At 59.3% G+C, this 110,916-nt stretch carries 112 protein-coding genes, 1 other RNA gene and 5 pseudogenes (2 of these 118 running past the window's edge); 54 read left to right on the top strand and 64 right to left on the bottom strand.

Going from position 1 to position 110,916, the window contains the following annotated elements:
* The 4 genes from tfpB to AC07W5_RS01960 form a co-directional block, all read left to right on the top strand.
* A protein-coding gene (gene tfpB, locus AC07W5_RS01975; protein ID WP_495022689.1) for a type IV pilus assembly ATPase TfpB crosses the window boundary here: on the top strand, positions 1–365 show its end. It extends 1,417 nt beyond the left edge of the window; only the last 365 of its 1,782 coding nucleotides appear in the window; its start codon lies off the left edge, out of view; it ends in the stop codon at positions 363–365.
* A 141-nt stretch (positions 366–506) separates the two neighbouring features.
* Positions 507–1,427 (top strand): SPFH domain-containing protein, encoded by a 921-nt coding sequence (locus AC07W5_RS01970; protein ID WP_494990803.1) that lies wholly within the window; start codon positions 507–509, stop codon positions 1,425–1,427.
* A gap of 10 nt (positions 1,428–1,437) precedes the next feature.
* The gene (locus AC07W5_RS01965) at positions 1,438–1,887 is read left to right on the top strand and encodes an NfeD family protein (protein ID WP_494990804.1); all 450 of its coding nucleotides are present in this window, start codon (positions 1,438–1,440) and stop codon (positions 1,885–1,887) included.
* A gap of 69 nt (positions 1,888–1,956) precedes the next feature.
* Positions 1,957–2,274, top strand: coding sequence for a DUF2388 domain-containing protein (locus tag AC07W5_RS01960; protein ID WP_494990805.1), 318 nt, complete (start codon positions 1,957–1,959; stop codon positions 2,272–2,274).
* A 176-nt stretch (positions 2,275–2,450) separates the two neighbouring features.
* Here AC07W5_RS01960 and gcvP read toward each other — a convergent pair whose 3' ends face one another.
* Positions 2,451–5,324: an aminomethyl-transferring glycine dehydrogenase gene (gcvP, locus tag AC07W5_RS01955; protein ID WP_494990806.1), complete on the bottom strand. Its 2,874-nt coding sequence runs from the start codon at positions 5,322–5,324 to the stop codon at positions 2,451–2,453.
* A gap of 189 nt (positions 5,325–5,513) precedes the next feature.
* Here gcvP and AC07W5_RS01950 point away from each other — a divergent pair, with 189 nt between their 5' ends.
* Positions 5,514–6,653 carry a DegT/DnrJ/EryC1/StrS family aminotransferase gene (locus AC07W5_RS01950; RefSeq protein WP_494990807.1) on the top strand — a complete coding sequence of 380 codons (1,140 nt, stop codon included), beginning with the start codon at positions 5,514–5,516 and terminating at the stop codon, positions 6,651–6,653.
* 80 nt (positions 6,654–6,733) lie between these two features.
* On the opposite strand, the gene gcvH is transcribed toward AC07W5_RS01950, so the two are convergent.
* The 9 genes and pseudogenes from gcvH to AC07W5_RS01905 form a co-directional block, all read right to left on the bottom strand.
* The gene (gcvH, locus tag AC07W5_RS01945; protein WP_494990808.1) at positions 6,734–7,117 is read right to left on the bottom strand and encodes a glycine cleavage system protein GcvH; all 384 of its coding nucleotides are present in this window, start codon (positions 7,115–7,117) and stop codon (positions 6,734–6,736) included.
* A gap of 52 nt (positions 7,118–7,169) precedes the next feature.
* Positions 7,170–8,252, bottom strand: a complete 1,083-nt coding sequence (gcvT, locus tag AC07W5_RS01940; RefSeq protein ID WP_494990809.1) for a glycine cleavage system aminomethyltransferase GcvT — start codon at positions 8,250–8,252, stop codon at positions 7,170–7,172.
* Positions 8,253–8,408: 156 nt separating this feature from the next.
* On the bottom strand, positions 8,409–10,025 hold the full coding sequence (locus tag AC07W5_RS01935) for an ABC transporter permease (protein WP_495022688.1): 1,617 nt from the start codon (positions 10,023–10,025) through the stop codon (positions 8,409–8,411).
* A 168-nt stretch (positions 10,026–10,193) separates the two neighbouring features.
* Positions 10,194–11,195: an extracellular solute-binding protein gene (locus AC07W5_RS01930; RefSeq protein ID WP_495022687.1), complete on the bottom strand. Its 1,002-nt coding sequence runs from the start codon at positions 11,193–11,195 to the stop codon at positions 10,194–10,196.
* Between the two features lie 173 nt (positions 11,196–11,368).
* Complete coding sequence (locus AC07W5_RS01925; protein WP_495022792.1) at positions 11,369–12,586, bottom strand: 2-octaprenyl-3-methyl-6-methoxy-1,4-benzoquinol hydroxylase; 1,218 nt, start codon at positions 12,584–12,586, stop codon at positions 11,369–11,371.
* Positions 12,587–12,595: 9 nt separating this feature from the next.
* Positions 12,596–12,676: pseudogene (locus AC07W5_RS01920) on the bottom strand (tetrameric acyl-CoA thioesterase); the annotation flags it as partial.
* Positions 12,677–12,698: 22 nt separating this feature from the next.
* Positions 12,699–13,886 carry a 2-octaprenyl-6-methoxyphenyl hydroxylase gene (ubiH, locus tag AC07W5_RS01915; RefSeq protein WP_494990812.1) on the bottom strand — a complete coding sequence of 396 codons (1,188 nt, stop codon included), beginning with the start codon at positions 13,884–13,886 and terminating at the stop codon, positions 12,699–12,701.
* Positions 13,883–15,217, bottom strand: a complete 1,335-nt coding sequence (pepP, locus tag AC07W5_RS01910; protein WP_495022686.1) for a Xaa-Pro aminopeptidase — start codon at positions 15,215–15,217, stop codon at positions 13,883–13,885. Before pepP ends, ubiH begins: the two co-directional genes overlap by 4 nt.
* A gap of 27 nt (positions 15,218–15,244) precedes the next feature.
* Positions 15,245–15,802: a YecA/YgfB family protein gene (locus AC07W5_RS01905; protein WP_495010400.1), complete on the bottom strand. Its 558-nt coding sequence runs from the start codon at positions 15,800–15,802 to the stop codon at positions 15,245–15,247.
* Positions 15,803–15,929: 127 nt separating this feature from the next.
* Between AC07W5_RS01905 and AC07W5_RS01900 the strand changes: the two genes are divergently transcribed.
* From AC07W5_RS01900 to AC07W5_RS01885, 4 genes are all read left to right on the top strand, one after another.
* Positions 15,930–16,139 carry a TIGR02449 family protein gene (locus AC07W5_RS01900; RefSeq protein ID WP_007982902.1) on the top strand — a complete coding sequence of 70 codons (210 nt, stop codon included), beginning with the start codon at positions 15,930–15,932 and terminating at the stop codon, positions 16,137–16,139.
* Positions 16,136–16,453: a cell division protein ZapA gene (locus tag AC07W5_RS01895; RefSeq protein WP_494990815.1), complete on the top strand. Its 318-nt coding sequence runs from the start codon at positions 16,136–16,138 to the stop codon at positions 16,451–16,453. Before AC07W5_RS01900 ends, AC07W5_RS01895 begins: the two co-directional genes overlap by 4 nt.
* A 30-nt stretch (positions 16,454–16,483) precedes the next feature.
* Positions 16,484–16,662, top strand: a non-coding RNA gene (gene ssrS / locus AC07W5_RS01890) — 6S RNA.
* Positions 16,663–16,754: 92 nt separating this feature from the next.
* Positions 16,755–17,360, top strand: coding sequence for a 5-formyltetrahydrofolate cyclo-ligase (locus tag AC07W5_RS01885; protein ID WP_494990816.1), 606 nt, complete (start codon positions 16,755–16,757; stop codon positions 17,358–17,360).
* A 35-nt stretch (positions 17,361–17,395) separates the two neighbouring features.
* Here the strand turns inward: AC07W5_RS01885 and AC07W5_RS01880 are convergent, their stop codons facing one another.
* Positions 17,396–17,539 (bottom strand): hypothetical protein, encoded by a 144-nt coding sequence (locus AC07W5_RS01880; protein WP_494990817.1) that lies wholly within the window; start codon positions 17,537–17,539, stop codon positions 17,396–17,398.
* 196 nt (positions 17,540–17,735) lie between these two features.
* On the opposite strand from AC07W5_RS01880, the gene AC07W5_RS01875 reads away from it, so the two are divergent.
* The gene (locus tag AC07W5_RS01875) at positions 17,736–18,185 is read left to right on the top strand and encodes an EVE domain-containing protein (RefSeq protein WP_495022685.1); all 450 of its coding nucleotides are present in this window, start codon (positions 17,736–17,738) and stop codon (positions 18,183–18,185) included.
* Positions 18,186–18,461: 276 nt separating this feature from the next.
* Here the strand turns inward: AC07W5_RS01875 and AC07W5_RS01870 are convergent, their stop codons facing one another.
* Complete coding sequence (locus tag AC07W5_RS01870) at positions 18,462–18,869, bottom strand: flagellar basal body-associated protein FliL (protein WP_494990820.1); 408 nt, start codon at positions 18,867–18,869, stop codon at positions 18,462–18,464.
* A gap of 177 nt (positions 18,870–19,046) precedes the next feature.
* Between AC07W5_RS01870 and AC07W5_RS01865 the strand changes: the two genes are divergently transcribed.
* Together AC07W5_RS01865 and glpT are read left to right on the top strand one after the other, a co-directional pair.
* Positions 19,047–20,024, top strand: coding sequence for an NADPH:quinone oxidoreductase family protein (locus tag AC07W5_RS01865; RefSeq protein WP_494990821.1), 978 nt, complete (start codon positions 19,047–19,049; stop codon positions 20,022–20,024).
* Positions 20,023–20,193, top strand: a pseudogene (gene glpT, locus AC07W5_RS01860) (glycerol-3-phosphate transporter); the annotation flags it as partial. The gene AC07W5_RS01865 and the pseudogene glpT, both read left to right, overlap by 2 nt.
* 42 nt (positions 20,194–20,235) lie before the next feature.
* Here the strand turns inward: glpT and AC07W5_RS01855 are convergent.
* Positions 20,236–20,883 carry a gamma-glutamylcyclotransferase gene (locus tag AC07W5_RS01855; protein ID WP_494990822.1) on the bottom strand — a complete coding sequence of 216 codons (648 nt, stop codon included), beginning with the start codon at positions 20,881–20,883 and terminating at the stop codon, positions 20,236–20,238.
* A 356-nt stretch (positions 20,884–21,239) separates the two neighbouring features.
* Between AC07W5_RS01855 and AC07W5_RS01850 the strand changes: the two genes are divergently transcribed.
* Positions 21,240–21,719, top strand: a complete 480-nt coding sequence (locus tag AC07W5_RS01850) for a sn-glycerol-3-phosphate transporter (RefSeq protein WP_495022684.1) — start codon at positions 21,240–21,242, stop codon at positions 21,717–21,719.
* Positions 21,720–21,733: 14 nt separating this feature from the next.
* Here the strand turns inward: AC07W5_RS01850 and AC07W5_RS01845 are convergent, their stop codons facing one another.
* From AC07W5_RS01845 to AC07W5_RS01825, 5 genes are all read right to left on the bottom strand, one after another.
* Positions 21,734–22,702: a CDP-6-deoxy-delta-3,4-glucoseen reductase gene (locus AC07W5_RS01845; RefSeq protein ID WP_494990823.1), complete on the bottom strand. Its 969-nt coding sequence runs from the start codon at positions 22,700–22,702 to the stop codon at positions 21,734–21,736.
* Positions 22,702–24,168: a 4-hydroxy-3-polyprenylbenzoate decarboxylase gene (gene ubiD, locus AC07W5_RS01840; RefSeq protein WP_494990824.1), complete on the bottom strand. Its 1,467-nt coding sequence runs from the start codon at positions 24,166–24,168 to the stop codon at positions 22,702–22,704. The genes AC07W5_RS01845 and ubiD overlap by 1 nt, the downstream gene beginning before the upstream one ends.
* 141 nt (positions 24,169–24,309) lie before the next feature.
* Positions 24,310–25,569: a transcription termination factor Rho gene (gene rho / locus AC07W5_RS01835; protein ID WP_025216061.1), complete on the bottom strand. Its 1,260-nt coding sequence runs from the start codon at positions 25,567–25,569 to the stop codon at positions 24,310–24,312.
* Positions 25,570–25,816: 247 nt separating this feature from the next.
* Positions 25,817–26,146, bottom strand: coding sequence for a thioredoxin TrxA (gene trxA / locus AC07W5_RS01830; protein ID WP_064680366.1), 330 nt, complete (start codon positions 26,144–26,146; stop codon positions 25,817–25,819).
* A 124-nt stretch (positions 26,147–26,270) separates the two neighbouring features.
* On the bottom strand, positions 26,271–26,978 hold the full coding sequence (locus AC07W5_RS01825) for a FadR/GntR family transcriptional regulator (protein WP_495022683.1): 708 nt from the start codon (positions 26,976–26,978) through the stop codon (positions 26,271–26,273).
* Positions 26,979–27,233: 255 nt separating this feature from the next.
* Here AC07W5_RS01825 and AC07W5_RS01820 point away from each other — a divergent pair, with 255 nt between their 5' ends.
* The 5 genes from AC07W5_RS01820 (at position 27,234) to ppx (ending at position 31,834) form a co-directional block, all read left to right on the top strand.
* Entirely contained in the window at positions 27,234–28,019 is a 786-nt protein-coding gene (locus tag AC07W5_RS01820; RefSeq protein WP_495022682.1) for a transporter substrate-binding domain-containing protein, read from the top strand.
* 21 nt (positions 28,020–28,040) lie between these two features.
* Complete coding sequence (locus AC07W5_RS01815; protein WP_495022681.1) at positions 28,041–28,721, top strand: amino acid ABC transporter permease; 681 nt, start codon at positions 28,041–28,043, stop codon at positions 28,719–28,721.
* Positions 28,718–29,368, top strand: coding sequence for an amino acid ABC transporter permease (locus AC07W5_RS01810; protein ID WP_494990828.1), 651 nt, complete (start codon positions 28,718–28,720; stop codon positions 29,366–29,368). Before AC07W5_RS01815 ends, AC07W5_RS01810 begins: the two co-directional genes overlap by 4 nt.
* Positions 29,355–30,092, top strand: a complete 738-nt coding sequence (locus AC07W5_RS01805) for an amino acid ABC transporter ATP-binding protein (protein ID WP_494990829.1) — start codon at positions 29,355–29,357, stop codon at positions 30,090–30,092. The genes AC07W5_RS01810 and AC07W5_RS01805 overlap by 14 nt, the downstream gene beginning before the upstream one ends.
* 239 nt (positions 30,093–30,331) lie before the next feature.
* Positions 30,332–31,834: an exopolyphosphatase gene (gene ppx, locus AC07W5_RS01800; RefSeq protein WP_494990830.1), complete on the top strand. Its 1,503-nt coding sequence runs from the start codon at positions 30,332–30,334 to the stop codon at positions 31,832–31,834.
* Positions 31,835–31,894: 60 nt separating this feature from the next.
* Here ppx and ppk1 read toward each other — a convergent pair whose 3' ends face one another.
* Positions 31,895–34,114 carry a polyphosphate kinase 1 gene (gene ppk1 / locus AC07W5_RS01795; RefSeq protein ID WP_495022680.1) on the bottom strand — a complete coding sequence of 740 codons (2,220 nt, stop codon included), beginning with the start codon at positions 34,112–34,114 and terminating at the stop codon, positions 31,895–31,897.
* Positions 34,115–34,132: 18 nt separating this feature from the next.
* Positions 34,133–35,146: a porphobilinogen synthase gene (hemB, locus tag AC07W5_RS01790; RefSeq protein ID WP_495022679.1), complete on the bottom strand. Its 1,014-nt coding sequence runs from the start codon at positions 35,144–35,146 to the stop codon at positions 34,133–34,135.
* Between the two features lie 207 nt (positions 35,147–35,353).
* Between hemB and AC07W5_RS01785 the strand changes: the two genes are divergently transcribed.
* Positions 35,354–35,995, top strand: a complete 642-nt coding sequence (locus AC07W5_RS01785; RefSeq protein WP_494990833.1) for a DedA family protein — start codon at positions 35,354–35,356, stop codon at positions 35,993–35,995.
* Here the strand turns inward: AC07W5_RS01785 and AC07W5_RS01780 are convergent.
* Positions 35,976–37,211: a sterol desaturase family protein gene (locus AC07W5_RS01780; protein ID WP_495022678.1), complete on the bottom strand. Its 1,236-nt coding sequence runs from the start codon at positions 37,209–37,211 to the stop codon at positions 35,976–35,978. The genes AC07W5_RS01785 and AC07W5_RS01780 overlap by 20 nt on opposite strands.
* Positions 37,212–37,325: 114 nt before the next feature.
* On the opposite strand from AC07W5_RS01780, the gene elbB reads away from it, so the two are divergent.
* Positions 37,326–37,994: an isoprenoid biosynthesis glyoxalase ElbB gene (gene elbB / locus AC07W5_RS01775; protein WP_495010410.1), complete on the top strand. Its 669-nt coding sequence runs from the start codon at positions 37,326–37,328 to the stop codon at positions 37,992–37,994.
* Between the two features lie 124 nt (positions 37,995–38,118).
* Here the strand turns inward: elbB and AC07W5_RS01770 are convergent, their stop codons facing one another.
* The gene (locus AC07W5_RS01770) at positions 38,119–38,568 is read right to left on the bottom strand and encodes a YaiI/YqxD family protein (RefSeq protein WP_494990836.1); all 450 of its coding nucleotides are present in this window, start codon (positions 38,566–38,568) and stop codon (positions 38,119–38,121) included.
* A gap of 99 nt (positions 38,569–38,667) precedes the next feature.
* Positions 38,668–40,566, bottom strand: coding sequence for an FTR1 family protein (locus AC07W5_RS01765; RefSeq protein WP_495022677.1), 1,899 nt, complete (start codon positions 40,564–40,566; stop codon positions 38,668–38,670).
* A gap of 434 nt (positions 40,567–41,000) precedes the next feature.
* Here AC07W5_RS01765 and AC07W5_RS01760 point away from each other — a divergent pair, with 434 nt between their 5' ends.
* Genes AC07W5_RS01760 through AC07W5_RS01745 form a run of 4 tightly spaced genes read left to right on the top strand, consistent with a single transcriptional unit; the run spans position 41,001 to position 44,158 of the window.
* Positions 41,001–42,398 carry a COG3014 family protein gene (locus AC07W5_RS01760; protein WP_495022676.1) on the top strand — a complete coding sequence of 466 codons (1,398 nt, stop codon included), beginning with the start codon at positions 41,001–41,003 and terminating at the stop codon, positions 42,396–42,398.
* Between the two features lie 14 nt (positions 42,399–42,412).
* Positions 42,413–42,781, top strand: a complete 369-nt coding sequence (locus AC07W5_RS01755) for a YcfL family putative periplasmic lipoprotein (RefSeq protein ID WP_494990839.1) — start codon at positions 42,413–42,415, stop codon at positions 42,779–42,781.
* A 39-nt stretch (positions 42,782–42,820) separates the two neighbouring features.
* Positions 42,821–43,411 (top strand): penicillin-binding protein activator LpoB, encoded by a 591-nt coding sequence (lpoB, locus tag AC07W5_RS01750; protein WP_494990840.1) that lies wholly within the window; start codon positions 42,821–42,823, stop codon positions 43,409–43,411.
* A 3-nt stretch (positions 43,412–43,414) separates the two neighbouring features.
* Positions 43,415–44,158, top strand: a complete 744-nt coding sequence (locus AC07W5_RS01745; RefSeq protein WP_494990841.1) for a penicillin-binding protein activator LpoB — start codon at positions 43,415–43,417, stop codon at positions 44,156–44,158.
* 54 nt (positions 44,159–44,212) lie between these two features.
* Here AC07W5_RS01745 and AC07W5_RS01740 read toward each other — a convergent pair whose 3' ends face one another.
* From AC07W5_RS01740 to AC07W5_RS01730, 3 genes are all read right to left on the bottom strand, one after another.
* Entirely contained in the window at positions 44,213–44,845 is a 633-nt protein-coding gene (locus tag AC07W5_RS01740) for a LysE family transporter (RefSeq protein ID WP_495010413.1), read from the bottom strand.
* Positions 44,846–44,980: 135 nt separating this feature from the next.
* Positions 44,981–45,562, bottom strand: coding sequence for a mechanosensitive ion channel domain-containing protein (locus AC07W5_RS01735; protein ID WP_494990843.1), 582 nt, complete (start codon positions 45,560–45,562; stop codon positions 44,981–44,983).
* Positions 45,562–47,472 (bottom strand): ATP-binding cassette domain-containing protein, encoded by a 1,911-nt coding sequence (locus AC07W5_RS01730; protein WP_495010414.1) that lies wholly within the window; start codon positions 47,470–47,472, stop codon positions 45,562–45,564. Before AC07W5_RS01730 ends, AC07W5_RS01735 begins: the two co-directional genes overlap by 1 nt.
* 50 nt (positions 47,473–47,522) lie before the next feature.
* Here AC07W5_RS01730 and AC07W5_RS01725 point away from each other — a divergent pair, with 50 nt between their 5' ends.
* Positions 47,523–47,987, top strand: a complete 465-nt coding sequence (locus AC07W5_RS01725) for a TIGR02444 family protein (protein WP_495022675.1) — start codon at positions 47,523–47,525, stop codon at positions 47,985–47,987.
* Here the strand turns inward: AC07W5_RS01725 and AC07W5_RS01720 are convergent.
* Positions 47,984–49,018: an AlgP family protein gene (locus tag AC07W5_RS01720; protein WP_495022674.1), complete on the bottom strand. Its 1,035-nt coding sequence runs from the start codon at positions 49,016–49,018 to the stop codon at positions 47,984–47,986. The two genes, AC07W5_RS01725 and AC07W5_RS01720, sit on opposite strands and share 4 nt — an antisense overlap.
* 192 nt (positions 49,019–49,210) lie before the next feature.
* On the opposite strand from AC07W5_RS01720, the gene AC07W5_RS01715 reads away from it, so the two are divergent.
* Positions 49,211–49,876 carry an FKBP-type peptidyl-prolyl cis-trans isomerase gene (locus AC07W5_RS01715; RefSeq protein ID WP_494991179.1) on the top strand — a complete coding sequence of 222 codons (666 nt, stop codon included), beginning with the start codon at positions 49,211–49,213 and terminating at the stop codon, positions 49,874–49,876.
* Between the two features lie 69 nt (positions 49,877–49,945).
* Here AC07W5_RS01715 and rsd read toward each other — a convergent pair whose 3' ends face one another.
* The 8 genes and pseudogenes from rsd to AC07W5_RS01675 form a co-directional block, all read right to left on the bottom strand.
* Complete coding sequence (rsd, locus tag AC07W5_RS01710) at positions 49,946–50,404, bottom strand: sigma D regulator (RefSeq protein WP_494990847.1); 459 nt, start codon at positions 50,402–50,404, stop codon at positions 49,946–49,948.
* A gap of 211 nt (positions 50,405–50,615) precedes the next feature.
* The gene (locus AC07W5_RS01705) at positions 50,616–51,134 is read right to left on the bottom strand and encodes a disulfide bond formation protein B (protein ID WP_495022673.1); all 519 of its coding nucleotides are present in this window, start codon (positions 51,132–51,134) and stop codon (positions 50,616–50,618) included.
* Positions 51,135–51,368: 234 nt separating this feature from the next.
* The gene (locus AC07W5_RS01700; RefSeq protein WP_494990849.1) at positions 51,369–52,607 is read right to left on the bottom strand and encodes a heme biosynthesis protein HemY; all 1,239 of its coding nucleotides are present in this window, start codon (positions 52,605–52,607) and stop codon (positions 51,369–51,371) included.
* Positions 52,604–53,743 carry a uroporphyrinogen-III C-methyltransferase gene (locus AC07W5_RS01695; RefSeq protein ID WP_494990850.1) on the bottom strand — a complete coding sequence of 380 codons (1,140 nt, stop codon included), beginning with the start codon at positions 53,741–53,743 and terminating at the stop codon, positions 52,604–52,606. Before AC07W5_RS01695 ends, AC07W5_RS01700 begins: the two co-directional genes overlap by 4 nt.
* Positions 53,744–53,759: 16 nt before the next feature.
* Positions 53,760–54,527 carry a uroporphyrinogen-III synthase gene (locus tag AC07W5_RS01690; RefSeq protein WP_494990851.1) on the bottom strand — a complete coding sequence of 256 codons (768 nt, stop codon included), beginning with the start codon at positions 54,525–54,527 and terminating at the stop codon, positions 53,760–53,762.
* Complete coding sequence (hemC, locus tag AC07W5_RS01685; protein WP_494990852.1) at positions 54,524–55,465, bottom strand: hydroxymethylbilane synthase; 942 nt, start codon at positions 55,463–55,465, stop codon at positions 54,524–54,526. Before hemC ends, AC07W5_RS01690 begins: the two co-directional genes overlap by 4 nt.
* Before the next feature lie 138 nt (positions 55,466–55,603).
* On the bottom strand, positions 55,604–56,350 hold the full coding sequence (locus AC07W5_RS01680; protein ID WP_494990853.1) for a LytR/AlgR family response regulator transcription factor: 747 nt from the start codon (positions 56,348–56,350) through the stop codon (positions 55,604–55,606).
* Positions 56,347–56,838 (bottom strand): annotated as a pseudogene (locus AC07W5_RS01675) (sensor histidine kinase); the annotation flags it as partial. The gene AC07W5_RS01680 and the pseudogene AC07W5_RS01675, both read right to left, overlap by 4 nt.
* Before the next feature lie 215 nt (positions 56,839–57,053).
* Here AC07W5_RS01675 and argH point away from each other — a divergent pair.
* Positions 57,054–58,448, top strand: coding sequence for an argininosuccinate lyase (gene argH, locus AC07W5_RS01670; protein ID WP_495022672.1), 1,395 nt, complete (start codon positions 57,054–57,056; stop codon positions 58,446–58,448).
* 101 nt (positions 58,449–58,549) lie between these two features.
* Here the strand turns inward: argH and AC07W5_RS01665 are convergent, their stop codons facing one another.
* A complete protein-coding gene (locus tag AC07W5_RS01665) occupies positions 58,550–59,209 on the bottom strand; it encodes a glutathione S-transferase family protein (protein ID WP_494990855.1) in 660 nt (219 codons plus the stop codon).
* 125 nt (positions 59,210–59,334) lie between these two features.
* Here AC07W5_RS01665 and AC07W5_RS01660 point away from each other — a divergent pair, with 125 nt between their 5' ends.
* The 3 genes from AC07W5_RS01660 (at position 59,335) to AC07W5_RS01650 (ending at position 63,102) form a co-directional block, all read left to right on the top strand.
* Complete coding sequence (locus AC07W5_RS01660; RefSeq protein ID WP_495022671.1) at positions 59,335–59,625, top strand: hypothetical protein; 291 nt, start codon at positions 59,335–59,337, stop codon at positions 59,623–59,625.
* 201 nt (positions 59,626–59,826) lie between these two features.
* Positions 59,827–60,072: a TIGR02647 family protein gene (locus AC07W5_RS01655; RefSeq protein ID WP_494990857.1), complete on the top strand. Its 246-nt coding sequence runs from the start codon at positions 59,827–59,829 to the stop codon at positions 60,070–60,072.
* Positions 60,073–60,252: 180 nt separating this feature from the next.
* Positions 60,253–63,102 (top strand): class I adenylate cyclase, encoded by a 2,850-nt coding sequence (locus tag AC07W5_RS01650; protein WP_495022670.1) that lies wholly within the window; start codon positions 60,253–60,255, stop codon positions 63,100–63,102.
* 7 nt (positions 63,103–63,109) lie between these two features.
* On the opposite strand, the gene rnk is transcribed toward AC07W5_RS01650, so the two are convergent.
* The 3 genes from rnk to cyaY form a co-directional block, all read right to left on the bottom strand.
* Positions 63,110–63,520, bottom strand: a complete 411-nt coding sequence (gene rnk, locus AC07W5_RS01645; RefSeq protein WP_123426208.1) for a nucleoside diphosphate kinase regulator — start codon at positions 63,518–63,520, stop codon at positions 63,110–63,112.
* A gap of 250 nt (positions 63,521–63,770) precedes the next feature.
* Positions 63,771–63,995, bottom strand: a complete 225-nt coding sequence (locus AC07W5_RS01640) for a DUF1289 domain-containing protein (protein ID WP_494990859.1) — start codon at positions 63,993–63,995, stop codon at positions 63,771–63,773.
* Positions 63,996–63,999: 4 nt separating this feature from the next.
* On the bottom strand, positions 64,000–64,332 hold the full coding sequence (gene cyaY / locus AC07W5_RS01635; protein ID WP_145014178.1) for an iron donor protein CyaY: 333 nt from the start codon (positions 64,330–64,332) through the stop codon (positions 64,000–64,002).
* A 225-nt stretch (positions 64,333–64,557) separates the two neighbouring features.
* Here cyaY and lptM point away from each other — a divergent pair, with 225 nt between their 5' ends.
* From lptM to AC07W5_RS01605, 6 genes are read left to right on the top strand one after another with little or no spacing between them, the layout of a single operon-like run.
* Positions 64,558–64,731 (top strand): LPS translocon maturation chaperone LptM, encoded by a 174-nt coding sequence (gene lptM / locus AC07W5_RS01630; RefSeq protein WP_494990860.1) that lies wholly within the window; start codon positions 64,558–64,560, stop codon positions 64,729–64,731.
* Between the two features lie 9 nt (positions 64,732–64,740).
* Complete coding sequence (lysA, locus tag AC07W5_RS01625; RefSeq protein ID WP_495010418.1) at positions 64,741–65,988, top strand: diaminopimelate decarboxylase; 1,248 nt, start codon at positions 64,741–64,743, stop codon at positions 65,986–65,988.
* A gap of 4 nt (positions 65,989–65,992) precedes the next feature.
* Positions 65,993–66,823, top strand: coding sequence for a diaminopimelate epimerase (dapF, locus tag AC07W5_RS01620; RefSeq protein WP_495010419.1), 831 nt, complete (start codon positions 65,993–65,995; stop codon positions 66,821–66,823).
* A 13-nt stretch (positions 66,824–66,836) separates the two neighbouring features.
* Positions 66,837–67,562: a DUF484 family protein gene (locus tag AC07W5_RS01615; RefSeq protein ID WP_494990863.1), complete on the top strand. Its 726-nt coding sequence runs from the start codon at positions 66,837–66,839 to the stop codon at positions 67,560–67,562.
* Positions 67,563–67,564: 2 nt separating this feature from the next.
* Positions 67,565–68,461, top strand: a complete 897-nt coding sequence (gene xerC / locus AC07W5_RS01610) for a tyrosine recombinase XerC (RefSeq protein ID WP_494990864.1) — start codon at positions 67,565–67,567, stop codon at positions 68,459–68,461.
* Positions 68,461–69,165, top strand: a complete 705-nt coding sequence (locus tag AC07W5_RS01605; protein WP_494990865.1) for an HAD family hydrolase — start codon at positions 68,461–68,463, stop codon at positions 69,163–69,165. Before xerC ends, AC07W5_RS01605 begins: the two co-directional genes overlap by 1 nt.
* 204 nt (positions 69,166–69,369) lie before the next feature.
* On the opposite strand, the gene sutA is transcribed toward AC07W5_RS01605, so the two are convergent.
* From sutA to glnK, 4 genes are all read right to left on the bottom strand, one after another.
* Complete coding sequence (gene sutA, locus AC07W5_RS01600; RefSeq protein ID WP_494990866.1) at positions 69,370–69,693, bottom strand: dormancy-specific transcriptional regulator SutA; 324 nt, start codon at positions 69,691–69,693, stop codon at positions 69,370–69,372.
* A 102-nt stretch (positions 69,694–69,795) separates the two neighbouring features.
* On the bottom strand, positions 69,796–70,221 hold the full coding sequence (locus AC07W5_RS01595) for a secondary thiamine-phosphate synthase enzyme YjbQ (protein WP_494990867.1): 426 nt from the start codon (positions 70,219–70,221) through the stop codon (positions 69,796–69,798).
* A gap of 226 nt (positions 70,222–70,447) precedes the next feature.
* Entirely contained in the window at positions 70,448–71,785 is a 1,338-nt protein-coding gene (locus AC07W5_RS01590) for an ammonium transporter (protein ID WP_494990868.1), read from the bottom strand.
* Between the two features lie 33 nt (positions 71,786–71,818).
* Positions 71,819–72,157 carry a P-II family nitrogen regulator gene (gene glnK / locus AC07W5_RS01585; RefSeq protein ID WP_002555808.1) on the bottom strand — a complete coding sequence of 113 codons (339 nt, stop codon included), beginning with the start codon at positions 72,155–72,157 and terminating at the stop codon, positions 71,819–71,821.
* Between the two features lie 419 nt (positions 72,158–72,576).
* Between glnK and AC07W5_RS01580 the strand changes: the two genes are divergently transcribed.
* Both AC07W5_RS01580 and AC07W5_RS01575 read left to right on the top strand, forming a co-directional pair.
* Positions 72,577–72,837 (top strand): accessory factor UbiK family protein, encoded by a 261-nt coding sequence (locus AC07W5_RS01580; protein WP_494990869.1) that lies wholly within the window; start codon positions 72,577–72,579, stop codon positions 72,835–72,837.
* 398 nt (positions 72,838–73,235) lie between these two features.
* Positions 73,236–73,757, top strand: coding sequence for a BRO-N domain-containing protein (locus AC07W5_RS01575; protein ID WP_495022669.1), 522 nt, complete (start codon positions 73,236–73,238; stop codon positions 73,755–73,757).
* A gap of 54 nt (positions 73,758–73,811) precedes the next feature.
* Here the strand turns inward: AC07W5_RS01575 and AC07W5_RS01570 are convergent, their stop codons facing one another.
* Together AC07W5_RS01570 and AC07W5_RS01565 are read right to left on the bottom strand one after the other, a co-directional pair.
* Complete coding sequence (locus AC07W5_RS01570) at positions 73,812–74,117, bottom strand: HigA family addiction module antitoxin (RefSeq protein WP_494990871.1); 306 nt, start codon at positions 74,115–74,117, stop codon at positions 73,812–73,814.
* A gap of 8 nt (positions 74,118–74,125) precedes the next feature.
* A complete protein-coding gene (locus AC07W5_RS01565; RefSeq protein WP_494990872.1) occupies positions 74,126–74,404 on the bottom strand; it encodes a type II toxin-antitoxin system RelE/ParE family toxin in 279 nt (92 codons plus the stop codon).
* Between the two features lie 133 nt (positions 74,405–74,537).
* Here AC07W5_RS01565 and AC07W5_RS01560 point away from each other — a divergent pair, with 133 nt between their 5' ends.
* Positions 74,538–76,031 (top strand): YifB family Mg chelatase-like AAA ATPase, encoded by a 1,494-nt coding sequence (locus tag AC07W5_RS01560; RefSeq protein ID WP_495022668.1) that lies wholly within the window; start codon positions 74,538–74,540, stop codon positions 76,029–76,031.
* Positions 76,032–76,119: 88 nt separating this feature from the next.
* Here AC07W5_RS01560 and AC07W5_RS01555 read toward each other — a convergent pair whose 3' ends face one another.
* Together AC07W5_RS01555 and AC07W5_RS01550 are read right to left on the bottom strand one after the other, a co-directional pair.
* Entirely contained in the window at positions 76,120–77,334 is a 1,215-nt protein-coding gene (locus AC07W5_RS01555) for an aldose 1-epimerase family protein (RefSeq protein WP_495010422.1), read from the bottom strand.
* 198 nt (positions 77,335–77,532) lie between these two features.
* A complete protein-coding gene (locus tag AC07W5_RS01550) occupies positions 77,533–78,453 on the bottom strand; it encodes a LysR substrate-binding domain-containing protein (RefSeq protein ID WP_494990875.1) in 921 nt (306 codons plus the stop codon).
* 152 nt (positions 78,454–78,605) lie between these two features.
* Here AC07W5_RS01550 and AC07W5_RS01545 point away from each other — a divergent pair, with 152 nt between their 5' ends.
* A complete protein-coding gene (locus AC07W5_RS01545; RefSeq protein WP_495010423.1) occupies positions 78,606–80,018 on the top strand; it encodes a NorM family multidrug efflux MATE transporter in 1,413 nt (470 codons plus the stop codon).
* On the opposite strand, the gene AC07W5_RS01540 is transcribed toward AC07W5_RS01545, so the two are convergent.
* Positions 80,015–81,685, bottom strand: coding sequence for a putative bifunctional diguanylate cyclase/phosphodiesterase (locus tag AC07W5_RS01540; protein WP_495022667.1), 1,671 nt, complete (start codon positions 81,683–81,685; stop codon positions 80,015–80,017). The genes AC07W5_RS01545 and AC07W5_RS01540 overlap by 4 nt on opposite strands.
* 265 nt (positions 81,686–81,950) lie before the next feature.
* On the opposite strand from AC07W5_RS01540, the gene rep reads away from it, so the two are divergent.
* On the top strand, positions 81,951–83,960 hold the full coding sequence (rep, locus tag AC07W5_RS01535; protein ID WP_494990878.1) for a DNA helicase Rep: 2,010 nt from the start codon (positions 81,951–81,953) through the stop codon (positions 83,958–83,960).
* 70 nt (positions 83,961–84,030) lie between these two features.
* Positions 84,031–84,603 (top strand): xanthine phosphoribosyltransferase, encoded by a 573-nt coding sequence (locus tag AC07W5_RS01530; RefSeq protein ID WP_495010425.1) that lies wholly within the window; start codon positions 84,031–84,033, stop codon positions 84,601–84,603.
* 128 nt (positions 84,604–84,731) lie between these two features.
* On the opposite strand, the gene AC07W5_RS01525 is transcribed toward AC07W5_RS01530, so the two are convergent.
* The 6 genes from AC07W5_RS01525 to dadA form a co-directional block, all read right to left on the bottom strand.
* On the bottom strand, positions 84,732–86,651 hold the full coding sequence (locus AC07W5_RS01525; protein ID WP_495010426.1) for an acetyl-CoA hydrolase/transferase C-terminal domain-containing protein: 1,920 nt from the start codon (positions 86,649–86,651) through the stop codon (positions 84,732–84,734).
* Between the two features lie 135 nt (positions 86,652–86,786).
* Positions 86,787–87,212 (bottom strand): c-type cytochrome, encoded by a 426-nt coding sequence (locus AC07W5_RS01520; protein WP_495010427.1) that lies wholly within the window; start codon positions 87,210–87,212, stop codon positions 86,787–86,789.
* A gap of 168 nt (positions 87,213–87,380) precedes the next feature.
* Positions 87,381–87,929 (bottom strand): cupin domain-containing protein, encoded by a 549-nt coding sequence (locus AC07W5_RS01515; protein WP_489069446.1) that lies wholly within the window; start codon positions 87,927–87,929, stop codon positions 87,381–87,383.
* Positions 87,930–88,056: 127 nt separating this feature from the next.
* Positions 88,057–89,130: an alanine racemase gene (gene alr / locus AC07W5_RS01510; RefSeq protein ID WP_495010428.1), complete on the bottom strand. Its 1,074-nt coding sequence runs from the start codon at positions 89,128–89,130 to the stop codon at positions 88,057–88,059.
* Positions 89,131–89,237: 107 nt separating this feature from the next.
* Positions 89,238–89,591 carry a RidA family protein gene (locus AC07W5_RS01505; RefSeq protein WP_495010429.1) on the bottom strand — a complete coding sequence of 118 codons (354 nt, stop codon included), beginning with the start codon at positions 89,589–89,591 and terminating at the stop codon, positions 89,238–89,240.
* Positions 89,563–90,867, bottom strand: coding sequence for a D-amino acid dehydrogenase (gene dadA / locus AC07W5_RS01500; RefSeq protein ID WP_495022666.1), 1,305 nt, complete (start codon positions 90,865–90,867; stop codon positions 89,563–89,565). Before dadA ends, AC07W5_RS01505 begins: the two co-directional genes overlap by 29 nt.
* Before the next feature lie 156 nt (positions 90,868–91,023).
* Here dadA and AC07W5_RS01495 point away from each other — a divergent pair, with 156 nt between their 5' ends.
* Positions 91,024–91,512: an Lrp/AsnC ligand binding domain-containing protein gene (locus AC07W5_RS01495; RefSeq protein ID WP_494990885.1), complete on the top strand. Its 489-nt coding sequence runs from the start codon at positions 91,024–91,026 to the stop codon at positions 91,510–91,512.
* Between the two features lie 43 nt (positions 91,513–91,555).
* On the opposite strand, the gene AC07W5_RS01490 is transcribed toward AC07W5_RS01495, so the two are convergent.
* Positions 91,556–91,909 carry a YkgJ family cysteine cluster protein gene (locus tag AC07W5_RS01490; protein WP_494990886.1) on the bottom strand — a complete coding sequence of 118 codons (354 nt, stop codon included), beginning with the start codon at positions 91,907–91,909 and terminating at the stop codon, positions 91,556–91,558.
* Between the two features lie 148 nt (positions 91,910–92,057).
* On the opposite strand from AC07W5_RS01490, the gene AC07W5_RS01485 reads away from it, so the two are divergent.
* On the top strand, positions 92,058–93,371 hold the full coding sequence (locus tag AC07W5_RS01485) for an NAD(P)/FAD-dependent oxidoreductase (RefSeq protein ID WP_495022665.1): 1,314 nt from the start codon (positions 92,058–92,060) through the stop codon (positions 93,369–93,371).
* Positions 93,372–93,551: 180 nt separating this feature from the next.
* On the opposite strand, the gene AC07W5_RS01480 is transcribed toward AC07W5_RS01485, so the two are convergent.
* Positions 93,552–93,797, bottom strand: a complete 246-nt coding sequence (locus AC07W5_RS01480) for a DUF1127 domain-containing protein (RefSeq protein ID WP_494990888.1) — start codon at positions 93,795–93,797, stop codon at positions 93,552–93,554.
* A gap of 179 nt (positions 93,798–93,976) precedes the next feature.
* On the opposite strand from AC07W5_RS01480, the gene AC07W5_RS01475 reads away from it, so the two are divergent.
* On the top strand, positions 93,977–95,410 hold the full coding sequence (locus tag AC07W5_RS01475) for an aminotransferase-like domain-containing protein (protein ID WP_495022664.1): 1,434 nt from the start codon (positions 93,977–93,979) through the stop codon (positions 95,408–95,410).
* A gap of 60 nt (positions 95,411–95,470) precedes the next feature.
* Positions 95,471–95,679: pseudogene (locus AC07W5_RS01470) on the top strand (phospholipase D family protein); the annotation flags it as partial.
* Between the two features lie 114 nt (positions 95,680–95,793).
* Here AC07W5_RS01470 and AC07W5_RS01465 read toward each other — a convergent pair.
* Together AC07W5_RS01465 and AC07W5_RS01460 are read right to left on the bottom strand one after the other, a co-directional pair.
* Positions 95,794–96,936 carry an MFS transporter gene (locus tag AC07W5_RS01465; protein ID WP_494990890.1) on the bottom strand — a complete coding sequence of 381 codons (1,143 nt, stop codon included), beginning with the start codon at positions 96,934–96,936 and terminating at the stop codon, positions 95,794–95,796.
* Between the two features lie 187 nt (positions 96,937–97,123).
* On the bottom strand, positions 97,124–98,617 hold the full coding sequence (locus tag AC07W5_RS01460) for an aldehyde dehydrogenase (protein WP_495022663.1): 1,494 nt from the start codon (positions 98,615–98,617) through the stop codon (positions 97,124–97,126).
* Positions 98,618–98,854: 237 nt separating this feature from the next.
* On the opposite strand from AC07W5_RS01460, the gene AC07W5_RS01455 reads away from it, so the two are divergent.
* Positions 98,855–99,217 carry a cupin domain-containing protein gene (locus AC07W5_RS01455; protein ID WP_494990892.1) on the top strand — a complete coding sequence of 121 codons (363 nt, stop codon included), beginning with the start codon at positions 98,855–98,857 and terminating at the stop codon, positions 99,215–99,217.
* Between the two features lie 58 nt (positions 99,218–99,275).
* On the opposite strand, the gene rpmG is transcribed toward AC07W5_RS01455, so the two are convergent.
* Both rpmG and rpmB read right to left on the bottom strand, forming a co-directional pair.
* A complete protein-coding gene (gene rpmG / locus AC07W5_RS01450; RefSeq protein ID WP_274106790.1) occupies positions 99,276–99,431 on the bottom strand; it encodes a 50S ribosomal protein L33 in 156 nt (51 codons plus the stop codon).
* Between the two features lie 11 nt (positions 99,432–99,442).
* On the bottom strand, positions 99,443–99,679 hold the full coding sequence (gene rpmB, locus AC07W5_RS01445) for a 50S ribosomal protein L28 (protein WP_150803776.1): 237 nt from the start codon (positions 99,677–99,679) through the stop codon (positions 99,443–99,445).
* 545 nt (positions 99,680–100,224) lie between these two features.
* Between rpmB and AC07W5_RS01440 the strand changes: the two genes are divergently transcribed.
* A complete protein-coding gene (locus AC07W5_RS01440; RefSeq protein ID WP_494990893.1) occupies positions 100,225–101,811 on the top strand; it encodes an ABC transporter substrate-binding protein in 1,587 nt (528 codons plus the stop codon).
* Between the two features lie 12 nt (positions 101,812–101,823).
* Here the strand turns inward: AC07W5_RS01440 and radC are convergent, their stop codons facing one another.
* The gene (gene radC, locus AC07W5_RS01435) at positions 101,824–102,498 is read right to left on the bottom strand and encodes a RadC family protein (RefSeq protein ID WP_494990894.1); all 675 of its coding nucleotides are present in this window, start codon (positions 102,496–102,498) and stop codon (positions 101,824–101,826) included.
* Between the two features lie 141 nt (positions 102,499–102,639).
* On the opposite strand from radC, the gene coaBC reads away from it, so the two are divergent.
* From coaBC to argB, 4 genes and pseudogenes are all read left to right on the top strand, one after another.
* Entirely contained in the window at positions 102,640–103,848 is a 1,209-nt protein-coding gene (gene coaBC, locus AC07W5_RS01430) for a bifunctional phosphopantothenoylcysteine decarboxylase/phosphopantothenate--cysteine ligase CoaBC (RefSeq protein WP_494990895.1), read from the top strand.
* Positions 103,849–103,853: 5 nt separating this feature from the next.
* Positions 103,854–104,309, top strand: coding sequence for a dUTP diphosphatase (gene dut, locus AC07W5_RS01425; RefSeq protein ID WP_494990896.1), 456 nt, complete (start codon positions 103,854–103,856; stop codon positions 104,307–104,309).
* 311 nt (positions 104,310–104,620) lie between these two features.
* Positions 104,621–106,101, top strand: a pseudogene (locus tag AC07W5_RS01420) (phosphomannomutase/phosphoglucomutase); the annotation flags it as partial.
* Positions 106,102–106,130: 29 nt separating this feature from the next.
* Positions 106,131–107,036 carry an acetylglutamate kinase gene (gene argB / locus AC07W5_RS01415; RefSeq protein ID WP_494990897.1) on the top strand — a complete coding sequence of 302 codons (906 nt, stop codon included), beginning with the start codon at positions 106,131–106,133 and terminating at the stop codon, positions 107,034–107,036.
* Between the two features lie 74 nt (positions 107,037–107,110).
* Here the strand turns inward: argB and pyrE are convergent, their stop codons facing one another.
* On the bottom strand, positions 107,111–107,752 hold the full coding sequence (gene pyrE, locus AC07W5_RS01410; protein ID WP_495022662.1) for an orotate phosphoribosyltransferase: 642 nt from the start codon (positions 107,750–107,752) through the stop codon (positions 107,111–107,113).
* An 81-nt stretch (positions 107,753–107,833) separates the two neighbouring features.
* On the opposite strand from pyrE, the gene crc reads away from it, so the two are divergent.
* Entirely contained in the window at positions 107,834–108,613 is a 780-nt protein-coding gene (crc, locus tag AC07W5_RS01405; protein ID WP_003176915.1) for a catabolite repression control protein Crc, read from the top strand.
* A 60-nt stretch (positions 108,614–108,673) separates the two neighbouring features.
* Here crc and AC07W5_RS01400 read toward each other — a convergent pair whose 3' ends face one another.
* Positions 108,674–109,042 carry a DUF4870 domain-containing protein gene (locus AC07W5_RS01400; RefSeq protein ID WP_494990899.1) on the bottom strand — a complete coding sequence of 123 codons (369 nt, stop codon included), beginning with the start codon at positions 109,040–109,042 and terminating at the stop codon, positions 108,674–108,676.
* A gap of 29 nt (positions 109,043–109,071) precedes the next feature.
* The gene (gene rph, locus AC07W5_RS01395; RefSeq protein ID WP_494990900.1) at positions 109,072–109,794 is read right to left on the bottom strand and encodes a ribonuclease PH; all 723 of its coding nucleotides are present in this window, start codon (positions 109,792–109,794) and stop codon (positions 109,072–109,074) included.
* Positions 109,795–110,074: 280 nt separating this feature from the next.
* Here rph and AC07W5_RS01390 point away from each other — a divergent pair, with 280 nt between their 5' ends.
* On the top strand, positions 110,075–110,916 hold the 5' portion of the coding sequence (locus AC07W5_RS01390; protein ID WP_494990901.1) for a YicC/YloC family endoribonuclease. The gene runs 22 nt beyond the window's last position; only the first 842 of its 864 coding nucleotides appear in the window; its start codon is at positions 110,075–110,077; its stop codon lies off the right edge, out of view.

The raw sequence follows: 110,916 nt of genomic DNA, 5'->3' as shown, positions 1-110,916 counted from the left end.
CCCAGCGTCTGGTTCGCACCCTTTGCCCGCACTGCAAAGCGCCGCTGAGCCTGGGTGAGGACGATTGGCAAACCCTGACCAAACCCTGGCAAGCGCCATTGCCGACCAATGCCCAACAGGCCATCGGATGCCTGGAATGCCGCGACACCGGTTACCGGGGGCGCGCCGGGGTCTACGAAATCATGTTACTGAGCGACAACGTCAAAGCACTGATCAGCCCTGACACCGATCTGCTGGCCGTGCGTCACCAAGCGTTCAAGGAAGGCATGCGCAGCCTGCGCCTGTCCGGTGCGCAGAAAGTTGCCGCCGGGTTGACCACGATTGAGGAAGTCTTGCGTGTGACACCGCAGAGTGAGCAGAAATAACCGACGCATCGCCAAACCGAAATGAACCCTTTTATGTCTCCTGATGATGCAAGCAGCCCTAATCGACTCTTATGCTCGCCCCACGCCGCTACACTCTGCTCATTGCGACCTCATTGATCAAAATGTGAACAGGGAGATGGTATGCAGATTGGTAACGTGCTTTTACTCTTCGTCGGCCTGGCCATCGCTATTGTGTTCATGGGCGTCAAGGTGGTTCCGCAGGGCTATCAGTGGACGGTCGAGCGCTTCGGCCGCTACACCAATACCTTGAAACCGGGACTGAACATCATCATTCCGATCATGGACCGCATCGGCCGCAAGATGAACGTGATGGAAAGCGTGCTGGACATCCCGCCGCAGGAAGTCATCACCTCCGACAACGCTACCGTGCAAATCGATGCCGTGTGCTTCTTCCAGGTGGTCAACACGGCCCAGGCCGCCTACGAGGTGAACAATCTCGAGCATGCCATCCGCAACCTGTTGCAGACCAACATCCGTACCGTCCTCGGCTCGATGGAGCTGGACGCGATGCTCAGCCAGCGAGACGCCATCAACGAGAAACTGCTGCGTACCGTCGACGAAGCCACGGCGCCGTGGGGCATCAAGATCACCCGGATCGAGATCAAGGACATCAGCCCGCCCGCGGACCTGATGGCGGCCATGTCCGGGCAGATGAAAGCCGAGCGGATCAAGCGCGCCCAAATCCTCGAAGCCGAAGGTCTGCGGGCGTCGGCGATTCTGACGGCGGAAGGTAAAAAGCAGGCACAGATCCTCGAAGCCGAAGGTGCCCGTCAGGCAGCGTTCCTCGAATCCGAAGCCCGCGAGCGGCAAGCCGAAGCCGAAGCCCGTGCCACTCAGGTGGTTTCCGAAGCAATCGCTACCGGTAACGTGCAGGCGATCAACTACTTCGTCGCGCAAAAGTATATCGATGCGCTGGGCAAACTGGCGTCGGCCAACAACAGCAAAGTCGTTCTGATGCCGCTGGAAGCCAGCCAGGTGATCGGTGCGGTCGGCGGCATCGGCGAAATCGTCAAAGCCACGTTCGACAGTAAAAAAGCCTGAGGCGCGACCTATGTGGGCATTCCTGCAGTATGTGTCGTTCTGGGACTGGCTGGCGTTGGGCACCATTCTGTTGATTTTCGAAGTGTTCGGCGCTGGCGGTTATTTACTCTGGGTTGGCATCGCCGCTGCCGCAGTCGGCGTGTTGACCTTCTTGATTCCAGACCTGTCGTGGGAAGTGCAATTGCTGTTGTTCGGCCTGCTATCGGTGCTGACGGTGTTGTATTGGTGGAGACGCCAGCGCAGTGCCGTCAGAGCCAGTGATCAGCCAACCCTCAATCTTCGTGCTCAAGAGCTGATAGGTAAAACCTTCGTGGTGCATGAAGCGATTGTCGGGGGGCGAGGCAAGATCAAGGTCGCCGACGGCTTCTGGATGGCCAAAGGACCGGACGCGCCAGTCGGCACCCGTGTTCGGGTGATCGGGCAGGAAGGGGTCATCATTGAGGTGGAACGCATCGATTGATGGGTCACGGAACTCCGTTGGGCTATCGAGTATCAAACGCCTCAGATAACCCAGTCGGAGTCACCCACCATGCGTTTCAAATTAGCCGTCGCCACCTTGGCCCTGCTGTCCCTTCCTGTCTGTTCGGCAATGGCCGACGACTTCTTGCGGGATGTCATTTCCTCAGGTGCGACCACCGCCTCCACCTACCTGACGTTCAAGGACCACAAGCTGATCGTCGCCGCCCAGGATGACGCCGGCAGCTTCGTCGCCAGCGACGGCGGTATTCGCGGCCCGTATCTGGAAGCCGCGATGCGCAAGGTCCGCGCCGACAACCCAGGCTTGCAGGCCACCGATATGGAACTGGCCAACGCGATTCTGGCGAAGAATGCGGTTGCCCAAGAGTGATCCACTGCTGCGCTGAGTAAAAAATGCCGCTCCCTGGAGCGGCATTTTTTTGCCCGAAACCCTGTAGGAGCATGGCTTGCCGGCGATGGCGTCCTTGAGATCGCCATCGTCGGAACGCCGCCCGGACCAATCGAGCGTCGACCGGCTGCGACTACAGAGGAAGATCGCGGTTTTTTTCAGCGATAGGCATCCACCGGCACGCAAGCACAGAACAAATTGCGGTCACCGTAGACATTGTCGACACGATTCACCGTCGGCCAGTACTTATGGGCCTTGGTGTGCGCGCTGGGCGTCACCGCCTGTTCTATGGTGTAAGGCCGCTCCCAGACCCCGGTGATATCCGCCAGTGTGTGGGGTGAGCGTTTCAACGGGTTGTCTTCGGCGGGCCAGTTGCCGTTCTGCACTTCGGATATTTCTGCGCGAATGCTCAGCATCGCTTCGATGAAGCGATCCAGTTCAGCCTTCGACTCGCTTTCGGTCGGCTCGACCATCAGCGTACCCGGCACCGGGAACGACATGGTCGGCGCATGGAAGCCATAGTCCATCAAACGCTTGGCGACATCCTCTTCACTGATCCCGGTTTGCGCCTTGAGCGGCCGCAAGTCGAGGATACATTCGTGGGCCACCCGGCCATTTCGCCCGGTGTAGAGCACCGGGAAGGCACCGCTCAAGTGCTCGGCCAGATAGTTCGCAGCGAGAATCGCCACTTCGCTGGCATCGGCCAATTGCGGTCCCATCAGCGCGATGTACATCCAACTGATCGGCAAGATGCTCGCGCTGCCCCAGGGCGCGGCGCTGACCGCCCCGTTCTGCGGCTGCGGACCTTCGATCTGCACCACCGGGTGATTGGCAACGAACGGTGCCAGATGCGCACGCACGCCAATCGGTCCCATACCGGGACCACCACCGCCATGGGGAATGCAGAAAGTCTTGTGCAGATTCATGTGGGAAACGTCGGCGCCGATATCCGCCGGCCGCGCCAGCCCAACCTGAGCATTGAGGTTAGCGCCGTCCATATAGACCTGGCCGCCGTGGCTGTGGATAACTTCACAGATCTCGCTGATGCCCTCTTCGTACACGCCATGGGTCGACGGATAGGTCGCCATCAGGCACGACAAATTGTCGCCCGCATCCTGGGCCTTGGCTTTCAGGTCATCCAGATCGACGTTACCGGCATCGTCGCACTCGACGATCACCACTTGCATCCCGGCCATCTGCGCCGAAGCCGGGTTGGTGCCGTGGGCGGAAGCAGGAATCAGACAGATGTTGCGTGCGTCCTGTTGGCGGCTTTCGTGGTATTTGCGGATTGCCAGCAACCCGGCGTATTCACCCTGAGCTCCGGAGTTGGGTTGCATGCAGATGGCATCGAAACCGGTGATCGCACAGAGCCAGCTCTGCAACTCACTGATCATCAGTGAATAGCCAAGCGCCTGCTCTTTCGGCGCGAACGGGTGCAGATTGGCGAAACCTGGCCAGGTGATCGGGATCATCTCGCTGCTGGCATTGAGTTTCATCGTGCAGGAGCCCAGCGGGATCATCGACTGGTTGAGCGCCAGGTCCTTGTTCTCCAGCTGTTTGAGGTAGCGCAGCATCTCGGTTTCACTGTGATGGGCACTGAATACCGGATGGCTCAGATAAGGAGAGCTGCGCAGCAGTTCATTGGGGATGCCCGAGGCCAATGCCTCGGCATCCAGCTCAGCGACATCCAGACCGTGACCGGCACCGAGAAAGACATCGAACAGCCGCGCCACGGTGGTTTCATCACAGGTTTCGTCGAGACTCAGACCCAACTGACCACGCCCGAGGATGCGCAGATTGATTTGCGCATCCCTGGCGCTTTCGATGATCGCCGTCTGACTGCCGCCGACATCCAGCGTCAGGGTGTCGAAGAATTGCTCGTTGAGTCGTGTAATGCCATTTCTCTGCAGGCCCGCCGCCAGAATGCAGGTCAACCGGTGGACTCGCTGAGCGATGCGCTTGAGCCCCTCGGGGCCGTGATAAACCGCATAGAAGCTGGCGATGTTGGCCAACAGCACCTGCGCAGTACAGATGTTCGAGTTGGCTTTCTCCCGGCGGATATGCTGCTCGCGGGTTTGCAGGGCCATGCGCAGGGCAACATTGCCGCGCGCATCTTTCGAAACGCCAATGATGCGCCCGGGAATCGCTCGTTTGTATTCATCGCGACTGGCAAAAAACGCTGCATGGGGACCGCCATAACCCATGGGCACGCCGAAACGCTGGGACGAACCGAACACCACGTCGGCACCCAACTCCCCTGGCGGGGTCAACAGCAACAGGCTGAGCAGATCGGCAGACACGCAGGCCAGCGCCTGCTGCGCGTGCAGATGGTCGATCAGCGGGCGCAGATTGCGGATTTCACCGTGGGTGTCCGGGTACTGCAGCAGCGCGCCAAAAACTTGATGGCGAGTGAGGTTTTCCACAGCATCGATCACCAGCTCGAAGCCGAATCCTTCGGCCCGGGTCTGCACCACCGAGATGGTCTGCGGGTGGCAGTTTTCGTCGACGAAGAATAAATTGCTTCTGGATTTGGCCACGCGTTTAGCCAAGGCCATGGCTTCGGCTGCCGCTGTGGCTTCATCCAGCAGCGAAGCGTTGGCCAGCTCCAGGCCCGTGAGGTCGATGGTCATTTGCTGGAAATTCAGCAGCGCTTCGAGCCGACCTTGGGCAATCTCGGGCTGATACGGCGTGTAGGCGGTGTACCAACCGGGATTTTCCAGCACGTTACGCAGGATCACCGTTGGCGTCAGAGTACCGTGATAGCCCATGCCGATCAGGCTGGTCCAGACCTGATTCTGCTCGGCATAACCTTTGAGTCTGGCCAGTGCAGCCTCTTCATCGAGTGCTGGCGGCAAGTCCAGAACGCGGTTGAAACGAATGCCTGGCGGCACCGTCTGCTCGATCAACTCGACTCGACTGCCGAGCCCGAGGCTGTCGAGCATGGCCTGCTGCTCGGCAGCATCAGCTCCCAGATGGCGCCGCAGAAAGGTATTAGGGTCTCGCAACTGGCTCAAAGACGGCAACTGGGACATGACGGGCTCTCTCTTAAGTGGCGCTCGGCGTCTATGCAACACGGTCAAAGCAGCATAGCAGTCGATCCTGAGCGCTGACGGTATGGCGCCTTCGGTCAATCCGGATCATCATGCCCGACGTTATCGCGCTAACCTTGGCGAGTTCCAATCAACGCCTCAACCGTATGCCTATCGGATACTTCAATCATCATGAGCCAACTGCCGTTTCTGCCGTTTTCAAAACCCACCATCGATGAAGCCACGATTGCCGCTGTCGGCGACGTATTGCGCTCGGGCTGGATCACCAGCGGCCCCAAGGTGCAAGCCTTCGAAGCCCAGCTTTCGGAGTACTTTGGCGGTCGGCCGGTACGTACGTTCAACTCCGGCACCTGCACCATGGAGATCGCCTTGCGCATCGCCGGGATTGGCGCCGGCGATGAAGTCATCACCACCCCGATCTCCTGGGTGGCCACGGCCAACGTAATCCTCGAGGTCGGCGCCACACCGGTGTTCGCCGACATCGACCCGATCACCCGCAATATCGATCTGGCGCAGGTCGAAGCCGCAATCACGCCGCGCACCAAGGCGATCCTCCCGGTGTACCTGGCAGGTCTGCCAGTGGACATGGAGCGCTTGTACGCGCTGGCCAGGAAACACGGCCTGCGAGTGCTGGAAGATGCCGCGCAAGCGCTGGGCTCGAGCTGGAATGGCCAGCGTATCGGTTCCACCGGCGACTTCGTCTCGTTCAGCTTCCAGGCAAACAAGAACGTCACGTCCTCCGAAGGTGGCTGTCTGGTGCTGAACAATGCCGAAGAGGTTCGTCTGGCCGAGAAGTACCGGCTGCAAGGCGTTACCCGCAGCGGTTTCGATGGGCTGGATGTCGACGTGTTGGGCGGTAAGTTCAACATGACCGACGTAGCTGCCGCTATCGGCCTGGGCCAGTTTGCTCACATCGACGCAATCACCGCCCATCGCCGTGAATTGGCCAAGCATTACTTTGCCTGCTTTGGCAGCGACTTCGAAGCGCAATACGGTGCTCAACTACCGCCTGCCGATTTCACAAACAGCAACTGGCACTTGTTCCAACTGGTGCTGCCGGAGCGCAAGGACGGAAAACCGGCTCGCGCCACATTCATGGAACAAATGCAGGAGCGCGGCGTCGGCATCGGCTATCACTACCCGCCTATCCACCTGCTGAGCCTGTACCGCGAGCGTGGTTTCAAGGAAGGCATGTTCCCGGTTTCGGAACGGGTTGGCCGTTTGATCGTTTCATTGCCGATGTTCACCGCGATGAGCAAAAGCGATGTCGAGCGTTCGGTGGAAGCAGTGAAGGCGGTGTTGAAGCCTTAAACGCAATCGCGAGCAAGCTCGCTCCTACAGGTTCACGCCAACCCTGCAGGAGCGAGCTTGCTCGCGATAAGTAACGAGCGTTACTCGCCGATGGCGTTCTTGTAGCCAGTGGCGTCGAGCAACGTGTCCAGTTCAGCGGTATCGCTTGGCGCGAGTTTGAAAAACCAGCTGTCGTATGGCGCGCTGTTGACCAGCTCCGGGCTGTTGGCCAACTCTTCGTTTATGGCGATGACTTTACCGGAAACCGGCGAGTAGATATCCGAAGCGGCCTTGACCGACTCGACTACACCCGCCGCATCACCGGCAGCGAACACTGTGCCGATTTCCGGCAACTCGACGAACACGACATCACCCAAGGCTTCCTGAGCATGGTCTGAAATACCCACTTTCACGCCACCATCCTCATCCAGACGGGCCCATTCGTGACTTTCGGCAAAACGCAGGTCGACAGGGATTTCACTCATATTCTGTGTCCTCAAGAAGAAATGTCAGCGGTTGATTGCCCGCCAGAAAAAGTTAGATCAAGGCTTTGCCATGACGCACAAAGGTCGGTTTTACCACCCGAACCGGGTACCACTTGCCACGGATTTCCACTTCTGCACGGTCGGCGGTAGCCATGGGCACGCGCGCCAGCGCGATCGACTTGCTAAGCGTAGGAGAGAAACTACCACTGGTGATCTCCCCTTCGCCAACATCGCCGATGCGAACCACCTGGTGAGCGCGCAAAACGCCACGCTCTTCCAACACCAGACCGACCAGTTTTTGCTTCACTCCGCCTGCGCGCTCGGCTTCTAAAGCGGCTCGACCGATGAAATCGCGAGTCGCAGGCGCCCAGGCAATGCTCCAGGCCATATTCGCGGCCAGCGGTGAGACATCCTGGTGCATGTCCTGACCGTAGAGATTCATACCCGCTTCAAGGCGCAGGGTATCGCGGGCACCGAGACCGATCGGGGAAATACCCGCACCGACCAGATCATTGAAGAACGCTGGCGCCTGATCGGCAGGCAGGACGATTTCCAGTCCATCTTCGCCGGTATAACCGGTGCGCGCGATGAACCAGTCGCCGTCGACCTGAGCTTCAAAGGGTTTGAGGTGCTGGATCAGCGTGCCACGGGCCTGGGTGACCAGTTCTGCAATCTTGTTCCGGGCCTGTGGGCCTTGAATCGCCAGCATCGCCAACTCGGGGCGCTCGTGCAACTGCACCTGGAACTCACCGAGCTGCGCTTGCATCCAGACCATGTCCTGATCACGGGTAGCGGCGTTGACCACCAACCGGTAACCCGCCTCGGTGCGATAGACGATCATGTCGTCGACCACCCCGCCGCGCTCATTGAGCATGGCGCTGTACAACGCACGGCCGGGGCTGTGCAGACGTTCGACATCATTGGCCAGCAAATGCTGAAGCCAGGCCTTGGCCTGGGAGCCACTGACGTCAATCACGGTCATGTGGGATACATCGAAAACCCCGCAATCACGTCGCACCTGATGGTGCTCTTCGACTTGCGAGCCGTAATGCAGAGGCATATCCCAACCGCCAAAATCGACCATCTTCGCGCCTAGGGCGAGATGCAGGTCATACAGAGGCGTACGCTGTCCCATGGGTTTCTCCTTCCGGGCGTGGCGAAGGTGCGGACAGGCACTGCGCTGGCTGAAAGCCTTTAAAAATGCGGCTTGCAGCAGCTCTCAGTGACCCGACCTGAAAGGCGGACCGCACCGAATGCCGCGCATTGTAGCCGCAAGGTGTAGGACTGGCACCTAGCCTATGCGATGAGCGGAACGTCGGATCAATCCGATGACCGGTAATAGCCCGACCAAAACCAGCGTCAGTGCCGGCAGGGATGCCCGCGACCACTCGCCTTCACTGGTCATTTCGAAGATGCGGACAGCCAGCGTGTCCCAACCGAACGGGCGCATCAGCAAGGTGGCGGGCATTTCCTTGAGCACATCGACGAACACCAGCAACGCGGCACTCAAGGTGCCTGGAAGCAAAAGCGGCAGATACACGTTGAAAAACAGTCGCGGCCCACTGACGCCCATACTTCGTGCTGCTTCGGGCAACGAAGGCCGGATCCGCGCCAGGCCGTTTTCCAGTGGCCCGTAGGCCACTGCAATGAAACGCACCAGATACGCCAGCAATAACGCCGAAAGGCTACCCAACAGTAACGGCTTGCCCGCGCCACCGAGCCAGGACGATAGCGGGATCACCAGTTCACGGTCCAGATAGCTGAAGGCCAACATGATCGATACCGCGAGCACCGAGCCCGGCAAGGCGTAACCCAGATTGGCCAGACTGACTCCGGAGCGAATGGCCCGGGTCGGTGCCAGTCGTCGGGAAAATGCCAACAGCAAAGCCACGCTCACCGTGATCAACGCCGCCATGGCGCCCAGATACAATGTGTGCGCAATCAGCCCGGCATAACGCTCATCGAGGTCGAAACGGCCACGCTGCCAGAACCAGACCACCAACTGCAGCATCGGAATGACGAAGGCACAGGCAAACACCAGGCCGCACCAGCCACTGGCGGCCAGAGCCTTGAACCCGTGCAGGTGATACAGCGCCTTGCCCCGGGGCCGCTCGTTGCTCGCCCGACTAGCACCGCGAGCCCGGCGTTCGCCGTACAACACCAGCGTTACAGCAAGCAGCAGCAGGCTTGCCAGTTGCGCGGCGCTGGAAAGACTGAAGAAACCGTACCAGGTCTTGTAGATGGCCGTGGTGAAGGTATCGAAGTTGAACACCGCCACCGCGCCAAAGTCGGCCAGGGTCTCCATTAATGCCAAAGCCACGCCGGCACCGATGGCCGGTCGTGCCATGGGCAGCGCCACACGCCAGAAGGCCTGCCACGGCGATTGGCCGAGCACCCGCGCAGCTTCCATCAGACCTTTGCCCTGAGCGAGAAAGGCTGTGCGCGCCAGCAGGTAGACGTAGGGATAGAACACCAGCACCAGAACCAGAATCACGCCACCGGTGGAGCGCACCCGAGGCAGGCGCAGCCCCGTGCCGAACCATTCACGCAACAGGGTTTGCACCGGGCCGGCAAAATCCAGCAGACCCACGAAGACGAACGCCAGTACATAGGCCGGGATCGCAAACGGCAGCATCAGTGCCCAATCCAGCCATCGACGCCCGGGGAACTCACAGAGGCTGGTTAACCAGGCCATGCTGACGCCCAGCAGCGTTACGCCGGCTCCGACGCCCAGCACCAGCGTCAGTGTGTTGCCGAGCAAGCGCGGCATCTGCGTTTCCCACAGGTGCGTCCAGATCTGCTGGTCGATCGACTGCCACGACAACAGCAACACGCTCAGCGGCAACAGAACCAGCGCTGCAACGGCAAAGACCAGCGGATACCAACGACGTTGGGCGGGATGGGCCACGAAAAGCTCTCAATCAAATGATTGTGCCCACGCTCTGCGTGGGCACACGGCCTGTGACGCTCCGCGTCACCTTTAGAGCGGACGCAGAGCGTCCATGGCTGCATTCCCACGTAGAGCGTGGGAACGAGATCAACGCCCCGCAAATGCAGGGCTCTGCAAACCGGCTGCTCAGTTCCAGCCGGCACGGTCCATCAAGCGAATGGCTTCGGCCTGGCGCTTGCCGGCCACTTCCACTGGCAACGTATCGGGTACGAACGTGCCCCAGCTAGCCACTTCAGCGGACGGCAGTACGTTCGGGTTGGCCGGGAATTCCTGATTGATATCGGCAAAGATCTTCTGCGCTTCAGGCGTGGTCATCCACTCCACCAGCGCCTTGGCCGTCTGAGGGTGCGGTGCGTACCTGGTCAGGCCGATGCCCGACAGGTTGACGTGCACACCACGGTCGCCCTGATTCGGCCAGAACAGTTTCACCGCCAGATTTGGCTTTTGCTTGTGCAAACGGCCGTAGTAGTAGGTGTTGACGATGCCAACGTCGCACTGCCCGGCATTGATCGCCTCAAGCACTGCGATGTCATCGGAGAACACGTCGGTGGACAGGTTGTTGACCCAGCCTTTGATGATTGCTTCGGTCTTCTCTGCACCGTGGGTTTCGATCAGCGTAGCGGTCAGCGACTGGTTATAAACCTTCTTGGCCGTACGCAGGCACAGACGACCTTCCCACTGTTTGCCGGCCAGGGCTTCGTAAGTGGTCAAATCCGACGGTTTTACCCGCTCAGTGGAGTAGGCCAGGGTCCGCGCGCGCAGGCTCAAACCGGTCCATTGATGGTTGGACGAACGGTATTGAAGCGGAATATTGGCGTCGATTACATTGGAAGTAAACGGCTGCAAAATACCCATCTGCTCGGCCTGCCAGAGGTTACCGGCATCGACGGTGAGCAGCAGGTCGGCGGTGGCGTTCTCGCCCTCGGCCTTGATCCGCTGCATCAGCGGCGCTTCCTTGTCGGTGATGAACTTCACCTGCACGCCGGTCTTTTTGGTGTAGGCATCGAACACCGGCTTGATCAGCTCGTCGATTCGTGAGGAGTAGACCACTACTTCATCAGCCGCGTGGGCGGTGCTGCCGATCAGTGTGAGTGCCAGAGCAGTCAGTAGGCGCTTGGGTGCCAACATGGGAGCGGTCTCTCGAAATCAGAAAAGAGGCCAAATGATAAGGACTCACATTTGGCATCTCAACCGAACACTCCATCGAGGAGTTACGAGATGTTGCACGAGCAGAAATGGGAGGTGAATGTTCTGCCGCTATCGCGAGCAAGCGATAGCGGCCTGCAGCCACGCCAAATAACTCAGGCCTTGGCCAACTCAGGCAAATCCCCGGTCAACCCCAACGCCTGACGCACAAACAGCGCCTTGGCTTCAGGCATTTGATCGACCATCTTCAACCCGGTATTACGTAACCAGCGCAGCGGCAAGGGATCGGCCTGGAACAATCGTTCGAAGCCTTCCATTGCCGCCATCAGCCCCAGGTTGTGCGGCATGCGCCGGCGCTCGTAACGGCTGAGCACTTTGAGATCTGCCAGGCGCTCACCACGGCTGGCCGCTTGCAGCAGCACTTCAGCCAGCACAGCGGCGTCGAGGAAACCGAGATTGACGCCCTGCCCGGCCAGCGGGTGAATGGTATGGGCAGCGTCACCGATCAGCGCCAGGCCTTCAGCCACATAGCGCTTGGCGTGCCGCTGACGCAGCGGTACACAGAGGCGCGGGTCAGCGCTCAATACCGTGCCCAGACAACCTTCAAAGGCTCGCTCCAGCTCGCGGCAGAAGTTTTCATCGTCCAGCGCCATCAGACGTTCAGCCTCGCTCGGAGTGGTCGACCAGACGATCGAGCACCAGTCGTGCTGACCGTCGCGCTCCAGCGGTAAAAAGGCCAGCGGACCGTTGTCGGTAAAACACTGCCGGGCGGTCATCTGATGGGGTTTGGCACTGCGCACGCTGGTGACGATGGCGTGATGCAGATAATCCCACTCACGGGTGGCGCAACCGGTCAAACGGCGAACCGCCGAGTTGGCGCCGTCCGCCGCGATCACCAAGGGCGCACGCAGCATGCGACCGTCGGCCAGGGTCAGCAGCCAGTCGTCGCCGGAGCGGCGCATCTGCTCCAGCCGCGCATTGGCCAGAAGGCCCATATCACAGTCGTGCAAACGTTCGAGCAAGGCATCCTGCACCACCCGGTTCTCGACGATATGCCCCAGCACTTCGGCGTGCACACTGGCCGCCGAGAAGTGGATCTGCCCGGTGCCACTGCCGTCCCAGACCTGCATTTCGGCGTAAGGGCTGGTACGGCGTTTGACGATACCCTCCCAGACCCCCAGACGTTCAAGGATCCGCTGGCTGGCCGCCGACAAGGCGCTCACCCGGGGCTCGAACGGCGCCTGAGGATCGAAGGGTTTGACGCTCAACGGGCTGCCGTCGAGCAGCAGAACCTCCAGCCCGCTGCCCTGCAACGCCAGCGCCAAAGCGCTCCCGACCATTCCGGCCCCGACAATCAGCAGATTTGCGCGCATTTCCATGCTTTAAGCCTGTCTCGCTTGCGGCTTGAGCCGCACGTAAAGGGTTTTATCGACCCGCGCCACCAGCGTGCCGCCGTGATGAATCTTGAAACGCCGGGTCAGCCAATTAAGCATCGGGACGCGTGCCCAGGCCCATCGCCTGCCGGGCGAACCAGCGCTTGGCCGGCGGCAGCAGGTCGAGGCCAAGCAGGCCAATGTTACGACCCAGTGAAACCAACGGCTGCGTGCTGCCAAACAACCGGGTGACCTGATCGGAGAAGCCGACGGTCAGTTGCTGATCCAGCCGTTGCCGCTCGCGATAGGCCTGTAAGGTGGCGAAGTCGCCCGGCATGCTCTCGCTGGCCAGCAACGTATCGGCCAGTGCCTGTGCATCTCGCAGGGACAGGTTGAAACCCTGACCGGCAATCGGATGCAGGCTGTGGGCCGCGTTACCCAGCACGGTCAGATGGGGACGAACCTGTTCTTCGGCCTCCACCAGCGTCAGCGGATAGAGATGCCGTACACCGACTTGTTTGAGGGCGCCCAGCCGATAACCAAACACGCCCTGCAACTCGCTCAGGAAGCTGCGCTCATCAAGGTTCGCCAGACGCTGGGCGTCCATGCCAATGCGGGTCCAGACCAGCGCGCAACGGTTTTCCGGCAGCGGCAGCAAGGCCATCGGGCCATCATCGGTAAAACGCTCGAACGCCATGCCGTTATGGGCTTCGCTCGGGGTGATATTGGCGATCAACGCGCTCTGGTTGTACGGACGTTTTTTGACGCCGATGCCCAACTGCTCACGCAAACCGGAGCGACCGCCATCGGCCAGCACCGCCAAGTCGCACTCAAGGGCAGTTTCATCGTCGAGGGTCAGGCGATAGCCATCCTCAAGCGGCTCCATGCGCGTAACTTCGGCCGGGCAGCGCCAACTGATCACGTCCTTGTCCAGGCCTTGCCAGAGGCATTGACCGAGCCAGGCGTTCTCCACCACATAACCGAGCGCCGGAACGCCCTCTTCCATGGCCGACAAGCGCGCGGTGGAAAACCGCCCGCGATCGGAAACATGGATCTGTTTGATCGGCTCGGCGCGGCGGGAGATTTCCTGCCACAGGCCGAGCCGCTGATAAATTTGTCGGGCGCCGAAGGACAGCGCCGAGGAGCGCGCGTCATAGCTCGGTTGATAGGTGTGGCCAGGCGCGAAAGGTTCGATCAGCACGATCTTCCAGCCGCGGGCCTTGGCCCCGGCTTGCAAGGCCAACGCCAGACTGGCGCCAACCAGACCGCCACCTATGATTGCCAGATTGACTCTGCTCATGCCGCTTGCATCCGGGCAGCCGCCATCAGCGCCTCGATCTCGGCCACCGTTTTCGGTACACCGCTGGTCAGAATTTCACAGCCCTGCCTGGTCACTACTACGTCATCCTCGATGCGCACGCCAATGCCGCGCCATTTCTTCGCCACATTTTGATTGTCCGGTGCGATGTAGATACCCGGCTCGACCGTCAGCGCCATGCCGACTTCCAGCACCCGCCATTCACCGCCGACCTTGTACTCACCAACGTCATGCACATCCATCCCCAGCCAGTGACCGGCGCGATGCATATAAAAAGCCTTGTAGGCTTCGCAGGCAATCAGCTCATTCACCTCGCCCTGCAACAAGCCAAGTTCCACCAACCCTGCCGTGATCACCTGAACCGTGGCTTCGTGCGCCTGGTTCCAGTGTTTGTTCGGCGCGATTTGGGCAAACGCCGCTTCCTGAGAAGCCAGCACCAATTCGTAGATCGCCTTCTGCTCAGGGGAAAACTTGCCGCTGACCGGCCAGGTTCGGGTGATATCGCTGGCGTAGCAGTCGATCTCGCAACCAGCGTCGATCAGCACCAGATCACCGTCCTTGAGCACTGCGTCATTTTGCTGGTAATGCAAGATGCAGCTATTGCGCCCAGAGGCGACGATCGAGCCATACGCCGGCATTTTCGCCCCACCTTTACGGAACTCGTAATCCAGCTCCGCCTCCAGGCTGAACTCATGCAAACCGGCACGGCTGGCCTGCATGGCACGAATATGGGCCTGAGAGGAAATCCGCGCGGCTTCGCGCATCACCTTCACTTCTGCCGCCGATTTATACAGGCGCATGTCGTGCAACAGATGATCCAGGGCAACGAATTCGTTCGGTGGCTGGGCGCCCAGGTGCGCTTTAGAGCGGATCACGTTGATCCAGTCCATCAGATGGCGGTCGAATTCCGGGTTGCTGCCCATGGCCGAATAGACCCGGTCGCGACCTTCAATCAGGCCCGGCAGAATATCGTCGATGTCGGTGATCGGGAACGCGTCATCGGCGCCAAAGTCGCGAATCGCGCCTTCCTGGCCAGCGCGTAAGCCGTCCCACAATTCGCGTTCGGCGTTGCGTTCACGGCAGAACAGCACATATTCGCCATGCTCACGACCGGGCATCAGGACCAGCACCGCCTGAGGCTCGGGGAAACCGCTGAGGTATTGAAAGTCACTGTCCTGACGGTAGACATGCTCGACGTCACGGTTACGGATCGCCACTGCGGCGGCAGGCAAAATCGCGATGCTGTTGGGTTCCATCTGCGCCATCAACGCCTTGCGGCGACGGGTGTATTCCGATTTCGGGATATGAATCATGGGCAGATGGATTTCCCTATCTAACGATTAATGCAGCGAAGGCTTGGCAGCCGGTGCAGCCGGCTTCTTGGTCTCGGTGAATAACAGCAACGGCGCGACCCGCAGGTATTCCATGACTTCCATGTAGTCACTTTCACCGTCGTCGGACTCTTCCAGGGCGTCCTGAACCTGGGCGATAGCCGCGAGGTCTTGCAGGACTTCGCTGGCCTCGGTGCTCAGCATGCTGCTGTCACGGCAGTTCAGGCCGAAACCGCTGAGGAAGCCCTGGCACCACTGGCCCAGCGCGGCAGCGCGCTCGGTGAGCGGCGCGTCGTCGGTCGGCAACAGCAGAACGACGGTCATGTCGTCGCTGGTCAGCTCGCCCTTGACCATTTCTTGCAGGCCGATCAGGGCGTTGCGAACGTTGTCTTGTGGCTCGCCTTCGAGCAGTTCGGCGGCGTCGACCAGCCAGCCATCGACTTCAAAACCGGCGCCGGCGCAGCTGCGGCCGAGCAGCAGGCCATGCAGTTCAGCAGGCGAGACGGGATGGCCGCTGGTGCTCAGCAGGTTGGCGAAGGCTTGATACGGAGAATTCTGAATGGGCATGGGTAGCTAGGCGCCAAGCGGCGCTATGTCTAGAATGAAGGCCTTGTATCCTACATCGACAGACTCGCCAAGACTATTAAAGGCTGTCCGCCAGTTACCGCCCATCAGACAAATCCCGTGGAACACTATGGAAGACACAGACCTGCAAGCGCTGATGGCTAGACTCGAACTGCTAATTACCCGGGTCGAGCAACTAAAGAGCCAAAACGGACTCCTATTAGCTCAGGAAAAGACCTGGCGCGAGGAACGCGCGCACCTCATTGAAAAAAACGAAATCGCCCGGCGTAAGGTCGAATCGATGATTTCGCGCCTGAAGGCCCTGGAGCAAGACTCATGAGTTCAAGCAATAGCGTTACCGTGCAGATCCTCGACAAAGAATATTCAATCATCTGCCCCCAGGAAGAGCGCAGCAATCTGGTGAGTGCCGCCCGTTATCTGGACGGCAAAATGCGCGAAATCCGCAGCAGCGGCAAAGTCATCGGTGCCGACCGCATTGCCGTGATGGCCGCGCTGAACATCACCCATGACCTGCTGCATAAACAGCAGCGCCCTGAAGTGCAGGTCAGCGGTTCGACCCGCGAACAGGTGCGCGACCTGCTCGATCGCGTCGATCTGGTGCTCGCCACCGATCCGGATGTCAGCAAGGGCTGATTCCTGAAGGTGGTTGCGCTATACTCGCGCCACTCCCTGGGGTGCTTGCCAGTTGGCGATGTCCCTGAGCCGATTCGCACTACCCTGGAGGTTGCACGTTGGGCCGGTGTGCATGTCCGCTAGACGGAAAGCCTTAAGGTCTACTGCATCTTCCACCTTGAACTTTCGGGTTCAAGGGCTAAGTCGACAGCGGTTCATCCGGGGAGCCTGAATTCCAGTCCAATGCCAGTTTCTTCAAACTGGCATTGGTTTTTTACGAGTGCGCCATCCTGCCGCGCTCGATCCTGATCAGCCAGAATCCATGACCGAACCTGCGCCGCTATCCCGCCCGCAACTTCGACGCATGCTGCGCAAAGCCCGCCGCGAACTCACACCCAGTGAACAACGCGAGGCGGCCCGCGGACTTTATCGGCAACTGGCACAGCACCCGCTGTTTCGCCGGGCCAGACATATCTCTCTTTATCTACCCACCGACGGTGAAATCGATCCGCGCTTGCTGCTGCGTGCCGCTCAGCGTCGGGGTAAGGCCACCTATCTGCCGGTACTCAGCGCCTGGCCGCGCACCAAAATGGTGTTCCAGCGCATTCGCCCTGGGGAAAAGTTGCAGCCCAACCGCTTCGGCATTCTCGAGCCACGGATCAACGCGGCCCGGCAACGCAAGGTCTGGGCGCTGGATCTGGTGTTGTTACCGCTGGTTGGCTTTGATGAGTTTGGCGGACGTCTGGGGATGGGCGGCGGTTTCTACGACCGCAGCCTGGCGTATCTGGCGCGTCGCAAAACCTGGCGCAAGCCGACACTGTTGGGGCTGGCCCATGAATGTCAGAAAGTCGAACGACTGGCTCAGGCGAGCTGGGATGTACCGATGCAAGGAACGGTCACGGACAGGAAGTGGTATATCGCCGGGTAGACGCCACTTGAGTCAGCGGCGCCCGGTGAGCACTATCAGCGCTTGAAGGGTTTTTGCTGAGCGACTTCAATCGGTGCATTGGCCTGGTTCGACCACAGGCTCTGCGCATAACCCGTGGTCACGACGCCCAAACCGAACAAAATAACCAAAATCCAGAGTAAATCCGGTTTGCGTTTCATCGATTGCCCCCCTTCAGGCATATCACACACGATGACAGCAACGGTTTCCGATATAGGCCGTGCAGCAGCGTCAAGCTTAAAAGCCCGGCATTTTGCGGTAACGTGAACCGACACGCAAACGGTGGCGTCAACCGACTGTCGGTTAGTCATAAAGTTGCCCGACAACGTGCCCAACCCCACTCCAGGAGCAAAAAAGATGGCCTATTGGCTAATGAAATCCGAGCCGCAAGAGCTCTCGATCAAGGGCCTGGAGAAGCTCGTTGAATCGCGCTGGGACGGCGTGCGCAATTACCAGGCGCGTAACTTCTTGCGGGCGATGGCGGTGGGCGATGAGTTTTTCTTTTATCACTCCAGCTGCCCTGAACCAGGCATTGCCGGGATCGGGCGAATCGCCGAAGCGGCGTACCCGGACCCCACGGCCCTGGAGCCGGAAAGCGTGTATTTCGACCCGAAAGCCAACGCTGAGAAAAACCCCTGGAGCGCGATCAACGTCGCTCATGTCCAGACCTTCCCCAAAGTGCTCGGGCTGGGTTACCTGAAACAACAAACAGCACTGGCTGAGTTGCCGCTGGTTCAGAAAGGCAGTCGCCTGTCGGTGATGCCGGTAACCGCCGAGCAATGGGCAGCGGTTATGGCGCTTCGTTGATCGCGGCGCGGAGCACGGCTTGCTGGCGATGGCGGTCTGAAGGCCACGCACGTTGTAGGAGCACGGCTTGCCGGCGATGGCGGTCTGAAGGCCACGCACGTTGTAGGAGCACGGCTTGCCGGCGATGGCGGTCTGAAGGCCACGCATGTTGTAGGAGCACGGCTTGCCGGCGATGGCGGTCTGAAGGCCACGCACGTTGTAGGAGCACGGCTTGCCGGCGATGGGCGGTCTTGGGGCCGCTATCGCGAGCAAGCTCGGCTCCTACAGGATCCAGCATTACTGGATAATCAAATTGTTGAACAACAGGTCATCAACCATCGGCTTGCCGGTTTCGTCGTTCATCACTTGCTGTGTCTGCTTCAAGGCTTCCTGGCGGAGCTTTTCCTTGGCTTCGACGTTACTCATGCTCTCGGTGGTTTGCTGGGAAAACAGCGCCACCAACTGATTACGGATCAACGGTTCGTTGGCCTTCACCGCTTGTGCCGCTTCATCGCCCGTCACACGCAAGGCCACGTCAGCTTTGAATACCTTGAGTTTCGGACTGCCATCCAGACCATAGTTGCCAACGAATGGCGGAGTCAGGCTGATGTAGCTGACTTTCGGTGCTGCACCCTCTTTGGCTTCTTCGGCCATCGCTGCCATTGGCAGAGACAGGGCCAGCATCAACATGATCCACGCTTTCACAATTCGCTCCTTATCCGGTTTGCAGTCTAGTGGCCAGTATGGCCACCAGGATACTGACCCGCCTGCCCGAGCCCAAGCACAAAGCTTATGGCTGACTATCAGGGCGGGGCATGCTCATTGACCGCTTGATTCACACACCTACACTTATCGGCCATCACTCCCAAAGGAATAGCCCTGATGAAAGCCGTGCTGTGCAAAGCCTTCGGCCCCGCCGAAACGCTGGTGCTGGAAGAAGTCGCCAGTCCTCAAGCAAAGAAAAACGAAATCCTGCTGGACGTGCACGCGGCCGGAGTGAATTTCCCGGACACGCTGATCATCGAGGGCAAGTACCAGTTCAAGCCACCCTTCCCGTTTTCACCCGGTGGAGAAGCGGCCGGCGTGGTCAGTGCGGTGGGCGAAAAGGTCAGCCACCTCAAGGTCGGCGATCGGGTAATGGCGCTGACGGGCTGGGGCAGCTTCGCCGAGCAGGTCGCGGTGCCTGGCTACAATGTATTGCCGATTCCAGCGGCCATGGACTTCAACACCGCCGCCGCGTTCAGCATGACCTATGGCACCTCGATGCACGCGCTCAAACAACGCGGCAATCTGCAACCCGGCGAAACCCTGCTGGTACTTGGAGCATCCGGCGGCGTCGGCCTCGCCGCCGTGGAAATCGGTAAAGCCATGGGCGCCCGCGTCATCGCCGCCGCCAGCAGCGCCGAGAAACTCGCCGTCGCCAAGGCCGCCGGGGCCGATGAACTGATCAACTACACCGAAACCAATCTGAAAGACGAAATCAAACGCCTGACCGACGGTCAGGGCGCCGACGTCATCTACGACCCGGTCGGCGGCGACCTGTTCGACCAGGCCATTCGCGCCATCGCCTGGAACGGCCGCCTGCTGGTAGTCGGCTTTGCCAGCGGACGCATCCCCGAATTGCCGGTCAACCTTGCGCTACTTAAAGGCGCCGCCGTAGTCGGCGTGTTCTGGGGTTCGTTCGCCCAGCGCCAACCGCAGGACAACGCGGCGAACTTCCAGCAGTTGTTCAGGTGGTTCGCAGAGAGCAAGTTGAAGCCATTGGTGTCGCAGGTTTATCCATTGGCGCAAGCGGCAAATGCCATTAATGATCTTGGCCAGCGCAAGGCGGTTGGGAAGGTTGTTGTTCAAGTTCGGTAAGTACAGGAATGATTACCCGAAAGGCTACGATACCAGCCATGAAGACGAATTCAGCGCCAAGGCAATTTTCGTCAAATACGTGCTGCGCAACAAAATGCTCTGGTACGTGGCCATGGCCAACGTCTTCGTCTATCTGCTGCGTTATGGCGTACCGGACTGGGCACCGACCTTGTGGCACACAAGCCGCCAGTCAGGGCCGTGAAGCGCTCGCTTAATGCGAGCCTGATCTACAGCGCTTAAGCCGCGCCTCCAGATTCCGGTCTGGCATGGCGTGGCTACGCAGGGCGTTGACGGTCTGCTCGACATAGTCGCGAGTGGTGCCGTAACGCCCGCAAGCGCTCTCGAACACCTGGCTCAGTACATGGTCCGGCAAGTTGCCGGCATAGCTGGGCAGGTGCCGCTCCAGCACAAATCCCAGGGCCTGTACCTGGCTTCCGTCTTCGAGACGGCAGCTGAGCCAGTGTGGGCGATAGGAGGGATAGGGCATTTCGCGTTGCCACAAGGCATACAGCGCGGCTTCCAACTGTTCGTCCGGCAGCCGATAGGCAAAGCCGCTGCAAGAGCCGCCGCGATCCAGACCGAACACCAGCCCCGGCATTTCCGGCGTGCCACGGTGCTCGTGGGACCACAGGTACAAGCCGCGATGGTAACCATGCACTCGCCCGCGCATCCGCTCGACCGCCGTGCACTCAGGGCGCCAGATCAACGAGCCATATGCAAACAGCCAGACTGGCCCACCCTTGTGCCGGGCCATGGTGGCCTGCATTGAGCTGAGCAATTGTTCGTGAGTCAGCTGCGCGCCCAGATCAAGCCGCGGAGGGTAAGCCAGATTCAAAAAAGCAGATTCAATGGCTGTCATGGCAAATGGTGTTCGGCCCCACAAGTATTACAAGATGTAAGTAACTTTAGCCTAATAGAACATATAGCAGTAACCATAAAACGGAAAGTGCTAAAGGACGTATGACCCTCTATACATCACGACAGAGGCTAAACTCTGCACATCAATGCCCTGCGTATATAGCCTAATACCCTTTGATAATTATCTTAAATACCAGAATGAAATATGCATAAGCATTGCGCCCGTTCAGGATAAAGGACCATTGAGCAGCATTTTCCCCGCCTATTACCGGGGTACCCTGCTTATCTGCTCTTCGGACGCCCGCGTACGACGGCCTCCCACAGGCGCGAGCCTATCTGCTTGATAGGGGCCACATGATGAAAAACCTATGGTTTTACGGTCTGCTGTCAATGACCCAGGCCTCCCACGCCCTTGCACTGGATAACTCAACGCCAGAAAACAAAGGCTTCTGGTACGTGCAGACCAGCATCTACACCAAACACTATTCGCCAGACCCCGATCACAATGACAACCAGGACCTGCTCGGCCTTGAACGCAATGACGCTAGCGGCTGGGTATTTGGCGCGGCGACCTTCCGCAACTCGTTCAGCCAGCGCTCGTACTACGCCTATGCAGGCAAGCGTTACGAAAGTGCTAACTATCCGGTGTATATCAAACTGACCGGTGGATTACTCGAAGGTTACAGCGGCCAGCATCAGGACAAGATTCCCCTCAACCGCTTCGGCGTGGCGCCGGTGATCATCCCGTCGCTGGGCGCCCACTACGGCCCGGTGGCCGCCGAGCTGGTGTTGCTCGGCGCCAATGCCGCGATGATCACCACCGGCGTACGCTTCTAGGCAGGATCAACCGGTCAAGGCCGGGGCGCGTAGGCAAACACGTCGGCGCGCATCTGATGTGCATCCATCCCAGCCTCCACCAGCGCATCGAGCGTGGCGTAGATCATTGCCGGCGAACCGCTGGCGTAGACGTACACGGCGGACAGGTCGCTGATATCTTCACAGACGGCTTCATGCAGCATGCCGCAACGCCCCTCCCAGCCGCAGAGATCGCTGACCACTTTGTGCAGATAGAGGTTGGGCGTTTGCTGCCATTGCTCCCAATGTTCGATCTGGTAAAAATCTTCCGGCCGACGCACGCCCCAGTACAGATGCACCGGATGCTTGAAGCCCCTGGCCCGGCAATGCTCGATCAAGCTGTGCATTTGCGCCATGCCGGTACCGGCGGCGATCAGCACCAGCGGCCCGTCGGGTAGTTCACACAGATGAGTGTCGCCAAAGGGCAACTCGACCCGCACCATCGGGCTGCGCTGCAGTTGCTCGAGCAGGGCTTGAGCACTGGTTTCTCGAACCAGTACGTGCAGCTCCAGATCACGCCCGGAATGCGGTGCGGAGGCCAGCGAAAATGCGGCTTTTTCGCCGCTATCACGCTCCAGCATCAAGTATTGGCCCGCATGATAACGCGGCGGTTTACCCGCCGGCGCCCGCAGCCGGACCCGCCAGACATCGCCGCCGACTTCAACACATTCACTCACCTGACACGACAGGCTGCGCACCGGCAGTTCTCCCAGCGCAAGGACGCCATCCCAGAGCACGATGCAGTCTTCCAGCGGCTCCGCAATGCAAGTGTAGAACTCACCGTGATCACGAACATCACCCGCCTGTTCGACCCGGCCCTCGACCAGCAGCGCACCACACACATGGCAATTGCCGTTGCGACAGCTCTGCGGGCATTCATAGCCCAGGCGTCGCGCCCCATCGAGAATCCGCTCGCCGGGCAATATCTCAAGCACTGCTCCGGACGGCTGCAAGGTTACACGCATCAATCTATTCCTAACTGATTCCAGATGGCATCGATCCGGCGGGTGACCGCCTCATCCTTGACGATAACCCGGCCCCACTCGCGAGTGGTCTCACCGGGCCATTTATGCGTGGCATCGAGTCCCATTTTCGACCCCAGGCCGGAAACCGGCGAGGCGAAGTCGAGGTAGTCGATTGGCGTGTTGTCGATCATCACCGTGTCGCGCTTGGGGTCCATGCGCGTGGTAATGGCCCAGATCACGTCGTTCCAGTCGCGTGCGTTGATATCGTCGTCAGTGACGATAACGAACTTGGTGTACATGAACTGTCGCAAAAACGACCAGACACCCAGCATTACCCGCTTGGCATGGCCGGGGTACTGCTTCTTCATGGTCACCACCGCCATGCGGTACGAACAACCTTCGGGCGGAAGGTAGAAGTCGGTGATCTCCGGAAACTGCTTCTGCAGGATCGGCACGAAGACTTCGTTCAGCGCCACGCCGAGAATCGCCGGCTCATCGGGCGGACGACCGGTGTAGGTGCTGTGGTAGATCGGTTTGATGCGATGGGTGATGCGTTCGACGGTGAACACAGGGAAGCTGTCGACTTCGTTGTAGTAGCCGGTATGGTCGCCGTAAGGACCTTCGTCGGCCATCTCGCCTGGGTGAATCACGCCTTCAAGGATGATCTCGGCAGTCGCCGGAACTTGCAGGTCATTGCCACGGCACTTCACCAGCTCGGTACGGTTGCCGCGCAGCAGGCCTGCGAAAGCATACTCGGAGAGGCTGTCCGGCACCGGCGTGACCGCACCGAGAATGGTCGCTGGATCCGCACCCAGCGCCACGGACACCGGGAACGGCTGTCCCGGATGCTTCTCGCACCACTCACGGTAGTCCAGCGCGCCGCCTCGATGACTCAACCAGCGCATGATGACTTTATTGCGGCCGATGACCTGCTGGCGGTAAATGCCGAGGTTCTGCCGGTCCTTGTTCGGGCCTTTGGTAACCGTCAGGCCCCAGGTGATCAGCGGCCCGACATCGCCAGGCCAGCAGGTCTGCACTGGCAACATGGCCAGATCGACGTCATCACCTTCGATGACCACTTCCTGGCAGACCGCGTCTTTGACGACTTTCGGCGCCATGGCAATGATCTTGCGAAAGATCGGCAGCTTCGACCAGGCGTCCTTCAAACCTTTTGGTGGCTCTGGCTCTTTCAGAAACGCCAACAGTTTGCCGATCTCCCGCAACTCGCTGACTGCCTCGGCGCCCATGCCCAGCGCTACGCGCTCAGGGGTACCGAACAGGTTGCCGAGCACCGGAATGTCATAACCGGTAGGGTTTTCGAAGAGCAGGGCCGGGCCTTTGGCACGCAAGGTGCGGTCGCAGACCTCGGTCATTTCCAGCACTGGGGACACCGGAACCTGGATGCGCTTGAGTTCGCCGCGCTTTTCCAGGCCGCTGATAAAGTCGCGCAAGTCGCGATACTGCATGCGTGAGCCTCGTTGTGGCCGTGGCGTTCGGGGGCCTGAGTTTAGCGCCGAACCCACCTGTTCAGAATAGTGACCTGCCAGATCATCAATGGTCAGATAGCAAAAAGCCGGGTTTCCCCGGCTTTTGCTGACTTCCGCGATTTACTTGCGTTTCATCGACAGGAAGAACTCATCGTTGGTCTTGGTCTGCTTGAGCTTGTCGACCAGGAACTCGATGGCCGCGACTTCGTCCATCGGGTGCAGCAGCTTGCGCAGGATCCACATGCGCTGCAACTCGTCGTCAGCGGTCAACAACTCTTCACGGCGGGTGCCGGAACGGTTGATGTTGATCGCCGGGAAGACGCGTTTTTCAGCGATCTTGCGATCCAGAGGCAGCTCCATGTTGCCGGTGCCTTTGAATTCTTCGTAGATCACTTCGTCCATCTTCGAGCCGGTTTCAACCAGCGCGGTGGCGATGATGGTCAGCGAACCGCCTTCTTCGATGTTTCGCGCGGCACCGAAGAAACGTTTCGGTTTCTCCAGGGCGTGAGCATCGACACCACCGGTCAGGACCTTGCCGGAGCTCGGGATCACGGTGTTGTAGGCGCGAGCCAGACGAGTGATGGAGTCGAGCAGGATCACCACGTCTTTCTTGTGCTCGACCAGGCGCTTGGCCTTCTCGATCACCATTTCGGCAACCTGCACGTGGCGGGTTGGTGGTTCGTCGAACGTCGAGGCAACCACTTCGCCGCGCACGGTGCGCTGCATTTCGGTGACTTCTTCCGGACGCTCGTCGATCAGCAGAACGATCAGATGAACTTCCGGGTTGTTACGGGCAATGTTCGCTGCGATGTTTTGCAGCATGATCGTTTTACCGGCTTTCGGCGGCGCGACGATCAGGCCGCGCTGGCCTTTACCGATCGGCGCGCACAGGTCGATCACACGGCCGGTGAGGTCTTCAGTGGAACCGTTGCCGGCTTCCATCTTCATCCGCACGGTCGGGAACAGCGGGGTCAGGTTCTCGAAGAGAATCTTGTTCTTCGCGTTCTCTGGACGATCGAAGTTGATCGTATCGACCTTCAGCAGGGCGAAATAACGCTCGCCTTCCTTCGGAGGGCGGATCTTGCCGACGATGGTGTCACCGGTGCGCAAGTTGAAGCGACGGATCTGACTCGGCGAGACGTAGATATCGTCTGGGCCGGCGAGATAGGACGCGTCTGCAGAGCGGAGGAAGCCGAAGCCGTCCTGGAGAATCTCCAGCACGCCATCACCGGAGATTTCCTCGCCGCTTTTAGCGTGCTTTTTGAGCAGAGAGAAAATCACGTCCTGCTTGCGCGAACGGGCCATATTTTCTATGCCCATCTGTTCGGCCAATTCGAGCAGTTCGGTAATCGGCTTTTGCTTGAGTTCAGTCAGATTCATATAGGAATGACGTAATCATTTATGGAGGGGGGAAATTAAGCTTTTGGCTTAATGAGGCCGCGCCGCAGAGAAGGCGACAGGATCGCGTACTAATCGAAAAGGAGAGCGTCGGCGACGGCTTGCAGGGGGCAATGGAGAAACCAGTGCGGGGCCGAATGTACCACCTGAGTTTCAGAGCGTCTAGCCCTCTTTCATTAAAAAGCCCCGCGATTTGCGGGGCTTTTTATTAGGCAACTTGCAACGACACTCAGATGTTGGCGTCGAGGAATGCAGCCAGTTGCGACTTCGACAGTGCGCCGACCTTGGTGGCTTCGACGTTGCCGTTCTTGAACAGCATCAGCGTCGGGATACCGCGCACGCCGTGCTTGGCCGGAGTTTCCTGGTTTTCGTCGATGTTCAGCTTGGCGACGGTCAGTTTGCCAGCGTAGGTGCCAGCGATTTCGTCCAGAACCGGGGCGATCATTTTGCAAGGGCCGCACCACTCAGCCCAGTAGTCAACGAGCACTGGGCCAGCAGCCTGAAGTACTTCTGCTTCGAAGGTAGCGTCGGTGACGTGCTTGATAAGATCGCTGCTCATGGATGTCTCCGGGGGTTGTAAGCAAAAAAAAACGTTGCCCATCATAGCCGCCCTTCCCCCGTTCAGGAAGCCGCAGGTGATTGACTCTAACTATGGTGACGCATGAGTTTGGGTATAGCTCAACTCAGGACGTCGTGGGGGTCACGATGGCAATCCCGGTGCGCAGGGCTGCATTACGCACGTGCTCCTGCATGGCCTTCTGCGCGGCACCGGACGCACGACGAGCCAAGGCACGGAGGATCTTGCGGTGCTCCTGCCAGGTTTCCATAGCGCGTTCGGGCCGGATGAACGGTAACTTCTGACTCTCCAGAAACATCTCGGCACTGGTACTGAGAATGCTCAGCATCGCCTGATTACCACAGGCCAGCAGGATGCGCCGGTGAAACTCGAAGTCCAGCCGCGCCGCCGCGTCGAAATCTTCGGCGCGCAATTGGTTGCGCATCGCCTCGACATTGTCCTGCAACGCATCCAGCTCATCCGCCGTCAGCGTCACCGCCGCCAGACCCGCCGCAAAACCTTCCAGGGCATAGCGCAACTGGAAGATATCCACAGGCGACGCCTGGGCCGCGAAGGGCCAAAGTATCCCCGACTCGCTACGGGACAGGTCGATGAGCGACTGCACGAACACCCCTTTTCCCGGCTGCACACTGATCACCCCCAGCGCGCTCAAGGACGACAACGCCTCACGCAACGACGCCCGGCTGACACCCAGTTGCAACGCCAGATCCCGTTGCGAGGGCAGCATATCCCCCGGCCCGAAGCCTTGTTCGGCGATCAGTTTTCGAATGGCTTGCAAGGCCACTTCAGGTACGGCGCGGGAAATCGAATTCATGGTTTTTTTTGAGGAATCAGGCCTGAGACCGGCTAGTTGTAAAGCTATTGACGACGCACGGCAAGTCACGCCCCAAGCGGGTTCAGGCGTGCCGATGGACGCTCGATAACGGGGCAAAAAGCACTTCAACTGTTCAGACCAGTAAGACCGACAAACCCCAGATAAACCCTGCCTTCCAAAGCATTTAGAGGCTGCTGGCATGGGCTGTGCACTGTCCGAACGCAGAAATCACTTCCCTGGATTCGGAGAGTTGCCATGACCAAGCGTTACAGCGCCCTGCTCACCGCCCTGTTTGCCAGCCTGATGCTGAGCCAGGCGCCCGCCCATGCCGACGGCCTGGACGATGTCGTCAAACGCGGCACCCTCAAAGTCGCCGTGCCGCAGGACTTCCCCCCCTTCGGTTCGATCGGGCCAGACATGAAACCCCGAGGCCTGGACATCGACACCGCTGCGCTGTTGGCCAAGCAACTCAAGGTCAAACTCGAGCTGACCCCGGTCAACAGCACCAACCGGATTCCATTTCTGACCACCGGCAAGGTCGATCTGGTGATTTCCAGCCTCGGCAAAAACCCTGAGCGCGAAAAAGTCATCGACTTCTCCCGCGCCTACGCGCCCTTCTATCTCGCGGTGTTCGGCCCGCCCGATGCGGCCATCAACACCCTGGATGACCTCAAAGGCAAAACCATCAGCGTCACCCGTGGCGCCATCGAAGACATCGAGCTGACCGCCGTGGCTCCGCAAGGCGCGACCATCAAACGCTTCGAAGACAACAACTCGACCATCGCCGCCTACCTGGCCGGCCAGGTGGATCTGATCGCCAGCGGCAACGTAGTGATGGTCACCATCAGCGAACGCAATCCCAAGCGCATTCCTGTCCTGAAAGTGAAACTCAAGGATTCGCCAGTCTACGTCGGCGTAAACAAGAACGAGCCGGCGCTGCTGGAGAAGGTGAATCAGATCCTGGCCAGCGCTAAAACCGACGGCAGCCTGGAAAAAAATTCGCAGCTGTGGCTCAAGCAGCCACTGCCGGCTGATCTCTGATCGCTGTCACGGAGGTTAGCCATGGCTTATCAGTTCGACTTTTTACCGGTGCTGGACAACACCGGCCTGCTGCTTCGCGGTGCGCTGTTCACCCTTGAGCTGACAGCCATCGGCGCGGTACTCGGGGTCAGCCTGGGGACCGTCGGCGCGGTGGTTCGGGCCTGGCAGATCAAGCCATTTGCAGCGATATTCGGGGTATATGTCGAGTTGATCCGCAATACGCCGTTTCTGGTGCAGCTGTTTTTCATTTTCTTTGGCCTGCCGTCACTCGGCGTACAGATTTCCGAATGGCAGGCCGCCGTGCTGGCGATGGTGGTCAACCTCGGCGCCTACTCCACGGAAATCATTCGCGCGGGCATTCAAGCGATTCCGCGCGGCCAGCTGGAAGCGTCGGCGGCTCTGGCGATGACTCGCTTCGAAGCCTTGCGTCATGTGGTGCTGCTGCCGGCGCTGGGTAAAGTCTGGCCGGCGCTGAGCAGCCAGATCATCATCGTCATGCTCGGCTCGGCGGTGTGTTCGCAAATTGCCACCGAAGAGCTGAGCTTCGCCGCCAACTTCATTCAATCGCGCAACTTCCGTGCCTTCGAAACCTATGCCCTGACCACCCTGGTTTACCTGTGCATGGCGCTGATGATCCGCCAATTGCTGAACTGGATCGGCCGCCGGTATATAGCAAGAAGCAGCGCGAGGAACAGCCGATGAGCGATTTCACATTCCTGGACATCGTGCGCAACCTGCTCACCGGCCTGCAGTGGACGCTGGCGCTGTCGCTGGTGGCATTCATTGGCGGCGGACTGATCGGCTTGCTGGTCATGACTCTGCGAATTTCCGACAAGGCGTTCCCCAGTGCATTCGCCCGCACTTACATCGAACTGTTCCAGGGCACGCCGTTGTTGATGCAGCTGTTTCTGGTGTTCTTCGGCATCGCGCTGCTCGGCATCGACATTTCGCCGTGGCTGGCGGCCGCGATCGCGTTGACGCTGTTCACCAGTGCTTACCTGGCGGAGATCTGGCGCGGCTGCGTCGAATCGATTCCCCATGGTCAGTGGGAGGCCTCATCGAGCCTGGCACTGACGCCGCTTGAACAACTGCGCTACGTGATCCTGCCGCAAGCCTTGCGTATTGCCGTGGCGCCGACCGTGGGCTTCTCGGTGCAAGTGGTCAAAGGCACTGCCGTGACATCGATCATTGGCTTCACCGAACTGACCAAGACCGGCGGCATGCTCGCCAACGCCACCTTCGAGCCCTTCATGGTCTATGGCCTGGTGGCGCTCGGTTACTTCCTGCTCTGCTACCCCTTGTCCCTCAGTGCGCGCTACCTGGAAAGGAGACTGCATGCCTCTGCTTAGAATTTCCGCCCTGCATAAATATTACGGCGACCACCATGTGCTCAAAGGCATCGACCTGAGTATCGACGAAGGCCAGGTCGTCGCGATCATTGGTCGCAGCGGCTCGGGCAAAAGCACCCTGCTGCGAACCTTGAACGGCCTGGAGTCGATCAACGACGGGGTGATCGAAGTCGACGGCGAATACCTGGACGCCACTCGCGCCGACTTGCGCAGCCTGCGGCAAAAGGTCGGGATGGTGTTCCAGCAGTTCAACCTGTTCCCTCACCTGACCGTCGGCGAAAACGTGATGCTCGCGCCGCAGGTGGTGCAGAAAGTGCCGAAAGCCAGGGCTGCCGAACTGGCGCGGCAGATGCTTGAACGGGTCGGCCTCGGGGAAAAGTTCGATGCCTTCCCGGAACGCCTGTCCGGCGGCCAGCAACAGCGTGTGGCGATTGCCCGGGCGCTGGCCATGTCGCCAAAAGTGTTGCTCTGCGACGAGATCACCTCGGCGCTGGACCCGGAACTGGTCAACGAGGTGCTCAGCGTGGTCCGGCAACTGGCCAGGGATGGCATGACGCTGATCATGGTCACCCACGAAATGCGCTTCGCCCGGGAGGTTGGCGACAAACTGGTGTTCATGCACCAGGGCAAGGTGCATGAGGTCGGGGATCCGAAGATTCTGTTCGCCAATCCGCAGACGGCGGAACTGGCAAATTTTATCGGGACGGCTGAACACACGGTCTGAAGCAGACGATCGTTCCCACGCTCCCGCGTGGGAATGCAGCCCGTGACGCTCCGCGTCACTGCCCAAGCGGGACGCAGAGCGTCCAGTGAGGCATTCCCACGCAGAACGTGGGAACGATCAACAGGCTCTTGTATAGGAATGATCAATCAAAAGATCGCAGTCTTCTACAGCGCCTACGCGTTGGCGGCAGCGGTTGATCGTGGCAGGATGACAAGGTTATCGACCGAGACCCTTTGACCATGCCGCAATCCCAAGCCATTAATCTTTCGCTGATCGCCGCTATCGACCTGGGCTCCAACAGCTTCCACATGGTCGTGGCCAAGACCCAGAACGACGAAGTACGCCTTCTGGAGCGGCTCGGCGAGAAGGTTCAGCTGGCCGCCGGGATCGACGAGGAGCGTCAACTCTCCGAAGAATCCATGCAGCGCGGGCTCGATTGCCTGAAACGTTTCGCTCAACTGATCAACGGCATGCCCCCGGGCGCGGTGCGTATCGTGGGCACCAACGCCCTGCGCGAGGCGCGCAATCGTGGCGAATTCATCCGCCGCGCCGAAGAAATTCTTGGCCACCCGGTAGAGGTCATCTCCGGTCGTGAAGAAGCACGCCTGATCTACCTCGGCGTCTCCCACACCCTTGCGGACACTCCGGGCAAGCGCCTGGTGGCCGATATCGGCGGCGGCAGTACCGAATTCATCATCGGCCAGCGCTTCGAACCGCTGCTGCGTGAAAGCCTGCAAATGGGCTGCGTCAGTTATACCCAGCGCTATTTCCGCGACGGCAAGATCACCCCGGCCCGTTACGCCCAGGCTTACACGGCGGCGCGACTGGAGATCATGAGCATCGAACATGCCCTGCATCGCCTGACCTGGGATGAAGCTATCGGCTCCTCAGGCACCATCCGCGCCATTGGCCTGGCGCTAAAGGCCGGCGGTTACGGTACTGGCGAGGTCAACGCCGAAGGCCTGGCCTGGCTCAAACGCAGACTTTTCAAGCTTGGCGACATCGAGAAAATCGACTTCGAAGGCATCAAACCCGATCGCCGGGCGATCTTTCCGGCGGGTCTGGCGATTCTTGAAGCAATTTTCGATGCCCTCGAACTGCAACGCATGGACCACTGTGAAGGCGCCCTGCGCGAAGGCGTGCTCTATGACCTGCTGGGACGTCATCATCACGAAGACGTCCGTGAGCGCACTCTCAGCTCGCTGATGGAGCGTTACCACGTCGATCTGGAACAAGCGGCCCGGGTTGAGCGCAAGGCGCTGCATGCCTTCGATCAGGTCGCTATGGATTGGGATCTGGATGACGGAGTCTGGCGCGAACTACTGAGCTGGGCAGCCAAAGTCCACGAAGTCGGGCTGGACATCGCCCATTACCAATACCACAAGCACGGCGCCTACCTGATCGAGCACTCCGATCTGGTCGGCTTCTCCCGCGAAGACCAGCAAATGCTGGCGCTACTGGTGCGCGGCCACCGGCGCAATATTCCCAAGGACAAGTTCGCCGAATTTGGCGATGACGGCATGAAGCTGATTCGCCTGTGCGTGTTGCTACGCTTTGCGATTCTGTTCCACCACATCCGCGGCACCCAGGAAATGCCTCAGGTGGTGCTGCACGCCAACGGCGACAGCCTGGATGTGCTGTTCCCACAGGATTGGCTGGACGAGAACCAGCTGACCCAGGCTGACTTCGCCCTGGAAGCCGAGTGGCTGACCCGCGTAGGCATCGTGCTTAACGTTCGCTGAAAACAAAATGGCGATCCGCAAGGATCGCCATTTTTTTACATCTCTCAACCCTCGCCGGCGTTATCGAACGCTCAGCACTGGATTGCTCAAGCGCTCCAGCAATGTTGCCTGGGCGCTGCGCGGGTTCTGGTTACCGGTCGGTGTGTTGCGAATGTATCGACCGTCCGACTGCAGGCTCCAGCTATGGGTGTTATCGGTGAGATAACTTTCCAGCTCTTTCTTGACCCGCAGAATCAATTTCTTGCCCTCGACCGGGAAGCAAGTTTCGACGCGCTTGTCGAGGTTGCGCTCCATCCAGTCGGCGCTGGACAGGAACATCTGCTCTTCGCCACCGTTGAGGAAGTAGAACACCCGCGTGTGCTCCAGGAAGCGACCGATGATCGAGCGCACATGGATATTGTGCGAAACCCCGGCGATACCCGGCCGCAGGCAGCACATGCCACGTATCACCAGATCAATGCGCACCCCGGACTGACTGGCCTTGTACAGCGCGCGGATGATCTTCGGATCGGTCAGTGAGTTGAACTTGGCAATGATGTGCGCCGGTTTGCCGTCGAGGGCGAACTGGGTTTCCCGGGCAATCATGTCGAGCATGCCCTTCTTCAGGGTGAACGGCGCATGCAGCAGCTTTTTCATACGCAGGGTCTTGCCCATGCCGATCAACTGACTGAACAGCTTGCCGACGTCTTCGCACAAGGCATCGTCTGAAGTCAGCAGACTGTAGTCGGTGTAAAGACGGGCGTTGGCGGCGTGATAGTTGCCGGTACCCAGGTGGGCATAGCGGACGATTTCCCCGGCTTCACGACGCAGGATCAGCATCATCTTGGCGTGGGTCTTGAAGCCGACCACGCCATAGATCACCACCGCACCGGCCGCTTGCAGACGGCTGGCCAGTTGCAGGTTGGATTCCTCATCGAAACGCGCACGCAACTCGATCACCGCAGTGACCTCTTTGCCGTTACGCGCCGCATCGACCAATGCATCAACGATTTCCGAGTTGGCGCCGCTGCGGTACAGCGTCTGACGGACCGCCAGTACATGCGGATCCTTGGCGGCCTGACGCAGCAGGTCGACCACCGGTGTAAAGGATTCGAACGGGTGCAGCAGCAGGATGTCCTGCTTGCTGATCACGCTGAAAATGTTCTCGCTGTTTTGCAGCAGTTTCGGAATCTGCGGCGTGAACGGCGTGTATTGCAGCTCTGGATGGCTGTCCAGGCCAGTAATGCTGAACAGACGCGTCAGGTTGACCGGACCGTTGACCTGATACAACTCGGTCTCATTCAGGTTGAACTGCTTGAGCAGGTAGTCGGACAGGTGTTTCGGGCAAGTGTCGGCCACTTCCAGACGCACTGCATCACCGTAGCGACGGGAGAACAGCTCGCCACGCAGAGCGCGGGCCAGGTCTTCCACATCTTCGGTATCGACCGCCAGGTCAGCGTTTCGGGTCAGGCGGAACTGGTAGCAGCCCTTGACCTTCATGCCCTGAAACAGGTCATCGGCATGCGCGTGGATCATCGACGACAGGAATACATAGTTGTCGCCCGCACCGCCGACTTCTTCCGGAACCTTGATAATCCGAGGCAGCAGACGTGGCGCCGGGATGATCGCCAGACCGGAATCGCGACCGAAGGCGTCGATGCCTTCGAGCTCGACGATGAAGTTCAGGCTCTTGTTTACCAGCAGCGGGAACGGATGCGTCGGGTCGAGGCCGATCGGGGTGATGATCGGCGCGATCTCGTCGCGGAAATAGCGGCGCACCCACGTCTTGAGTTTGGTCGTCCAGTAGCGGCGACGAATGAAGCGGACCTGATGTTTCTCCAGCTCCGGCAACAGTATGTCGTTGAGGATTGCGTACTGGCGGTCGACCTGACCGTGTACCAGTTCGCTAATGCGCGCCAGCGCCTGATGCGGTTGCAGACCATCGGCCCCGGCCTGTTCCCGGGCGAAGGTGATCTGTTTCTTCAGACCGGCGACGCGAATCTCGAAGAACTCGTCCAGGTTACTGGAGAAGATCAGCAGAAATTTCAGCCGCTCCAGCAACGGGTAGGACTCATCCAGCGCCTGTTCCAGAACGCGGATGTTGAATTGCAGCTGCGACAGCTCGCGATGGATGTACAGGCTGCTGTCATCCAGGCTGGGAAGCACAATCGCCGGCACCGGTTGATGCGGCTCGAACACTACCGACGGCGGGGCTTCCTGCTCCAGCGGGGTTTCGACGATTGGCTCGACCACAGGTTGAGCCTCATTTACTGCAACTTCGGTGAGTCCTTCGGTATTCATCGAGTGTTCCTGGGAGGGCTATTTTTGCTCTCGTAGCAATTGAGCAGCACGAACGGCAAAGTACGTCAGGATGCCATCAGCGCCTGCACGTTTAAAGGCGGTAAGGGATTCAAGAATAACCCCTTCACTCAACCAGCCATTCTGGATCGCCGCCATGTGCATGGCGTATTCACCACTGACCTGATAGACAAAGGTCGGCACTTTAAATTCTTCTTTGACCCGAAAAAGGACGTCCAGGTACGGCATGCCTGGCTTGACCATGACCATATCCGCGCCTTCTGACAAGTCAGCCGCCACTTCATGCAGGGCTTCGTTGCTGTTGGCCGGGTCCATTTGATAGGAGGCCTTGTTGGCCTTGCCCAGGTTCAGCGCAGAGCCGACAGCATCGCGGAACGGGCCGTAATAAGCACTGGCGTACTTAGCCGAATAGGCCATGATCCGCACATTGACGTGATCGGCCAGCTCAAGGGCTTCGCGGATCGCCTGGATCCGACCGTCCATCATGTCCGATGGCGCGACCACCTGAGCACCGGCTGCGGCGTGGGATAGCGCTTGTTTGACCAGCGCATCGACGGTGATGTCGTTCTGCACGTAGCCTTCTTCGTCGAGGATACCGTCCTGTCCGTGGGTAGTGAACGGGTCCAGCGCCACGTCGGTGATTACACCCAACTGCGGGAAGTGCTCACGCAGCGCACGGGTCGCACGCTGAGCGATGCCATCCGGGTTCCAGGCTTCGGCGGCGTCGAGGGATTTGAGCTCCGGTGGCGTTACCGGGAACAGTGCCAACGCAGGAATCCCCAGCTCGACCCACTTGGCAGCTTCTTCGAGCAGCAAGTCGATGGTCAGGCGTTCGACCCCCGGCATCGAAGCGACTGACTCGCGACGGTTTTCACCGTCCAGCACAAAAACCGGGAGGATCAGATCGTCGACAGTCAGAACGTTTTCGCGAACCAGACGGCGGGAAAAATCATCACGACGATTGCGACGCAGGCGGGTAGCTGGAAACAAACGGTTGGCGGGCGTGAAGCTCACGGCAAACTCCTGAGCCCGCGCTGGCGGGCGAGTGTGACAGTTATAAGCGGCCATTATGACGAACAGATTACAGTCGTGCTCACCCCTGTGACCGGTAGTCGCTGGCATTGTCCTTGTAGGAAATGTTCACGTCGAGACACATTTCGATACTTTCCTGAATGTGCCTGAAGGGTTAGGCTGCGCGTTCATTTCGCCAGCATCCAGACAATGCTCCAACAATTTCTTCAGGATTTCGGCTACTTCGCCCTATTTCTCGGCACGTTCTTCGAAGGCGAAACCATTCTGGTTCTCGCAGGCTTCCTCGCGTTCCGTGGATACATGGATATCAACCTGGTCGTGGTCGTGGCTTTCTTCGGCAGCTATGCCGGCGATCAGCTGTGGTACTTCCTGGGGCGCAAACACGGCCGCAAATTGCTGGCGCGCAAACCGCGCTGGCAATTGATGGGTGATCGGGCGCTGGAGCATATCCGCAAGCATCCGGACATCTGGGTACTAAGCTTTCGCTTCGTCTATGGCTTGCGCACCGTCATGCCAGTAGCGATAGGCCTGTCCGGCTATCCACCGGGGCGCTATCTGCTGCTCAACGGGATTGGTGCCGCCATCTGGGCCGCGGCCCTGGCTGCAGCGGCTTACCATTTCGGCGCGGTACTGGAAGGGATGCTGGGCAGCGTCAAGAAGTACGAGCTGTGGGTACTGGGCGCGCTATTGCTGCTCGGCTTCGCCCTATGGCTGCGTCGGCGCTTCAAGAACGCCCGCCTCGCAAAAAAAATCTACGAAGATGAACAGGTCCAAAAGGCCGAACACGCCGAACACGCCAAAACCAACAAACCTACGACGCCAGTCGAGTGAGTCGGTTTCTACAGCAGTAGAGACCGATGCCACTGAGCAAGCTGTAACTCAGCAGGCCGACCCAGCCCACCGCGTTGGCCGGCCAAAGCCCCAGGATCGGCGCCAGCCACACCAGTGGAACGTTCAGCGCAAGGCGCAGCAGTTCCAGCTTGAACGCCCACGGGCGATTCTCCAGGGCCACACCCAGCACAAACAAACCAAACGCCATGTAACTCCAGTCCAGCACCAGCGCGGCCGTCGGCAAACTTTCGCCCAGGTTCAGCAGATAGCTACCGAGCGCCGTGTACACAGCGAACTGCATCGCGACATACAGCTGCTGTCGCCCGTCCAGCGGCACCTCGAACTTGCGGAACTGGTTCAAGTCCGGCTTGGTCATCGGGTGCTTCGCTGCCACATCCGCCGGCCGCCAGCCGGTAGGCATGAACCAGATCCGCAGCTTGTCCCACCCGCTTTCGGTACGCCGTGCGTCACTGAGCAGCTGCGCATAAAACTGCAGATTGGCCCACAACGGGTTCCAGCTCGCCAGCGGCGTGGTCACGCCGAAAATCACTGGCTCGTTGTCGTCCTCTTCCTGGAATGAGCCGAACAAGCGGTCCCAAATAATAAACACCCCACCATAGTTGCGATCCATATAGAGAGCGTTCTGCGCATGGTGGGCCCGATGATTGGAAGGCGTGACGAAAAACCACTCGAACCAGCCAAGCTTGGGTATGTGCCTGGTATGTACCCAGAATTGATAGAGCAAATTCAACGCCGCGACACTGACGAACACCAGCAGCGGCACGCCGAGCACAGCCAGTGGCAGGTAGAAAATCCAGCTCAGCAGAAATCCCGTGCTGGTTTGGCGCAGCGCCGTGGACAGGTTGTAGTCCTCGCTTTGGTGATGCACCGAATGCGCCGCCCAGAGGATGTTGCGCTCATGGCCCAAGCGATGCAGCCAGTAGTAGCAAAAGTCATAGAAGACGAAGGCAAACACCCAAACCTGGACGCTCTCGGCCGACAGCTCGATCACTGCCAGATGCTTCAAGGCAAAAGCATAGGTGATCAGCCCTACACCTTTGGTCAACAGGCCCGTAGTGGTCGACAACACGCCGGTACTGAGGCTGTTGATCGCGTCTGCCACGCGATAATTACTCACGCCACGCCAGCGGTCAGCCAGTAACTCGACAGCGATCAACACAAAGAAAAACGGCACTGCATAAAGGATGAAGTTCATGACGCGACCTGATCAGAATCGTTATCCAAAGATTAGGTGGAGTCGCGCAATAACCCTATGGCAACGAGTGACAAATTAGTGGACATTTAACGCCATGAATCTGGAGAAAAACCCATGAGCAAAAAAGTTGCAGTGATTCTTTCCGGCTGTGGCGTGTATGACGGCGCCGAGATCCACGAAAGCGTGATCACCCTGCTGCGCCTGGATCAGCGCGGTGCGCAGGTGCAGTGCTTCGCCCCTGATATTGCCCAATTACACGTGATCAACCACCTGACCGGCGACGAAATGCCCGAGTCGCGCAACGTGCTGATTGAATCGGCGCGCATTGCCCGTGGCCAGGTAAAGGATATTCGCGAAGCCAGCGCAGAAGACTTCGACGCACTGATCGTGCCCGGCGGTTTCGGCGCGGCGAAAAACCTCTCCAACTTCGCCATCGAAGGTGCCAGCTGCTGCGTCCAGACTGAAGTCCTGGCCCTGGCAGAAGCCTTTGCCGAGGCCGGCAAACCGGTCGGGCTGATCTGCATCTCGCCTGCATTGGCGGCAAAGATCTACGGTCCAGGCGTGATCTGCACCATCGGCAACGACGCCGATACGGCGGCAGCAATGAACAAGATGGGCGCCACCCATGAAGAGTGTGCCGTGAGCGATATCATCGAAGACAAAGCACGCAAACTGGTCAGTACCCCGGCCTATATGCTCGCGCAATCCATCAGCGAAGCGGCTTTGGGCATTAACAAACTGGTTGATCGGGTACTGGAGCTGACTGACGAAAACGAGGCGTAAAGACGGCTGCATGATCGCTTGATCGTTCCCACGCTCTGCGTGGGAATGCAGCCCGTGACGCTGCGCGTCACATCCAGAGCATCCAGTGAGGCATTCCCACGCGCGAGCGTGAGAACGATCAAGTTCAGCGCATCAGCCGCGTGAGGATCCGGTCCAGCGCATTGGCGAACGCCTGCTTCTCGCGATCACCGTGGGGCGACGGACCGCCGCCCATCTGGCCCTGATCGCGCAGGTCAGTGAACAAGTTACGCACTGCCAGCCGCTCGCCCATGTTCTGCGGGTCGAATTCCTTGCCACGCGGATCAAGGGCAGCGACGCCCTTTTTGATCAAACGATCAGCCAGCGGTACATCGCTGCAAATTACCAGCTCGCCGGGCACTGCGTGTTCGACCAGATAATCATCGGCCGCATCCGGGCCGCTGGGCACCACAATCAGCTTCACGCAGGCATAGCCCGGCTTGATCTGGCTCTGCCCCGCCACCAGCAGCACTTCGAACTGGCGCTTCAAGGCAAACTTGATCACCTGATCCTTCGCCGCCTTGGGGCAGGCGTCGGCATCGATCCAGACACGCATTTTGTATGTCCCTCTAAAAGCATCGCGGGCAACGACTGGGCGCCCCGACGCTACACGGTGCGAGCGAGGCTTGCCCGCGAAATGAGCGAAGCGAATGCGTCAAGAAGCCTGCAACCGCCGCGTCTCTGCCATGCGACTACGGCTGTAAAGCACGATGATCGCCAGTATCGCCACTGCCTGGGCACTCAGCGAATAGGCGTCAGCGTGGATCCCCAGCCAGTCGAAGTCAAAGAACGGCACCGGCCGGGTGCCGAAGACTCCGGCTTCCTGCAAGGCTTTGACGCCATGTCCGGCAAACACCACCGACAGCGCGCACAGCAGACCGGCGTTGATCCCGAAGAACAGCGCCAGCGGCAATTTCGCCGAGCCACGCAGAATCACCCAGGCCAGACCGACCAACAACACCAGCGCCGTCGCACCGCCCGCCAGCACCGCATTGTGACCGGCCGCGCCGGCTTGCAGCCAGAGGGTTTCATAGAACAGGATCACTTCGAATAGCTCGCGGTACACCGAGAAGAACGCCAGCATCGCAAAGCCAAAACGTCCACCGCCGCCGACCAGGCTGCTCTTGATGTAATCCTGCCAGGCAGCTGCGTGGCGGCGATCGTGCATCCATACACCCAGCCAAAGCACCATGACGCTGGCGAATAACGCCGTCGCACCTTCGAGCAATTCACGCTGGGCACCGCTGACATCGATCAGGTAAGCCGCCACCGCCCAGGTCGCCAGACCGGCCACCAGCGCCAAACCCCAACCGATGTTAACGCTGCGCACCGCCGACTGCTGGCCGGTATTACGCAAGAATGCCAGGACCGCAGCCAACACCAGAATCGCTTCCAGACCTTCACGCAGCAGTATCAGCAAGCCGGAGATATAGCTCAGGGACCAGCTCAGACCATCGCTGCCCAACAGACTGGCCGACTCCTTCAACCTGGCTTTTGCGATGTCCAGACGCTGCTCGACCTGAGCCATTGGCAAACCGTCCTGCAACGACTGACGGTAGGTCATCAGGGATTTTTCAGTGTCTTTGCGCACCTTGGCGTCGACGTTGTCCAGGGAGCTCTCGACCAGCTCGAAGCCTTCCAGATACGCCGCAACCGAGAGATCGTAAGCCTGTTCACGATCGCCAGCACGGTAGGCCGCGAGGCTCTTGTCCAGCGTCGCTGCGGTGTAGCCGAGCAACTGCGCCGGGCCGCGTTTGACCTGCGGCGGCTGAGCGCGCTGGGCACGGAAAGTCACCGCGGCCTCAGGGCCTTCGGCGGCCAGCACTTCACCCGGAGTCTGGCGGGCCAGATCGGCGAGGTTGAAGTTCTTCTGACTTTTCGCCGCAGCCGGGGCGGCGCTGAAGCTGGCGATGTATGTCGCCAGATCCCAACGCTGGCGATCATCCAGTTGATCGGCGAAAGACGGCATGTCCGTACCCTCGACACCCAATCCGAGGGTGTTGTAGATCGCGTAAAGGCTCAAGCGATCCATCCGCGCAGCATCGCGCAGGTTAGCCGGCGGTGGCGTCAGACCGACGCCTGCCGGACCGTCGCCAACGCCTGTGTCGCCGTGGCACACCGAGCAATGCTGGGCATACAGCGGTGCACCACGAGTCGGGTCCGGTGTGATGATCGGTGCCTGGCTGACCTCGTAGGCCACTGCCAGTCTGGCCCCCAACTGCCGTGCTTGACGGCTGACAGCGGCACCGTCCTGGCGAGCCGTGACGGCGGCGCGCAGGCTACCGACCCCCTGCTCCAACTCGGCCTGTTCCGGTTTGCCCGGCAAGGCAACGATCAGCCCTTGCAGAACACTCAGAAACTCAAGTTGTTCGCGATACTCGGGCTCATCAATGACCTTTCCCGCCTCAACCGTGGACGGGTAATCCGCTCCAATGTAGTCGAGCAAATGCAGCGCCTTTGGAGCGCCTTCCACGGTATCGGCCAGTAGATTGAAGCTGCATAACGCAAACACCGGCAGCACCAGCCAGGCCAGGAAACGGGACGGGGCAGTCATTAATGAATCTCAATTGAAAATACGAAGTAACATATTGTTCACTTCGAATGAGTTTCACTCAAGCGCTGTCATGCACTCATGCCTGAGGCCAAAAAGCCGAAAAATCCTCCTGAACCCTTGCCATACAGGGTGTAGCGCCATTTTTGCAGCGAGCACAAATAATCTGACTACCCCAAGTATCCCGTCGGCCAGCACTGCGAAAGTCCAGAAATATCGGGAAGCTCTGATAGTGGCACCTTGCCAAAAAATGAAATTAAAAAGCCATTACATTGCCATCTTCGAAGTCTATAATGCCGTAGCCCGGTTATTCCTAAAGGGTATTTAAGCTCCTCTTCTAATGAGGAATTGGCAGGATAGTCTCTCTCCCTACCGATTGGTTCATCCAGCCCGACCAGCACGCTCGGCTGATTACGTTCAGGGAAGAAGTATTCCAAATGGCATCCCGCGCCCTCACTTCGCTCGCGCTCAGCGCAGTCACTTTGCTTGCCGGTTGTACGGCATTGCGCAGCTACGACACCGAGCTTCAGGAAACCAACCAGCAGTTGAGCACCGGTAACGTCGATGCCGCACTGACCTTGCTGGAAAAGAACAACCGCAGCGAAGACAAAGACCTGCTCTATTACTTCGAGAAAGGTGAACTGTTGCGTGCCAAAGGCGATTTGGCCGGTAGCCAGACCGCATGGAAAAGCGCCGATCAGGTGGTAGGGGCCTGGGAAGATTCGGTCAAGCTCGATACCGGCAAGTACCTGTCCCAGTTCGGCAGCTTTCTGGTCAACGACAAGGTCCGTCGCTACGAAGGCTATGACTACGAAAAAGTCATGCTGACCACCCAGATGGCGCTGAATCTGCTGGCCGTCAACGACTTCGACGGCGCCCGCACCGAAATCAAGAAGACCCACGAACGTGAAGCGGTCATCGCCGAACTGCGCGACAAGGAATACCTCAAGCGCGAAGACGAAGCCGGGAAGCAGGGGGTCAAGACCGAGTACAAAGACCTCAAAGGGTACCCGGTGGAAAGCCTCGATGCACCAGAGGTAGTCAATCTGAAGAACAGCTACCAGAGTGCTTTCAGCCATTACCTGGCCGGTTTCATCTACGAAGCCCTGGGTGAAAAAGACCTCGCCGCTCCGGGCTATCGTAAAGCCGCAGAATTGCGCCCCAATACCCCGCTACTTGAACAAGCGTTGCTGAACCTCGACAAACCGGCCGGCAAGACCGAAGAAAGCGACATCCTGATCGTCGTGCAAAGCGGCCTGGCGCCCGCCCGCGACTCCATCCGCATCCCGCTGCCATTACCGATCAGTGGCAATCTGGTCATCACTCCCCTGTCGTTCCCGGTGATCAAGCCGGACACCTCGACCGCGACCTTCGCCCAGATCGGCGTGGACGGCCAGCAACAGAACCTGACACCACTCAACAGCACCACCGCCATGTCCCGTCGCGCCCTGCGTGACGATATGCCGGGGATCATTCTGCGCACCACTGTGCGTGCCGTTACCCGCGGCGTTGCACAAAAGCAGTTGAACGACGTCAACCCGCTGGCCGGCCTGGCCTTGGGTATCACTTCGACAGTGATGGAAGGTGCCGATACCCGTACCTGGCGCACCCTGCCTGACGCTACCCAGGTCACGCGCCTGCGCCTCAAGAAAGGCGAGCATCTGGTGAGTCTGCCCAACGCCCTTGGCGGCTCTCAGGTGATGGTCAAAGTCGATCAACACTATCAAGTCATCACCCTGCGTGTCGTAGGTCATCAGGTGTTCACCAGTGGCATCGCTGCCCATGTAACACCTGCTGCCAATCCGCAGGCCGTGGCCAGCCTCAAACAACCTTAAGCAGAGAGTCTTTCATGCGCTTCAAAATCATTGCTGTCGTCGCACTGGCCCTGCTGGCCGGTTGCGCCACCCCACCGCCGGAACCCGGCAGCGCGGCGAGCAAAGTCGTGACCATGGGCAAGCTGAACAACATCGTGGTCGGCGCCATGCGTGTCGCTCGCGAAAATGGCTTTCTGACCGTCAACGTTCAGCTGAGCAACACCAGCTTCAACAACAAGACCATGTACTACCGTTTCGCCTGGCTGGGACCAGAAGGCTTCCCGATCGGTGAAGAAGAAACCTGGAAAAGCCTGACCCTTTACGGCACGCAAACCAGCTTTCTGCCGGCCATTGCCCCTGTGGCGAAAGCTGTGGATTTCCGTCTGGAAATCAAAACGCCTTAAGTCATCCACCCGTTTCGTTCAGCTTTAGAGAGCATTCCCATGTTTGCACGCTTTTCGTTCCTCGCCGTTATCGCCCTTCTGGCCAGCGGTTGCGCCAACAATAATTCTCCGGTTCTGGGCGGAAAAAACATCGCTTACGGCGACAGCAAGGCTGTAGAGCTGGTAACCAACGAGTTCGGTTCCACCGACTTGCAGATGATCGCCGAAACCATGACCCGCTCCCTGGCCCAGTCCGGGATCCTGCAGGGGCGTCCGGTGGTACAGGTTTACGACGTGAAGAACAAAACCAGCGAGTACATCGATACCCGTGAAATCACCACCAGCATCAAGACTCAGCTGATGAAGTCCGGCACCGCCCGCTTCGCCAGCGACAACACCGCCATGCAGAGCCAGGTTGACCAGCTCAAGCTGCAAAACCAGAGTGGCCTGTACAAAAAAGGCACCGTGGCCAAGACCGGCAACATGATCGCCGCCAAATACCGTCTTGAAGGTTCGATCAGCTCGATCGTCAAGCGCAGCAGCGATTACAAGGACGTCTTCTACAAATTCAGCCTGCAATTGATCGACGTCGAAAGCGGTCTGGCCGAGTGGATGGACGAGAAAGAGATTCGCAAAACCACGGAGCGTTAAGCAATGCGTGCATGGATTGGCATCATCGGCCTGGCCTGCGCCTTTGGCGTTCAGGCGGCCCCGAAAATCGCGGTCACCGACCTCGCCTATCAGGAGCGGGTGGAGCAATACATCCACGTCGTTTCGGCGCAGAACAACTACCAGGCAGGCGTCTACCACGCCAGCGGTTCGTCGAGTTACAACGAGATCGAAGCCAGCAGCAGTTATATCGAGCAGGGTGAGCTGCGCAAATTCACCGGCGATATCAAGGGCGAGATTCTCAAGTCCGGGATGTTCCAGTTGGTGCAAGGTACGCCGCACACCGCCAAGTCCAGGGAAGACGTCTACGACGTGATCAAACGGATCAAGGCCGGTAACTACAAGGGCGCCGACTACGTGTTGTTCGGCACCTTGTCGGATATTGACTTCACCCGTGATATTACCTCGCTGGCCAACACCGACAGCTATTCGGCGATTCTCGGCCTGAGCCTTGTCGCCGATTTCAGCCTGATCAACACCCGGACCTTCGAAATCACCTCGGCGTTTACCGCCATGGGCGATGGGCAAGACACCAAACTGGTGAACAGCCAGGACGTCAAAGTCTCGCTGAACCGACCTCGAGTGGTTCGCGATGTGTCCAGGTCGCTGGGTGAAGATGTGGCCCGCCAGTTGAGCGAACAACTGGGTGGCCCCCGTTACGGGCAGCCAGGGCAAGCTCCATTGCAAAACAACCTGCCGCGGGATACGGCGCCAGTCATTCTGCGCTAAGCCCCAAACGAAAAAGGCGACCTCAAGAGGTCGCCTTTTTTGTGAGCTGAGTTTTTAAGTCGCGGCGCGGCGAATGGTCGCCAACAACCCGGCTGCGCCGATGAACAAACCGGCAAACGTGCGATTCATGCGACGCTGCTGCTTGGGTGTACGCAACAGGCGCAGCACCTTTGAAGCAAGACCGGTATAACCCGCCATCACGATCAAATCGACAATGATCATGGTCACGCCCAGGATCATGTACTGCGCCACCAGCGGCGCGTGCGGGTCGATGAACTGTGGCAACACCGCGAGCATGAATACCAGCGCCTTGGGATTGCTGACATTCACCAGAAAGCCACGGAATACCAGGGCCAGCGGTTTGCCGATCGGCCGAATCGCCGCATCGTCACTCATGTTGCTCGGCAGCGCCCGCCATTGCTTGACCGCCAGGTAGACCAGATAGGCCACACCAAACCATTTGATCGCATAGAAGGCCGTGGCCGAGGCCGCGAGAATTGCACCGACACCGGCGGCAACAATCGCAATCTGCATCGCCAGCCCCAATTGCAGGCCCAGAGCGTTCCAGTATCCGCGCCAGAAACCGTACTGCAAACCGCAGGACATCGACGCAATGGCGCCAGCGCCAGGAGAAAGACTGATCACCCAGCAGGCGGCAAAAAACGCCAGCCATGTTTCAAGCACCATCGCACACCTCACTCAGACTCGTTATAGGTGTCTAAGCTAATGCGCCTTCTGGCGAATGACTATCGATTTTTTGCAGGACAGATGGCCAGCGCAGCGCCTTGCGGCAGCCTTGGGCAGCGGCTAGAGGTTGCTCGGCTACTTTTCGCCTGAGTTCGACGGCAACACATCACTGCCACGCCAGCGGCGCACGGAGCGCTGGAAGAACAGACTGTTGGGGACTTGCACCATCGCGCTGCCATTGCCGGCTTCAGCCGACTCGATCAACGTGGTGTAAAGCAGATTGATCGCCACCACCCGGCCCTTGACGCCTGGCTTGTCGGTGGTGTCCACCAGTTCGACCACATCGCCCAAGCGAAACGGCCCAACGGTGAAAATCAGAATCGCGCAGAGCAGGTTGGAAAGTACGCTCCACATGGCGAAGAACGCCACCGCAGCCACCGCGACAAACCCCGACAAGGCAGTCCAGAGCACCGTCGCCGAGACGCCAAGGCGCTCCAGCACAAGGATCAGCGCGCTGCCCATGATCAGCCAGCGCAAACCTCCACGCAGCGGCATCAGCAACTGCGGCGGGAATGGGTAGCGCTCGCCCAGACGAGTCAGGCATTTGGCCACAAAACGCTGGGCCAGATAACCGGCCAGCAGGATCAGCAGAATTTGCCCGCCAAGCCACAGCGGCTCGACCCAGACCGCAGACAACGGGAGCTGGAACGCTCCCATCAGGACAGCGCCTCCAGCTCCGCCTGCATGCTCTCAAGCAGCTCCAGGGCTTGCATCCAGTTATCCTCCAGCTCGGCTTCACGCACCTTCAGCCTGGCTTGCTCAGCCAATAGATCGCGCAGCTCATCCTTGCGCGAGGCCTCATAGACCGCGCTATCACCGAGGCTGGTTTCGATCCTGGCGAGTTTTTCGTGGAGCTTGCCCAACTCAGCTTCAAGCTTATCGGCTTCACGCTTATGCGGCGCCAGTTGCTGACGCAACGCGGCAGCGGCCTGGCGCTGGGCTTTCTTGTCGGTTTTGTCGGCATTGACCGGCGTGTTGTTGACCGGCGCATTGCGCAGACGGTAGTCAATCAGCCAGCGAGCGTAGTCTTCCAGATCGCCGTCGAACTCCTGAACCTTGCCATCGGCAACCAGCAGGAACTCATCGGTGGTGCTTTTCAGCAAATGCCGATCGTGGGAAACCACCAGCACCGCACCACTGAACTCCTGCAACGCCATGGTCAGCGCCAGACGCATTTCCAGGTCGAGGTGGTTGGTCGGTTCGTCGAGCAATAACAGGTTAGGTCGACCCCAGGCGATCAACGCCAGCGCCAGACGGGCCTTCTCGCCCCCGGAGAAATTCAGCACCGGCTCATCGATGCGCGCACCGCGGAAGTCGAAACCGCCGAGGAAGTCACGCAAGGTCTGTTCGCGCTCGGTTGGCGCCAGACGCTGCAAATGCAACAGCGGGCTGGCCTTGGCATCGAGCGAGTCCAGCTGATGCTGAGCGAAGTAGCCCACCACCAGGTTCTCACCGCGCACCAGGCGACCAGCCAAAGGCTCCAGCTCACCGGAAAGGTTCTTGATCAGCGTCGACTTACCCGCGCCGTTCGGACCGAGCAGGCCGATACGAGCTCCCGGAGTGAGTTGCAGTTTGACCTTATCCAGCACGGTCTTTTCGCCGTAACCCAAGCGGGCGTCAGAGAGATCAAGCAACGGACTGGAGATTTTTACCGACTCGCGGAAAACGAAATCGAATGGAGAATCAACGTGGGCCGCGGACAACTCTTCCATGCGCTCCAGGGCCTTGATCCGGCTCTGGGCCTGACGGGCCTTGGTGGCCTGGGCCTTGAATCGCGCGATGTAGCTTTCCATGTGCGCACGTTGTGCCTGCTGCTTCTCGTAGGCTTGCTGTTGCTGAGCCAGACGTTCGGCGCGGGCGCGTTCGAAAGCACTGTAACCACCACGATAGAGGGTGATCTTGCGTTGATCGACGTGGGCCACATGGTCGACCACGGCATCGAGGAAGTCGCGGTCGTGGGAGATCAGCAGCAAAGTGCCGGGGTAACTTTTGAGCCAGTCTTCCAGCCACAGAATGGCGTCGAGGTCCAAGTGGTTGGTCGGTTCGTCGAGCAGCAGCAGGTCCGACGGACACATCAGTGCCTGCGCCAGGTTCAGGCGCATTCGCCAGCCACCGGAGAAATCGCCAACCTGACGATCCATCTGCTCGTTGGTGAACCCTAGACCCGCGAGCAGCTTTCGCGCCCGGGCGTCTGCGGTGTAACCGTCGGCGCTGTCCAGTTCGGCATGCAGGCGCGCCTGAGCGGCACCGTCATGGGCCGCTTCGGCATCCGCCAGCTCACGCTGCACCTGTCGCAAGCGCAGGTCGCCATCGAGCACGTAATCGACCGCCACCCGTTCAAGGGTATCGACCTCCTGGCGCATGTGGGCGATACGCCAGTCCGCCGGCAGGAAGCAGTCGCCCGAATCAGGGGTCAATTCACCCTGAAGCAAAGCGAACAAGCTGGATTTACCGGCACCGTTGGCACCGATCAGGCCGGCTTTGTGGCCGGCGTGCAGGGTCAGCTCGGCGTCTTCTAGCAGACGTTGCGGACCACGCTGTAATGTTAGGCTTTGAAGTCGAATCATAATGGCGGCGGAGTCTACCAGCTTCGCTCGCAACTGGCGCGAGTAGGAATATGTCCTCTGACCTGTGGAGCTCCACCCTCACGACCTACGCCAGGCCCGGCGTCGAAAGCGCGTGCCTGGAACTGCAAGCGGCGGGCGCCAATGTCTGCCTGCTGCTGTGCGCGGTCTGGCTGGGCCAGCGAAACGTGGCGTGCAATGCACAACGCCTGCAGCAGCTGCATCAACTGGCCGGACCGTGGCATGGCGATGTTGTGCAACCACTCAGGCAACTGCGTATGCAATGGCGCTCAATGGCCCTTCAGGATGTGCAACTGAATATTCTGCGCGAGCGCGTCAAAGCGCTGGAGCTCGAAGCGGAACGGCAACTGTTGTTGCGTCTGGAGACAACGGCGCGAGATTGGCCAGAAGATGAAGCAAAGGATTTAACAGCCTGGCTGGAAGGACTGGCGGCGCCAGCCGCCAACCTGAACCGCGACGCGCTAAATAAACTGCGCGTCGCGGTAACCGGCGCTTAGGACGCGCTGGTTGAGGTGGTGACGCTCGCTGAGGCTGCTGGTGCTGCAGCAGGAGAGGCTGCTGGAGTGCTCGCAGTCGGTGATGGCGACGTGACTGGAGCTTGCATCGCTGGCTTGGCCACAGCCGGAGCCGTTGCCGGTTTAGCGGCGGCGACCGGCTTTTTCACGGCTGGTTTTGCAGCCGGCTTGGCGGCCGGTTTGGCTGTGGCTTTCGGTGCCGCTGGCTTGGCGGCAGGCTTGGCAGCAGCCGGTTTTGCGGCTGCCGAAGCGGCAGGTTTGGCTGCCGGTTTAGCTGCAGCTTTGGCAGGCGCTTTAGCCGCGACTGCTTTTGCAGCAGCAGGCTTGGCGGCAGGTTTGGCAGCAGCGGTTTTAGCAGCAGCCGGTCTGGCCGCCGGTTTTGCAGCAGTCGCTTTCGCGGCAGCAGGTTTAGCTGCAGCCGTTTTTGCAGCTGCTGGCTTGGCAGCGGCAGGTTTCGCAGCAGTCGATTTAGCGGCTGGTTTGGCAGCGCTGGCTGCAACTGTTTTTTTCACAGCAGGTTTTGCAGCGGCTTTGGCAGGTGCCTTGGCCGGCGCTTTAGCTGCAACCGGTTTGGCCGCTGGCTGCTTCGCCGGGGCAGCGGCAGGCTTGGCGGAGCGCAGGGTCAACGCTTTGCTGACAGCGTCTTTCACGCGACCAACACCCTGGGCCAGCTTCAGGCTTTCCTGGGCATCGCGCTTGAGTTGAAGAATGTAGGTGCGGGTTTCGGATTGACGATCCTTGAGCGCATCAAGCAAATCTTCAAGCTCCGTCACTGCGTCCTTGGCTTTGGCTTGCGCCTTGGCCTTTCCGGCCGTCGCAGCGTCCTGCAATTTGGTACGAGATTTGTGCAGTTTTTCCTGCGCTTTTCCGCGCTGCTTTTCCAGTTTGGCGAGCAGTTTTTCAGCATCAGCCAAGGCTTGGGAACAAGCGTTTTCCAAATGTTCGAGCAGACTGCCCGAGAGCTGTTGAAGTAAGTGCAACGGAGTATTTACAGGCTTCTTATTGGCCGACATGGTTTACCTCCTGGCTGACGTGACTGCGGCTCATACTAGACCTCTGCTGCTACCGCCGCTAGGGCATGTTGACAGTATCGAATGCTCTACGTTGCAGCGAATTGAAAATGTTCTTCACCCCCTTGAAAGTTGCTCAGTCATCAGCGCGTTCACGCTGGCATAATCCATCGCATCCCAGGCCGGAGAGCGCCCATGTCGCGTTATCTTTTTTTATCGTTATGCGTGTTTTTTTCTTTGGCTCAGGCTGCTGAAAAAATCAAAGAAAATGACTCCCACGATCTCGCTTACAGTCTCGGTGCCAGCCTCGGCGAACGCCTGCGTCAAGAGGTTCCCGATCTTGACATTCAAGCGTTGGTGGATGGCCTGCAACAGGCCTATCAAGGCAAGCCGTTAGCCCTCAAAGAGGAGCGAATCGAACAGATCCTTACGGAGCACGAAGCTCAAGTCACAGAGAAATCGGCGCTACCGCAAAGCGAAATTGCCCTCCAGGAGGAGCATCGGTTTCTTTCAGCTGAAAAAGCCAAGCCCGGTGTTCGCGAGTTGGCGGATGGAGTTCTGCTGACCGAGTTGATGCCTGGCAACGGTCCAAAGGCAGGACCAAACGGCAAGGTCCAGGTTCGCTATATCGGTCGCCTGCCCGACGGCACAGTGTTCGATCAGAACAATCAGCCGCAGTGGTTTCGCCTTGATAGCGTGATCAACGGATGGCGCAGCGCATTGCAACAGATGCCTACCGGCGCGAAGTGGCGATTGGTCATTCCATCAGCCCAGGCATACGGTGCCGACGGAGCGGGCGACCTGATTGCGCCCTTTACACCACTCGTCTTCGAAATCGAGTTGCTCGGCGCCACTGACTGAGCAGCAGCACAAACGAAAAACGGCGCGCATAGCGCACCGTTTTGGAGATCTTTTTTGCTGAAGCGAAACTCAGGCCTGAGCCGGAGCCTCTTCTTTGTGAGCCGTGTGCAGCACTTCGATCAGGCAGTCTTCCAGTTCGAAGCGTTCATGCAACAGACCGCCCAGCTCTTGGAATTTTTCCGCAACGCATTTTCCCGCGTCACAGAGATCATTGAACGCCAACAATTTTTCGGTGATCACATCGATACGGGGATAAATCGTCTCGGCCAACTCCAGCCCACGTTTGTCACCAAACGCTTTGGCTTCGCCGGTCAGCTGTTCGTAGATCTCGAAATGCCCGGCCGAAACGTAATCGACCAGAACTCCGCAGAACTCCTGCAACGGCTTTCGGTTCTCGCCCAGCGCTTCTGGCTTGGCGCCGAGAGCATCGTAGGCCCGAACCAGTTCGTGACGCTCCTGCAACCAGCGATCGATCAGCAGATGCACTCCACCCCAGCGTTCCTGAGCATTCTGACAACTTTCGAGCATGGTGATCTCTCTTCCCTTATGGGTCGTACCGCCCTACACCCGCCGCAAGACTTGAAAGATCAAGATTCGGCCAAGCAGAGCGCCACTGAACAACATAATTCCAATAACACTTGCGGGCCAGATTATGCCCGCACGACATCGGCTTCAAGGTACGCAGGAGATAAAGTTCATACAAGCGTTTAATCTCGAACACATCGCACCAGGACGATCATTACCTGGCCGCTGTCCGGCAGGTAAAACGCAAGAGGTGCAGCAGCTGAACAACGCCCAGAATCGTCATCCCGACGAAGAACAGCAGGCTCCATTCGGGGATGCTCATATCGAACAGCGTCCATGTGATTTGTGTGCAGTCTGCGGTTCCCTGAAAGACCCGCTTCAAGACATACCACCAAGACATATTTCCAAGCATGTACTCAAGGCCGGGAGAACACTCCAGCCACCGTACCGGGGGGGCATCTTGCAGCAATACATGGCGCCATGCGGTGACCAGCCCGCCCAGACAACTGAAGATGCTCAACAACCAGTACACACGACAACCCGACCGTTTTGGCCCATGCACGGCTGCGATCAGGCAAATACCCGCGAACACCATCAGAAAAAACCGCTGCACCATACTCAACGAGCAAAGTTGGAGCCCGACCGCATACTCCAGATACAACGAAGCGCTCAAGGCCAGAGCACCTGCAATGAAAGCCATGAAGAACAAGGATCGTGAAGAGGCCAAAAGCATGGCTTATCCGTAACAGAAGAGACAGGCAGTTACGGTAGAGGAAAGCGCTCAACCCTTTCAAGACAGGTCGTAGCGGACACTTCCTCAAGACTGTAAGGAATTCCCGGCAGAAAAGAGAGGATTGGGTGTAGCTCCATGTAAGACGCTGCCATCACGGACATTCATGCGCAGAAATTCCAGCGTCTCTGAACGGCTGGCCCCCTTGGCGCCAGAGCCAGCCGTGCGTGGTGCGTCTTACACCTGAGCCGGAACTGGCAGAGGTGAGGCCAGTAAGCGCTTGTCCAAAAGACCCAGGCCCTCTTGAAAGAGCTGATTGCTGCGCTCGGTGTCACCCAATTGAGCCAGCAAGCGTGCAAGCTCGGCACAGGCCTCTGGATTACGCTGTACTCGCAAACTGCTCTCCAGATAATCACGCGCCTTACCCCACAGACTGCTCTGCAGGCAAAGGCGACCAAGGGTCAGCAGCAGACTTGAATCCGCCGGGTGATCTTTCAACCAACCCTCGGCGAATTGCAATTGCCGCGCAGGATCGCGGCCACGAAGCAGCCCATAGAGCCGGGCCAGATGGCTGTCGTATTTGCGCTTGAGCGCACCACGCAGAATCTCTTCGGCCTCAAATTCTGCACCCAGTTGGCGCAGCTGTTCGGCGTACGCCAGCACCAGTTGCGGCTCCTGGCGCTGAGCGGAAGACAGTTGTTCCCAGGCCCGATTGAGCGATTGCAAACCAACCGCGCCATCTTCTTCCCGCCGAGCTGCCAAAGTGAGATTTTCACCCCAGGCTCTGCGCTCCAGTTCGGCCAATTCGCCAGGGGGCAGAACCTTGTCTTTGCGTAGTTCCGGCAACAGACGGATCAGCGCCGACCAATCGCCCCGCTGCTGATGCAGGCGCTGCAACTGGCGCAGGACCTGAATGCTGCGCGGATGGCGCTCATGCATGGCTTGCAGTGTGACGAGCGCGCCTTGCGTATCATTGCGGTCGGTCTGCAGCTGTGCGTGGCTCAAGGCAATCGCCAACTCGGCCTGAGGCTGGCGCTCAAGGGCCCGCTCCAGCAGGCTGTCGCTTTCGTCATAAAGACCCTGCTCGTTCGCCGCTCGCGCAGCGCCGAGGTAGTACAGTAATGGCTGACGCTCGGCTTCGGCGGCACGATGCAAGTGCCGCTGAGCGCTGGCCCAGCGCCCTTCAGCGAGGTCCATCTGGCCATGCTCGATCGCCAGTTGCACACGGCGACTACGGTTGCGGCGCGACCATGGATTGACCACGCCACCGGACGTTGTCACCAACCCGACCAGCATGTTTATCCCCCAGACCACCAGCCAGATGACTGCCAGCAGCGCCAGGGTCGCCCACAGGCTCGACTCATAGCGAAAACTCTTGTAGGCAATCAGGACATAGCCTGCGTGCTCGGCGATCGCCAGCCCCAGCAACGCCGCAGCGGCGATGACCACGAACACAATCACATAGAGACGCTTCATGGGCTGGTCTCCTGCACAGTATTCGCGGCAGGCTTGGCGGAAGTCTTCAGCGACTCTTCGGCACTCAGACTCCGACGCTCGAGGTAGGCCTGGACCGTGCCTAAAGTCGTCGTCAGATCAGGGGTGGTCACCGTAACCGGCTGCTTGCTCAACTCGGCGACGCGCTCAAGCATCACTTTGCTTTGCGGGTTGTCCTGGCTGAAGCTGCTCTTGAGAACATCCCGGGCCTCAGCCAATGCCTGGGTATATACCGGTGCCTGCCCATTCAGCGCAGCCCATTGCGCCTGCTCGAGAGCCAGGCTGAGGGCCAGACGTACCTGGGTCAGGCTCTGCCCCGCGAGCAGCGGCCGAATGCTCTTGTCGGCATTGAAGTCGATACGGATATAACGCGAGATTTCATCCCACCACTGCGTCCAGCGACTGGCGCCGTCGCCATCAGAAGTCAGGCCCGACAGCGAATCGCCGCGGTTCTGATACTCAGGCGCCAATGCGCTGAGTTCGACCACCTGATCACGCAAGGCTCCCAGTTGCAGAAACAACCCGGTACGGTCCGGCTGTTCAGTACTGCGCAGCGCCGCAAGGCTTTTTGCCAACTGCTCACGGGCGGCGAAGGATGCGGGGTCATTCTGTTCGCGCAGGATCTCGTCGGCGCCTTGCACCAACGCCTGGGCGCTGCTGATATCTTGCAACGCCGACAGGCGAAGGCTGGCCAGACGCAGCAGGTGCTCGGCTTCGGCCAGGCGCCAGTCCTTGCGGCTGGCGCCTAACACGGTTTCCAGTCGCTGACTCAAGCGCTGCTGATCGCCTTGCAACTGAGCCACCAAGCGTCGCCGACTTTCCAGCTCCTCGGCAGCAGGCAATTGCTCCAACTGCGCCGTCAGACGCTGTTCGCTGAGTTTGAGGGTTTGAGCCTGATCGCCGAGCGCCTGCAACTGCCCAAGCTGCTGCTGGTTATTGGCTTGCAGGTTGCGAACCTGCCAAATCCCCCAACCGCCAGCGGCAACGCCCGCAGCCCCCAACAACAAGGCCAGTATCACCAACCCATTGCCTCGGCGTTGCGGGGCAATGGTCGCAGCTTCAGTCGGCGCGTCGAGCGCAGGCTGGATATCATCTTTAGGCAAGGTTGTTTCGCTCACGTATCCATCCTTTGCGTTAGAGAACGGGTACGGGGTGCTCCCGTAACGCCGTTAGCAATGCCGCGGCACTGGCACCACGACAATCCACAACTTTTCTGGCCCCGGCAGCTCGCGCCATCTCAGCGACCCGAGGGCTTGGAACAAACAACGGCAACCGCGCCAACTCGGGCCAGGCTGTGCCTGCCAATTGGTGCAGGTGCACAAAACCCTGCCCACTGCTGACCACCAGGCCGTTCAGGCGTTCCGAGGCAATCCGCGCAGGCAACGCTGCGGGGGCATACTGCGGCAGGCAGCGACGATAAAGCTCCAGATAATCGACACTAACACCTTGCTCGCGTAAACGCTCAGCCAGCAGCTCACGCCCGCCCTCGCCCCTGAGGATCAACACCCGCGCGTCAGGCCGCGAGATAGCCTCGCGCAACTGTGGCAGTTCAAGCAATGCTTCGCTGTCATCTCCCGCCTGGGGATTGCTCACATCAAGACCGTAATCGGTCAGAATTTGCGCGGTGGCCGCGCCCACGCTGAACCAGCGCTGGATCGGTGGCTGCGGCCAATACTGGTCGACCAGATCCACCCCCAACCGGGCAGCAGGTTTACTGACGACAATCACCGCACAGTAGAGATCCAGGTCGAGAATCCTGGCGCGCTGTGTGCCAGAGACCGGCAGCGCCTCGATTTCCAGCAACGGCAAGCTGCTGCTGAAAACACCGGCTTCAGTCAGGATTGCCGCCAGCGCTGCTGACTCATCCGTCGGCCGGGTCAGCAGCAGACGCCAACCCTTCACTCTTCGCCAGCCTCGCCGTAGACCGCTTGCAGAATGGCATCGGCCCCCTGGGCCAGGAGGTCTTCAGCCACTTGCACGCCCAGTGCCTGCGCCGCGCTTTGCGGGCCTCGGGCCTCGGCGCTCAGCAGCAGACCACCGCTCGGGTCGCCGACCAGGCCGCGCAACCAGATCTGCTCGCCTTCAAGCACCGCGTAGCAGGCGATCGGTACTTGGCAGCCGCCATTCAGGTGCTTGTTAAGAGCACGCTCAGCCGTGACCCGAATGGCCGTGTCCTGGTGATGCAGAGGCGCGAGCAGGGCATGTATTTCGGTATCGGCGCTGCGGCATTCAATACCGACTGCACCCTGACCGCCCGCCGGCAGGCTGTCGTCGACACTGATCGAGGATCTGATGCGATCTTCAAAGCCCAGGCGAATCAAACCGGCGGCCGCCAGAATGATTGCGTCGTACTCACCGGCATCCAGCTTGGCCAGACGCGTGTTGACGTTGCCGCGCAGGAATCGGATTTTCAGGTCAGGTCGGCGGGCCAGCAACTGAGCCTGGCGACGCAGGCTTGAGGTACCAACCACACTACCGTTGGGCAAGTCATCAAGACTGGCGTAGGTATTGGAGACAAATGCATCGCGCGGGTCTTCGCGCTCGCAGATGCAATACAGACCGAGGCCTTCAGGGAAGTCCATCGGCACGTCTTTCATCGAGTGCACGGCGATGTCGGCTTCATGCCCGAGCAGGGCGGTTTCCAGCTCTTTGACGAACAGGCCCTTGCCGCCAATTTTCGACAGCGGTGAGTCGAGCAGCTTGTCGCCGCGACTGACCATGGGCACCAACGTCACGAGCAAGCCAGGATGAGCCTCTTCCAGACGAGCTTTGACGTATTCGGCCTGCCACAAGGCCAGAGCACTTTTGCGGGTAGCGATGCGGATTTCGCGAGAGGACATGGATCAATCCGTACTGAATAGATACGGCAGATAATAACAGCTCAGCCAAATCAGCTTTGACTTGAATCAGAGTCTGCGCGACCTCCCTGGCCTTGTATACCCGGAGATAGGGTGTGAAATCCGTGCGCAAGCGCCGGGCTAAAGCTGTTGCATCATTTTGCGCACGCCGGCTACATGTCGTCGGCTGACGATCAGGGCATCGCCGTTGAGGCCTTTGAGATACAGCTGAAAATGTCCAAGAGGTGTGCGCTGCAGGCGTTCGATTCGCTCGCGGGCCACCAGCGCGTTGCGGTGGATGCGCACGAAACGCTCGCCAAACTCGTCTTCGAGGGCTTTCAGCGGTTCATCCAACAGAACTTCGCCACCTTCATGGCGCAAGGTCACATACTTGTGATCGGCAATGAAATAGACAACCTGATTCAGCGGGATCAGCTCGATGCCTTTTCGGGTTCGTGCGCTGATGTGGCTGCGCGGACCATTACCACTTTCTGCAGCCGGACGGGTCAGGGCTGCAAGCTGGATGCGGTTGGGTCGCTCAGCCTTTTTCAGCGCTTCGAGCAGAAGCTCGGCGCGTACTGGCTTGACCAGATACCTCACCTCACTGACCTGAAAAGCCTCTAGGGCAAACTCGTCATGGGCAGTGCAAAACACCACCGCAGGTGGCGTCTCACGCTCGCACAGCCTGGCGGCCACTTGCAAGCCGTCGAGGCCAGGCATCCGGATGTCCAGCAACACGACATCCGGCTTAAGACTGTCAATCAGGGCCAGAGCCTCTTCGCCATTGGTGGCGCTCGGCTCCAGGACACTGTAACCCTCGAGCTCGCTGACCATACGGCTCAGTCTCTCTCGGGCCAGGGGTTCGTCATCAACGATCAGGACATTCATATTGCGCTGGATTCCTGCGTGAGTCTCGCACAAGGATAGCGTAGACAGGTGACGTGACATCCGTCACGGCGATCCACGCTAAGACTAGCGCGAGGGCCAAAAAGTGCCTCGGGTCGGGCACCTATATTTACCAGTGTCCGCTGATTACCGCTCCAAGCCCGTTCTGGCGCGGCATCGTCGTAGGAATTGCTGATACACAATACGAACACTTCCTCTTTATAGCTGGCTTCTACTCTGACCGCATCGTCCCCGGTTCGCGGTGCGACTCCTCGGATCAGAGCGGATCAGAGCCTTTTCCAGGAACGGTTGCAAGGTCAGTTGCGCGACAGGCAAATCATCTGCTGCGCCTACCCTCTAGTCCAACTGTAGACGCTCGCCAAGACGACATTGCCCAATCGACAAATATCGTTTTGTCAGCGCAAGCCCGTCACGCCAAAACATCAGCCTTCCAGGCTCGCCAGATTTGCCCGGAACAGCCCGCAAGGGTCGGTATCGCGTTCCCGCTCAGATACGGATTGACCACCAAGGTGGCAATCCGCCACAAACCAAGTCTCTGCGCACGCGGGCTCAACGGCAAGGTGCCAGGAGTCTCCTGGAGAAATAAAAAACGTACCGACCAGTGTCAACGACAGGATTGGCAACCCTGTTATTATCCGCAGCAACTTTTCACGCCATTTTCCTTCAGCAAATCACGAGCGAATTCATGAGCACTGACAAGACCAATCAGTCCTGGGGCGGCCGCTTCAGTGAGCCCGTCGACGCCTTTGTCGCCCGCTTCACCGCCTCCGTCACATTCGACCAGCGCCTCTATCGCCACGACATCATGGGCTCGATTGCACACGCCACGATGCTGGCCAAAGTCGGCGTCCTGACCGACGCCGAGCGCGACAGCATCATCGACGGTCTGAAGACCATCCAGAGCGAAATCGAAGCCGGCACGTTCGACTGGCGCATCGACCTGGAAGATGTGCACATGAACATCGAAGCCCGCCTGACAGACCGCATCGGTGTCACCGGCAAGAAATTGCACACCGGTCGTAGCCGTAACGATCAGGTGGCGACCGATATCCGTCTGTGGCTGCGTGATGAGATCGACCTGATCCTGGCGGAAATTACCCGCCTGCAAAAAGGCCTGCTGGAACAGGCCGAGCGCGAAGCCGGCACCATCATGCCCGGCTTCACCCACCTGCAAACCGCACAACCCGTGACCTTCGGGCATCACCTGCTGGCCTGGTTCGAAATGCTCAGCCGCGATTACGAGCGTCTGGTGGACTGCCGCAAACGCACCAACCGCATGCCGTTGGGCAGCGCCGCACTGGCCGGCACCACCTACCCGATCGATCGCGAACTGACCTGCAAGCTGCTGGGCTTCGACGCCGTCGGCGGCAACTCGCTGGACAACGTTTCCGATCGCGACTTCGCTATCGAATTCTGCGCTGCCGCCAGCCTGGCGATGATGCACCTGTCGCGCTTCTCTGAAGAGCTGGTGCTGTGGACCAGCGCACAATTCCAGTTCATCGATTTGCCTGATCGTTTCTGCACCGGCAGTTCGATCATGCCGCAAAAGAAAAACCCTGATGTTCCTGAGCTGGTTCGCGGCAAGAGCGGTCGAGTGTTCGGCGCGCTGATGGGCCTGCTGACCTTGATGAAAGGCCAGCCTCTGGCTTACAACAAGGACAACCAGGAGGACAAGGAGCCGCTGTTCGACGCCGCCGATACGCTGCGTGATTCGTTGCGGGCCTTTGCCGACATGATTCCAGCGATCAAGCCCAAACACGCCATGATGCGTGAAGCAGCATTGCGTGGTTTCTCCACCGCCACCGACCTTGCCGACTACCTGGTGCGTCGTGGCCTGCCCTTCCGTGACTGCCACGAAATCGTTGGCCATGCCGTTAAATACGGCGTGGACACCGGCAAGGATCTGGCGGAGATGAGCCTGGAAGAACTGCGCAAGTTCAGCGACCAGATCGAGCAAGACGTGTTTGCAGTGTTGACCCTGGAAGGCTCGGTCAATGCACGCGACCATATCGGCGGTACCGCGCCGGCGCAGGTGAAGGCAGCCGTGGTTCGCGGCCAGGCGCTTCTGGCCAGCCGTTAAGCAATCAAAAGCATCGCGAGCAGGCTCGCTCCCACAGGTTCAGCGTGATCCTTGTGGGAGCGAGCCTGCTCGCGATGACTGACTTCAGATCACTACAAGACTTACTTCTTGGCGCTGATCATCGCCAAAAACCCTGGCATCGCCGCTTCCTTGTCTGCCGCGATGCGCTTGGCATGCGGTGTCTGCTGCAATTGTTCAAGCAATGCCTTGGCCGCTGGCAGCTCGGCCAGCAGATCCAGATCGAAGAGCTTATGGCCAACCGCACAGGCTATGCTGACGCTGTACAGAAAGTACAAATCCGCCACGCTCAGTGTTTCGCCCGCCACGTACGGCGCAAACTTGCCGTGACGTCCCAGCGATGCAATCCCCAACAACAGCTCGGCCTTGGCTTTTTCCTTGATCGCTTCCGGCACTGACATGCCGAAGAAGGCCTCAGGGAAACAGGCGCGAGCCGGCAGCTCGATGTACAGCTCGATTTCCTTGGCCAGCGCCAGAACCTGGGCCCGCTCGAACGGTCTTTTGGGTAGAAGCGCCGGCCCCGTTTGCGTGTCTTCGAGGTACTGAAGAATCACGCTGGTCTCGTTGATGAAACCTTGCTCGACACCCAGCACCGGAATCTTGCCGCGCGGACTGATGGCCAGCGCCTCAGGGCTTTGACCGGCGTAAAACGCTACTTCCTCAAAGGGCAGGCCCTTCTCCAGCAACGCGTGTTTGACCATGTTGTAGTAGTTGCTGACGGAAAATCCATAAAGTTTGAGCATTACATGGCCTCCAGGCCGTGCAGGGGGTTGGCAGCGACTGTTATAGAACGTCGGGAGCACTCTCGCCAGCAGCATCGCACGGCTGAATGCAGGTAAACTGGCGACCTTTCCTTGAGGAGCCTGCCATGAGCGAGCCAGCCGATATCAACAACGACAACGACGAAGAAGAGTTCGCCGAAACCACCCTGATCGAAGCGATCGAAAACCAGATCGAAAGCGACAACCCGCCAGCGGCCAAGGCAACGTTCAACAAACTGACCCTGGTCGGTTACGAGCGTGAAGAAATCTTGAACCTGATGGCCCATGTGCTGGCCGTTGAAATCGACGCACTCCTCGAAGAAGACCGCGCGTTCAATACCGAATGGTATGAAGCCGCCCTGCGCGCACTGCCAGAGCTGCCGCCAGAGAAGAAATAACCCCTGTTCCAACTGTGAGGTGCCAATCAACCCGGCATTCCTCCAGACCCTGACTACACTGTTTACCACCCCGCTGTCGCACGACCCACGGGGTGATGCTGTCCCGGGCAAAAAAAGCCCTCAGTCAACACTGGACAGGCTGCATGAGTGCGGTCACCTTAGAGGCGCTACTGTCTAATTCCTAGAAAGTCTGGAGTCCTTATGTCGTATACCCCTGAGTTGGTTGCCGAACTGGAAATCCTTGCACTCTTTAACCTGGGGAGCTCCCAGGAAGGCCTGAAAATTCATCAGACCGCTGCCCCGAAAGCCATCGCTGCCGCACAACGCCTGTTCGACAAAGAGCTGATCACTCAACCCGATGGCGGTTATCTGACCAGCCTGGGCCGGGATGCTGCCGAGCATGCCCAAGGGCTGCTGACGATTCTGGCCGTTCAAGAAGCCGCATAAACACCCGCGTATTGCCCACGGGATCCCCTCAAACGGATTCCGCGGGCGCACTTTCGCCACCCAATAAAATCTGACGCCAAAAATAAAATTCAGCTTAAAGGTCGAAGTCTTGAGCCTGTAAACTGCTAGCCGCCCTGAGACCTCCCACATTCGAGCTCCGCGAGCCGGTTTGAGTTTGACATGACCCGCACCCATGAAATCCGCCCCGATCTGGACGAGGGAATCGATCGCAAGGTTCTCAGCCAGCTGCGCGCGCGGTTTCTGAAACTCAACGAGGGCCGCATGGCCCGCGCGATGGAGGGATTGTCGCCACGCCAGCAAGTGGTTTTGACTCTGTTGCCACTGTTCTTTCACGTCAACCATCCGCTGTTACCGGGCTATGTTTCGGGCAGCACGCCGGCCGGGCTGTCGAATTTCGAGCCTGACGCCACAGTACTTGCCGAAGCGCAACGCCTGACCCGCTCCTTTTCGTATAAGCCCCGCCACGGTAATCCGTCGCGGCCGATTCACGGTTTGTTCCTGATGGGCAGCCTCGGCACCCTCGCTCAGGCCGATCAGAGCGACATGGACGTGTGGGTCTGTCACGCCTCGGACTTGAGTGAAAGCGAACTCACTGAGCTGCGTAAAAAATGCCAGTTTCTGGAAGTCTGGGCCGCCAGTCAGGGTGCCGAGGCGCATTTCTTTCTGATCGACCCGCAACGCTTCGTCTGCGGCGAACGCGACACCCAATTGAGCTCCGACAACTGCGGAACCACGCAGCATTATTTGCTGCTGGACGAGTTCTATCGCACGGCCATCTGGCTCGCCGGACGCACGCCGATCTGGTGGCTGGTGCCGGTGTACGAAGAGTTCGGTTATGATCAGTACACTCATACGCTACTGTCCAAACGCTTTATCCGCGCCGACGAAACCCTCGATCTCGGCCACCTGGCACACATTCCGCCCGGCGAGTTCATCGGGGCCGGGCTTTGGCAGTTGTTCAAAGGTATCGAGTCACCCTACAAATCAGTGCTCAAACTGCTGCTGACCGAGGTCTACGCCAGCGAACACCCGAACGTCGAATGCCTGAGCCTGCGCTTCAAGCAAGCAGTGTTCGCCAACCGCCTTGATCTGGATGAGCTCGACCCGTACATCGTGGTCTACCGGCGCATCGAGGAGTACCTCACGACCCGAGGCGAGCCAGAACGGTTGGAGCTGGTTCGGCGCGCCTTGTACCTCAAGGTCAATCGCAAGCTGACCGGCAACAGCGGCCAGCGCAGCAAAAGCTGGCAGCGTCTGCTGCTGGAGCGGCTGGCTCAAGAGTGGGGCTGGGATCACCGGCAATTGGCGATGCTCGACAGCCGCAGTCAATGGAAGGTCCGTCACGTCAGTTCCGAGCGCCGCGCACTGGTCAACGAGCTGAACTACAGCTACCGCTTCCTGACCCAGTTCGCCCGCACCGAACAAACCGTCAGCCTGATCAACAAACGCGACCTCAACGTACTGGGTCGCAGGCTGTACGCGGCCTTCGAACGCAAGGCCGACAAGATCGAGTTCATCAACCCCGGCATCGCGCCGGACCTGGCCGAAGACACACTGACCCTCGTCCAGTCAGCGAACAAGAAAGAATCCGGGCAGACCCACTGGGGCTTGTACAACGGCAACCTGGGCAATCTGGAGTGGGAGAATTTCGCGCCGATCAAGCGCAGCCGCGAACTGCTGGAACTCCTGACCTGGTGCCACCGCAACGGTGTGATCGACAGCAGCACTCGCCTGGCCTTACACCCCGGCAGCAGCGACCTGAGCGAGTTCGAGCTGTTCAACCTGCTGGGCAGCCTGCAACAGACCATCGCCCGGCCCCTGACCAGCGTCAGCGAAGAACAGCTGCTGCGCGCCAGCGTGCCGAGCGAGGCGCTGATTCTGGTGAACGTTGGCGTCGACCCACTCAAGCACCACCGCGACCTGAACATCCTGATGACCACCGAGCGCACAGACTCGCTGAGCTACGCCGGGGTACGCGAGAACCTGGTGCTGACCCTCGATCAGGTCACGCTCAACAGCTGGAACGAAGTGCTGGTCAGTCGCTACGACGGCGCCCACGCCCTGCTCGACTGCCTGCGCGATTACCTCAACAACCTGCCGAGCGGCCCGGAGCAACCTCGACTGCGAGTGCGCTGCTTCTGCCATAACCGTGCGCAGTTCATCGCCCAACGTGTCGAAGAAGTCCTCGATACCGCGCAGAACCTGCTGCTCAGCAAGCTCAATCATCGCTACCTGATTCAGGTCCAGCAGCATTACCACGTGTTGGAACTGGTTCCCGGTCAGGTCAACCATGTCGCGCTGGCGAGCCTGCCAGCGCTGCTCGATTACCTGAGCGAAGACCTGACCCGTTACAGCCCGCTGCAACTGGACCCAATGGCGCTGGAGGATCACGATCTGGCGTTGATCCTGCCGATGGGCCAGCCCGACTGCATTCAGGTGTTCTACCGCATCAACGATGCCTGTGCCGAGTTGTACGTGCTCGATGAGTTCAATGCCCTGTGGCAACAGCGCCAGCCATATCACGACGAACAAAGCCTGCTGGTGCCACTGCAACGTTTCCTGCAATCGATCCTGTATCGCCGTGACGCGCTGCTGCCGATGGATGCCGCTCAACCGATGACGGTGCTGGGAACCCTGTACTACCAACTGCTGCCGTCGGGCACCAACCGTGCACGCCGGGTCGAACCACGGCCGGCGCCGCAGACACCGGTGAACAAGCCGTTCTACGACGTCCAGGCGATTGTCGGCAAAGCCGTACCGGGGCAAGGACAGGTCACCCTGTATTGCAATCAGCGAGAGTTTTGCGAATTGGAGCACGGCGACCGGCTATTTGCCGTGGTCGCACAGGAGATCGTCGGGCAGCGTCGCGAGGCGCAACAGTATCGCTGCTACATCACCGACCTGGACCTGTCCGGCCTGCTCGGTGATGGTCAGAGCTCAAGCAATCTTTACCTGCGCTACAAGGCAGACCTGGAGCGCGCATTGAACAAGGCGCTCGAACAGGTTTGAGGTGTTGTCAGAATGAGCAGTCACCGCCATTCTTTGGCTGCGACTCAACCTCAAGCAGTGTGAGCTTCAGAGTCTTGCCGCCTGGTGCCGGCCAATCGATGTGCTGGCCAACCTTCAAACCGAGCAATGCGCTGCCTACCGGCGCAAGAATGGAAATCCTGCCTTCGTCGGCATTGGCGTCCTGTGGATAAACCAGGGTCAGGTGATAGTCCTTGCCGCTGCTTTCTTCACGGCAATGCACACGCGAGTTCATGGTCACGACATCGGCTGGCACTTCATCGTGACCGACCAGCGTATCGGCGCGATCCAGTTCGGTTTGCAGCGCGATAACACCTGGCAGCGAGTCATCCAGGCTGTCGATCAAACGCTCCAGACGTTGCACGTCCAGGCGGGTAAGGATGATGGAAGGTGCGGTCATGATTGAGGCAGGCTCCTTTTTTCTGCACGACAAAAGCAAAACCCCGCCAGAAATAGGCGGGGTTTTCACGGGCCTCGATGAGTTGAGGCGTATCTGGACACTATCACAGCTCAAAAAATATACAAGCCAATGCCGGACAGCCCGCACGATCCCTGTAGGAGCTGCCGCAGGCTGCGATCTTTTCGGCGCGACGCGACTGGAGCAGATGTCTGAACAGGCAAGATCAAAAGATCGCAGCCTGCGGCAGCTCCTACGGGTGGCTTGCGGTCTTGCGTAGCTGGGCCTGGGCGCAAATCACCCGTCGCCGCTCGTCATCGGCCGAGCGCCATTCGCGGATATCTTCGACGTGGCGGAAACAGCCCAGGCAGACTTTCTGCTCGTCCAGTCGACAGACGCTGGTGCATGGCGACGGCACAGCCGCGCTGACATTGCTGTACAGCGGTTTGGGCGCACGGGTGGGAGCTGCCTCGCTCACAAGATCACAGCCCTTCGAAATCGAGTTCGACGTCGGCCTGCTGCTTGACGATGCGCTCAAGCATCTCACCGAGCTGCTCTTCGCTCTTGTCACACATCCAGCGCTCGCTTTCTTCGTCGTAGTCGAAATGGAAGCCGCCGGACACTGCCGCCAGCCACAGCTGACGCAGCGGTTCCTGACGACTGAAGATCAACTGGCTACCGCCTTCGAACTTGACGGTGAGTACACCGGCCGAGCTTTCCAGATCAACATCCAGGCCACTCTCGTCGAAAATATCCTCCAGCGTCTGCTGGGTGGCATCGACCAGATCGTGGAAACGGGCTTCAGTCAAACTCATCGCAGGAACCTCAAAAAGTGTCTACTCACGCTCAAGCGCCGCAAGATACGGCCGAGCCCCAGCGATTGCAAAGGATACTGACCAAGCACCGGTATCCACGCGCCTCGCACTGCTTGACCACCTGCCACAGGCAAAGGCCCGCCGGACGGGTGGTCCGTCGCATAGGCAAGCTGCCGGGTGGCCGGTATACTCCGGCGCAATTAACGCATTTTCAAGGATTTCGCCATGAAGCGCCTGATCTCTTCCCTTGCTGCGCTCGTCGCGGTTGCCTGCCTTGTGGCTGCCTGTGGTCAAAAAGGTCCGCTGTATCTTCCCGATGACAGCAAATCTCCTGAAGACCAGGCAAAGTCGTCGCAGTCAAAAGCGCACCAGCACAGCACCGGTACCAGCACCTACTAAGGGAACATCATGGACGCTTTTAACTACCGTGACGGCGAGCTGTTCGCGGAAGATGTTGCCCTGTCTGCCATCGCCGAACGCTTTGGCACACCCACCTACGTCTACTCCCGCGCGCACATCGAAGCCCAGTACCTGGCGTACGCCGATGCCCTGGCCGGCACGCCGCACCTGGTCTGCTTTGCGGTCAAGGCCAACTCCAACCTGGGCGTACTGAATGTCCTGGCGCGTTTGGGCGCCGGTTTCGATATCGTCTCCCGTGGCGAACTGGAACGCGTTCTGGCCGCTGGTGGCCAGGCTGACAAGATCGTCTTCTCCGGCGTCGGCAAGACCCGTGATGACATGCGCCGCGCCCTGGAAGTCGGCGTGCACTGCTTCAACGTCGAGTCGACCGACGAACTCGAGCGCCTGCAAGTCGTCGCTGCCGAACTCGGTGTTCGCGCGCCGATCTCGCTGCGGGTCAACCCGGACGTCGATGCCGGCACACACCCCTACATTTCTACCGGTCTTAAAGAAAACAAGTTCGGCATCGCCATTGCCGACGCCGAAGACGTGTACGTCCGTGCCGCCCAACTGCCTAACCTGGAAGTGGTCGGCGTCGATTGCCACATCGGCTCGCAACTGACCACCCTCCCGCCCTTCATCGATGCCCTCGACCGCCTGCTGGCGCTGATCGATCGCCTGAGCGATTGCGGAATCTACCTGCGCCACATCGACCTCGGTGGCGGTTTGGGTGTGCGTTATCGCGATGAGGAGCCGCCATTGGCTGCCGACTACATCAAAGCCGTGCGCGAACGCATCGACGGCCGCGACCTGGCGCTGGTGTTCGAACCGGGCCGCTTCATCGTCGCCAACGCCGGGGTGTTGTTGACCCAGGTCGAGTACCTCAAGCACACCGAACACAAAGACTTCGCCATCGTCGACGCGGCCATGAACGACCTGATCCGTCCGGCGCTGTATCAGGCCTGGATGGACGTCACGGCCGTGCGCCCGCGTGCAACCCCGGCGCGCGCCTACGATATCGTCGGGCCGATCTGCGAAACCGGCGACTTCCTCGCCAAGGATCGTCAGCTGGCGCTGGAAGAAGGTGACTTGCTTGCCGTGCATTCGGCCGGTGCTTACGGTTTTGTCATGAGCTCCAACTACAACACTCGTGGCCGTTGCGCCGAAGTGCTGGTTGATGGCGATCAGGCTTTTGAAGTGCGTCGCCGCGAGACGGTAGCCGAGTTGTTTGCTGGCGAAAGCCTGCTGCCGGAGTAAAACCATGCTGCTGCGTTTTACCAAAATGCACGGCCTGGGCAATGACTTCATGGTCCTCGACCTGGTCAGCCAGCACGCGCATATTCTGCCCAAGCACGCCAAGCAATGGGGCGATCGGAACACCGGTGTCGGCTTCGATCAACTACTGATCGTCGAAGCGCCGAGCAACCCGGACGTGGACTTCCGCTATCGGATCTTCAACGCCGACGGTTCCGAAGTGGAACAATGCGGCAACGGTGCGCGCTGCTTCGCGCGCTTCGTGCTGGACAAACGCCTGACCGCAAAACGACAGATCCGCGTCGAGACCAAAAGCGGCATCATCGAACTGGATATCCGCAGCGACGGCCAGATCAGTGTCAACATGGGCCCGCCGCGCCTGGTTCCGGCCGATATTCCATTTGAAGCCCAAGCTCAGGCCTTGAACTATCCGGTCGAAGTCGACGGCAAGACCGTCGAGCTCGCCGCGGTGTCCATGGGCAACCCGCACGCCGTGCTGCGCGTGGACGATATCAACAACGCGCCGGTGCATGAACTGGGGCCGAAAATCGAAAACCACCCGCGCTTCCCGGCACGGACCAACGTCGGTTTTCTTCAGGTCATTGACCGCCAGCGTGCGCAGTTGCGCGTCTGGGAGCGCGGCACAGGGGAAACCCAGGCCTGCGGGACCGGTGCCTGTGCAGCAGCAGTGGCCGCGATCAGCCAGGGGTGGATGGATTCACCACTGTTGATTGACCTGCCAGGCGGGCGTCTGTCCATTGAGTGGGCCGGCCCCGGCCAACCGGTGATGATGACCGGACCGGCAGTGCGCGTATACGAAGGACAGGTGCGTCTATGAGTGAGCGAAATCCATGACCGATCAGCCTCAGGTTCCAGCCCAACAGCCCGACGAATCACCTTCTGAAAGCCTTGAGGCGGCGGCCATTGCCGCGTACCTGGAGGCTCATCCGGATTTCTTCGCCGAGCACGAAGAACTGCTCCTGGCATTACGCATCCCCCATCAGCGCGGCGATACCATTTCACTGGTCGAGCGCCAGTTGAAGATGTTGCGCGAACGCAATATCGAGATGCGTCATCGCCTCTCACAACTGATGGACGTCGCTCGCGACAATGACCGGCTGTTTGACAAGACCCGCCGACTGACGCTCGCGCTCATGGACGCCAGCAGCCTGGAAGACGTGGTGATCAGCGTTGAAGACAGCCTGCGACAGGACTTCCAGGTGCCTTTTGTCAGTCTGATTCTATTCAGCGACAGCGCCCTGCCGGTCGGCCGCTGGGTCACCAGTGCTGAAGCGCAGCAGACCATCGGCGGCTTGTTGTCGAACGGCAAAACCGTCAGCGGCAGTCTGCGTGAGCACGAACTGGACTTCCTGTTCGGCGAAGAACAGCGCAAGCAAATTGGCTCCACGGCCGTCGTCGCCCTCAGCCACCAAGGCCTGTACGGCGTCCTGGCCATTGCCAGCCGCGATCCGCAGCATTACAAAAGCTCGGTGGGCACGCTGTTCCTGAGCTACATCGCCGAAGTCATGGGCCGCGTACTTCCGCGCATCCACAACTCTCTACGCTCGGTACGCTAACCATGGAACGACAACTGGACGCCTACTGCGCTCACCTGCGCAGTGAGCGCCAAGTGTCACCCCATACGCTGGAAGCCTACCGCCGCGACCTGAACAAAGTGTTGGCGTACTGCGAGAAACAGCAGATTTCAAGCTGGGCCACGCTGGATATTCAACGCCTGCGTAGCCTGATCGCCCGCCTGCATCAGCAGGGTCAGTCCTCCCGCAGCCTGGCGCGCCTGCTTTCGGCGGTTCGCGGGCTCTACCACTACTTGAACCGCGAAGGCCTCTGCGACCACGATCCAGCCAATGGTCTGGCACCGCCCAAAGGCGAACGTCGGCTACCCAAAACCCTGGATACCGACCGCGCGCTGCAACTGCTCGACGGCGCTGTCGAGGACGACTTCCTGGCTCATCGTGATCAGGCGATTCTGGAGCTGTTCTACTCCTCCGGCCTGCGCCTCTCCGAGCTGACCGGGCTCAATCTCGATCAGCTTGATTTAGCGGATGGCCTGGTTCAAGTCCTCGGTAAAGGCAGCAAAACCCGGGTTCTACCCGTCGGCAAGAAGGCTCGGGAGGCATTGCAGCTGTGGTTGCCACTGCGCGCCCTGACCAACCCGGCAGACGATGCAGTATTCGTCAGCCAACAGGGCCGGCGCCTGGGACCGCGAGCCATCCAGCTGCGTGTCAAAGCCGCTGGCGAGCGCGAACTGGGGCAGAACCTGCATCCGCACATGCTTCGGCACTCCTTCGCCAGCCACCTGCTGGAGTCCTCGCAAGACCTGCGCGCCGTGCAGGAGTTGCTCGGTCACTCGGACATCAAGACCACGCAGATTTACACTCATCTGGATTTCCAGCATTTGGCGTCGGTCTACGACAGCGCCCATCCTCGGGCCAAACGCAACAAAGGCGGTGAGTAATGACGATCAAACTGATCACTTTCGACCTCGACGACACCCTGTGGGACACCGCCCCGGTCATCGTCAGCGCGGAAGCGGTACTGCGCCAGTGGCTGGCCGAGCACGCGCCAGACCTCGGCGGTGTAGCTGTCGAACACCTCTGGGCGATCCGTGAGCGTGTCCTGAGCAACGAACCTGGCCTCAAGCACCGGATCAGCGCCTTGCGGCGCAGAGTGTTGTTCCACGCACTGGAGGAAGCCGGTTACGCCCATCAGCAAGCGTCGGAACTGGCCGATCAGGGCTTTGAAGTGTTTCTGCACGCGCGGCATCAGCTCGAGATATTTCCTGAGGTGCAACCGACCCTTGAAGTCCTCGCCAGGCACTACACGCTTGGGGTCGTCACCAACGGCAATGCTGATGTCCGCCGCCTGGGCCTTGCGGACTACTTCAAGTTTGCCCTTTGTGCCGAAGACATCGGCATTGCCAAACCGGATTCGCGCCTGTTTCACGAAGCCTTGCAACGTGGTGAGGCGACAGCGCAAACCGCCGTGCATATCGGCGATCATCCAGGGGATGACATTGCCGGCGCGCAGCAAGCCGGACTGCGGGCGATCTGGTTCAACCCGGCGGGTAAAGTGTGGGAAGCCGAGAAGGCGCCGGATGCCGAGATTCGCAGTTTGACTGAACTGCCTGCGTTGCTGGCACGGTGGAGCGCCCAACACTGAACCTGAATATCACATACCCCCTGTGGGAGCGAGCTTGCTCGCGATAGCGGAGTGTCAGCCGATATCAATTCCGAATGTTACGCCCTCATCGCGAGCAAGCTCGCTCCCACAGGGTATCGCGCCAAGCCCAAGACCATTTCCTTACGCCCATGAAAAAGCCCGCAGCGACGGCGGGCTTTTTCAGCAAGCAAGTAACCGGCGCGCTTAGATAGGACGGCTGCCGTACTTGTTGTCAGGCTTTTTTGGTGGATCGGCCACCACGTTGGCCTCGACTTCCTGCACTTTGCCGCCTTTGGAGAGAAACTCCTCCATAGCGCGCGCCAGAGCATCACGCTCTTTGTTCTTGGCTTCGACACTCGGCAGCTCATCGACTGAAATAGCAGCCTTGGCCTTGCCTTTAGCGGTCGGAACAGGCACATCGCTGCTGTCGTCGTCAGCAACGTCTTCGGCCGCCGTTTCGAGACCTTCTTCGGTCTCGTCTTCGTCACCTACTTCGAGGTCGTCGTTTTCCAGATCATCGTCGCTCATGTTCTACCTCATGACTTGCGAAAAGCAGATTAGTTATAGCCCAGCTACGCCGACTGTCGACGGCTGCCGGAAAAAAATCAATATCCGCTGGTAACCAGCGGTTTATGCCCCATCGCCGTGCAAGGTGACAAGGACTTTACGAGCACCACCATGATCACGATGCTCGCCCAGATAAACACCTTGCCAGCTACCTAACGCCAGTCGACCTGCCGTCACCGGCAAACTCAACTGACAGCCAAGCAAGCTGGCCTTGAAGTGCGCCGGGAGATCATCCGCGCCTTCGTCCTCATGTTCATAGCCGGCCATGCCTTGTGGGATCAGCCGATTGAAAAAACGTTCGAAGTCGCGACGTACCGCCGGGTCGGCGTTCTCGTTGATGGTCAACGACGCCGAGGTATGCTGCAGCCACAAATGCACCAGACCGACCCGACATGCCTTCAATTCAGGCAGGCCGGCGAGTAACTCGTCCGTTACCAGATGAAAGCCCCGGGGCCTTGCCCGCAGGGTAATCAGAGTCTGTTGCCACATACAGTTCTCCGCACATTCGGCGCGCATTCTAGCGCGCTCAGGGAAAAAACAAAGGGTCTAATATTCCTTCAATGCTGTAAGTCATTGGCCCAAAAAAAACAGCTTCGATGAACACGCCTGGGAGCGAAGGAAAAAACCTTTCAGCTGTTCCCTTATCGACAAAAGCCAGACAAAAAAATGCCCGACGGGGTCGGGCATTTTTTTCTCGCGTTTCTTTCTCGAGAACTTACACGTTGTAGGCGCGCTCGTTGTGTTGCGCCAGATCGAGGCCGACCGACTCTTCCTCTTCGGTGATACGCAGCCCCATGACGGCGTCCAGCACCTTGAGAATGATGAAGGTCGCGATCGCGGTGTAGATCACCGTGAAGCCAACACCTTTGCACTGAATCCAGACCTGCGCCGCTATATCAGTCACGGTGCCGAAACCGCCCAGCGACGGAGCCGCGAACGCACCGGTGAGGATCGCGCCAAGGATACCGCCGATACCGTGCACGCCGAAGGCGTCCAGGGAGTCGTCATAACCCAGTTTGCGTTTCAGGGTGGTCGCGCAGAAGAAGCACACCACACCCGCCGCCAGACCGATAATCAGCGAACCCATCGGGCCGACCGTACCGGCCGCCGGGGTAATCGCCACCAGACCGGCAACCACACCCGAAGCGATACCCAGTGCGCTAGGTTTGCCGTGGGTCAGCCACTCGGCGAACATCCAGCCCAGGGCCGCAGCAGCGGTAGCGATTTGAGTCACCAGCATCGCCATGCCGGCAGTGCCGTTGGCCGCAGCGGCGGAACCAGCGTTAAAGCCGAACCAGCCGACCCACAGCATGGCGGCGCCCATCAGGGTGTAACCAAGGTTGTGCGGCGCCATCGGCGTGGTCGGGAAGCCTTTACGCTTGCCCAGCACCAGACAGGCCACCAGCCCGGCGACACCGGCGTTGATATGCACCACGGTGCCGCCAGCAAAGTCGAGCACGCCCCAGTCACCCAGCAGCGAACCCGGACCACTCCAGACCATGTGCGCAATCGGTGCGTAAATCAGGGTGAACCACAAACCCATGAAGATCAGCATCGCGGAGAACTTCATCCGCTCGGCAAAGGCACCGACAATCAGCGCCGGGGTGATGATCGCGAAGGTCATCTGATAAGTAACGAAAACCGCCTCAGGAAACAGCGCCGTAGGACCGGTAATACTGGCGGGCGTGATGCCGGCCAGGAAGGCCTTGGCGAAGCTGCCGACAAACGAGTTGAAGTTGACGACGTTTACTTCCATGCCAGTCGTGTCAAACGCCATGCTGTAGCCATACAAGAACCACAGGATGGTGACCAGACCGGTAATGGCAAAGCACTGCATCATCACCGAAAGAATGTTTTTGGAGCGAACCATGCCGCCGTAGAACAGCGCGAGGCCGGGAATAGTCATGAACAGCACGAGTGCAGTGGAGGTCAACATCCAGGCGGTATCGCCGGAGTTGAGGACTGGAGCCGCCACCGGATCTGCCGCCATGGCCAGGCTGGGCATTACGAGGGACAACAGGGCTCCTAGCCCTGCGAAATTACGCAGAGTCATATTGTTTTCTCCTGGGGCGTTGGGTTTGGTGGCTTAGATTGCGTCGGTGTCGGTTTCGCCGGTACGGATGCGAATAGCCTGTTCCAGATTGACCACAAAGATCTTGCCGTCACCAATCTTGCCGGTGTTGGCCGCCTTGGTTATCGCCTCGATAACCCGATCAAGATCCTTGTCGTCAATGGCGACATCAATCTTCACCTTGGGCAGAAAATCGACCACGTACTCCGCGCCGCGATACAGCTCGGTGTGACCCTTCTGCCGACCGAAGCCTTTGACTTCAGTAACGGTAATGCCCTGCACGCCGATCTCGGACAACGACTCGCGCACATCGTCCAGTTTGAACGGCTTGATGATGGCAGTGACTAGCTTCATGAAAACTCTCTCCCGAATTGGTGGACTTGCCCCAGGAAAACAAACCCGTCTCAAGTCTAAGCGCAGTGCCTGGCTTTGTAACGCATCGTCGGCCTGACTCAGCCATCCCGACGCCAGCTAACCGCTCCTGACGAAACACTTCCCCGTTCCGCCCGGCGCACTGCATTCGTCACAGCGACTGCATCAGTGCATGGGTTACCAACGACTAAGCAGAAAGCTTGCCATCTCGTGAAAACCCATTGATTTCAATCCCTTGGCCGCTGCAGCAGGCGTCTGTTTACAACCAGCGCAACAGATACGCACAACAACAGTGCGCGATCGCCCGCCAACATGCGCGAAAAGCGTGCATCCCTGCCTGCGCCATTGACTATAGACACTGCGTGATACACTGGCGGCCATCAGTTTTCAGGACACCTCCCATGCTCGCGCCCAAAGATCTCCTCGACGCCCTGAGCGGCCACGCTTCCCGCCTGTTCAGCGGCGACACCCCGCTGCCACGCAACGAAATCGAAAGCCAGTTCAAAGCCCTGCTGCAAAGCGGCTTCAGCAAGCTTGATCTGGTGAGCAGAGAAGAGTTCGACAGCCAGATGGTGGTACTGGCGCGCACGCGCGCTCGGCTGGAGAGTCTTGAAGCGAAGGTGGCCGAACTTGAAGCGAAGCTGAGTCCGCCTGCAGAATGACGTTATCGTCCACCCCGCTCCTCCTGTAGGAGCGAGGCTTGCCCGCGATAGGTCGGAACGACCTTCAAGCAATTCCGAATACCCCCACGCATCTCGGCTGATTCTTACAAAAGCCTTCAGCAATTCCCGCTTGCACAGCAAAACCTGGATCTCTACTCTCGTCCCCTGCTGAACATCAGCACTGGGTTTGGCGACCCGGAAGCTTGCGACGCACCGCGTCCACCATCCGATATCGGGCATTTCAATTCTCGATACGCGTCATGGCGGCTGTGTGTGGGAGACCTTCGGGTCTGCCGGTTTTCGCTTGCACCGGTTCGCCAACCCGCGCACAGCTGCCACCCCTATCGTTTGGCGACGATCAGTGGCAGTCACTTCAAGCGAATTTTGGGTACTGCATCATGGATGAAAATCATCTAATTCCCCACGTCTTCACCCGCCACAAACTCCACCTCCACGCACTCCTGCTGGAAAACCAGGCATGGTTCAGCGCCCGCGATCTTGGGCGTTTGCTCCGGCTTTTTCTGGATGAGCGCGCGTTGCGCAAACTTGATTCCGATCAGCGCCAGACCTTGCGGCTGCTTTGCCATGGCAAGGTTGAGCACACGCTACTGATCAGCGAGTCCGGGGTCTATGCGTTACTGGTCTATCACTACTGCCCGGAGTACCGGGGTTTGCGGGAGTGGCTGACTCACGATGTGGTCCCTGCGTTGAGGGATGCCCAGCAAGCGACTTCAAGCGAACGCCCGATTCTGAGCCTGCTGGATTGGCCGCAGATGTCCCTGAGCCTGTTGCACTGGAATAACCAGCCATGGATCCGGTTGCAGGATGTTCCACACATGCTGCCGGAGGGTGAGCGGCCACGGAGTGTGAGCAATGCACCTTGGTGGAAACGTGCTTCACGGTTGCTTCAATCGTTTTAAGCCCTGTAAAGAACGAACCCCACGCTTTGGCATGGGGTTCGATCAACAAGTCTGTCAGGCGCAGTGTGGAAGACGCTCAACCTGATCCCGGATCGCAGCGCCACGCTCGATTTCAGCTTTGCGCAGGTCGTAAGTCGATTGCAGGTTCAGCCAGAACTCGGGGGTGGTGTCCAGGCAAATGGCAAGCCTGAGCGCGACATCGGCACTCACGCCGCGGCGCTGAAGCACGATGTCATTCACCGTTGGGGTGGATACATTCAGCGCCCTGGCCAAAGCCGCTGCCGTAAGACCCAGAGGCTCAAGGTATTCCTCTTTAAGGATTTCGCCGGGGTGAACCGGGCGCATACCGTTCTTAGTCATTTCTCACCTCAGTGATAATCGACGATTTCGACATTTTCAGGTCCGCTAGGACCCCAGATAAAGCAAATTCGCCATTGAGCGTTGATGCGGATGCTGTGTTGCCCTTTGCGATTTCCCTCCAACGCTTCCAGGCGATTGCCCGGAGGAGACCGAAGGTCCATCAACACGGCAGCAGCATCAAGCATCGCCAGTTTCCGTTCCGCGACACTGAGAATGGCTGACCACAGACGGGTCCTACCGTTGCGAAACAAGTACTCGGTCTCAGAACATTTAAAGCTTACGATCATGATTAAAGCTTAACGTTATTCGTTAACGTGAAGTGTATAGTCAAGATACATAAATGCAACCTGCTCGCTCGTTCACCTCAACTATCCTTCCAAAACCGCAGGACGCGGCTTCCGCACCATCAAGGAATGATCTATGTCTCTGGCCATCGTCCACAGCCGCGCCCAGATCGGCGTGGACGCACCCGCTGTCACCGTTGAGGTCCATCTGGCCAACGGCTTGCCATCCCTGACGCTGGTGGGCCTGCCGGAAACGGCCGTCAAGGAAAGCAAAGACCGGGTGCGCAGTGCGATTCTCAATTCAGGCCTCGATTTTCCGGCGCGTCGCATCACATTGAATCTCGCTCCCGCCGATCTGCCAAAGGACGGCGGGCGCTTTGATCTGGCGATTGCCTTGGGGATTCTCGCGGCCAGCATGCAGGTTCCGACATTGACGCTGGACGATGTGGAGTGTCTTGGGGAGTTGGCGTTGTCCGGTGCCGTACGGGCGGTACGCGGGGTATTGCCGGCCGCACTGGCCGCCCGCAAGGCCGGACGCACCCTGGTGGTGCCGCGCGCCAATGCCGAAGAAGCTTGCCTGGCTTCCGGGTTGAAGGTAATCGCGGTCGATCATCTGCTGGAGATAGTCGCGCACTTCAACGGCCACACACCTGTCGAACCTTTTGTTTCCAACGGTTTGCTACTGGCGAACAAGCCTTATCCCGACTTGAATGAAGTGCAGGGTCAGCTCGCGGCCAAGCGAGCCCTGCTGATCGCCGCAGCGGGCGCTCATAACCTGCTGTTCAGTGGCCCACCAGGCACCGGAAAAACGCTGCTGGCCAGTCGCTTGCCCGGATTGCTTCCACCATTGGACGAGCATGAAGCGCTGGAAGTCGCAGCGATTCAGTCAGTCGCCAGCCATGTGCCGCTGAGCCACTGGCCACAACGGCCGTTTCGCCAACCCCATCATTCGGCATCCGGCCCGGCGCTGGTAGGTGGTGGCTCAAAACCGCAACCGGGGGAAATCACCCTCGCCCACAACGGTGTACTGTTTCTCGATGAACTGCCGGAGTTTGATCGCAAGGTTCTGGAGGTTTTAAGAGAGCCCCTGGAGTCCGGTGAAATCGTCATTGCCCGAGCCCGAGACCGGGTACGTTTCCCGGCACGCTTCCAATTGGTGGCAGCCATGAATCCCTGCCCGTGCGGTTATCTCGGCGAGCCCAGCGGACGTTGTCGCTGCACGCCGGAACAGATTCAACGCTATCGCAACAAGCTCTCCGGCCCTCTGCTGGATCGCATCGACCTGCACCTGACCGTCTCTCGCGAAGCCACGGCGCTCAACCCTGCGAAACCATCCGGCGATGACACCGCCAGTGCCGCTTTACTGGTCGCCAATGCCCGCGAACGGCAGCAACGGCGTCAGGGTTGTGCCAATGCCTTCCTCGACCTGCCGGGGCTGCGCCAGCATTGCCAGTTATCCACAGTCGATGAGAATTGGCTTGAGACGGCATGCGAGCGGTTGACGTTGTCGCTGCGGGCGGCCCATCGACTGCTCAAGGTAGCGCGCACGTTGGCGGACCTTGAGCAGGTCGACTTGATCAGCCGGGAACATCTGGCTGAGGCGTTGCAGTATCGACCGACGGGTCAGTAAGCCGCGTTTGTAATCATTTTTTTAAGAAAACCCTCATTTCCAATCGCTTTTTCTCAACGAATAATCGATTTTTCAGGTTTCCCCTCCCTCACCCCTTGCTCAGATCCACCAACGGCGTCTGCCGCACTTCGGTCTGTCGCCCGTTCTGAATCTCGTTGACTCGCTTCAGTGCCTTATCCACAGCCGGCTTATCCGCCAACAAGCTGTAATTGATCTGGAACTGACGCTGCTGCTTGGCACCGATAGTTGGCACCAGGTTCAGTGGCCGCTGATAGCGACGGTTGTAGGAGAAACTCGTGCCTGGTTCCAGGCCGGTAACGTAACCCTGGCCTTGGGTGTCGGTGTTTTTCCAGAGGGAGAACACAGGCAATTGCTCGGTGTTGAAACCGACCGCCACGCCCAGACTGCCCGCTTTGTTGTGCAGAACGGTGAGCGTGTCGCCCTTGGCGTCGGCGTATGGCACCACGTTGTAGACGGTTTCGTCGTAATCCTTGGTCGGACCTCGATAGGTTTGCCAGTCAGACAAATCCGCTTTGGCCTTGTCGTTGAACGGTGAGACTTGTTTCACCGGCGCGGCAAAACGGGCGCCTTGCTCCAGGAATGGCGTGCTGAAGTTGCTGTGATAAAGCGCCTGATATTCCTTCGGATAGTCGCCGTTGTTGGTCAGCGTGTCGTTGAGCGCAAAGCGCACGCTGCCGGGGTCGGTGACCAGTTCGGTCGCCACCGAAAAGTCGACTTTCTTGAAGGCCTGCTCTTTCAGCTCACCGCGCAGGCTGATGGCATAGGGCGGCTTTTCGTCGATATGCAGGGTGACCTTGTTCGCCGGGATATTGGCGGCGCGGCCATGCAGGGTCAGCAGCTCTCCGTTGTCCATGCCCGGATGGCCGACCCATTCGTAGCCACAACGGGTGACCAGTTCGTTGAAACCCTCCAGCCAGCCCAGTCCGCCGCGGCCGTTGAGCTCGATAAACGACGGGTTGACCACGTCCTTCACTGGAGAGTCCCAGCCCATGCGCACATTACCCACCGAGGCCTGCAGGACGTTCATTCCGCGAGTCGGCACCACGGACAGCTTCATTGCACCATTATCGATGTCGACAATGCTGACGCCCTCCTGACGACCACCATGCAGCGTGCGCATCGTCACGGAGAATGGCTTGGCGGTTTTTACTCCCAACTTTTCGCTGGTGATCTGAAAGTTTTGCGCGGCTTTGTCGGTATCGAGCAACACATAATCCCAAGCCATGGCTTGAGATGCAGCAGTCAGTGCGCTGAGGGCAACGATCAATTTGAGCGGGGTCATGGGAAAGCCTTTCTTGGAGTTGTGCAATTTTTATAGCGCTGATGAAACGATTCAGCAAGTATAAAAACGCACAGTTGAACGCCAATTGAGCTTTTGGCAGCGGATCCGTCACCTCGGTCATTTCGTGGGATTCGAGTTGCTTGTTCTGATGTCTTCGCGAGCAAGCTCGCTCCAGGGGGAAATCAGGGCGTCATCGTTTCAGCTCAGGCGCTCGACGTCAGGTAACTCCATCGCCTGGACTTCGCTCTGGAGAAAATCGCTGAGCCTGCGCAAACGCTCACCTCCTGGACGGGTTTTCGGCCAGACCAGGTAATAATTCTCACCGCTGGCGACGGCTGTCGGCCACGGCAGACTCAACCGCCCCTGCGCGACATCCTCAGCCACCATGAGCAGGTCGCCCATGGAAACACCGTAGCCACGGGCAGCGGCGATCATGCCCAGCTCCAGTGTGTCGAAGACCTGGCCGCCCTTGAGTGACACTTGTTCGGAGAGACCCATGCGCTCCAGCCAATTGCGCCAATCGCGACGGTCCGGCGTCGGATGCAGCAACTCGGCGCTAGCCAGGCGCGCGGCGTCCCAGGGTTGATCGCTCAATAGACTCGGCGCGCCTACCGGGATCAGCAGCTCGGGGAAAAGGTAGCTGGCCTCCCAATCCGGGGGAAAGTGCCCGTTGCTGAGCAGTACCGCACAATCGAAGGGTTCCTGGTTGAAGTCCACCGAGTCGACATCCATCCAGGCGCTGGTCAGTTGCACCTCGTTACCCGGTTGCAAATGCCGGAAACGGCTGAGGCGCGCCAGCAGCCAACGCATGGTCAAGGTCGACGGCGCCTTCATTCGCAGGATGTCATCTTCAGCGCGCAGGGTATTGCAGGCACGCTCCAGTGCCGAGAAGCCTTCACGTATCCCTGGCAGCAGCAGACGCGCAGCTTCGGTCAGCTGCAAGTTTCGACCGCTGCGCTGAAACAGACGGCAGGCGAAATGCTCTTCCAGCGTGCGAATGTGCCGGCTGACAGCGCTCTGGGTAATCGACAGCTCTTCGGCCGCACGAGTAAACGAGCTATGCCGCGACGCCGCTTCAAAAGCGCGCAAAGCGTAAAGAGGAGGAAGACGACGGGACATTGGGAGCGTTCCTATAGCGCAATGGCAAAACCCTACCAGAAACCTCGACGCATGAGTTTTAATCATGCGAGCAATCGTTTTTATCCCTTTGTGCACACGCCCGAGAGCGCCGAGAATCAACCCTTCCCCGCCCTTGTGAACAATCGAGACTGATGATAATGCAGCATCCAGCACGTATCGAACTCCGGGCCATCCTGCGGCTGGCCGGGCCGCTGATCGCCTCGCAGTTGGCACACATGCTGATGGTGCTCACTGACACTTTGATGATGGCCAGACTGAGCCCCGAAGCCCTCGCTGGTGGCGGTTTGGGCGCCGCCAGCTATACGTTCGTGTCGATCTTCTGCATCGGTGTGATTGCCGCGGTTGGCACCCTGGTTGCCATTCGCCAGGGCGCAGGCGACATCAAAGGCGCTACCCGCCTGACCCAGGCCGGGCTCTGGCTGGCCTGGCTGATGGCACTGGTGGCCGGTCTGCTGCTGTGGAACCTCAAGCCCGTTCTGCTGATGTTCGGCCAGACCGAAACCAACGTCCACGCCGCCGGCCAGTTCCTGCTGATCCTGCCATTCGCCCTGCCCGGCTACCTGAGTTTCATGGCCTTGCGCGGGTTTACCAGCGCCATCGGCCGCGCGACTCCGGTGATGGTCATCAGCCTGGGCGGTACCGTGGCCAACTTCCTGCTCAACTATGCGTTGATCACCGGCATGTTCGGCCTGCCGAAGCTCGGTCTGACCGGGATCGGCCTGGTCACGGCAATCGTCGCCAATTGCATGGCTCTGGCGCTGGCCTGGCATATCCGTCGGCATCCGGCCTACGACGCTTATCCGCTGCGTCAGGGGCTGTCGCGGCCAAACCGACAGTACCTGCGCGAGCTGTGGCGTCTGGGGCTGCCAATCGGTGGCACCTATGCGGTGGAAGTCGGCCTTTTTGCGTTCGCCGCGCTGTGCATGGGCACCATGGGCAGCACGCAACTGGGCGCGCATCAGATCGCGCTGCAAATCGTCTCGGTAGCGTTCATGGTTCCAGCGGGTATTTCCTATGCGATTACCATGCGCATCGGTCAGCACTATGGCGCAGGGCAATTGCTGGACGCCCGCTTGGCCGGTCGGGTCGGGATCGCCTTCGGTGGGGCCGCGATGCTCGGTTTCGCGATGGTGTTCTGGCTAGTGCCGAACCAGCTGGTCGGGCTGTTCCTCGATCAAAACGACCCGGCCTTTCGCGATGTGATCAACCTGGCTGTGAGCTTGCTGGCGGTGGCTGCCTGGTTCGAGCTGTTCGACGGCACGCAAACCATCGCCATGGGCGCGATTCGCGGGCTCAAGGACGCCAAGACCACCTTTGTGGTGGGCCTGGGCTGCTATTGGCTGATCGGCGCACCCGCTGCGTGGTTAATGGCCTTTACCCTCGGTTGGGGGCCGACCGGCGTTTGGTGGGGTCTGGCGTTGGGGCTGGCCTGCGCGGCAGTGAGCCTGACGCTGGCGTTCGAAGGGAAGATGAAGCGGATGATCAAAGGCAAGCCCTCATCGCAGAGGGCTCTGGAGCAAGGCATCGGCGACCTGTCGGCTTAGCAGAAATCCTGCACGGTTTGCTTGCAGGCGCCGAACGTCAAGTACTCGACCAATTCAACCAAGGGTAACGGCTTGCTGATCAGGTAACCCTGAACCTGATCGCAGCCGAAGCCGCTCAGTAACGCAAGCTGCTCCGGCGTTTCGACGCCTTCGGCCACCACTTCCAGGTTGAGGTTGTGCGCCAGATTGATCATCGCGTGGACCAGCTTGCGGTTCTCTTCGCGCAGTTCCATGCCGCCGACAAAGCTCTTGTCGATCTTCAGCAGCGCAATCGGCAGGCTGTTGAGGTGAACGAACGAAGAGAAGCCGGTGCCGAAGTCATCCAGTGAGAAACGCACACCCAAACGACCCAGCGCATCCATGGTCTGCTTGACCAGGTCACTTCGGCGCATCACTGCGGTTTCCGTCAGTTCGAACTCCAGCCATTGCGCCTCGACGCCACGCTCGGCAATCAGGCGACTCAACGTCGAGAGCAACTGACTGTCCTGGAACTGCCGGAACGACAGGTTGACCGCCATGTGCAACGGCGGCAGGCCGCGTTCGCGCAGAGCCTGCATATCCCGCAGGGCGCGGGAAATCACCCAATAACCGAGCGGCACGATCAAACCGCTTTGCTCGGCCAGCGGAACGAATTCGCTAGGCGGCAACAGGCCACGCTCGCCATGCCGCCAGCGCACCAACGCCTCGAGACCGACAATCTGCCCGTCTTCCAGGTTCAGCCGTGGCTGGTAATGCAGTTCCAGTTCGTCACGACGCAAGGCACGGCGCAGTTCGCTTTCGAGATCGGCGAGGCTGCGGGCGTTACGATTGATGCGCTCATTGAAAATATGAAAAGTGCAGCCTTGGGTGCTTTTGGCCTGTTGCATGGCGATATGCGCGTGCCACATCAGCGGGTCGGCACCGGCCCGTGTGCGGGCATGGGCAATACCCAGACTGCAGCCGATCAGCAGGCTTTCACCATCGACCCAATAGGGCTCGGACATGGCTTCGATAATGCGTTCAGCCATCCACTCGGCACGCTGCGGCGCCCGGCGGGTGTCGACCAACAAGGCAAATTCATCACTGCCCAGACGCGCCAGTTGATCGCCGGCTTCAAGCTGGCTTTTGAGCCGCGAGACCACCTGCAGGATCAGCCGGTCACCGGCCTGGTGACCGAGGGCATCATTGGCGTGACGAAAGTTGTCGAGGTCCAGATGACCCAGCGCAAGGCCACGCCCTTCATTCTCGGCAAGACGGGCCGCCAGCAAGGTCTGAAACCCCTGGCGATTGGCGATGCCGGTCAGCGGGTCCTGTTCAGCCAGGCGTTGCAAGGTGTTTTCCAGCACACCTCGCTCACGAACATGGCGCAGACAACGGCGCAACGTAGCAATATCCAGAGCATCGCGGACCAACCAGTCGCTGACACCGTCCGGTGCGACTACCGGTTCGTGCTCCAACAGCAATACCGTTGGCAAACTGCAGCGACCCGGAGCGGGTTGCAGGGCTGGAGTCGTCAATAACACCGCAGTGCGGTCGTCATCGAACAAACTACTGACCGACTCCCAGCTCGGCGCACTGATCAGCACAGCCGAGCTCCCCATCGGAGCCAGACACTCGCGCAACAACGCTGCCCACGCTGGCTCTTGGGCCAGAAGCAGCAAACGCAAGGGTTCGACAGGCGTAGACAAGCTAGCTCCCTAGACTCTGCAAAAGATGTTGGCGGCGGGCATTATGACGTGCCGATAAACACTGACCAATGCTATTGATTATCAAAAACCGGCTTGTACCGCTCAAACACGAACATTAGACGCAAATTCATTGCGCATCCTGCGGGAAAGTAACAAAACCGGCAAATTTAGATCGAGTGCTACGTCACAAGTCGCAGAGGAGCGGCAGAATCTTTCCAGCCTGTTAAAATGCCCGCCCATTTCGCAAGCGACCTCCTTTTCCGTCATGTCCCGACTCAATCCCCGGCAGCAAGAAGCCGTGAACTATGTCGGCGGCCCTCTTTTGGTGCTCGCCGGCGCAGGCTCCGGCAAGACCAGCGTGATCACCCGCAAAATCGCCCATCTGATCCAGAGCTGCGGCATCCGTGCGCAGTACATCGTCGCCATGACCTTTACCAACAAGGCCGCGCGGGAGATGAAGGAGCGAGTCGGCAGCCTGCTGCGCGGCGGCGAAGGCCGCGGGTTGACGGTGTGTACGTTCCACAATCTGGGTCTGAACATCATCCGCAAAGAGCATGCACGTCTGGGCTATAAGCCAGGGTTCTCGATTTTCGACGAGACCGACGTCAAAGCCCTGATGACTGACATCATGCAGAAGGAATACTCGGGCGACGACGGCGTCGACGAGATCAAGAACATGATCGGCTCGTGGAAAAACGACCTGATTCTGCCGCCCGAAGCCCTGGAAAATGCCCGCAACCCCAAGGAGCAGACCGCCGCCATCGTCTACACCCACTATCAGCGCACGCTCAAGGCATTCAACGCGGTGGACTTTGACGACCTGATCCTGCTGCCGGTAAAACTGTTCCAGGAGCACGCCGACATCCTGGAAAAATGGCAAAACAAGGTCCGCTACCTGCTAGTGGACGAATACCAGGACACCAACGCCAGCCAGTATTTGCTGGTGAAGCTGCTGATCGGCAAGCGTAACCAGTTCACCGTGGTGGGTGATGATGACCAGTCGATCTACGCCTGGCGCGGCGCACGCCCGGAAAACCTGATGTTGCTCAAGGACGACTATCCGTCCTTGAAAGTGGTAATGCTGGAGCAGAACTACCGCTCCACCAGCCGTATCCTGCGCTGCGCCAACGTGCTGATTTCGAACAATCCCCACGCGTTTGAAAAACAACTGTGGAGCGACATGGGGCACGGCGACGAAATCCGCGTGATCCGCTGCCGCAACGAAGACGCCGAAGCCGAGCGCGTGGCCGTGGAACTCCTCACCCTGCACCTGCGCACCGACCGGCCCTACAGCGACTTCGCCATTCTTTATCGCGGTAATTACCAGGCCAAGCTCATTGAGCTCAAGCTTCAGCATCACCAGATTCCGTATCGCCTCTCCGGCGGCAACAGCTTTTTCGGACGTCAGGAAGTCAAAGACCTGATGGCTTACTTCCGCCTGCTGGTGAACCCGGACGACGACAACGCCTTCCTGCGGGTGATCAACGTCCCACGCCGGGAAATCGGTTCGACCACCCTGGAAAAGCTCGGCAACTACGCCACTGGGCGCAAGATCTCGATGTACGCCGCTACCGAAGAAATTGGCCTTGGCGAGCACCTGGACAGCCGCTTCACCGATCGCCTGACGCGCTTCAAGCGCTTCATGGATCGCGTACGTGAGCAATGTGCGGGAGAGGACCCGATTTCCGCACTGCGCAGCATGGTCATGGACATCGATTACGAGAACTGGCTGCGCACCAACAGTTCCAGCGACAAAGCCGCGGACTACCGCATGGGCAACGTCTGGTTCCTGATCGAGGCGCTGAAGAACACCCTGGAAAAAGACGAAGATGGCGAAATGACCATCGAAGACGCCATCGGCAAGCTGGTCTTGCGCGACATGCTCGAACGTCAGCAGGAAGAGGAAGACGGCGCCGAAGGTGTGCAAATGATGACCTTGCACGCCTCCAAGGGCCTGGAATTCCCCTACGTGTTCATCATGGGCATGGAAGAGGAAATTCTCCCTCACCGCTCCAGCATCGAAGCCGACACCATCGAAGAAGAACGCCGCCTGGCCTACGTCGGAATTACCCGAGCTCGTCAGACTCTGGCCTTCACCTTCGCTGCCAAGCGTAAGCAATACGGCGAGATCATCGACTGTGCGCCGAGCCGCTTCCTCGATGAACTGCCGCCGGACGACTTGGCCTGGGAAGGCACCGACGACATCCCTACCGAAGTCAAAGCCGTTCGTGGCAATACCGCATTAGCGGATATACGCGCAATGTTAAAGCGCTAAATTGACTACTTTTTAACCGAACACTTTTTATCAGAGCTTAGGCGCACAAAGCGCTAAAAGAGGAAGTTCCGTGGAAGCCCTGCACAAGAAAATTCGCGAAGAAGGCATCGTGCTTTCCGATCAGGTCCTGAAAGTCGACGCCTTTCTGAACCACCAGATCGACCCGCAATTGATGAAGCTGATCGGCGATGAGTTCGCCACCCTGTTCGCAAATTCGGGCATCACCAAGATCGTTACCATCGAAGCTTCGGGTATTGCTCCGGCGATCATGACCGGACTGAATCTCGGTGTGCCGGTGATTTTCGCCCGCAAGCATCAGTCCCTGACCCTGACCGAAAACCTGCTGTCGGCGACTGTGTACTCGTTCACCAAGCAGGTCGAAAGCACCGTGGCGATTTCTCCACGGCACCTGACCAGCAGCGACCGCGTGCTGATCATCGATGACTTCCTGGCCAATGGTAAGGCCTCGCAAGCGCTGATCTCGATCATCAAACAAGCCGGCGCCACCGTGGCAGGCCTGGGTATCGTGATCGAGAAGTCATTCCAGGGCGGCCGTGCCGAGCTGGACGCTCAGGGCTATCGCGTTGAATCCCTGGCCCGGGTGAAATCCCTGGCGGGCGGCGTCGTGACCTTTATCGACTAATCCGCCACACCACAAACCCCCTGCGGGAGCGGGCTTGCTCGCGAATGCGGTTTGTCAGTCACATCAATGCTGGATGTGCCGCCGTCTTCGCGAGCAAGCCCGCTCCCACATTTGATCGTCGCTGGTAGTTACTTCGCGGTGGCCTGTAGACCTGCCAACAGCAATCGCTGATACAGATCCTCGCGCAGGCCCTCAGGTTTCGTCAGTTGCATCCGTTCAAGATGAGCCGGGTATTGCGATGGCTGCGGCGCATCCAGCGCGGCCTTGCCCAGCTCGAGAATCTCGGTGAGCTTGAACTTGCTCTTCAACCAGTTGAGCGCCCGCAACAGATCACGCTCCTCGTTGCTGAAGTCGCTGCCCAACGGATACTCCGGAAAAAGCTGGGAATGCCGTGCCTGAATCGCCTGCAGACGCTGCGGGTTGTTGTCGGTGAAACGTGGATCAAGACGGAAGTCCTTGGGCAACTTGCCGACTTTCTGTGCCTGCTCGATCAAGCCCTGCTGGAAGCGTGAATCGCTGATACTCAGCAAGGCCTCGATCACCGCCGCATCGGTCTTGCCGCGCAGATCGGCGATGCCGTACTCGGTCACCACGATGTCGCGCAGATGCCGCGGGATCGTGCAGTGACCGTAATCCCAGACCATGTTCGAACTCACTTCGCCGCCTGATTCGCGCCAGCTGCGCAAAATCAGGATAGAACGCGCACCCTCCAGCGCATGGCCTTGGGCAACAAAGTTGTATTGCCCGCCGACACCGCTGAGTACCCGCCCATCCTCCAGTTGATCCGCCACCCCGGCACCGAGCAGGGTCATGGTAAAGGCACTGTTGATGAAACGTGCATCCTGGCGCTGCAACCGCTTGAGCTGTTCATTGCCGTACAGCTCATTGATGTAGCTGATGGCGGTCATGTTGAATTCAACCAGCTTGCTCGGCGGCAACTCGCGTAACCGCTGATAGAAACTGCGCGGCCCGAGAAAGAACCCGCCATGCACTGAGATACCGCCCTGCTGTGCGGCCTCATCCAGCGCTCCGGCATTCGCCTGCTCTTGCAGCGCAACCTGCGCATAAACCTTACGCCTTACGATTCCTGCATCGGCCAGAACCAACAGCCCGTTGACGAACATTTCGCTGCAACCGTAAAGCCCTTTGGCGAAGGGCTCGACGCCGCCTTCACGCTCGATCAGACGCTGCCAGTGTGTGACATCGATCTCCGCCAACAGCGCTCGATAACCGTCGTTATCCGCTTGACGTGCCAGCAGTGCTGCAGTCAGCGCATCGCCCATGGAGCCGATGCCGATCTGCAATGTGCCGCCATCGCGCACCAAAGTACTGGCGTGCAGCCCGATGAAATGGTCCTGCAAGCCCACGGGCATATTCGGCGTGGAAAACAGCGTTGTGTGGTCCTCCTCGTCGATCAGCAGATCGAAGGCGTCACTGCCGATTTCCGCATGGCCCGGCATGTAGGGCAGATCGCGATGAACCTGGCCGAGCAGCAGAATGGTTTCTCCCGCCGCGCGGCGCTTGGCGATCATCGGCAGCAAGTCGAGTGTGATATCCGGGTTGCAGCTCAAGCTCAGGCGATCCGCCTGTGGATCACGAGCGACCAGTTGCGCGACCAGGTTCAAACCGGCGGCATTGATGTCCCGCGCGGCATGGCTGTAGTTGCTGCTGACGTAGTCCTGTTGAGCGGGCAGGCTGTTGAGCAAACTCCCTGGCTGCATGAAGAACTGCTCGATGCGGATGTTGGCCGGCAGGCTGTCGTGGTGCAGATCAGCGAGATAATCCAGTTCCGTATAATCGCCGAATACACGTTCGACAAAGGGCTCGAGAAAGCGCCGTTGCAAGCCATCACCCAAGGATGGGCGACCCAGACTCAGGGCTGTGTAGATCGTCAGCCGTCGCCCGGGCAGTTGTGCAATGCGTTGGTACAGCGCGTTAACAAAAGCATTGGGTTTGCCAAGGCCCAGCGGCAAACCCATATGAATATGCACCGGTAAACGTGCGAGCACAGCATCGACCGCATGCTCGATTGAACAGGACTGCACCATCTGACCCTCCGTGGACGCGCCTTGAGCCGGGGAGGGACTGAGCTTGCCGGGTCTTTGCTGCAAAGAACAGCCTTGAGGCCAAATCTCGGGCACAAAAAAGCCGCTTGTAAGCGGCTTTTTCGCGGAAGATGGGGCTTATTTCAGGCCGGACATCTTCTGGATTGCGCCTTTGAGATCGCTATCGGAGCAATCGGCGCAGGTGCCTTTGGGCGGCATCGAGTTGATGCCGGTAATGGCTTTGGCCAACAGGCCGTCAAGACCACCTTGCTCTTTGGCGCGCTTGCCCCAGTCGGCAGCGTCGCCGATTTTTGGCGAACCCAGCAGGCCGGTGCCGTGGCAAGCATTGCAATGCTTGGCAATCACGTCGTCAGGGGTTTTCGCACCGCCGCCGCCCGCCGAAGCAGCGACTTCCATCCCCTTGCACTCTTGACCTTGTACACAGACCTGGCCGACTGGTTCAAGGCGTTTAGCGATATCGTCGTTGGTCGCAGCTTGAGCGCTGACTGCCCAAAGGGCCAATACGGTTGCTGGTGCAGCCAGCATTTTCATAATTAGGTTCACGCGTACACCCTCAATGGTGGCTAGTCACGCCCACGGCCACGGTTCGCAGGCGGGCGCAAGTATAGCGGTTAGCCTGCCACACTGAAACAACCCTAAAGTCGAAGGGGTATTAGTCGCGGCGGAAAACTAACCAGAGCGCCTGCACAAACCTTGCTGGACGCCTTCCTCTTAGAAATTCGCTGGCGTGGCTGCGCTGATTAGCCGCGCCGGCGCGTCGAACGGATTACGGAAACGGTGCGGCTTGGTGCTTTCGAAGTAGTAGCTGTCACCGGCCTCAAGCACGAATGTCTCAAGCCCCACCACCAACTCCAGACGACCTTCCAGGAGAATCCCGGTCTCCTCACCTTCGTGGGTGAGCATTTCGCCGCCGGTATCGGCGCCTGGTGGGTAAATCTCGTTGAGAAAAGCGATTGCCCGACTCGGATGAGCCTTACCAACCAGCTTCATGGTGACCGCGCCATCGGAGATATCGATCAGTTCGTGAGCTTTATAGACGATCTGAGTCGGTTTTTCCTGGAGGATTTCTTCGGAAAAGAACTCGACCATGGACATGGGGATACCACCAAGAACCTTCCTCAGCGAACTGATCGAGGGACTGACGCTGTTTTTCTCGATCATCGAAATGGTGCTATTGGTGACCCCCGCACGCTTGGCAAGCTCACGCTGGGAAAGACCTTTCAGTTTACGGATCGATTGCAGTCGTTCACCGACGTCCAATGCATTAGCCTCCCAGGATTCAGGTTGTAGGGTATTGAGCGTTATCATGGCGACAGCGTTCAGTATTTACAACACTTGGGCCTGAATCCGCTTCAGGAAGGCGACTTCCGGTAAGGCAGAGTGCCCTTTAGCTCCCGGAATAGAGCAGTGGCACTCGGCGCAGGTTGCAGAAAATCTGATAAGGAATAGTGTCGGCAGCCATCGCCACGTCGCTGGCAAGGATGTTCTTGCCCCACAACTCGACCGTCGAACCGAGGCCGGCCTGCGGTACATCGGTCAGATCAATGCACAACATGTCCATCGATACCCGCCCAAGCAGCTGACTGCGTTGACCAGCCACCAACACTGGCGTACCGGTAGGCGCCTGACGCGGATAGCCGTCGGCATAACCCATGGCAACCACGCCAATACGCATTGGTTTGGGCGTGATGAACTTCGCACCGTAACCAACCGGTTCGCCGGCGGGCAGCTCACGCACGCTGATCACTTTCGATTCCAGGGTCATCACTGGCTGCAAACGCGCAGCCACCGCATTGGCCTCCTCGAACGGAGTCGCGCCGTAAAGCATGATGCCCGGGCGCACCCAGTCACTGGGAATGTTCGGCCAACCGAGAACCGCCGGCGAGTTGCGCAAACTGACCTGAGCCGACAACCCCTGGCGAGCGGCTTCGAACACCGCGACCTGCTCGGTACTGCGGGCGCAATGGAGCTCATCGGCGCGGGCGAAGTGGCTCATCAGGACAATCTTTGCCACTTTGCCACTGGCCAGGAGTCGTTGATAGGCCCCTTGATAATCCGCCGGATGCAGTCCGACGCGGTGCATGCCCGAGTCGAGCTTGAGCCAGATGGTCAGCGGCTTGGCCAGTGCGGCTTTCTCGATCGCCTCGAGCTGCCACAACGAATGCACCACACACCAGAAATCATGCTCGACGATCAGCGCCAGCTCATCGGCTTCGAAAAACCCTTCGAGCAACAGCACCGGCGCACGAATACCGGCTGCACGCAGTTCCAGCGCTTCCTCGATACAGGCCACGGCAAAACCGTCAGCCTCAGCTTCCAGAGCCTGGGCGCAGCGCACCGCGCCATGGCCATAAGCATCGGCCTTGATCACGGCGAGAGCCTTGGCTCCCGACACTTCGCGGGCCAGTTGGTAGTTGTGACGCAGAGCTTGAAGATCGATCAGGGCACGGGCAGGACGCATGGCGGCAGACTTCTAGGCGGTCATGAGGGAAGAAAAAACCGGCGCTGGCTGACAGCGTGAACCACCAACAGCGCCGGGAGAGGGATCGTTGTTACTTAAAGCGTTACTTAAGGCAGAGCGGCCACAACCGACAGCTCAACCAGAATTTCCGGCTCGCAGAGCTTGGCTTCGACGGTTGCGCGGGCAGGTGCCACACCTTTTGGCAGCCACTTGTCCCAGACAGCGTTCATACCGGCGAAGTCAGCGTCGATGTCTTTCAGGTAGATCGTCACCGACAGCAGACGATTCTTGTCGGTCCCGGCCAGATCCAGCAAACGCTCGATGTTGGCAAGGGTTTCACGGGTCTGCTGTTCAATCCCGGCGTTCATATCGTCGCCAACCTGTCCTGCCAGATACACGGTATTGCCGTGTACAACGATCTGGCTCATGCGCTCATTGGTGAGCTGGCGCTGGATTGACATGTTTAGCTGACTCCTTGGGATTGTTATCGTAACGAGAAATATCGAGGCCTTCGGCACTGATCTGCGGCGTTTTCTTCGCCATCAGGTCAGCCAGCAAGCGACCAGAACCACACGCCATGGTCCAGCCGAGCGTACCGTGACCGGTGTTCAAAAACAGATTGCGCAACGGTGTGGCACCGACAATCGGTGTGCCATCCGGTGTGGTCGGACGCAGGCCGGTCCAGAAACTGGCCTGGGACAAATTACCGCCCTGAGGATAGAGGTCGTTGACGATCATCTCCAGGGTTTCGCGCCGACGCGGATTGAGCGACAGGTCAAAACCGGCAATTTCAGCCATGCCACCGACACGAATGCGGTTGTCGAAACGGGTGATCGCGACCTTGTAAGTCTCGTCGAGGATAGTCGAAGTCGGGGCCATCTCCGGGTTGGTGATCGGCACGGTCAACGAGTAACCCTTGAGCGGGTACACCGGCGCCTTGATGCCCAGCGGCTTGAGCAACTGCGGCGAATAGCTGCCGAGTGCCAGCACGTAGCGGTCAGCGGTTTCCAGCTTGCCGTCGATCCACACACCATTGACCCGATCACCCACGTAGTCGAGGCGCTGAATGTCCTGGCCGAAGCGGAATTCCACACCCAGTTTCACAGCCATTTCGGCCAGGCGGGTGGTGAACATCTGGCAGTCACCGGTTTGGTCATTCGGCAAGCGCAAGGCACCGGCGAGGATGTCGGTGACGCTGGCCAGTGCGGGTTCAACGCGGGCGATGCCAGCGCGGTCGAGCAGTTCAAAAGGTACGCCGGACTCTTTGAGCACCGAGATGTCTTTCGCCGCGCCATCGAGTTGCGCCTGTGTGCGGAACAGCTGGGTAGTCCCCAGGCTGCGTCCTTCGTAGGCAATACCGGTTTCGGCGCGCAGTTCGTCGAGGCAGTCACGGCTGTATTCGGACAGACGGACCATACGCTCTTTGTTCACCGCATAGCGGCTGGCGGTGCAGTTGCGCAGCATCTGCGCCATCCACAGGTATTGATCAATCTCGGCAGTGGCCTTGATCGCCAGCGGCGCGTGGCGCTGCAACAGCCACTTGATGGCTTTGAGCGGCACACCCGGCGCGGCCCAGGGCGAGGCATAACCCGGCGAGACCTGGCCTGCGTTGGCGAAACTGGTTTCCATGGCAGCGGCCGGCTGGCGGTCGACGACCACCACCTCAAAGCCGGCCCGAGCCAGATAATAGGCACTGGCGGTACCTATGACGCCGCTACCCAAGACCAGAACGCGCATTTTCATATCCCTCATCGCGGCTTACCGCTGACGTTTGTTGTTCAGAGCGAAGATGCGCGCAGTGTAAAAAACATTTGCCAGTGCTTTTCACTATATAAGTGCCTATATTTGGCGAGAATTCTCGGCAAAAACCCTTTTCACGGAGGCGCATCCCCTATGCGTACCAACACCCAGACCAAACGTGAGCTGGACAAGATCGACCGCAACATCTTGCGCATCCTGCAGGTGGACGGGCGCATTTCCTTCACCGAACTGGGGGAAAAGGTCGGCCTGTCGACCACACCCTGTACCGAGCGGGTACGTCGTCTGGAGCGCGAAGGAATCATCATGGGCTACAACGCCCGGCTCAACCCGCAGCACCTCAAGGGCAGCCTGCTGGTATTCGTCGAGATCAGCCTGGACTACAAATCCGGCGACACCTTCGAAGAGTTCCGGCGAGCCGTGCTGAAGCTGCCCCATGTGCTGGAGTGCCATCTGGTGTCGGGCGACTTCGACTATCTGGTGAAAGCACGGATTTCAGAGATGGCGTCGTACCGTAAATTGCTGGGCGACATCCTGCTTAAACTGCCCCATGTGCGGGAGTCCAAGAGCTATATCGTGATGGAAGAGGTGAAGGAGAGTTTGAATCTACCGATTCCGGATTGAGCGCATCACGCTCGTTCCCACGCTCTGCGTTGGAACGATCATTTCAAACCAGAACCTGCCGCGTGCTGGCCATGTACTCATGGATCTGCTTTTCGACTCGCGGATGAATCAACTCCACCGGGCGGCGGCCATTGGGGCATGGCAAGGTCGGCGTAGTGCCGAATAGACGACAGATCAACGGACGCTCGTCGTACACCGTGCAACCGTTGGGGCCCAGGTGAACGCAGTTCAACTCATCCATCGCCGCTTCCTGCTCGGCCGCCGTCTTGCGCGGTAAACGGGACATTTCTTCGGTCGAAGTGGTCACCGGACCACAGCAGTCATGGCAACCGGGGACACACTCGAACGAGGGGATCTGCTGCCGGAGAGTGCGAATTTTCTGGCTGTTGCAGCTCATCGAAGCGGTTACCGGGAAAGTGGATGGATTGGAATTTTGCCTTAAAAGCCACGTTCCAGACAGCGCCAGCCGACCAGTGTTGCCGCACCGGAAAGGTCCGGCTTATGCTCCGTAAAGTTTTCCAAACACAATAATCTGGATTATGCACATGAATGCCCGTGCTCAGAAACCTGTCCCGAGCAACCAGCACACCGCGTCTTACTACGCCGCCAGCAGCCTGCCGCAGCCCGACCATCCGGTGCTCACAGGTGAGTTACAGGCCGACGTCTGCGTGGTCGGCGGTGGCTTCTCGGGGTTGAACACGGCGATCGAACTGGCCGAACGCGGTTTGAGCGTAGTGCTGCTGGAAGCGCGCAAGATTGGCTGGGGCGCCAGCGGGCGCAACGGCGGGCAGCTGATTCGCGGTGTCGGCCACGGCCTCGATCAGTTCGCCAATGTGGTAGGCACGCAAGGCGTGCGTCAGATGAAGTTGATGGGGCTTGAGGCGGTGGAAATAGTCCGCCAGCGGGTCGAACGTTTCCAGATCGCCTGCGACCTGACCTGGGGCTATTGCGATCTGGCCAACAAACCTCGCGACCTTGAAAGATTCGCCGACGATGCCGAAGAACTGCGCAGCCTCGGTTATCGTCACCAAACCCGCCTGCTGCAAGCCCATGAAATGCACACTGTGGTCGGCTCCGACCGTTATGTCGGCGGTTTGATCGATATGGGCTCGGGGCATCTGCATCCGTTGAATCTTGCGTTGGGCGAAGCCGTCGCCGCGCAGCAACTGGGCGTCAAGCTGTTCGAGCAATCGGCCGTTACCCGCATCGATTACGGCCCTGAAGTTCGTGTTCACACCGCTCAGGGTTCAGTGCGGGCCAAAACGTTAGTGCTGGGCTGCAACGCCTACCTCAACGGACTCAACCCGCAACTCAGCGGCAAAGTGCTGCCAGCCGGCAGCTATATCATCGCCACCGAACCCTTGAGTGAAGCCCAGGCTCACGCGTTATTGCCACAGAACATGGCGGTCTGCGATCAACGGGTAGCGCTGGATTACTACCGTCTCTCGGCGGACCGGCGCTTGCTGTTTGGCGGTGCTTGTCACTATTCCGGGCGCGACCCGCAGGACATCGCCGCTTATATGCGGCCGAAAATGCTGGACGTATTCCCGCAGCTGGCCGGGGTGAAGATCGACTATCAATGGGGCGGGATGATCGGCATCGGCGCCAATCGCCTGCCGCAAATCGGACGGCTCAAGGACCAGCCGAATGTGTATTACGCCCAGGCCTACTCAGGTCATGGCGTAAACGCCACGCACCTGGCCGGCAAGTTGCTGGCCGAGGCCATCAGCGGCCAGCAGAGCGGCGGCTTCGATCTGTTCGCCCAGGTTCCACACATCACCTTTCCCGGCGGCAAATACCTGCGCTCTCCGCTGCTGGCGCTGGGAATGCTCTGGCACAGGCTGAAAGAGCTGACCTGAGGCGATTACCGGAACGAGCCCTCCCCGCGTAGCAGCTGCCGCCAGGCTGCGTTCGGCCGCGAAGCGGTCGTAGAACGGTAGGCCTCGATCTCACAGGAAAACCGAGGTGGCCGGATTACGACTGCTGCGCAGCCGGACGCAGCCTGGCGGCAGCTGCTACATAGGGATGTGTTTCACACCCTAAATCCGCCAAAAAGGTTTCAACCCTTCTTGCCGCGCCTGTTCACGGCTCAAGCCGATGTCGCGCAACTCCTCGGTCGTCAAATCGAGCAGGGTTTTGCGGGTGCGCAGGCGATGCCAGAACAGGCCCCAACGGCTCAGACCGGACGGGGCGTTGCGCATAGTCGCCGCACGTGACCCTTTCTCCTGCCCTGCCACTAGTTCCTGACTGTGTAATGTGAGCCGCACATCGCTCAAGCCGTTCATTTTTCTGCTCCTGTTTACTTGGGTAGCCATGAGCAGACATGATGCGTGGGCGTCAAAAACCATTACAGATTCAAAGTAGCTGTATTATTTCCATACAGAATTTCCAATCGCAGCACTGAATCCTGTATTTTTGCTCCATCTGTACTGCTTATCCGAATCGATCCCATCGAGGCCCCGCCATGACCCTTTACGTCAATCTTGCTGAACTGCTCGGCACGCGTATCGAACAGGGCTTCTATCGCCCTGGTGACCGGCTGCCTTCGGTGAGGGCCTTGAGCGTCGAGCACGGGGTCAGCTTGAGCACGGTGCAGCAGGCCTATCGGGTGTTGGAAGACAGCGGATTGGCGACGCCGAAGCCCAAATCCGGCTATTTCGTCCCGGTCGGCCGCGAGTTGCCGGCGCTGCCCGCGGTCGGTCGCCCCGCACAACGGCCGGTGGAAATTTCCCAGTGGGATCAGGTACTCGAATTGATCCGCGCCGTACCGCGCAAGGATGTCGTCCAGTTGGGCCGCGGCATGCCGGACATCACCACGCCGACCATGCAGCCGCTGCTACGTGGCCTGGCGCAGATCAGCCGCCGGCAGGACATGCCCGGCCTGTATTACGACAACATCTATGGCACCCTGGAATTGCGTGAACAGCTTGCCCGGTTGTTGCTCGACTCCGGTTGTCAGCTAGGTGCCAGCGATCTGGTGATCACCACCGGCTGCCATGAAGCGCTGTCCACCAGCATTCGCGCCACCTGCGAGCAAGGCGACATCGTCGCCGTGGACTCGCCGAGCTTTCACGGCGCCATGCAGACCCTCAAGGGCCTGGGCATGAAAGCCCTGGAAATCCCCACCGACCCGCTCACCGGGATCAGCCTCGAGGCCCTGGAGCTGGCGTTGGAGCAATGGCCGATCAAGGCCATACAGTTGACCCCCAACTGCAACAACCCGCTGGGCTACATCATGCCGGAGTCGCGCAAACGGGCCTTGCTGACCCTGGCCCAGCGCTTCGACGTGGCGATCATCGAGGACGATGTGTATGGCGAACTGGCCTACACCTACCCGCGCCCACGGACCATCAAATCCTTCGACGAAGACGGTCGCGTCCTGCTCTGTAGTTCGTTCTCGAAAACCCTGGCACCGGGTTTGCGCATTGGCTGGGTAGCGCCAGGGCGTTACCTGGAGCGGGTGCTGCACATGAAATACATCAGCACTGGCTCGACTGCACCGCAACCACAGATCGCTATCGCCGAATTCCTCAAGGCCGGACATTTCGAGCCGCATTTGCGGCGCATGCGCACGCAGTACCAACGTAACCGCGACTTGATGATCGACTGGGTCAGCCGTTACTTCCCCGCTGGCACCCGCGCCAGCCGCCCGCAAGGCAGCTTCATGCTGTGGGTCGAGCTGCCCGAGGGCTTCGACACCTTGAAACTGAATCGCGTGCTGCTTGAACAAGGCGTACAGATCGCTGTCGGCAGTATCTTTTCGGCCTCAGGCAAATATCGCAATTGTCTACGGATGAACTACGCTGCCAAGCCGACGGCACAGATTGAAGAAGCTGTGCGCAAGGTGGGGGCTGCGGCAATCAAGCTGCTGGCCGAAACCGATGGCGTCGTCGACTGACCTTTGACCACAAGCCAGCGTCCACATGACGACAACCGCCGCCAATCGGGACGATCCGACTTGAGACCCACACGGGCACTGCACTTTCTTCTGCTTTTCGCCCTGACCCTGGGCGGTTGCGCCACGTTCGACGTACCGCGAGAACCTTGCCAGCGGCGGATTCGGCGTTTGGTCGTTCGATCCAGTCCCAGGCAGCGCCTTATAAGGGCCGCTCCGGCTTTCGCTTGCTGTCCAACAGCAGCGAAGCTTTCATGGCCCGCGCCGAGCTGAAATTTCACCGACATCGACATGCTCAGCGTCGGCCCGGAGCGGATGCTGTGAGCTGCCGAAGGTTCGGGCCGCGTTCGCACGAGCTTTCAGGACTACCAACTCCCCGATAAACGTTACACCGGCTGCACAGCGCCAAATGCCCCTTGGCGCGATACAAGAATCACCAACCCTAAAGCCCCGGCCGCCATTAGCAACGGCAAGGCATGCCCGCTGATCCACTGACTGCCCGCTCCTGCCGCCAACGGTCCGATCAGGCAGCCAATGCCCCACAACTGTGCGACATGGGCGTTGGCGCGGACCAGCGCATCGTCGCGATAGCGTTCGCCGATCAGAATCAGCGACAAGGTAAACAACCCACCGGCACTGGCTCCGAACAGCACCCATAGCGGCCAGATCAGCAACGTGTCGATCAGCAGCGGAATCGCCAGGCTCGACACCAGCAGAACCATTGCACAACCGGTAAACAGCGTACGGCGCGACAGCCGATCAGCCAGCGCGCCAATCGGCAGTTGCAACAAGGCATCGCCAACCACCACCGTGCTGACCATAGCCAAGGCCATTTCGGTGGTGAAACCCTGGCGCAAACAATAGACCGGCAACAAGGTCAGTATCATCGCCTCGAACGCGGCAAACAGCGCCACCGCCCAGGCAATCGCCGGCAACCCTCGGCAGAAACCCAGCAAGTCGCTCAAGGTTACGCTGAGCGACTCGCTGGTCGGCGCTCCACTGCGCCCCAGCAGCAGCAACGGCGAGACCACCAACAGCCCGACGCCAACCCAGAAACCAAAATCCCTTTCGGTTCCCAGAACACCCAGCAGCAACGGCCCGGACAGTTGGCTCAAGGCATAACTGCTGCCATACAGCGCCACCAACCGTCCACGCCATTGCTCCACCACCAACTGGTTGATCCAGCTCTCGCCGAGGATGAAGACTATGGTCAGGATGACCCCGATCATCAGGCGCAGTACCAGCCAGATCGGGTAGCTGGGCAACAGCGCCAACAGACCGATGGAGATTGCTCCCGCCCACAGACACAAGCGCATCAAGGCCGCTGTGCCGAAACGTGCCGCCAGGCGACTCGAGATCCTGGCGCCCAGAAGCACGCCAATCGCCGGCATCGCCGCCATCACACCAATGGCGAACGAGCCATAGCCCCAACTTTCCAGCCGCAGCGACACCAGAGGCATACTGACACCCAGCGCCAGACCGACACTCAGGACAGACGCCAATACGGCGAAATAAGTCGCCCAACGCATTACCACGCTCCTGTGGATTGTTGTTTTTTACATGCCATAAAAAGCAATGTGGGAGCGAGCTTGCTCGCGATGACGGCGCAACATTCAACATTGACGTCGACTGTCATACCGCTATCGCGAGCAAGCTCGCTCCCACAAGGGATCTGCGTTGTATTGAGCCCCGGATGCGACCGGGGCCCGCCACAATTTACAGCTTGATCCAGGTCGCCTTCAGTTCGGTGTACTTGTCGAACGCGTGCAGCGATTTGTCACGACCGTTACCCGATTGCTTGAAGCCACCAAACGGTGCGGTCATGTCGCCGCCGTCGTATTGGTTGACCCAGACGCTACCGGCACGCAAGGCCTTGGCAGTCAGGTGAGCCTTGGAAATATTGGTTGTCCACACCGCTGCGGCCAGGCCATATGGCGTGTCGTTGGCGATCTGAACGGCTTCTTCCACGGTGTCGAAAGCAATAACCGAAAGCACTGGGCCAAAGATTTCTTCCTGAGCGATTTTCATCGCGTTGCTCACGCCGTCGAAAATCGTCGGCTCAACATAAGTGCCACCGGTTTCCTGCAGGATGCGCTTGCCGCCGGCCACCAGTTTGGCGCCATCGGAATGACCAGCCTCGATGTAAGACAGCACGGTGTTCATCTGCTGGGTGTCCACCAGCGCACCAACGTTGGTCGCCGGGTCCAGGGGATTGCCAGGTTTCCAGCCTTTGAGGGCTTCGACCACCAAAGGCAGGAAGGTGTCCTTGATCGAACGCTCGACCAGCAGACGCGAACCGGCGGTGCAAACCTCGCCCTGGTTGAAAGCGATGGCGCCGGCTGCGGCTTCGGCGGCGGCCTGCAAGTCCGGCGCATCGGCGAACACGATGTTCGGGCTCTTGCCACCGGCTTCGAGCCAGACGCGTTTCATGTTCGATTCGCCGGAGTAGATCAGCAATTGCTTGGCAATCTTGGTCGAACCGGTGAATACCAGCGTGTCGACATCCATATGCAAGGCCAGGGCCTTGCCGACGGTGTGACCGTAGCCCGGCAGCACGTTCAGCACGCCAGCCGGGATACCCGCCTCAACGGCCAGTGCAGCAATACGGATGGCGGTCAGCGGCGACTTTTCGGACGGTTTGAGGATCACCGAGTTACCCGTGGACAGCGCCGGGCCGAGTTTCCAGCAGGCCATCATCAACGGGAAGTTCCACGGCACGATGGCAGCGACAACACCCACCGGCTCGCGAGTCACCAGACCCAGCTGATCGTGCGGCGTGGCGGCGACTTCGTCATAGATCTTGTCGATGGCTTCGCCGCTCCAGCTCAGCGCTTGCGCTGCGCCTGGAACGTCGATGCCCAGGGAATCGCTGATCGGCTTGCCCATGTCGAGGGTTTCAAGTAGCGCCAGCTCTTCGGCGTGCTTTTTCAGCAGGCCGGCGAAACGAATCATTGTGGATTTGCGCTTGCTCGGTGCCAAACGCGACCAGACACCGGAATTGAATGTGGCGCGGGCATTTTCTACTGCGCGCTGGGCGTCGGCGGCGTCACAGCTGGCGATCTTGCCCAGCAGACGGCCATCGACCGGGCTGATGCACTCGAAGGTCTCGCTGGAGACCGCTTCGGTGTATTCGCCATTGATATAAGCACGGCCTTCGATCTTCAGATCGCTGGCACGTTGTTCCCAATCGGCACGAGTCAGGGTGGTCATACGAGTGTCCTCCTCTTATTGAATACAAGCGCCACGCGTTCTACGCAGGCACCCTCAAGAATTCTGCCCGGCCAGCCTTCACATCGGCCCAAGGCACCTGCCACCCTAAACCAGCGGCACCACAAGTTTCAATATATTTGACACAATGCCATCAAACGGCCTTGCGATGTTCATTTTAATAAACATAGACTTTGGGCTTTCCAGCCATTCGCGCCGCAATCACGGGGGATAAAAAGAATGAGCATCCAAGACATCGTAGACTTCAACCAGGCCAACACCAAGGTGGAACGCTTTCGCCCAGCGCAGGAAAAAATCCTCAAGGGCGACCCCGAGCAAACCCTCTACAACCACTACAACAGCCCTTGTGGCCAGATGAACGCGGGCGTGTGGGAAGGTGCGGTGGGTCAGTGGCTGGTGAACTACACCGAGCATGAATATTGCGAGATCGTGCAGGGCGTTTCCGTTTTGCGCGACACAGAAGGCAACGCCAAGACCTTGCGCGCCGGCGATCGCTTCGTCATCCCGGCCGGTTTCAAAGGCACTTGGGAGGTGTTGGAACACTGCCGCAAGATCTACGTGGTGTTTGAACAGAAGGCTTGAATCGCAGGCACAAAAAAACCCGCCAAAAGGCGGGTTTTTTTGTCAGAAGCAAAACCAATTACTTGATTTTGGCTTCTTTGTAGATCACGTGCTTGCGAACAACCGGATCGAATTTTTTGATTTCGATTTTGTCCGGAGTGGTGCGCTTGTTCTTATCAGTGGTGTAGAAGTGGCCAGTGTTAGCGCTCGACACCAAACGGATCAATTCACGCATGATTCTCTCCCTTAGACCTTAGCGCCATTGCGGCGAATTTCGACCAGCACGACATCAATGCCACGCTTGTCGATGATACGCATGCCTTTGGCAGATACGCGCAGACGCACAAAACGCTTCTCGGACTCGACCCAGAAGCGGTGATGCTGCAGGTTCGGCAGGAAACGACGACGGGTTTTGTTGTTTGCGTGGGAAATGTTATTCCCAGTCACCGGACCCTTACCGGTAACTTGACATACTCTCGACATGCCTCAGCCCTCTAAAACCACATGCCCAACCCGGCATGGGTTGGCCGCTTAATCTCTCAGTCATTTGGCGCCAGGCGCCGCGTTTCTTTAAGGGTCTTACCGGCTACACCTACAAGCGAAGGAACCGGGCCCCTAGAAAAGAGCGCTGCTTTATACCAGAAAGACCCCATAGCAACAACAGTCGGTGTGATCTGTCTTTCATAAAGTCCCGGTTTTCTTGCTCCGGGCGCCCAAACCAAAGGCTGACAAAGGTAGTTACCGCTCGTCGCTGAGCTTGGGATTTGATGCCCTACCCGCGACCTACCGACAAAGATTAGCCGTAAATTGCCCCGATAAAATGCCCAAAAAGCGGATGCTTTCCCGAAAACAAGGCTCTGGCTTTGTCAGAAAAGCCGATTATCTGGCAATTTACCACTTAATAAACAACAAACCTGAAAAGTGGCAATCTGAAAAATTGGATAGTCATTTTCAAAAGAGGCCACTAGGGTAAGCCTTTTCCAGACTGCACTCGCAGATGGGCCTTCGATCTGCAAAGGAAACTGAATATGCGTCTCGCTGCCCTAACGCTGCTGCTCGCCCCTCTTCTGAGCCCGCTGGCCCATGCCGCCGCCCTGAGCGTCTGCACAGAGGCCAGCCCGGAAGGATTCGATGTCGTTCAATACAACTCGCTGACGACCACCAATGCGTCCGCTGACGTACTGATGAACCGACTGGTGGACTTCGATACCGCCAGCGGCAAAGTGGTCCCCAGCCTCGCTGACAGCTGGGAAGTCTCCGTCGACGGCCTGACCTATGTCTTCAAACTGCATCCGCAGGTGAAATTTCATCGCACCGATTATTTCAGCCCAAGCCGCGAGCTCACCGCAGAAGACGTGAAGTTCAGCTTCGAGCGGATGCTCGACCCCGCCAACCCATGGCATCAAATCGCCCAGAGCGGCTTCCCGCATGCCCAATCAATGCAATTGCCGGCCCTGATCAAAAAGATCGACGCGCTTGACCCGCTGACTGTGCGCTTCACCCTCGACCATCCGGACTCGACTTTTCTTGCGACCCTGAGCATGGGTTTCGCATCGATCTACTCCGCTGAATATGCCGACCAATTGCTCAAGGCTGGCACCCCGGAAAAGCTCAACAGCCAGCCGATCGGCAGCGGCCCGTTCATTTTCGGGCGTTTCCAGAAGGACGCGTCGATTCGCTACAAGGCCAACCGCGACTACTTCGCCGGTAAACCTCCGGTGGACAGCCTGGTGTTCGCTATCACACCAGACGCGAACGTGCGCCTGCAAAAATTGCGGCGTAACGAATGCCAGATTGCCCTGTCGCCCAAACCGCTGGATGTGCAAGCTGCCAGCCAGGAAACGGCGCTGAGAGTCGAGAAAACACCGGCTTTCATGACCGCCTTCGTCGCCATCAACAGCCAACACCCTCCGCTGGACAAACCTGAAGTCCGCCAGGCAATCAACCTTGCCTTCGATAAGACCAGCTACCTCAAAGCTGTCTTCGAAGACACCGCCCAACCCGCTAACGGCCCTTACTCACCCAACACCTGGAGCTACGCCAAGGAGCTTTCGGGCTACCCCCATGACGTTGCAAAAGCTCGGGATTTGCTGGTAAGGGCCGGACTTAAGGACGGCTTCAAAACCACGATCTGGACCCGCCCGACAGGCAGCCTGCTCAACCCGAATCCAAGCCTTGGCGCCCAGCTGTTGCAAGCAGATCTGGCCGAGATCGGCATTCAGGCCGAAATTCGGGTGATCGAATGGGGTGAGCTGATCCGCCGTGCGAAAGCCGGTGAGCACGATCTGCTGTTCATGGGCTGGGCCGGCGACAACGGCGACCCGGATAACTTCCTCACACCGCAATTCTCATGCGCCGCGGTGCAGTCCGGCACCAACTTCGCCCGCTACTGCGAGCAAGGCCTGGACAAGCTGATCAGCGCCGGCAAGACCACCACCGAGCAAGGTGTGCGCAGCAAGCTGTACCAACAGGCTCAGGTGCAAATCCAGCAACAGGCGCTCTGGCTGCCGCTGGCGCACCCGACCGCCTTCGCCCTGACGCGCAAGGAGGTTCAAGGCTACCAGGTCAGCCCGTTCGGTCGTCAGGACTTCTCAAAGGTCAGCATCAAGCCCTGAGCCTTTGTGCGGCTACATCCAGCCGTACTCGGCCATCGACAGGGGGTCGCCATCACCGATGATGAAATGGTCGAGCACTCGTACATCTATCAGATCCAGCGCCTTCTGCAGGCGCTTGGTCAGTACGCGGTCAGCCTGACTCGGCTCGGCGATGCCCGAAGGGTGGTTATGACACAGAATCAACGCCGCCGCGTTGTGCGCCAAAGCACGCTTGACCACCTGCCGGGGATAGACGCTGGTGGTGTCGATCGTGCCTCTGAACAACGCCTCGAATCCCAGCACGCGATGCTTGGCATCCAGAAACAAACAGCCAAACACTTCGTGCGGCTCATGACGCAACAACGCTTTGAGGTAATCGCGTACGGCTAACGGACTTTCCAGCACGGAGTCCCGCCGCAACGTCTCGGCCAAGTGCCGCCGGGCCATCTCCAATACCGCCTGCAATTGGGCAAACTTCGCCGGACCCAGCCCCAGATGGCGGCTGAACGTCAGCTGATCCGCCTCCAGCAATGTCCGCAGGCTGCCAAATTGAAGTAGCAGGTGTCGCGCAAGATCGACGGCACTTTTGCCCGCAACCCCGGTTCGTAGAAAGATTGCCAGTAACTCGGCATCGGAAAGGCTCGCCGAACCTTGATCAAGAAGCTTCTCCCGCGGGCGCTCTGCCGCAGGCCAATCGCGAATGCTCATAGCACCTCCATGTGTGTGTGGGCGCCGCTGTTCCATAGCGGTCGCTGTGCTATCTTAGCCCATCTTTTTTGCGTGCGATTTCACCTGGGGAGGGGGCATCGCACCCGCAACGTAGTCATCACTGAACTGAAAGGCAGGCCTATGCAGCGGCTGTATCGGAAACGCATTGTTCTCGGCGTCGGCGGCGGCATCGCCGCCTATAAGAGCGCCGAGCTGGTTCGCCGACTCCTCGACCAGGGCGCAGAAGTGCGCGTGGTCATGACCCGTGGCGGCAGCGAGTTCATCACCCCGCTGACCATGCAGGCCCTGTCGGGGCACCCGGTCCATATGGACTTGCTCGACCCTGCAGCCGAGGCTGCAATGGGCCATATCGAGCTGGCGAAGTGGGCCGACCTGGTGCTGATCGCCCCCGCCACTGCGGACCTTATCGCCCGCCTGGCGCAAGGCATTGCCGATGACCTGTTGACCACCCTGGTACTGGCCACCGACGCCACCGTCGCCATTGCACCGGCCATGAACCAGGCCATGTGGCGCGATCCGGCCACCCAAGCCAACACCCAATTGCTCGAAAGCCGTGGCCTTCGGGTATTCGGCCCGGCCTCTGGCAGCCAGGCCTGCGGCGATGTCGGCATGGGCCGCATGCTCGAAGCCAACGATCTCGCACTTTGTGCCGCCGAATGTTTCCAGCGCCAGTCGCTGACCGGCAAGCACGTGCTGATCACCGCCGGCCCGACTCAGGAAAACATCGATCCGGTGCGCTACATCACCAACCACAGCTCCGGAAAAATGGGCTTCGCGCTGGCGGAAGCAGCTGTTGAAGCCGGTGCCCGTGTGACCTTGATCACCGGCCCCGTGCATTTGCCGACCCCAGACCGCGTGACGCGAATCGACGTAGTCAGCGCCCGGGACATGCTCGCCGCCTGCGAAGCCGCGATCCCCTGCGACCTGTTCATCGCCTCCGCGGCGGTCGCCGATTACCGCCCCGAAGTCGTCGCCCCACAGAAACTCAAGAAAGATCCTACGAACGGCGACGGCTTGCTGCTGCAGATGGTACGCAACCCAGACATTCTGGCCACCATCGCCACCCGCCCCGACCGTCCGTTCAGTGTCGGCTTCGCTGCCGAAACCGAACATCTGCTCGACTACGCTGCACGCAAGTTGAAAGACAAAAACCTCGATCTGATCGTCGCCAACGACGTAGCCAACCCGAGCATTGGCTTCAACAGTGAGGAAAACGCCTGCAGCGTGATTGACCGGGAGTTGCATGCAACTCTCTTTGCCCAGACCAGCAAGGGCAAGATTGCCCGCCAGCTGATCACTTTTATCGCCGAACGTCTGAACCAGGTTTAACTCGCATGCACGCTTTACAAGCCAAGATCCTCGACCCACGCATTGGTAACGAATTCCCGCTGCCGCACTACGCCACGCCTGGCTCTGCCGGGCTCGACCTGCGGGCAATGCTCAAAGAAGACACCCTTCTTGAGCCTGGCCAGACCTTGCTGATCCCCACTGGCCTGTCCATATACATCGGCGATCCGGGTCTTGCCGCACTGATTCTGCCGCGCTCGGGCCTGGGTCATAAGCACGGTATCGTGCTGGGTAACCTGGTCGGCCTGATCGACTCCGACTATCAGGGCGAACTGATGGTTTCTTGCTGGAACCGCGGCCAGACCGCGTTCAACATCGCCGTTGGCGAGCGCCTCGCACAGCTTGTTCTGGTGCCGGTGGTTCAGGCGCATTTCGAGCTGGTCGAAGAGTTCGACGAAAGCCAGCGCGGCGCAGGCGGTTTCGGCCACTCCGGCAGCCACTGATTACTTCAAGGCAGGTCAGACTCTCAACCCGACCTGCGCAATACGCGTTGCATTTCAGGATGAATTCAGCGGAGGCGTTATTTGAAAGGCATCAAGCCCGGCACGAAGGCCCTGGATGGGCCCACGTTGCGTGACGCTCGTCAGACGAGGCGTTTACCTCACGAACTCTATGACGCAAATGCCGTCCAACCCTTCAGCTTGAGCCTGCCGGTACCTGATGTCCCGGCAAATTCCGCATTCGCCCAGACCTTACGACCCGCAGTGCCGCAGCGCCGCGCCAACCCGGCACCCCGGGTGTCGAGCGGACCTGACCGCTGTTCCAGGATACCGACACTCTCGATATCGACCCCCTCAACGAAAACCAGGACTTCCTGAGATTGGAGCACCCCCAGTGATGAGCAGCACCGCCCAAGTTGCACCCAAATTCCCTGACAGCATTTTTCGCGCATACGACATTCGTGGTGTTGTCCCGAAAACCCTGACCGCCGAGACCGCTTATTGGATCGGCCGCGCCATCGGCTCCGAAAGCCTGGCCCAGGACGAACCGAATGTCTCGGTCGGCCGTGATGGTCGCCTGTCCGGCCCAGAGCTGGTCGAGCAATTGATTCAGGGCCTGCACGACAGTGGCTGCCATGTCAGCGATGTCGGCCTGGTGCCGACCCCGGCGCTGTATTACGCCGCCAACGTTTTGGCCGGCAAGTCTGGCGTCATGCTCACCGGCAGCCACAACCCGTCGGATTACAACGGTTTCAAGATCGTCATTGCCGGCGATACCCTGGCCAACGAACAGATCCAGGCCCTGCACGAACGCCTCAAGAGCAACAACCTGAGCAGCGGCAAGGGCAGCATCACCAAGGTCGATATCCTTGATCGCTACAACACCGAAATCGTCCAGGACATCAAACTGGCTCGCCGCCTGAAAGTGGTGGTCGATTGTGGCAACGGCGCCGCCGGCGTGATCGCCCCGCAGCTGATCGAAGCCCTGGGCTGCGAAGTGATCCCGTTGTTCTGCGAGGTCGACGGCAACTTCCCGAACCACCATCCGGATCCGGGCAAGCTTGAGAACCTGGTGGACCTGATCGCCAAGGTCAAGGAAGTGAACGCCGACCTGGGTCTGGCCTTCGACGGCGATGGCGATCGCGTCGGTATCGTCACCAATACCGGCAGCATCGTCTTCCCCGACCGCCTGCTGATGCTCTTCGCCAAGGACGTGGTTTCACGCAATCCTGACGCGGAAATCATTTTCGACGTCAAATGCACCCGCCGTCTGACTCCACTGATCAAGGAATACGGCGGTCGCCCGCTAATGTGGAAGACCGGGCACTCATTGATCAAAAAGAAAATGAAGCAAACTGGCGCCCTGCTTGCAGGCGAAATGAGCGGGCACATCTTTTTCAAGGAGCGCTGGTTCGGTTTCGACGACGGTATTTACAGCGCCGCACGCCTGCTGGAGATCCTCAGCAAGGAAAAATCCAGCTGCGATGAGCTGTTCGCGACCTTCCCGAACGATATTTCTACGCCGGAAATCAATATCCATGTGACCGAAGAGAGCAAATTCAGCATCATTGATGCACTGCACGATGCCCGTTGGGGCGAAGGCGCCGAACTGACCACCATCGATGGTGTGCGAGTCGACTACGCCAAAGGCTGGGGCCTGGTTCGCGCCTCCAACACCACACCGGTGCTGGTGCTGCGTTTCGAGGCTGATACCGAGGCCGAGTTGCAGCGCATCAAGGACGTGTTCCACGCCCAATTGAAACGTGTTGCCCCTGATCTTCAACTACCGTTCTGATCGACTAGATAGTTTCACCGGAGACCTGAATGACCCTCGAACGCGATGCCGCCGCCAATACCGCCAAGGTTCTATCCGAAGCGCTGCCTTACATTCGCCGCTACATCGGCAAGACGCTGGTGATCAAATACGGCGGCAATGCCATGGAAAGCGAAGAGCTGAAAACCGGCTTCGCCCGCGACATCGTGCTGATGAAGGCCGTAGGGATCAACCCGGTGGTCGTGCACGGTGGCGGTCCGCAAATCGGCGATCTGCTCAATCGCCTGTCGATCGAGAGCCACTTCATCGATGGTATGCGCGTCACGGATGCGCAGACCATGGACGTCGTGGAAATGGTCCTCGGCGGCCAGGTGAACAAAGACATCGTCAACCTGATCAACCGTCACGGCGGCAGTGCCATCGGCTTGACCGGCAAGGACGCGGAGCTGATTCGCGCGAAAAAGCTCACCGTCACCCGTCAAACACCTGAAATGACCACGCCGGAAATCATCGACATCGGCCACGTTGGCGAAGTGGTCGGAATCAACACCGACCTGCTGAACCTGTTGGTCAAAGGTGATTTCATCCCGGTCATCGCACCTATCGGTGTCGGTGCCAACGGCGAGTCATACAACATCAACGCCGACCTGGTGGCTGGCAAAGTGGCTGAAGCCCTCAAAGCCGAAAAGCTGATGCTGCTGACCAACATTGCCGGCTTGATGGACAAGCAAGGCAAGGTCCTGACGGGCCTGACCACCGAGCAGGTCAATGAGTTGATCGCTGACGGGACCATCTACGGCGGCATGCTGCCGAAGATCCGTTGCGCACTGGAGGCGGTGCAAGGCGGCGTCACGACCTCGCACATCATCGACGGTCGCGTACCTAACGCAGTGTTGCTGGAAATCTTCACCGACACCGGTGTGGGCACATTGATCAGCAATCGCAAGCGCCACTAAGCGATGCAAACAAAAGGCCCCGCTCAGCATGCTGAGGGGGGCCTTTTTTATTGCGGTTCAAACCCTGGCGAAGTTCAGATCCCGAACTGCGCGCGGTAGGCTTCCACCGCCGGCAGGTGCTGCTTGAGCTGCGGATCATCAGCCAGGAACTGCAGAACCTGGGTCAAGGACACAATGCTGACCACCGGAATGCCAAAGTCACGTTCGACCTCCTGAATCGCCGACAAATCACCGTTGCCACGCTCCTGGCGGTTCAGGGCAATCAATACACCGGCAGCCTTGGCGCCCTGGGCCTGGATGATTTGCATGACTTCACGGATGGCCGTGCCTGCAGTGATCACGTCGTCGATGATCAATACATCGCCAGCCAACGGCGCGCCGACCAGGCTGCCGCCTTCGCCGTGAGCTTTGGCTTCCTTGCGGTTGAAACACCAGGGCAGATCGAGCTGGTGGTGCTCAGCCAACGCCACAGCCGTCGTGGCCGCCAAAGGAATGCCTTTGTAGGCCGGACCGAACAGCACGTCGAAGGAAATACCGCTTTCGACAATGGCCGCCGCATAGAAACGGCCAAGCTGCGCCAGCGCCGAACCGCTGTTGAACAGGCCTGCATTGAAGAAGTAAGGACTGGTACGCCCGGACTTCAGGGTGAACTCACCGAAGCGCAAAACGCCGCGATCGATGGCAAAACGAATGAAATCGCGCTGATACGCCTGCATGAAAAAAGCCCCAATATCACGGATTTAGCTAATTAGGTAGACCTCGGGTATCATACACGCACGTGATTTTTGGGGCCATTTATGCGGATCATCAGTGTGAACGTCAATGGTATTCAGGCTGCAGTCGAGCGTGGTTTGCTCAGTTGGCTGCAAGCACAGAATGCCGACGTCATCTGCCTGCAGGACACCCGCGCCTCCGCCTTTGAACTGGACGACCCAGCCTTCCAACTGGATGGCTACTTCCTTTATGCCTGCGATGCCGAAGTCCCCGCCCAAGGTGGCGTGGCTTTGTATTCGCGGCTGCAACCGAAGGCTGTCATCAGCGGTCTTGGTTTCGAGACGGCAGACCGCTACGGGCGCTACCTGCAAGCCGATTTCGACAAGGTCAGCATCGCGACCTTGCTGCTTCCATCAGGGCAGAACGGCGATGAAGACTTGAACCAGAAGTTCAAGCTTATGGACGACTTCGCTCGTTACCTGGATAAACAGCGACGCAAACGTCGCGAGTACATTTATTGTGGCTCGCTCTACGTGGCGCAACAGAAGCTGGATATCAAAAACTGGCGCGACAGCCAGCAATCTCCTGGATTCCTGGCGCCTGAGCGGGCCTGGATGGACGAGATTGTCGGCAACATGGGTTATGTCGATGCCCTGCGTGAAGTCAGCCGCGAAGGCGATCAGTACAGCTGGTGGCCGGACAACGAACAGGCCGAGATGCTCAACCTGGGTTGGCGTTTCGACTACCAACTGCTGACTCCTGGCCTGCGTCGCTTCGTACGTAGCGCACGCCTGCCACGCCAGCCGCGCTTCTCGCAGCATGCGCCGCTGATTGTGGATTACGACTGGACGCTGACCATCTAAGCGTCTTTTCGCGGTACAAAAAAGCCGACAGCAATGTCGGCTTTTTTGTGGGCGTCAATTTTACTTGATCAGGCGCCAGGTGAAGGGATAGCGATACGGCACCCCGTCATTGGCCTTGATGCCGCCGATGATCGCCAGCACCAAGGCACCAATCGCTACCAGCCCGAACAGGAAAAACCCGATTATCACCGCCATCAACAAGAAGCAGATGGCCGATGCAATGGCGACGGTGATCTGAAAGTTCAGCGCCTCCTTGCCCTGCGCATCGATGAAGGGGTCCATCTCGCGCTTCAACTGCCAGAGAATCAGCGGCCCGATCAGCGTACCGAAAGGAATCCAGATCCCCAGCAAGGCGGAAAAGTGACAAAACATCGCCCATTGGCGAACCTCCCGGCTCGGCGTAGGCAGTGGAAGCTGCTCTTCACTCATGTCGCTCTCCTTGCTGGATGCCAGGGCAATCAGTCAGCCAGTGCAGCCTTTTGCAGTTCAAAAATGTCGTTCATGCCTTTGCTCGCCAAAGCCAGCATCGCGTTCAGCTCTTCAGGCTGGAACGGCGCACCTTCGGCAGTTCCCTGAACTTCAATGAAACCACCGGTGCTGGTCATCACGACGTTGAGATCCGTCTCGGCAGCCGAGTCTTCCAGATAGTCCAGATCGAGCACAGGCTCGCCTTGGTACATACCCACCGAAACTGCAGCGATCATTTGCTTGAGCGGGTCGCCACCTTTCAGGCCGCCACGCTTCTTGATCACTTTCAAGGCATCGATCAGCGCAACCATGGCGCCGGTAATCGACGCGGTGCGAGTGCCGCCATCGGCCTGGATCACATCGCAATCGACGAACAAGGTGACATCGCCCAGCTTGGACATGTCCAGAGCGGCGCGCAGGGAACGGCCGATCAAACGCTGGATCTCGAGCGTACGACCACCTTGTTTGCCACGGCTTGCCTCACGCTGGTTACGCTCACCCGTGGCACGCGGCAGCATGCCGTATTCAGCAGTCAACCAACCCTGACCCTGGCCCTTAAGGAAGCGCGGCACGCCATTTTCGACGCTGACCGTACAAATCACTTTGGTATCACCGAACTCGACCAGTACAGATCCCTCGGCGTGTTTGGTGTAGTTGCGGGTGATGCGGATCGAGCGGAGCTGATCGGCAGCGCGACCACTTGGACGTTTCATAGGGAAATACCTGTACGGGGACGGAAATCTGCCGAGCATTATAGAGCCCGGAGCGCCGAGTGGGCACTTCTAAAAAACCTGCGCCGCGACCGAAGGCTCTGGACAAGGGCCTGGCGCCGGACGGCGACGGCTTGCAGCCCTTTGTCACACGCGCAATTTGGGAGCATTCGCTGCACTGCGTTACAATCCTGCGCCTTTGCAGCCTGTCGGCTTTAATTTATCAATCAGGCCCGCTGAACCCATCGGGGTTTGTAGCAGGCCCGAATCGCGAGGTACCTCCATGGTGCATAGCATGACCGCCTTCGCCCGCGTCGAAAAAGCCGGCATTCAGGGCACGCTGAGCTGGGAGTTGCGCTCGGTCAACAGCCGCTACCTGGAGCCGCACCTGCGTCTGCCGGAGTCTTTTCGCGACCTCGAAGGTGCTGTGCGCGAAGCGCTGCGCCAGGGCTTGTCCCGCGGCAAACTCGAATGCACCCTGCGCTTCACCGAAGAAACCACCGGCAAGCCTTTACAGGTTGATCGTGAGCGCGCCGCACAATTGGTGGCTGCAGCCGAGACCGTGGCCAGCCTGATCAAACACCCCGCGGCCTTGAACCCGCTGGAAGTCCTGGCCTGGCCGGGCGTACTGGTGGCCGACGCGACCGACCCGCAAGCGCTGAACGCGCAAGCCCTGACGCTGTTCAACCAGGGCTTGAAAGAGCTCAAGAGCGGCCGCGAGCGCGAAGGCGCGGAGCTGGCCCGCCTGATCAACGATCGCTTGAGCTCCATAGAAGAAGACGTTGTGACCCTGCGTGAGCTGGTCCCGCAAATGCTCGCGACCCAGCGCCAGAGAGTCCTGGACCGTTTCGCCGACATGAAGGCCGAGCTGGATCCGCAGCGCCTGGAACAGGAGATGGTCATGCTCGCACAAAAGAGCGACGTGGCCGAAGAACTGGACCGGCTGAGCACCCACATCATTGAAGTTCGCCGCGTGCTCAAATCCGGTGGTGCCGCCGGTCGGCGCCTGGACTTCCTGATGCAAGAGCTCAACCGCGAAGCCAATACACTGGGCTCCAAAGCCTTCGACCCGCGCAGCACCCAAGCGGCGGTCAACCTCAAAGTGTTGATCGAGCAGATGCGCGA

The sequence above is a fragment of the Pseudomonas sp. GW821-FHT01E05 genome (assembly GCF_059422425.1).
The sequence above is the reverse complement of the archived record's forward strand: the minus strand, read 5'-3'. Positions and strand labels throughout refer to the sequence as shown.

Excerpts from the sequence above, each read along its gene's own strand:
- AC07W5_RS01970 (WP_494990803.1), top strand. The coding sequence starts at position 507 with ATGCAGATTGGTAACGTGCTTTTACTCTTCGTCGGCCTGGCCATCGCT.
- AC07W5_RS01965 (WP_494990804.1), top strand. The coding sequence starts at position 1,438 with ATGTGGGCATTCCTGCAGTATGTGTCGTTCTGGGACTGGCTGGCGTTG.
- AC07W5_RS01960 (WP_494990805.1), top strand. The coding sequence starts at position 1,957 with ATGCGTTTCAAATTAGCCGTCGCCACCTTGGCCCTGCTGTCCCTTCCT.
- gcvP (WP_494990806.1), bottom strand. The coding sequence starts at position 5,324 with ATGTCCCAGTTGCCGTCTTTGAGCCAGTTGCGAGACCCTAATACCTTT.
- AC07W5_RS01950 (WP_494990807.1), top strand. The coding sequence starts at position 5,514 with ATGAGCCAACTGCCGTTTCTGCCGTTTTCAAAACCCACCATCGATGAA.
- gcvH (WP_494990808.1), bottom strand. The coding sequence starts at position 7,117 with ATGAGTGAAATCCCTGTCGACCTGCGTTTTGCCGAAAGTCACGAATGG.
- gcvT (WP_494990809.1), bottom strand. The coding sequence starts at position 8,252 with ATGGGACAGCGTACGCCTCTGTATGACCTGCATCTCGCCCTAGGCGCG.
- AC07W5_RS01930 (WP_495022687.1), bottom strand. The coding sequence starts at position 11,195 with ATGTTGGCACCCAAGCGCCTACTGACTGCTCTGGCACTCACACTGATC.
- AC07W5_RS01925 (WP_495022792.1), bottom strand. The coding sequence starts at position 12,586 with ATGCGCGCAAATCTGCTGATTGTCGGGGCCGGAATGGTCGGGAGCGCT.
- ubiH (WP_494990812.1), bottom strand. The coding sequence starts at position 13,886 with ATGAGCAGAGTCAATCTGGCAATCATAGGTGGCGGTCTGGTTGGCGCC.
- pepP (WP_495022686.1), bottom strand. The coding sequence starts at position 15,217 with ATGATTCATATCCCGAAATCGGAATACACCCGTCGCCGCAAGGCGTTG.
- AC07W5_RS01905 (WP_495010400.1), bottom strand. The coding sequence starts at position 15,802 with ATGCCCATTCAGAATTCTCCGTATCAAGCCTTCGCCAACCTGCTGAGC.
- AC07W5_RS01900 (WP_007982902.1), top strand. The coding sequence starts at position 15,930 with ATGGAAGACACAGACCTGCAAGCGCTGATGGCTAGACTCGAACTGCTA.
- AC07W5_RS01895 (WP_494990815.1), top strand. The coding sequence starts at position 16,136 with ATGAGTTCAAGCAATAGCGTTACCGTGCAGATCCTCGACAAAGAATAT.
- AC07W5_RS01885 (WP_494990816.1), top strand. The coding sequence starts at position 16,755 with ATGACCGAACCTGCGCCGCTATCCCGCCCGCAACTTCGACGCATGCTG.
- AC07W5_RS01880 (WP_494990817.1), bottom strand. The coding sequence starts at position 17,539 with ATGAAACGCAAACCGGATTTACTCTGGATTTTGGTTATTTTGTTCGGT.
- AC07W5_RS01875 (WP_495022685.1), top strand. The coding sequence starts at position 17,736 with ATGGCCTATTGGCTAATGAAATCCGAGCCGCAAGAGCTCTCGATCAAG.
- AC07W5_RS01865 (WP_494990821.1), top strand. The coding sequence starts at position 19,047 with ATGAAAGCCGTGCTGTGCAAAGCCTTCGGCCCCGCCGAAACGCTGGTG.
- AC07W5_RS01855 (WP_494990822.1), bottom strand. The coding sequence starts at position 20,883 with ATGACAGCCATTGAATCTGCTTTTTTGAATCTGGCTTACCCTCCGCGG.
- AC07W5_RS01850 (WP_495022684.1), top strand. The coding sequence starts at position 21,240 with ATGAAAAACCTATGGTTTTACGGTCTGCTGTCAATGACCCAGGCCTCC.
- AC07W5_RS01845 (WP_494990823.1), bottom strand. The coding sequence starts at position 22,702 with ATGCGTGTAACCTTGCAGCCGTCCGGAGCAGTGCTTGAGATATTGCCC.
- ubiD (WP_494990824.1), bottom strand. The coding sequence starts at position 24,168 with ATGCAGTATCGCGACTTGCGCGACTTTATCAGCGGCCTGGAAAAGCGC.
- rho (WP_025216061.1), bottom strand. The coding sequence starts at position 25,569 with ATGAATCTGACTGAACTCAAGCAAAAGCCGATTACCGAACTGCTCGAA.
- trxA (WP_064680366.1), bottom strand. The coding sequence starts at position 26,146 with ATGAGCAGCGATCTTATCAAGCACGTCACCGACGCTACCTTCGAAGCA.
- AC07W5_RS01825 (WP_495022683.1), bottom strand. The coding sequence starts at position 26,978 with ATGAATTCGATTTCCCGCGCCGTACCTGAAGTGGCCTTGCAAGCCATT.
- AC07W5_RS01820 (WP_495022682.1), top strand. The coding sequence starts at position 27,234 with ATGACCAAGCGTTACAGCGCCCTGCTCACCGCCCTGTTTGCCAGCCTG.
- AC07W5_RS01815 (WP_495022681.1), top strand. The coding sequence starts at position 28,041 with ATGGCTTATCAGTTCGACTTTTTACCGGTGCTGGACAACACCGGCCTG.
- AC07W5_RS01810 (WP_494990828.1), top strand. The coding sequence starts at position 28,718 with ATGAGCGATTTCACATTCCTGGACATCGTGCGCAACCTGCTCACCGGC.
- AC07W5_RS01805 (WP_494990829.1), top strand. The coding sequence starts at position 29,355 with ATGCCTCTGCTTAGAATTTCCGCCCTGCATAAATATTACGGCGACCAC.
- ppx (WP_494990830.1), top strand. The coding sequence starts at position 30,332 with ATGCCGCAATCCCAAGCCATTAATCTTTCGCTGATCGCCGCTATCGAC.
- ppk1 (WP_495022680.1), bottom strand. The coding sequence starts at position 34,114 with ATGAATACCGAAGGACTCACCGAAGTTGCAGTAAATGAGGCTCAACCT.
- AC07W5_RS01785 (WP_494990833.1), top strand. The coding sequence starts at position 35,354 with ATGCTCCAACAATTTCTTCAGGATTTCGGCTACTTCGCCCTATTTCTC.
- AC07W5_RS01780 (WP_495022678.1), bottom strand. The coding sequence starts at position 37,211 with ATGAACTTCATCCTTTATGCAGTGCCGTTTTTCTTTGTGTTGATCGCT.
- elbB (WP_495010410.1), top strand. The coding sequence starts at position 37,326 with ATGAGCAAAAAAGTTGCAGTGATTCTTTCCGGCTGTGGCGTGTATGAC.
- AC07W5_RS01770 (WP_494990836.1), bottom strand. The coding sequence starts at position 38,568 with ATGCGTGTCTGGATCGATGCCGACGCCTGCCCCAAGGCGGCGAAGGAT.
- AC07W5_RS01765 (WP_495022677.1), bottom strand. The coding sequence starts at position 40,566 with ATGACTGCCCCGTCCCGTTTCCTGGCCTGGCTGGTGCTGCCGGTGTTT.
- AC07W5_RS01760 (WP_495022676.1), top strand. The coding sequence starts at position 41,001 with ATGGCATCCCGCGCCCTCACTTCGCTCGCGCTCAGCGCAGTCACTTTG.
- AC07W5_RS01755 (WP_494990839.1), top strand. The coding sequence starts at position 42,413 with ATGCGCTTCAAAATCATTGCTGTCGTCGCACTGGCCCTGCTGGCCGGT.
- lpoB (WP_494990840.1), top strand. The coding sequence starts at position 42,821 with ATGTTTGCACGCTTTTCGTTCCTCGCCGTTATCGCCCTTCTGGCCAGC.
- AC07W5_RS01745 (WP_494990841.1), top strand. The coding sequence starts at position 43,415 with ATGCGTGCATGGATTGGCATCATCGGCCTGGCCTGCGCCTTTGGCGTT.
- AC07W5_RS01740 (WP_495010413.1), bottom strand. The coding sequence starts at position 44,845 with ATGGTGCTTGAAACATGGCTGGCGTTTTTTGCCGCCTGCTGGGTGATC.
- AC07W5_RS01735 (WP_494990843.1), bottom strand. The coding sequence starts at position 45,562 with ATGGGAGCGTTCCAGCTCCCGTTGTCTGCGGTCTGGGTCGAGCCGCTG.
- AC07W5_RS01730 (WP_495010414.1), bottom strand. The coding sequence starts at position 47,472 with ATGATTCGACTTCAAAGCCTAACATTACAGCGTGGTCCGCAACGTCTG.
- AC07W5_RS01725 (WP_495022675.1), top strand. The coding sequence starts at position 47,523 with ATGTCCTCTGACCTGTGGAGCTCCACCCTCACGACCTACGCCAGGCCC.
- AC07W5_RS01720 (WP_495022674.1), bottom strand. The coding sequence starts at position 49,018 with ATGTCGGCCAATAAGAAGCCTGTAAATACTCCGTTGCACTTACTTCAA.
- AC07W5_RS01715 (WP_494991179.1), top strand. The coding sequence starts at position 49,211 with ATGTCGCGTTATCTTTTTTTATCGTTATGCGTGTTTTTTTCTTTGGCT.
- rsd (WP_494990847.1), bottom strand. The coding sequence starts at position 50,404 with ATGCTCGAAAGTTGTCAGAATGCTCAGGAACGCTGGGGTGGAGTGCAT.
- AC07W5_RS01705 (WP_495022673.1), bottom strand. The coding sequence starts at position 51,134 with ATGCTTTTGGCCTCTTCACGATCCTTGTTCTTCATGGCTTTCATTGCA.
- AC07W5_RS01700 (WP_494990849.1), bottom strand. The coding sequence starts at position 52,607 with ATGAAGCGTCTCTATGTGATTGTGTTCGTGGTCATCGCCGCTGCGGCG.
- hemC (WP_494990852.1), bottom strand. The coding sequence starts at position 55,465 with ATGTCCTCTCGCGAAATCCGCATCGCTACCCGCAAAAGTGCTCTGGCC.
- AC07W5_RS01680 (WP_494990853.1), bottom strand. The coding sequence starts at position 56,350 with ATGAATGTCCTGATCGTTGATGACGAACCCCTGGCCCGAGAGAGACTG.
- argH (WP_495022672.1), top strand. The coding sequence starts at position 57,054 with ATGAGCACTGACAAGACCAATCAGTCCTGGGGCGGCCGCTTCAGTGAG.
- AC07W5_RS01665 (WP_494990855.1), bottom strand. The coding sequence starts at position 59,209 with ATGCTCAAACTTTATGGATTTTCCGTCAGCAACTACTACAACATGGTC.
- AC07W5_RS01660 (WP_495022671.1), top strand. The coding sequence starts at position 59,335 with ATGAGCGAGCCAGCCGATATCAACAACGACAACGACGAAGAAGAGTTC.
- AC07W5_RS01655 (WP_494990857.1), top strand. The coding sequence starts at position 59,827 with ATGTCGTATACCCCTGAGTTGGTTGCCGAACTGGAAATCCTTGCACTC.
- AC07W5_RS01650 (WP_495022670.1), top strand. The coding sequence starts at position 60,253 with ATGACCCGCACCCATGAAATCCGCCCCGATCTGGACGAGGGAATCGAT.
- rnk (WP_123426208.1), bottom strand. The coding sequence starts at position 63,520 with ATGACCGCACCTTCCATCATCCTTACCCGCCTGGACGTGCAACGTCTG.
- cyaY (WP_145014178.1), bottom strand. The coding sequence starts at position 64,332 with ATGAGTTTGACTGAAGCCCGTTTCCACGATCTGGTCGATGCCACCCAG.
- lptM (WP_494990860.1), top strand. The coding sequence starts at position 64,558 with ATGAAGCGCCTGATCTCTTCCCTTGCTGCGCTCGTCGCGGTTGCCTGC.
- lysA (WP_495010418.1), top strand. The coding sequence starts at position 64,741 with ATGGACGCTTTTAACTACCGTGACGGCGAGCTGTTCGCGGAAGATGTT.
- dapF (WP_495010419.1), top strand. The coding sequence starts at position 65,993 with ATGCTGCTGCGTTTTACCAAAATGCACGGCCTGGGCAATGACTTCATG.
- AC07W5_RS01615 (WP_494990863.1), top strand. The coding sequence starts at position 66,837 with ATGACCGATCAGCCTCAGGTTCCAGCCCAACAGCCCGACGAATCACCT.
- xerC (WP_494990864.1), top strand. The coding sequence starts at position 67,565 with ATGGAACGACAACTGGACGCCTACTGCGCTCACCTGCGCAGTGAGCGC.
- AC07W5_RS01605 (WP_494990865.1), top strand. The coding sequence starts at position 68,461 with ATGACGATCAAACTGATCACTTTCGACCTCGACGACACCCTGTGGGAC.
- sutA (WP_494990866.1), bottom strand. The coding sequence starts at position 69,693 with ATGAGCGACGATGATCTGGAAAACGACGACCTCGAAGTAGGTGACGAA.
- AC07W5_RS01595 (WP_494990867.1), bottom strand. The coding sequence starts at position 70,221 with ATGTGGCAACAGACTCTGATTACCCTGCGGGCAAGGCCCCGGGGCTTT.
- AC07W5_RS01590 (WP_494990868.1), bottom strand. The coding sequence starts at position 71,785 with ATGACTCTGCGTAATTTCGCAGGGCTAGGAGCCCTGTTGTCCCTCGTA.
- glnK (WP_002555808.1), bottom strand. The coding sequence starts at position 72,157 with ATGAAGCTAGTCACTGCCATCATCAAGCCGTTCAAACTGGACGATGTG.
- AC07W5_RS01580 (WP_494990869.1), top strand. The coding sequence starts at position 72,577 with ATGCTCGCGCCCAAAGATCTCCTCGACGCCCTGAGCGGCCACGCTTCC.
- AC07W5_RS01575 (WP_495022669.1), top strand. The coding sequence starts at position 73,236 with ATGGATGAAAATCATCTAATTCCCCACGTCTTCACCCGCCACAAACTC.
- AC07W5_RS01570 (WP_494990871.1), bottom strand. The coding sequence starts at position 74,117 with ATGACTAAGAACGGTATGCGCCCGGTTCACCCCGGCGAAATCCTTAAA.
- AC07W5_RS01565 (WP_494990872.1), bottom strand. The coding sequence starts at position 74,404 with ATGATCGTAAGCTTTAAATGTTCTGAGACCGAGTACTTGTTTCGCAAC.
- AC07W5_RS01560 (WP_495022668.1), top strand. The coding sequence starts at position 74,538 with ATGTCTCTGGCCATCGTCCACAGCCGCGCCCAGATCGGCGTGGACGCA.
- AC07W5_RS01555 (WP_495010422.1), bottom strand. The coding sequence starts at position 77,334 with ATGACCCCGCTCAAATTGATCGTTGCCCTCAGCGCACTGACTGCTGCA.
- AC07W5_RS01550 (WP_494990875.1), bottom strand. The coding sequence starts at position 78,453 with ATGTCCCGTCGTCTTCCTCCTCTTTACGCTTTGCGCGCTTTTGAAGCG.
- AC07W5_RS01545 (WP_495010423.1), top strand. The coding sequence starts at position 78,606 with ATGATAATGCAGCATCCAGCACGTATCGAACTCCGGGCCATCCTGCGG.
- rep (WP_494990878.1), top strand. The coding sequence starts at position 81,951 with ATGTCCCGACTCAATCCCCGGCAGCAAGAAGCCGTGAACTATGTCGGC.
- AC07W5_RS01525 (WP_495010426.1), bottom strand. The coding sequence starts at position 86,651 with ATGGTGCAGTCCTGTTCAATCGAGCATGCGGTCGATGCTGTGCTCGCA.
- alr (WP_495010428.1), bottom strand. The coding sequence starts at position 89,130 with ATGCGTCCTGCCCGTGCCCTGATCGATCTTCAAGCTCTGCGTCACAAC.
- AC07W5_RS01505 (WP_495010429.1), bottom strand. The coding sequence starts at position 89,591 with ATGTCAATCCAGCGCCAGCTCACCAATGAGCGCATGAGCCAGATCGTT.
- dadA (WP_495022666.1), bottom strand. The coding sequence starts at position 90,867 with ATGCGCGTTCTGGTCTTGGGTAGCGGCGTCATAGGTACCGCCAGTGCC.
- AC07W5_RS01495 (WP_494990885.1), top strand. The coding sequence starts at position 91,024 with ATGCGTACCAACACCCAGACCAAACGTGAGCTGGACAAGATCGACCGC.
- AC07W5_RS01490 (WP_494990886.1), bottom strand. The coding sequence starts at position 91,909 with ATGAGCTGCAACAGCCAGAAAATTCGCACTCTCCGGCAGCAGATCCCC.
- AC07W5_RS01485 (WP_495022665.1), top strand. The coding sequence starts at position 92,058 with ATGAATGCCCGTGCTCAGAAACCTGTCCCGAGCAACCAGCACACCGCG.
- AC07W5_RS01480 (WP_494990888.1), bottom strand. The coding sequence starts at position 93,797 with ATGAACGGCTTGAGCGATGTGCGGCTCACATTACACAGTCAGGAACTA.
- AC07W5_RS01475 (WP_495022664.1), top strand. The coding sequence starts at position 93,977 with ATGACCCTTTACGTCAATCTTGCTGAACTGCTCGGCACGCGTATCGAA.
- AC07W5_RS01465 (WP_494990890.1), bottom strand. The coding sequence starts at position 96,936 with ATGCGTTGGGCGACTTATTTCGCCGTATTGGCGTCTGTCCTGAGTGTC.
- AC07W5_RS01460 (WP_495022663.1), bottom strand. The coding sequence starts at position 98,617 with ATGACCACCCTGACTCGTGCCGATTGGGAACAACGTGCCAGCGATCTG.
- AC07W5_RS01455 (WP_494990892.1), top strand. The coding sequence starts at position 98,855 with ATGAGCATCCAAGACATCGTAGACTTCAACCAGGCCAACACCAAGGTG.
- rpmG (WP_274106790.1), bottom strand. The coding sequence starts at position 99,431 with ATGCGTGAATTGATCCGTTTGGTGTCGAGCGCTAACACTGGCCACTTC.
- rpmB (WP_150803776.1), bottom strand. The coding sequence starts at position 99,679 with ATGTCGAGAGTATGTCAAGTTACCGGTAAGGGTCCGGTGACTGGGAAT.
- AC07W5_RS01440 (WP_494990893.1), top strand. The coding sequence starts at position 100,225 with ATGCGTCTCGCTGCCCTAACGCTGCTGCTCGCCCCTCTTCTGAGCCCG.
- radC (WP_494990894.1), bottom strand. The coding sequence starts at position 102,498 with ATGAGCATTCGCGATTGGCCTGCGGCAGAGCGCCCGCGGGAGAAGCTT.
- coaBC (WP_494990895.1), top strand. The coding sequence starts at position 102,640 with ATGCAGCGGCTGTATCGGAAACGCATTGTTCTCGGCGTCGGCGGCGGC.
- dut (WP_494990896.1), top strand. The coding sequence starts at position 103,854 with ATGCACGCTTTACAAGCCAAGATCCTCGACCCACGCATTGGTAACGAA.
- argB (WP_494990897.1), top strand. The coding sequence starts at position 106,131 with ATGACCCTCGAACGCGATGCCGCCGCCAATACCGCCAAGGTTCTATCC.
- pyrE (WP_495022662.1), bottom strand. The coding sequence starts at position 107,752 with ATGCAGGCGTATCAGCGCGATTTCATTCGTTTTGCCATCGATCGCGGC.
- crc (WP_003176915.1), top strand. The coding sequence starts at position 107,834 with ATGCGGATCATCAGTGTGAACGTCAATGGTATTCAGGCTGCAGTCGAG.
- AC07W5_RS01400 (WP_494990899.1), bottom strand. The coding sequence starts at position 109,042 with ATGAGTGAAGAGCAGCTTCCACTGCCTACGCCGAGCCGGGAGGTTCGC.
- rph (WP_494990900.1), bottom strand. The coding sequence starts at position 109,794 with ATGAAACGTCCAAGTGGTCGCGCTGCCGATCAGCTCCGCTCGATCCGC.